We start from the raw sequence: 115343 nt of genomic DNA on the forward strand, positions 1-115343 counted from the left end.
TTAAATTACCTGTGGGCAGTGAAGCAACGCCTGTTTTGGCAGGTGGCGTTGTAGTGGAATCATTATCGCTACCACAAGCGGCTAAGGTTGATGCCAAACACACGGAGATAAAAATTTTGGTTAGGTTAAAAGCAGGGTGGATTAAATCAGACTGACGGTGCATCTCATACTCCTTATGAGGAAATTAATGGTTCATATCCTTGAACAACGCATCATGTTACCCAAAAAAAACGGGCATGAAAGCGATACACTCATCATGCCAGTTTTTATACTATTTGAACATCCGTTTCTAAAAAAAATTGCTACTGAAACAAAAAAACTAGAGTAGCGCTAAACAGGTTTGCGTTTAAACTTGCTCCAAACCGCAGTTACTGGGCCCGATAAGGCGTAAATCACGCTAATCGCCAGCAATCCTGCAGGAATATTATACAGCACGATACCGAGCGCAAACACAATCAAAATCAATACCACAAACGGGACACGCTTTTTATCAAACTCTTTAAAGCTATAGTATTTTAAATTACTCACCATCAAGAAGCCGGCAATCACCACCCAAACGGCTGCCAAGATTTGAAAAGCGGGACTGGTCGCCGGCAATTCAACTTGCCAATCCATATGCACCATCACAAACGTCGTGACTAAAATAGCGGCTAACGGACTTGCTACCCCGACAAAGTATTTTTTATCAACGACACCAATTTGTACATTAAAACGCGCCAGTCTCAGCGCCGCACAGGCAGCATACACAAAGGCGCAAGCGATACCAATACGCCCCAACGGCTCTAACGCATAATGATAAATCAATAACGCAGGCGCAAGCCCAAACGCGATGCAGTCGGCTAGCGAGTCTAGCTGCTCGCCAAAGGGACTTTGTGCATTGAACAACCTTGCCGCCCGGCCATCTAACCCATCTAGCAATGCCGAGATAAAAATCGCCACACAGGCACGCATATAATGCCCTTCCCCCAATGCGCTTTGGGTAATGGAATAAAATGCCGCAAGCAGCGACAAGAGCGTAAATGAATTGGGAATTAAATAAACGCCTTTTTGCGCAATCGTTTTGTCAGCGACACGCGCATTTTCAATGACTTCAAAGGTCAGCCCATCATAGTCATCAGTTTCTGCCAATTCACGGTTACGCTGATGCTCAAGCTGAATCGGATTAATATCCTTAGTGTGCTGTTGCGGCTGTTGTAATGCGTCGATGGGCGTCTTGATAAGGGTTGGTTGGTTATTATCGTTATTCATTGATTATCCTTGCAGGTTGTCTCTCGCAGGTCGTCTGTAATAAATCGTCTGTTGCTAGGTGCATCGAGCATGGTAACAAATTGCGAAATTTGGCGGGTTTTGTGACCAGTTAACCCGCCAAGTGTGACATTATTCGCCAACCAACCATTGTACTTTGGTGCGCTGCTCCACACTCATTTGTGGGCTTTCAGGATGCTGCAAAATTGGCTGTAGATATTGCAAAATTTCTTCGGCTTTAGCATCAAATTGCCAAGGTGGGTTAATCACCAACATACCCGTCCCATTTAAACCCATCGGCAAATCGGGTGGGAAAATATTCAGCTCAAGTACCAACTGACGGCGGATTTCGGTGCGTTTCATTTTTTTATAAAACAGCTCAACCGCATCGTTGTTTTTGATGGGATACCAAAGTGCCAATACCCCGGTTGACCATTTTTTATGCGCTTTGACCAATAAATCTACCAATGCGCTAAAATCACGGTGTTCCTGTTCAAAGGGGGGGTCGATTAAAATTAACCCGCGTTTTTCTTGCGGTGGTAGCACCGCCAAAATCCCTTCATAGGCATTGCGATGTTGCACGCCAATGGGCAATTGGTGCAGTTGGTAGTTGAGCGCATCAAACTCGCTTGCTTTCCATTCAAACGCTTCGGCGCGATTGTTAATCTCTGGGTGAGCGTCTTGTTGTTTTTCGATGTGATGGGCAATAAACCAAGGTGAACCTGGATACACATGCTTATCGTAGAATTTTTTGGCATAGCCAATATCTTGTAGATAGGTTTGCACCGCCTGTGGCGCTTGACTATTATCTTGCGCCAGTAGTTTGGTAATGCCATGGATGGCTTCACCCGTTTTTTTGGCTTCATCACTGGCAAGTGAATACAAACCGCGACCACCATACGCATCCAAAATATAGTAAGGTTTTGGCTTGGCGCTCATCATCTCAAGTAATTGGAGTAATAAAACGTGTTTTACCACATCAGCGAAGTTGCCCGCGTGGTAGCTGTGTTGATAATTCATAATAAATTTTTCGTAAACAAATTAGCAGGTATGGTAGCATAGCTATCAAAAATTGGCGAAGTTTTTGCTAGAAGTTTTTGCTAAAAATTGCCCAGTTAAATGTTAAACAATGCTGGAGGAAACACAGCGCACATGCCAGAGTTGAATTTTATCCTGCCCAACTGGTTTGAAAAAATAAATGACGCACAGCTTGACGGTCTGGTTAATGACGGTTTTATCGTGCTAGATGACTGTTTTGACGTCAAATTTTTTCAGGCGTTACAAAAAGAGAGTGGCTTGATTGATTACCATGCCGCCAATTTGACGCAGGGTGAGCGAATCACTAGCATTCGCGGGGATAGCACCCGCTGGATTGATGAGCACTGCCCGATTGGTATGCAGTATCTACAAGCGATTAATGAGCTGGCGCAATTTTTTAATCAAACCTTATATACCGGCATTCGCCGTAGTGAGGCTCATTATGCCCGCTACCCTGCAGGGTTTGGTTATCAGTGGCATTCAGACAACCCGCAAGGGCGTGATGAACGTGTGTTATCGGCGGTTTTTTATCTCAATGACGGTTGGGGGGCGCCCGATGGCGGTGAAATTGTCGTCATCGATCACCATGACACACAGCAACAATTACAGCCCCAAGGTAACAGATTGGTGGTTTTTAACAGTAACTTAGTCCATCAAGTCGCAATCACCCATCGTGAACGCTTCTCTATTGCCACTTGGATGAGAAAAGATGGGCTAATTAGCCAGTAATAAACTTGCCGCAATCCCCCACATCACAACGCCGATGAGGATATCAAGAATTTTCCAAGACAGTGGTTTGGCAAATAGCGGCTGCAGCATACGCGCACCATAACCCAAACTAAAAAAGAAAATAAACGAAGATAAAATTGCACCCAACGCAAACGCCAGTTTATCGGTAACCTGTGATGCAATCGTCCCAAGCAAAATCACCGTATCTAAATACACATGGGGATTGAGCCAAGTAAATGCCAAGCACATGGCAATCACTTGTTTTAAATTACCAACGTCTTCACCCTGCGCCACGAGCGATTGGTTTGATTGATAAGCCGCAATAAAACTTCGGGTACCATACACAATTAAAAACAACGCCCCTGCGTATTTTGCGATGGTGATAATCAGCGGAAATTGCGAAATCAGCTTGCCAAAACCAAACACGCCACCCGTAATCAACACCGCATCGGATAACGCGCAAATCAGACACACGATAAACACAAATTGTTGTTTTAGCCCTTGTTTAAGCACAAACGCATTCTGTGCCCCAATCGCCAAAATTAACGAAAAGCACACGCTCATGCCCATTAAAAAAGTAGAGATATTCATCGATACCACAAGTCCCCAGTAACATTCGCAAAAAACACAAAAAAGCACAGTGAGAAAAAAAGCGCAGTGAGAAAAAAAGCGTATTGTAGCCAAAATCCTGAGCGATTGCGAACAATGCGACCCGCTAAGGCGCTAATTTATGCTAATATGCAGCGCAAATAAGCGAGCTTTTTGAGAGATTTTGAGGAAACGATAATGACTGATTATGCCAGTAACGCCACTGATTTAGACCACCTTCAAGCGCAAACTTTAGCACTGAGTTTACAGCTGATGCGCGAGCCATCAGTGACGCCAACTGACCTTGACTGTCAAAATATACTGGCTGAGCGGCTTAACCACCTCGGCTTTGATTGTGAGTTTTTATACTTTGGTGAAAAAGGCGCGACAGGACGCGAAGCAGAAGTCAAAAATTTATGGGCAATCCGTCAAGGTCGTGGGCAGGCACAGGCGCCCGTATTATGTTTTGCAGGCCATACCGATGTCGTGCCCACGGGCGATGTCAGCCAATGGACTTATCCGCCATTTGAGCCTACTATCAAAGATGGCATACTGTATGGGCGTGGTGCTGCAGACATGAAAACAGCGATTGCAGCATTTACTGTCGCTGTTGAAAATTTTATCGCCAAGCACCCCAATCATCACGGCTCAATTGCCTTTTTAATCACCGCTGATGAAGAAGGTCCTTCGGTTAACGGTACAATCAAAGTGGTGGAAACATTGCAATCGCGCAACCAACCCATAACCTATTGCTTGATTGGCGAACCCTCTAGTACTCACACCTTGGGCGATATCATCAAAAATGGTCGCCGTGGCTCGCTTGGCGCCATTTTGACAGTCACCGGCAAACAAGGCCATGTTGCCTACCCGCATTTGGCAGTTAATCCTATTCATTATGCTTTGCCAGCACTGTCCGAGCTTTGTAGCCAAACTTGGGACAATGGCAATGCGTATTTTCCTGCCACCACCCTGCAAATCTCCAACCTTAATGCAGGCACTGGGGCTAACAATGTGATTCCTGCAACTTTAAGCGCCGAGTTTAATTTTCGTTTTTCAACTGAGACCAACGATGAGAAACTTAAAGCGACCACCCATGCGATTTTTGACAAGTATTTTCAAGACGGTGCAGCCAGTTATCACATCAATTGGAAACTATCGGGCAACCCATTTTTGACGCCGCAAGGCAAACTCGTCGGCGCTTGTCAATCCGCGATTAAAGCCGTGACGGGGACAGATACAGAGCTTTCAACCACAGGTGGCACCTCAGATGGTCGTTTTATTGCAACGTTGAATGTTGACAATAGGTCGCCTGAAGTGGTTGAGCTTGGCGTGCGTAATGCCACCATCCACCAAATTGATGAATGTGTAGCAGTCGAAGATTTGGGCAAACTTGCCGCAATTTATGAGCAAATATTACAAAACTTACTGTTAAACTAAATACTGTTAACCTACATATGGCATGCTAACAGCCCAGTGATACGGCTAATTTTGCTGGGGTTGGCAATCTTCGTGAGGTTGGCAAATGATTATTTACCCAAGTCAATGACATCAAAAAATGTTATTTTTGGCTGACGCATTAAGCAAGTGCGGGTAATTTTTCATGGGTAAATTAATTTAGCTACTGCTCATTAACAATCTAGTATGAAGAAGAATCTAGCATTCAGCTTAATCTAGTTCGTCTAGCCAAGCCATTTGAATCGCTTCTAGTTGTTTTTCGGTCGATTTGGTTGGGTCATCGCCAAATTCTTCCAACTGCGTCACATACCGATGCAAATCGGTAAAACGAATATATTGCACGTCTTCATCAGGGTATTTTTCAGAAAGTTGAATGGCAATTTCTAACGTGTCGTTCCATTTGAGGGACATATTTTTTCTCCAGTTATTTGATGGGGGTGAGTTTTTTGATTTCGTTAAGATTGTCTTGCCAAGTTTTGATGACAGGATGAGCTTGTTCATCTTGCTGTACAATGACGCTGGTCGGTTGCACTTGCCCATCCAACATCAATACAATTTTGGTCAGTGCCACCACATTTAAGTCATTTTTCACCCAAAACTCGTGGCGAAAATACAGGTATTTTTTATCCCAAGCCAATAATTGACTGCGAAGCGCCAATTTATCAAACAAAAAGCTTTCTTTGATATAAGTTAATTGTTGCGATGCAATCACCCAACCTAGCTTGTCCGTTGGACGTTGCTGCATCAGCCACTGCTGGATATTGAGCTCAATAAAGCTTAAGTAGCGATAATTAGGCACATGGTGACGAAACCCCATATCATGTGGCAAAATCCGATAGTAGCGGATGATCGCATCGCTATAGCTTGGTTTGGATGACTTTGCTTTATCGGATTTTAGCATCAAACATAAGATAAGGTAACGAAGTAATAAATTCATGAATTTTCCTTGTGATATCCGCCTGATTATAGCAAATAAAAAACCCTGACTAAACTGGTTAGTCAGGGTTGATTGAAGTTACAAAAACTTAGTGACCTGTACCATTGATATGGCGAATCATGTCTTCTACTACTTTTTTGGCATCGCCAAAGATCATCATGGTTTTGTCCATGTAGAACAAGCTATTATCAAGACCTGCGTAGCCGGCACTCATTGAGCGTTTGATGACCATCACGGTTTGCGCTTTGTTTGCTTCAAGAATTGGCATACCAAAGATCGGTGAGTTTGGATCGTCTTTTGCCGCTGGGTTGACCACGTCATTGGCACCGATAATCAGCACAACATCTGTACCTGCAAAGTCGGAATTGATTTCATCCATTTCTAAGATATCTTCATACGGCACATCTGCTTCAGCCAATAGTACGTTCATATGACCTGGCATACGACCTGCCACGGGGTGAATGGCAAAACGCACGTCCACGCCTTCTTCTTTGAGCATTTCATAAAGCTCTTTTACCGCATTTTGGGCACGGCCTTGCGCCATACCATAGCCTGGCACAATGACGACACTGCTAGAGTTTTCCATCATAAAGGCAGCATCTTCAGGTGAGCCTGTACGGTAAGTTTTGGGTCCGGTATCTTCTTCTGTCGCAGCGGCTGAGCTGCTTGACATACCGCCAAACAATACGTTGAGCAGTGAACGGTTCATGGCTCTACACATAATGTAGGACAAAATCGCCCCAGATGAACCGACCAATGACCCTGCGATAATCAGCATTGAGTTACCTAGGGTAAAACCGATACCGGCTGCCGCCCACCCAGAGAATGAGTTGAGTAGCGATACCACCACAGGCATATCACCGCCACCAATCGGCGCAATCCACATCCAGCCAAAAATAATAGCAAGGATGGTCATGGCATAAAACGCTGGCATGGATTGGGTGGTAAAATACATAATACCAAACGCTAACATCGCGATGAACAATAGCGCTTGGACAGGTTTTACCCAACTGCCTTTAAGCGTCTTTGCCCAGCTTTTTGCCGCCAATTTACCAAAAGCAAACATTGACGCTGAGAAGGTAATTGCACCAATAAAACAGCCCACAAACAATTCAAACCGCGCGATGGTGCTATGCTCGACGCCGGTATGCAACACGCTCGCTAGTGCAATGGCAACTGCCGATAAACCCACTAAAGAGTGCATCAAAGCCACGGTTTCTGGCATTTGCGTCATGGCAACGGTACGTGCTTTCCAAGTGCCGACCACCGCGCCTAGCACCATCGCGCCAACAATTAATACAAACACCGGACTGGGTGCCAAGAAAAAGGTGGTGATAATGGCAATCGCCATACCTATCATACCGAATCGGTTACCACGGATGGCGGTTTTTGGGCTTGATAAACCCCGTAGGGTTAAAATAAATAGCACCGCACCAATCAAATAAAACCAATCAGCATGTTGGGCGACCCAATTCAAATTCTCATTCATCAAGCATTTCCTTCTTTGTTTGGCTCAGCTTTGGCTTTTTTATCTTTTGATTTAAACATCGCTAGCATACGTTCCGTCACCGAAAAACCACCAAAAATATTGATGCTAGCTAAAAACACCGCAAACGCCCCCAATAAGCTGGTTGGGGTAAACATATTGCCACCGATGCTGACGGTCTGCAGCATGGCACCGACGATAACGATACTGGATAAGGCATTGGTCACCGCCATCAGTGGGGTATGCAGTGCAGGTGTTACCCCCCAAACCACGTAATAACCCACAAAAATAGCCAAAACAAAGATACTAAAGATTGCCACAAATGGGGTGGCAGATGTCGCAGACGCTAATAGGGTCAATAACATAAAACCTCCTAACCTCGATAGGTAAAATTAAATGAAAATTAGGTTAGCGACTGGCTAACAATACTTGACCTTGGCTAGTAACCAGCAAGGCTTTTTGGATTTCATCTTCTGGATTGAGCGCAAACACTTTATTGTCATCCATCAAGGTCGCAAAAAAGTTATACAAATTATTGGCATACAATGCCGATGACTGCGCCGCCAAGGTCGATGGAATATTGGGCACACCCATGATGGTGACACCGTTCGGGGTGATGATATTTTGTCCGACCACTGAGCCTTCTACGTTACCGCCTGTTTCCACTGCCATATCGAGTAGAATTGAGCCAGATTTCATTTTATCGATGGTAGCTTGGTGTATTAAACGCGGCGCATTGCGACCAGGAATTTGAGCCGTGGTAATCACGATATCTGCTTGGCTGACTGCTTTATCGACAACCGCGGCTTGGTCTTTGATATATTGCTCAGACGGTGTCCAGGCATAGCCGCCTGTGTCTTTGGCTTTGGCTTTTTCCTCATCGCTCATGGGGACATCGAGCCATTTACCACCGACTGACTCCACTTGATCACGCACGGTGGGACGTAAGTCACTGGCTTCTACAACAGCACCCAAACGACGGGCGGTGGCAATCGCTTGCAGACCCGCGACGCCCACGCCTAGGATGACAATACGCGCAGGTTTCACCGTACCTGCCGATGTCATAAACATGGGGAAAGGACGACCAAACTGGTTGGCAGCCAAAATCACCGCTTTATAACCTGCCAAGTTGGCTTGGGATGACAACACGTCCATATTCTGCGCCCGCGACAAAGTTCGGGGCAATAGCTCCATGGCATATACTTTGGCGTGGCGATTGGCATAGTCCTGCAAATTGGCATTGCGATACGGATTCATCATACCGATGACAATCGCTTCTTGTTTTAGCTGGTTGATTTGTTCGATCGGCAAGCTATTGACCGTCAGCACCACATCACTTGTTGAGATCGCATCATCAACAATTTGCGCCCCTGCTTGTTCCAACGCCTCATTGGTAATAAACGAACCTTTACCGGCATCGCGTTCGACCACAATACTGTGACCCAACTTGATGAACTTTTTAATGGTATCGGGGGTAATCGCAATCCGATTTTCATATAATGCAGTTTCTTTTGGTACACCAATTTGCATACACTCTCCTCAAGCGGTTCGGTGGGATTTTCAATCCATAACTGACGATTAGCTTAGACAGTTATAAATTAAAAAAATGATAATTAAATTACCATAAATATAATTAATTATGCAAAACAATTCTAGGCGGAATAACAAGTAAATTTGACTGATGCTTATAAAAAAAAGTTATCAATAAAAATTTTTACAAAATTTTCTTTTAACAAGATAGCTTTATGAGGGTTAGTTTATTTGCGTATTGCGTTTTTTAACGTTGCCGTTGTCGATTTCAAATTCATCAAAATCTTGGGCAAGCCAAAAATTAGCTTGATAACTGGTAGCCACTTCTGCCCGAATATCTGACATATTTAAAGTTTTGCTACTAGGTGTATCAAAAGGTTGAAAACGCGCGCTAAAATGGGTCAAAATCAGGTTTTTTAACTGTGATCGCTGCGCAAACTCGGCAACTTGCTTGGCAGTTGAATGCATGGGGTCAAAATAGTTAGGGGCTACTTTTCGTTTATCAGCGATTGCTTGGGTATAAGTCGCCTCGTGTACTAGCACATCGGTATCTGATATGGCATCGGCTAATAGCTCAGGTGAGTCATTGTCGCCTGCGATTATCAGCACGGTTTTATGCAGCATGGTGGTGACAAAATCCGCGGATTTTAGCAAGGTGTTATCATCTAGATTGACGTCAATACCGTATTTAAGTTTGCCCCATAGCCGTTTATCTAGCACGTTAAGCTCGGTGAGTTTTTGGGTCAATAAGGTTTTTTTGGACAGTCGCTGGGTGAATTTAAAGGCATGGCTAGGGATACGGTGTGATAGCGCAATCACGTCAACTTGTAGCTGATGGTCGTCTGTCAAATCCAGCATGATGGGTGGGTAACTATCCCCCTGCACTCTATTTTCAATGGCGATAAAATTAATATCAAAACTTATCATCAGTGCTGTCGTGGCTTGCACGGCGGCAAGATAATCGGCAATGGCTTGTGGGGCGATGACGGTTAGTGGGTGCTTGCGTCCACTCATCGCCATACTTGCCAGTAACCCTGGCAAACCATAACAGTGGTCGCCATGCACATGGGTGATGCAAATCAATTCTAGCTGCATCACGGACAACGGGGTTTTGAGTAATTGATGCTGGGTGGCTTCCCCACAGTCCACTAATACCCAAGGGACATTTTTTGCTTTGCTATAAGGGTTGATAAGTGATACGGCAAGCGCGGTGACGTTGCGGTGTTTGGTGGGTATCCCTGCTGATGTGCCCAAAAAAGTGAGTGTTAACATGATTACCTCTTGATCAAACGAGTGTTACATCGTTATAGTGAATGTTTATCAATTTAACTATAAAATAAAATGCGCTAACAAATTTTACAACAACTTTTGACTGGGCTATGGCAATGACTTCAAAGCTTTCTTTTAACCCCTAGCCTTTAACCATTAGCCTTTAGCTTTTGTCTTTTATCCTTTATCCCTTATATCGTGTCTGGCGAATTGGACAATTCTGCTTTAAGCCTCGGCCTTATACTTGTTGATAGGCGGATTTGGGGCGTGCTTTATTACGGGTCCAACGGCTGGCTGCCCGTTTACGTTTTAAAGATTTGGTAACAGATAATAGCAATAATAATTTGGCAAGCGGGTTATTATTGCGGATGATTTCACTGAGTTTTGGTATACTCAATGATGCTTATATCATCTCTTGTATCACTTACGGAACAAAATAAGGAATGCTATGTTCAAGTTTTTTACCCCATTATGCTTCTCATTAAGTTTATTTGGCTGCCAAGCTGTTAGCTCAGATCAGCAAAACCCCCAACCTATGCCTCAGCCCATCAAGAAACCTGAGATGATGTGCACCATGCAATATGATCCTGTCTGCGTCAAAACTATCAATAATGGCATCGTCCGCTATCAAACCTATGGCAACGCTTGTATGGCAAATAATGGCGTCAATGCTATGGACAAGACTATGAGTATAACCAAAGGTGCTTGTGAGTCAGAAACTAGCAAGTAACTGAGTTAGTAAGTGACTGAGGTAGCAAATAGCTGGGCTATTATAATTTAGCCCGCCATAACGTATGCACTAGCTTGTTTGCCATAGCTTACTGACGATAAAACAAGCGAAGTGTTATAATTCCTCTAATTACTTTGTGTTAAAGGTTTTGCATCTGTATGGCATTAGCGCTGATTATTGATGATGAAGTAGATTTGTGTCGCTTGATGCAGATGACACTCAAAAAAATGGGCATTGAAACCAAAGTCGCTTATGACTATGCCACCGGCATCAGCCATCTTCGAGCGTATAGTTTTGACTTTTGCTTAACCGATCTCAAACTCCCAGATGGCACAGGACTTGATATCGTTAAATTTATCAGTAAAAATTATGCCAAAACCCCCGTGGCAGTGATTACCGCCCACGGTAGCATGGATTTGGCGATTGAAGCGTTAAAACTAGGTGCCTTTGATTTTGTCAACAAGCCGCTTGAGCTATCACGGCTGCGCCAGTTAGTCGAAAATGCCTTGAAGGTGGCGGAAAATGCCAATCCACTCAATTGTAAAGAAGTCTATGATCCTTTTAGCAATCGCTTAATCGGACAATCTAACGCCATTGCCCAGCTCAAAACCACCATCCAAAAATTGGCGCGTAGCCAAGCGCCCGTATTTTTGTGGGGAGAATCAGGCACTGGTAAAGAAGTCGTTGCCAAGCTCATTCATGATTTAAGCCCACGCTGCTCTGCCAATTTTGTGCCTGTTAACTGCGGCGCCATCCCATCAGAGTTGATGGAAAGCGAGTTCTTTGGGCACAAAAAAGGCAGCTTTACTGGCGCTACCGCAGACAAAGAAGGGTTATTCCAACAAGCAAATGGCGGCACGCTATTTTTGGATGAAGTAGCGGATTTGCCGATTTCCATGCAAGTCAAATTATTACGCGCGATACAAGAAAAGAAAATCCGCTCCATTGGAAGCACCCAAGAGATTGCCGTGGATGTGCGCCTTTTATCCGCTACCCATAAAAATTTGGCTAAGCTTGTCGAAACGGGTGAATTTAGACAAGATTTATATTATCGCATCAACGTGATTGAAGTAAAATTACCCAGTCTCAATGAACGGCGTGATGATATTTTACTGTTAGCCAATCATTTTATCTCTTTGATTGCAGACGATTGGGGACTAGCGCAGCCACTGACATTATCGAATGAAGCCGCGGTTCAATTGACAAACCATCACTTTGCAGGCAACGTGCGTGAATTAAGAAATATCTTAGAGCGGGCGATTACCCTAGCTGATGATAATGTGATTGAAGCCCAACATTTGAATTTGCCATTATCAGCCGCCAACGTACCGGCTGACACTCCTAGAATCCATGAAACCCAAAAAACTCATGAAATCACAGAAAACTCCAATCACCCCGTCTTATCAATACCGAGTCAACCTAGCGCGCCAAAAGTTGAGCCCTTAGCCGAGCCTAAATCCGCTTCCAACAGCCCCATCAATACTTCCTATGGCAGCAACTTGTTTGCAAGTGGTTACAAAGTCAAACCCAATATTCAACTTACGCCCACGCCCACACCAACCCAATCCACCCATGATGCGTTAACCCATGAATCGTTAACTTTAGATGCGCCGATAGGGAATATCAATGCACCTAATTTAGCCCAGCCCTCTGCTGAAGAAGGTCAACTGCCTGCCGAAGGGCTGGAAGAATATTTGATGAATCAAGAACGAAAAGTCATTATCGCGGCGCTCAACTGCAGTGGTTGGAATCGCACCCAAGCTGCTAAACTGTTAAATACAACGTTTCGCTCACTGCGCTACCGTATGAAAAAATTGGGCATTGATAGTGACAGTGATATTAATAGTGATAGTGACAGCGATGAGGATTAAAAACTTCGGATAAAGGACAAATCGATATTTTTTGATAAATCTACTATCCCTACTTGGTCATAACAAGCTAGTGGAAAACGCCGGCGGATGCCTAACCACTGGTTTGCTGATTGAGCAAATAGCACGAATCGATTGCCTTTTTCATCGAGATTATTGTCGATATTGTCAATTTGATGCAGGCATTTTACCGCAATGATATCAATGTCTAATGTAACAGCGGGTTTTTGGTACAGAAGTCTGTCTTGTTGCTGTTCAAACTTCTTGGTGAGTTGTAACCACTGCCAATAATCTATTGGCTGCGCAAATGCTAAATAAGCCACTTGGTTAAAATAAACTGGTGTATTGGATGTTTGCTTGTTTAAATTGTTATCACTACAAGTATCTTCACTACTATGAATCGCGCTGAGGGTCAAAGTGCCAAAGTTTTGCAGCCAGTCTTTGGCTTTTTGTAAATAATAAGGTTGTTTGACATTACTGGCTAACGACAAAACACAGGCTTCGATGACTATCACATCACGCGGTGGTACACTCATACTCAAATGCTCAAATAAACATATTTTTGCTTAGGCTAATTAATTTTGCTGAAAACGGGTAATTTTAACCCCGACACTATCGGCTTGTTTGATGGCGGTTGGTTTGTGAATCGTCACTGTGACTTTTTCTGGGGCAAATTCTGCCAAAATCATCTCAGCGACCAATTGCGCTAACCGCTCTAACAGCGCGACTTTGTTGGCAATGCTCACTTCAGCCACGCGCTCACTGACACTTTTATAATTGATGGCATCTTGAATATTATCAGTCTGCGACGCTTGGTATTGACAGCCCACCATTTCAATATCAAAAATCAATGGTTGGGTTATTTGCTGCTCCCACTCATACACGCCAATCACGGCATCGACTTTGAGACCCTTCACAAACACCGTATCTGTTGAATTGCCCGTCAGCTTTATTGGCTGACTGTTGGACTTTTCGTTTGCAATCGCATGTAACGCATCCGCCGCTGAATATAGTGATTCATGCATGGTTTTTTGTGCGGGGGCTTGCGTGGTGCTGTGGGGCGTTTCAAGCTTAGTTTGTTGGGTGGTTTCTGGTGTAGTCATTTTTACTCTCGTTAGGTATTTCGTTGTTTGATTAAATCATAACTAAAAAATACCAACCCTGTCCAAATAAAGGCAAAGGTAATCAATTTATAAATGTTAAAAGGCTCATGATACAAGAATATCGCTAATAAAAAAATCATGGATGGGGTCAAATAATTTAAAAAGCTCAATAAACTAAAATTAACCATTTTGGTAGCTTTATTAAACATCAATAGTGGTATCAAGGTCACAGGCCCTGCAATCATCAATAAAAAAATTGATGGCGACAGCCAAAAATCTAATTGACTACTAGCAACATCATGCATAGCAAACCAGCCAATAAAGACCGGCACTAATAGCGCCGTTTCGATAAACATCGCAGACAGCGCGTCAAGCGGGGTATGGCGATGCATCAAACCATATACAGAAAAGCTACTCGCCAACAATAACGATACCCACGGCAATTTACCCAGCACGACCAACTGAATCGCCACGCCTATCGCTGCCAAAATCACTGCCATCCATTGCAAAGGACGCAGTTTTTCTTTGATGACCACTAGCGATAGTAAAATACCCATCAACGGACCAATATAATAGCCCAAACTGGCTTCCAAAATCTGATCATGATTGACCGCCCACACGTACACCAGCCAATTGACTGAGATAATCGCCCCTGAAACGGCAGTATAAAGTAGCCATTTTGGGTTGGCTTGAATCACTTTTAACCAGTGCCAGTTTTTGGTCACTGTCATGATCAGTAAAATCGTGACAAACGTCCAAATAATTCGATGCCCAATGATTTCAATCGCATCATAATCTTTGAGTAGCTTAAAATACAGGGGGAAAAACCCCCAAATCAAAAAAGCAGCCAGTGCGGTCAATACCCCTTTGGGCGTGGTCACTATGGTTGGTTTTTCATGGTCAGTAATATCAACGGCACGGGTCGGAATGTCACTATTGATGATATCAATGGTTTGACTTTGGGGGATTTGACTCTTAAGGATTTGATGTTCGGGGATTTGATTTTTCATTAACACAACGATAAATGTTATTTTTTATAAAAAAGTAAAAACTAAGAAAGTCATAGTCTATCTTAGTTTTCATGTCATCCATGTAAAGACTTGCGACAGTGATACAAGTTTAGCTCACCTATGGTTTAGTCAGTCACCACTTTAACTTGCAACCCTGCACTATTGACCAGTTCAGCAAAGTTAGGGAAGCTGGTATTGACCGTCTCAGTACCATGAATGGTAATCGTATCGCTTGCGCGCAAACTTGCCACAGTAAAACTCATGGCAATGCGATGGTCATGGTGACATTCAATCTCACCACCGCCAAACACCTGTGCCACATCACCGCGACCTTCAATTTCAATGCCATCATCGAGTACGGTACAGGCAATTCCTAAGGTTTTTAGCCCATCTGCCATGACTTGAATACGGTCAGATTCTTTAACGCGTAACTCAGCTGCGCCATGTAGCACGGTTTTACCCGTGGCACAACTTGCTGCCACAAACAGCACAGGGAATTCATCAATGGCGAGTGGCACCAAGTGCTCAGGAATCTCAATACCTTGCAACTTTGAAGATTTCACCACGATATCGGCAACTGGCTCACCGCCAACGGTGGTTTCATTGGTCAATGTCAAATCAGCACCCATCAGCTTTAAGATATCAATCACGCCGGTGCGCGTGGGATTGATGCCCACTTTGTTGATGGTCACATTGCCTTGTTGGGCGATGGCGCCTGCCACCATAAAAAATGCCGCAGATGAAATATCAGCAGGCACTGCAATATCACACGCCGTTAATTCGCCGCCCCCTGTCACACTAATTTGATTGCCATTGTGCACTTTTGTCACTGTTACAGGATAACCAAATGCCGTCAGCATGCGCTCCGTGTGATCGCGCGTCACTTCTGGCTCAATCACCGTGGTAGTGCCTTGTGCCCATAGCCCTGCTAGCAGCAAACACGATTTCACCTGCGCTGATGCCATCGGCATTTCATAGCGGATACCTGTTAAAGTTTGATTACCGGTGATGCTAATCGGCGGTGTGCCTTTTTCGCCTGTGGTTTGGATTTTGGCACCCATCTCACGCAGAGGCTTAGCGACCCGTTCCATGGGACGTTTGGATAAACTCGGATCGCCCGTCATCACTGAATCAAATTTTTGTGCCGATAAAATACCTGATAACAAGCGCATACTGGTGCCTGAATTACCCATGTATAGCGGATCATGCGAGGGTTTTAACCCATGTAATCCAACCCCATGAATCACTACCCTGCCCTGGTTAGGACCTTCAATCACTACGCCCATATCGCGAAAGGCTTGCAAAGTAGCGAGTGCGTCTTCACCTTCCAAAAACCCTGTCACCGTGGTGGTACCTTTGGCTAACGAACCAAACATAATCGAACGGTGGGAAATAGACTTATCACCTGCGACGGTGTGACTGCCTTCAAATTGTTGGGCTGGGGCGATAACGTAAGTTTGCTTCATGGCTTGTTTTTCCAAATAAGGCGTTTTATTTAACATATGTCCAAAATGTTGTCGGGCGGCTTGGGCTTGGGTCAATATACCCAGCATCTGCTCAGAATCATTGGTTTCGATAATTGCTTTCAACTGGCTTAATTGCTCACTAAATTCATCAATGGCATCGAGGAGCGCGGTTTTATTGGCATAAAAAATATCATGCCACATGGTTGGGTCGCTGGCGGCGATACGGGTAAAATCCCGAAAGCCACCCGCCGCGAAACGAAAAATATCCATATTGTCGTTGTGCTTGGCTAATTGCGCAACTAGATTGTAGGCTAGCAAGTGGGGTAAATGACTGGTACGCGCGAGCACCTTATCATGATAATCCGCTGGCATGGTCACCACTTCTGCGCCAGTCTGCACCCATAACGCAATCACTTTTTTAACCGCTTGTTTGCTGGTGGTATCTAGCGGCGTTAGGATGATTTTATGGTTATCAAATAGTTTGGCATTACGCGCATCAATCCCTGATTTTTCTGCCCCTGCAATCGGATGGGCAGGCACAAAACCTTTGGGCATATCCTCACCAAATACCGCGCTGGCGTCTGCAATGATATTGCCTTTGGTACTGCCCACATCCATGATAATGGTTTTATCGGTAATAAAGGGTTTGATTTGTTCAAAAATTTTTTTGACCGCCTGTACCGGCGTGGCTATCACCACCAAGTCTGCCCCTTGCACCGCAAGAGCAGCATCATCAAATCCTGCATCAAGCAGTCCGTAGTTGATACCTTTGTCAATGGTTGATTGTGAACGGCTAACCGCCACAATTGATTTGGCCAATTTTTTATCACGTATGGCTTGTGCCAAACTCGCGCCGATGAGCCCTAGCCCAATAAAACACACTTTTTCAAACATTTAACTTACCGATTTTTTATAGTTTGCTAAAAAGACTGCCAACGCAATCAAAATCCCACCCAAAATAGTACTGATGGTTATTGTTTCACCCAATAAAACCACACCCAACAATACCGCAATGAACGGAATAAAATAAATATACAGCGAGGTTTTTACCACCCCCAAATGCTTATTGGCATTGGTCCATAACACAAAACACAAGGCTGAAGCGATACCCCCTAAAAACAGCAAATTTGCCAGATTAATGGGTGTAAACGCATGAAGATTGATAAAGGCTTCACCTGTCACAAGCATATACAGCGACGCGGTGATTATGCCATACAAAAACACTTTACGCATGCGTACCATCGGGTTCAGTTCATCTTTGATGGCACTGTTAGCAAACCCAAAAAATGACCATGCCAACCCACTTAATAGCGCCAAAATATTACCTAGCATGCCATTGGTTAAACTCATCGGCTGATTCGCCAGTACCAACGCTACGCCAACCAACGCCATCAAACAGGCTATCAATAGCAACTTGCTAAAGGCATGCGTTTTAATGATAAAACTGGCAATCAGCACCGTAAACAAAGGTGATGCTGTGACTAACAGCGCCGCGTTACTGCTATAGGTATATAGTAATGCGGTATTTTCTAGCAAAAAATACAAGGTGATACCGCACAGCCCCGACAAGAAATACAACACTTCGTTTTTTGCACTACTAAAGGTTTGCAGTCTAGGTGACATGGCAAACAATAACACATAGGCAAATAACGACCGATACAGCAAAATCTGAATGGGTGACATATCCGCCAGCAGCACCTTGGTGCTTGCTAATGTTGTTCCCCAAACGATGACCACAAATAACGCTAAAAAATGCCAAAATACTTCACGATTTTTTTCTAACTTTTTTTCTAACATTGGCCTAGCTCAATACCTGCGCCAACGTATCTAAAAAACGGTTAATTTCTTCAGGCAAACCCACACTCACGCGTATCCAAGCTGGCAGACCGTACCCAACCATCGGTCGCACTACCACGCCTTGCTCAATCAATGTTTGGTAGATATCCATGCCATCGCCGACATTAACCATCACAAAATTGGTAGCCGATTTGACATAGACGACACCTAAGCTATCCAAGCCATCATACAGGGCTTGTTTTTGCTCATGGTTAAACGCCAAATATTGGTTAATAAAATGTTGGTCTTTAATCGCTGCTGTGGCGGCGGCATGCGCCAATGTACTGGTATTAAACGACTGACGCGTATAATTTAAAATCTCGGCAATGCTTGCGCTGCTTACTGCATAACCAATGCGCAGGGCTGCCAGTCCATAAGCTTTGGAAAAGCTACGTAGCACAATGACATTGTCATACTCTTGGGTCAAATCTACACAGCTGAGCGTTGGCACAAATTCGATGTAAGCTTCATCAATCACCACCAACACCTCCGATGGCACTTTTTTGATGAATTTAATCAGATCATCTTTGGCGAGCACGGTGCCTGTGGGGTTGTTGGGATTGGTGACAATCACCATTTTACAATTGGCAGTTTGATTGACCGTCTCAAGCATCGCAGGCAAATCATGAGCAAAATTTTTGGCAGCGACTTGTTGGGTTCGCTCACTAATACCCAAAGACGCCAACTCGTAATCCGAAAACGCGTATTGAGAATACACAATCACATCATCGCCATCGGCAAAGCTTGCGGTAATGTTATTGAGTAATTCATTAGAGCCATTCCCCAACACAATTTGTTTTGTTTCGCAGCCCAAAAAATCAGCTAAGGCTTGTTTAAGCCCCTGCCCTGCGCCATCGGGATAACGCGATAATTCCCCCAGTTTTGACGTGATGGCCAAGGTCACGTGTGGCGAGCAGCCCGTTGGGTTTTCATTGCTCGCCAATTTGACGATGTCACCCAAGCCATACTCACGGGTCAGCTCTTCATTGGATTTATCCATTTCATAAGCTTTTAACTGCTCAATACTGTGATTGACCGATTGGATCGTCATATCAAAACCTTTAGTTGATGATTGATACTGATAAAATTTTATTGCCAAAAACGGTTAAATCACCGCTTTTGGATAAGCGCCTAATACCCGTAAATCTTTGACTTGCGGGCGAATCTCAGCGAGGGCGGCTTGCATATTGGCATCGTCAATATGACCAAGCATATCAATAAAGAACACATAAGCCCATTTGTTTGGACGCTCTGGGCGGGTTTCGATACTGGTCATTGACACCCCATGTTTTGCGAGTGGCTGCAGTATTTGAATCAGCGCGCCCGCCTGATCTTTGGCTGCCACTAAAATCGAGGTTTTATCTTGACCTGACGGCGCTACTGCTTCGCGGCCAATGATTAAAAAACGTGTGGTATTGGACGGGGTATCTTCGATATTTTCAAATAGTTTGTGCAAATTATATTCGCTTGCTGCCACTTCCCCTGCAATGGCGGCTGAGTGCCACTCATTTTTGATACGCCGCGCCGCTTCACCATTGCTAGAGACTGCCACACGCTCGACATTGGGATAATGGGTATCTAACCATTGGCGGCATTGGGCGAGCGCTTGGCTGTGGGCATAAATTTTTGAAATCGCGCCCACTTTGGTATGCTCACCCACCAAAAATTGATGATGCACCGGTAATTCCACCTCGCCAATGATTTTCAGATCGGACGATAAAAAACCATCAAGGGTATGATTGACCACGCCTTCTGACGAATTTTCCACAGGGACGACGCCATACATCGCAGAGCCGGCTTCCACTTCACGAAACACATCAGCAATGGTCGATAGCGGCACGGTCGTGGCGGCTTTACCAAAATGCTTTAGCGCTGCCATGTGAGTAAAGGTGCCTGCAGGGCCCAAATAAGCAATTTTTTGTGGGGCTTCTAAGTCTAAACACACTGACATAATTTCGCGGAATAAACGTGCCATTTTATCGGCAGGGAGTGGACCCTCATTACGCGCCATCACTTTTTTTAGCACCTGCGCTTCTCGCTCTGGGCGATAAAAAATCGGATTGTCCTCTTGCGTCTTTTTGGCTTTGGCTACTTGCACCGCATAGCCTGCTCGCTCGTTGATTAATCGCTGGATTTTTTCATCCACTTCATCGATTTTTTGGCGAAGTCCAACTAATTCATCATTGCTCATCGTTTGTTCATTCATAAAATTACAACTCAACAGTCAACACTGACCTGCGCGATAGGATTGAGGGTCATAAATCACAGGCAGCCTAGCTTGAAATATACCTTGAAATATACAAAGTTACCAAATGGCTTTATAGCAGAAATTGCCTAATACTAGCACAAATCACGCCTGTTAATCGAGTTTCGCTCGGCGCTTTTTCATCACAAATAGTGATATAGACACAATATTTTTGGCATACCCTAAAAAAAATTGGATTTTTCTGCTTGGTGCTTAACAAATACTTGCAAAATAGAAAAAAAACTAGCGATCGTCACAATTTTTGTGATAGCTTTTGACATAGGTTAAACAACATTGAATGAAACTATACTATTTTGTCCGTGATAGGTTATCAGAGACATGCAGCAATTTGACATTTAGGAAAGTACATGACTAGCAGCTTAAACCAACTAAAAATGATGACAACCATTGTGGCAGATACTGGGGATTTGCAAGCGATTGCCCGCTTAAAACCAGTCGATGCGACCACCAACCCAAGCTTGATTACCAAGGCACTGTCAGCACCACAAATGCAGCCTATTTTAATTGAGACATTAAAAAAACACCCCAATGATATCGATGCGGTGATTGATGAGCTCACCATTTATATCGGTACCGAAATTTTAAAACTGATTGATGGTCGTGTTTCGACCGAAGTGGATGCAAGGTTGTCTTACGATACCGATGGCACAATTGTCAAAGCGCAGCAATTTATCAAAGCCTATGAAGCCGCCGGGATTGATAAAAAACGCGTACTCATCAAAATCGCTGGCACCTGGGAAGGCATTCAAGCCGCCAAAGCGCTAGAGCAACAAGGTATTCATTGTAATGTGACGCTGCTATTTGGCTTGCACCAAGCCAAAGCCTGTGCCGATGCCGATGTTACCTTGATTTCGCCATTTGTCGGACGGATTTTGGATTGGCAGAAAAAAGACGAAGGACTCGATAGCATCGAAATCAGCCGTGATAAAGGCGTGAGCTCAGTCAAAACTATCTATCATTACTTCAAACAGCATGGCTACACCACCCAAATCATGGGCGCGAGTTTTCGCAGCATTGAGCAAATATTGGCATTGGCGGGTTGTGATTTATTAACGATTGCGCCTGATTTGCTAGACCAACTTGCCACGATGGACGTCAAAGTCGAGCGTCAGCTATTTCCCGATATGCAATTTGTTGACCTCAAAAAAGAAACCCTCGATGAGACACAATTTGCCGAACAACATGCGCTTGATCCTATCAGCCAAGCGTTATTATCTGCTGGTATTGAAGGCTTTATCCAAGCTCGAGAAGCGTTAGAGCAAACCTTGAGAGGCTTGGTTAATTAAGCGTTATTAATTAAAGCTTTATTCATTAAAACTTTGATGAATAAAGCTTGGTTCATTAAATTTTTATTAGCGGCTAATCATGTCCTTTAATCATGATTAGCCCCATGCCAACCCACTAACCTTTAGCTTGCAACACGGTATAAAGTGGCATATCTAGCGGTTGATGCAAATTCACCAAATCAAGCAGTACAAGTGCGCCTAACACCTGATGCCCTGCGGCTTCACAAAGCCCCACCGCGGCGCTCAAAGTACCGCCTGTCGCCAATATATCGTCCACCAACAACACATTCGCCGGCGCAAGTCCCGCCTGCATCTCTAAAGTATCACTACCATACTCTAGGGCATAGCTTTTATTCGCCACAGGCGGTGGCAGCTTGCCTTCCTTGCGTACCAATACCATGCCTTTGCCTGTCCGACCCGCCAACAGACTAGCAAAAATAAACCCCCGCGCTTCAATGGCGCCAAAGCAATCAACCGCCTCAAATACTGGCTGTGGTATCGCTGCCAGTAACGCATCGATTACCGCATTGACGTGAGCGCGCAATAATGGCGTGATATCATAAAACGCAATGCCTTGTTTGGGAAAATCAGGTACCACTCTGATGATTTGCCAAAATGGGTGTGTTGAATCAGGGGTGATAGTCGATTGCATAGGATTGACCCAGTTAAGTAAAAAATTAAGTAAAATTAAGTATTAAGTAAAAATTAAATAAAAATTGCTCAAGCGTGCCTCATTCTAGCAATTTTTTCCTGCTGAGCCAATCAAGGTCATGGATGGCATTAAGTATTTACTTTAACCATATTAATAGGCTAGGCTTGGGCAAACTGATTTAAAGATTTACGATATGGGATTGAATGTTGTCTGTCATTGGCTTGCTTGTTTCAGTGCATACTTGTAAACTATCGCAAGTTAAATTTTAGATGATTGCGTGAGTTTTGCATGGTTAACATACTGCTCGGCATTGTAATTGCAATTTTTATCCTTATCTTCAATAGCAAAAGTTACCACTAATATAGGGAAAGTTATCAATGAAAAAATATCAATGTATCGTGTGTGGTTGGGTGTATGATGAGGCATTGGGCTGCCCAGAAGAAGGCATCCTTCCGGGCACACGCTGGGAAGATATTCCCGAAGATTGGACTTGCCCTGAATGTGGGGTTAGCAAAGTGGACTTTGAAATGATTGAACTATAATAAATAAATAGGGTTTTATCATGCAATCAACTAACAATGTCGATAGTGCGAGTGTCGATAGTGCCAGTGACAATAGTATAAGCTTAGACAGTATCAGTTCAAATGACGCGCCTATTGCGCAACTGTCAAATACACAACCACAACCTGTAATCATTATTGGTTCAGGGATGGCGGGCTATACGCTAGCGCGTGAGCTCAGAAAGCTAACGACTAGCTTGCCTATCGTCATGGTGTGTCAAGACAGTGGTGATAGCTATGCTAAGCCAACCTTGTCAAATGCCTATGCGCAAAACAAACTTGCCGATAGCATTGCCAATGCGAGCGCGGCAAAAATGGCAGAAACATTAAACTTGACCCTATTAAATTTTCATCAAGTCACTGATATTAATACCGATGAACAAGTCATTGTGGTTCGCTCGTTAACCAATCAAGCGTCTCAAATAACGCTTGCATATCGAGATTTGGTATTGGCGACAGGCGCGCATTCTAGACTGTTACCCAATCTAGCTATCAATCACCAAACCATTTTTGCCGTCAATCATTTAGATGATTACAAAAGCTTTCAGCAGCGTCTAAACACCCTAAAATCTCAAAAATCAGCGCCCATTAAGGTAGCGATTATTGGTGCAGGGTTGATTGGTTGTGAATTTGCTAATGATTTGATTGGTCAAAATCCAGCTAACCAGACCGCTGACATCACAGTAGCTCTCTTTGATAAAGCGGCACGCCCACTGGCTCAGCAGCTACCTAGCCAAGCAGGTATCATGCTACAAGACGCTTTGACTCAGTCAGGGGTGACATTTTATTTAGGCACTGATATCACCAGTATCACGACAAACCTTAATAAAAATATTACTACAAATATTGAAACAAGCGATAATGCAACCGTGACCATCTCGTTTGACAGGGATAAGCAATCACAAACCTTTCAGGCTGATATTGTTTTGATAGCGATTGGTTTGGTGGCTAATATTGACCTTGCCGCATCAGCGAACATTGCCATAGCATCGTCACAGCACATCAATCCTACAGCAACCCATTTACCAAGAACAGTGCAGCAAGGCATCAAGGTCGACGCCTACCTAGCCACATCGGCAAAGCATATTTATGCCATTGGCGATTGTGCCAACGTGATGGGTAGCTATATGCCCTATGTCATGCCATTGATGAACCAAGCCAAAGCGTTGGCAAAAACCCTGGCTGATCCTAACATGGCGCCGACTAAAGTGGCGTATCCTGCCATGCCGGTGGCTATCAAAACACCTAGTTTACCTTTGGTGGTATTACCCGTATCAGGGCAGTACAGTGACGATCAAGTGTATTGGCAAACGACCCCAACGACTGATGGCATGGTCATGATCGCCCATCCAAAAGATGATCTTCATAGCATTTTAGGGTTTGTATTAGCCGGTAAAGAAGCAGCAAAACAGCGCTTAACGTTAACCAAGCAAGTGGCGGATTGGCTGTCTTAGTAACTATCTTAGTTGCCACACTCGTGCAACGGGTCATCTAATGCGGCAAGTTCTTTCAACATCCCACTAGCAGATTGATATTTTTGGAATAAATTATGGATTTAGCCAAATTTAATTTTGAACCCTCAGTGATTACGGACTTTATGCAAAGTGCCATAATTGATATCGGTGATGAATTACAACTGTGTGTTGAAGTTGGTGGCAATCCTGATCATCCGCCCTTGCTACTGATCATGGGCTTAGGCTCGCAGTTGGTGTTTTGGCCCGATAGTTTTGTCAAAGGCTTGATTGACGCAGGCTTTTTTGTGATTCGTTTTGACAATCGTGATATCGGGCTATCATCAAAAATCGCCCGACCCTTCCCCCGTTTTCCTATCAACAATGTCAAAATGATGCTGCGTATGCAAGTGGGTTTGACGAACCGTCATTTTCCTGTGGCGTATAACTTATTTGACATGGTTGAAGATACCCGCCGCTTGCTTGATAAGTTAGCACTGAACAATGTGTATGTGGTGGGGGCATCTATGGGCGGGATGATTGCGCAAATTTTGGCTGCCAAATACCCAAAACGCGTGTCGACACTGGGTCTCATGTTTACCAGTAATAACAAGCCATTTTTACCACCCACCAAGCCAAAGCAGCTACAAACCCTACTGTCACATCCCAAAACCACCCAAATTGATGACGTAGTCGCATATGGCGTGTGGTGTATGCAGCGTATCGGCTCACCCAATCATGTGGATGAAGAGGAAGTAGAACGACTCATTCGTTTGCGGTTTGAACGTAGTTATCACCCACGTGGCGCGCTTCAGCAGCTGCAAGCAATATTAGCCACTGGCTCTATTGTTAAATTCGACCAAAAAATCAAACAGCCAACTATTATCATTCATGGGGAAAAAGATGGACTGGTGCCACCGGCGCATGGTCGGGCGATTGCCAAAGCGATTGCGCACAGTGAGTTTCATTTGATAAAGGATATGGGACATGATTTGGCAAAACCCTTTATCCCTACGATTGTCAAACTGCTAACCGATCATTATATGAAGCATGTTTAAGTCGCTAATTTAACAACCGCCACAATACAAACAGCACGGCAATCACATAAAAAATTGGTGCAAGCCAACTACTCACCTGCCAGACGGCATGACTGGCAATCATTTGCGCGATAAATAACGAACCCACAAACCCAAGCACTGCAAGCCAATCCTGCTGACGACTTTTGAGCATATCTGAGCGAATTTGCTGTATTTCACGCAGCTGCTGGTCTTGGTGGCCACCCAAATTTGACAGACTTTGCAAACTGTTATCCAGCAATTGTGGCATGTCATTGAGACTCAGTAACAGTTCAGGTAATTGCTTGCGTAGCTCGCCAATTTTTTGAATCGGGTCAAATTGCTGCTTCACCCAGCCTGTCAAAATCGGTTTGGCGAGCGACCAGATATCAAGCTCAGGGTATAAATCCCTTCCTAAACCTTCCACATGCACTAGCGTTTTAAGCAGTAGCATTAATTGCGGCGGTATATCCAAATGATAGCGACGCGCAATATCGAGCACCGACATGAGCACACCTGCAAAATCAATGTCGTTGATTGGCTTACTAATCATCGGTGACACGGTGCGGCGCATATCGCGCATGAGGGCGTATTTATCGGTATTGGGTGGAATCCAGCCTGCCCGCGCGATAATATCCACTAGACCGGTAAAGTTATTGTTCATCACCGATAATAAAAGCCTTGCCACCATCATTTGGTCAGCTTTAGACAGCTCGCCCACGATTGAGCAATCAAGAGCGATGTAACGGGGATTGGGATTTGGGGTATCGGCGGGCAGCGTTTCAACAAACACATTGCCTGGGTGCATATCGGCATGGAAGAAATTATCCCTAAATACTTGGGTGAAAAAAATCGTTAATCCTTTTGCCGCAAGTGCCGCCCTATCATATCCAAGCGCATCAAATACTTGGGTTTGCGAAATCGGCACCCCAACAATGCGCTCCATAATCATGATGTTTTTGCTCGCTTGATACACTTCAGGCACATACATCATCGATGAACCCAAAAAGTTGTTGCGCATTTGGGTGGTATTGGCAGCTTCAAGGGTTAAATCAAGCTCATTGAGCAAGACTTGCCGATAATCTTCAACGATATCGATAATATGTACGGCACGCGCCGCTTCAATCCGTGCTGACGCCCACCCTGCCAAGTCGCGCAATAATTCAAAATCCTCAATAATCTGTTCACGGATGGTTGGGCGAACGACTTTAACCACCACTTCACGCCCATCATGCAGGCGTGCGGTGTGTACTTGGGCGATGGATGCCGCGGCTAACGGTATGCCATCAAATCTAGCAAATAGCTGATTGATAGATTGCCCCAAACCGCCTTTTTTTGTCGATTGTTCAATTTGCTCGATAACCGTATCGACACTAAAGGGCTTTACCCTGTCTTGCAGATGCACCAACTGCTCAATAATCTCAGGGGTAACCAAATCACGACGGGTGGAAAGCAGCTGCCCTAATTTTAAAAACAGCGTGCCCATCTCTTCAAGTGCCAGCCTAACCCCGTCTGGATGCGGTTTTTGAAAATAGCTGGCAGGGTGCATACGGATAAGTTTGGCAATGGGCTCAAGCTGCGGCGTCTCTTCAATAGGTAGATGCGTATCAACACGATAATGAGCGGCAATGCGCCACAGTTGTAAAAGACGTTTGCGATGATTTAGTAACACGTTGGCAACTCGTTAGAAAGCTTATCAATGGTGGGAATTCTAGCATGATATAAGCAATTTTTTAATGGTTAAAAAAAAGACGGGGATTTAACCCGTCATTTTGATTGTGCAAAAGCGAATTTTGCAATAAATTTACTTTTGCAATAAAGCCGCTTGCTGTTGCTTGATGGCATCGAGTCTGGCTTGTTCACGTTCAATATCCGCCCGCAGTTTTAGTAGCTGTTGTTTTAACTCATTGCCTGTATTGTCATCAGTATTTGCACCGTTGGTTTTCCACTCTCTGATATTGGCAATATCGGCAAACATCTCTTTGGCAGGTGCAGCGATTGTGCCTTTTAGGTTGGCTAACAGATTAGACAATTGACTTGCCATCGGCAGACCAATCAGCGGTTGCAGTTTACCAATGATATCAGGGTCAAACCCAGCGACCAACTGTTTGACTTGCATCAGCACTTTATAATCGCCCTCAATCGGCAGATTGCCTTGTGGTTCACCCATCAAATTGAGCAAATGCACAGGATTGTCTACTTTGACAACACAATCAGGTTTGCTTACCACAGCGCTACCTTTAGGCTCAAAAACATCAACCGTCACAGGTTCAAAGCGAATGTGGTCATCATTAAAAATCGTATCAAATTCAATGGCTGGCTCTGCCATCACTAGGCGCAAAACTTTACCCGATAACGGTTGTAAACCTGCTTGGGTGATGGGGTCAGTGGCAATCGCTAGATTAACCACTTTTTCAATACCTGCGAGTAGTAATACAGTAAACATCTGATTCTCTTTTAGTATATAAATTTCAGTGAGCTATTATATTTTTCGCCATCAGTTACTTTTTAAACCCACGATGTACCGCCACGATACCGCCTGTTAAGTTGTGATAGTCACAATTGACAAAGCCTGCGTCTTCCATCATGCCTTTTAGGGTGCGTTGGTCTGGGTGCATACGGATAGACTCTGCCAAATACTGATAGCTTTCGCTATCATTCGCCACCAATTTACCCATGAGTGGCAATGCGGTAAACGAGTACAAATCATAGACTTTACCAAATGGCTCAAACACAGGTTTTGAAAATTCCAAAATCAACAAGCGACCACCTTTTTTGAGCACCCGATACATCGAGCGCAGTGCCGCGTCTTTGTCGGTGACGTTGCGTAGCCCAAAGCTGATGGTCACCAAATCAAAACTTTCATCTTCAAATGGTGCCAGCGTCTCAGCGTTGGCTAGTACAAAGTCGACATTACTACAGCCTGCATTGAGCAGACGCTCACGACCAACCTCTAGCATCGCTTCATTGATATCGGATAATACCACATGACCTGTGCGACCCACCTCTTTACTAAAGGCTTTTGCCAAGTCACCTGTGCCCCCTGCGATATCTAGCACCCGTTGACCTGCACGCACGCCCGTTAGGCTGATGGCATAGCGTTTCCACAGACGATGAATACCCAGTGACATTAAATCATTCATGATGTCGTATTTTTTGGCAACAGAGGTAAATACTTCTGTTACTTTTTGTTGTTTTTCAGCTTTTTTGACGGTTTTGTAGCCAAAATGAGTTTCTTCATTGCCATCAGTGGCTTCGGTATGCGGATTGTAGATAGCTGATTTATCAAAACCGCTATGGGATTGCGCTGACGACTCATTGGGGATAGCGTCATTTGGGGTAGCGGTTGCAGGGCGAGTGAGCTGCTGACCTTGCGGCACAGATTCTGGCAAATCAGCTGTGCCAGTAAATTGACGGTTGATGGTGGTGTCAGCTGTCAGTGACTGTTGTACTTGGCTATTGAGCTTGTCATTGGCTTGGAGGCTGTCTTTTACCAAGCTGTCTTGGATTGAATTATGGTTATTGTCGTTCATGTGGTTTCCTAGTGAGGTCATCGCCAATCAAAACTTGGCAAAGTTAAAAGCGCAAAGTTGGTGCAAATTTTTTTCTATTTTATCATTAAACATCAAAAGGATGTTCTTTGCCAGCATGCACATTGGTAATGATTTGCAACTCTTTTTCACAAAATGGCTCAATAAATGCGCCAATACTTTTAATCGGTTTGATGGCAGCAAAACCTTCAGCGATAAAGTCATATAACGGCTGAAAGCCTTTTTTGTACGCTGTGCCTTTGGCGAGTGAAAATGCTTTTTGTAAGATAAATGATTTAAGATATTTATCCGTGCGATAGCACATTTGCTTGAGGTCAGCCATCTGCTGGCGTCTTGCCGACTCTGCATTCACGGACCGATAGGCTTTAATCATGGATGGCTCATCCACGGATAAATGATTTTCTTGTAAATACTGAGCAAGCTGCAGATCAAGCTTAATGGCGTTAATCGCTTCGATGATACCGGCTGCCCCTGTGCTCACGGCATTGGCAGGGATAAATTTTTCTAGTTTTTCAGCCTTTTGCACCATGCGCTCTAGCTGTTCAGCGAGCACGTTGAATTTTTCGCCCCCATATAGTTGGTCAATTAAAAATTCCCCCATCGCATGGTTGTTGGCGCTGGCAAATAAAGCTTGGTGGGTTTTATGAATACGACCGCGTTGCCAGGCTTGTACTTCACTGAGTTTTTGCGCTAACTGGGTATCGCTGTGGTATGGAAGGGCGCGGAATTGTTTTAAATCTTGTTCTAATTGGCTTAAGCTGCTCATAGGGCCTCGATTTTTTTGCAAAATTTTTAAATTCAAAACAGAGAAACTGCAGTTTATCCATTGTATAAACCCACAGTAAAATGAAGTTCTGTGCCGCATTACCTTAATGTAAATCCAGCAAAAATACAAATCGTAAATTGTTCAACTGTGCTTTAACTGCTATCTTTTAGAAAAATAAAAACTTCATCCCTATCATTTCGGGTATTCCCCTAAGCAGGACACATGGCAATACACAGCACCAGCAATTCCAAAAACAACGATATAGCCGCTTCTAAACCCACCGATAAAGTAACCAAACTTGAAAAAAACACCTCATCTTTAACGCTTGAAGACCAATTAAGTTTTGACCTGATTACCGCGCAAACCACCCTACGCGAGCAACGGGCTGGCAAAAACTCGCGCGGGCTACTAATCTTGGTGAATGGTATGGAAAATTCGGGCAAAGGCGAAGCGGTTAAAGCGCTAACCGAATGGATGGACGCACGCTATATCAAGGTTCACGCCACCATGGGACAGCATCCTAGCCGCTACCAACCTATTTGGCAACGTCACACATGGCAACTGCCTAGAAAGGGTGAGATTGCGGTGTATTTTGGCAACTGGTACGCTGACTTGATTCGTTATGTGTTTGACTGTGGCGATGATATAGATGAACAGCGCTTACAGCAAATGATTGAAGACATTGAGGCGTTTGAACAAGATTTGGTCAATAACAACACCGATATCGTCAAGTGCTTGTTTTGGGTCGATAATAAAACGCTAAAAAAACGCTTGACCGATGAAGAGCCTGACCCTGAGCAGTTGTACCATTTAGATTGGTTTCGAAAAAAAGACGTGAAACGTTTCAAACGCTTTAGCAGCAGACTGATGGGGTTACAATCAAGCTGGCACCACATAGATGGACAGGATATTGATGCCTCAAACATCCAATTTGCGAATGTTGTATTAGCAGCGCTGCAAACCATGAACCAACTAGCTGCAGCCGATGATGACCAAGACAACCGAGCAAAAACTGATAAATCGGTTCACCTTAAAACGGACGAAAATCCTGTTAAACCCAACCCGCTGCCTTTTAAACCCACCCCTCTGATTAATGAGTTGGTTAGCGTCCAATCCCAAGCATTAGCAAAAGCAGACTATAAAAAACAACTACATAGCAAACAACATATACTCGCTGAACTGATTCGTGAGCGAGGTCAGCGCCATATCATCTTTGTCTTTGAAGGTATGGATGCGGCAGGCAAAGGCGGTGCGATACGCCGCATCATTGCCCCACTCGACCCGCGTGAATTTACCATCCACGCTATCTCTGCACCAACCGAAGATGAATTAAAACACGCCTATCTGTGGCGTTTTTGGACGCGCCTGCCCCATGATGAAATGGCAGATGTGGATATAGTGTATTTATCGCAAAAATTCAAACGCAATAAATGCGTCGCCTTACTTAAACAACGCCTACATAATAGCCGAGTGACCATTTTTGACCGTAGTTGGTATGGTCGGGTACTCGTTGAGCGTATTGAAGGCTTTGCAAAAGCGGCAGACTGGCAACGTGCTTATGGCGAAATCAATCGCTTTGAAAACGACTTGGTACAGAGCAATGCCATTGTGGTCAAGTTTTGGCTCGCTATCAGTGAAGAAGAAGAACTTAAACGCTTTAAGGCGCGTGAAGAGACGCCCAATAAGCAGTTTAAAATTACCGATGACGATTGGCGTAACCGCGCCAAATGGCATGAGTACGTGCAAGCCGCTTCCGACATGATTCATTTGACTCACCATAAAAAACGCCCTTGGTATGTGATTGCTACCGATGATAAATATACCGCGAGACTCAAAATCCTTGATGCTATTATTTCCGAGCTATCGAAAAATTTATAAAGCGCTATCTAAAAATTTATAAATTGTTAACAGTGTGCCTTTTTACTATTTTGCTATATCTTAAAACTGTCTACCCAACTTGATGAAAGATAATGATTTTGGTGGACAGTTCCCCTATAATATCGTGTTTGATTTGATTATTTAGCCTGATTAGTTATCCTTAATAAATCCATCTAAACTGCAAGTGAGCAATATGGAATCTTTACGCAATTTTTTGAAAGGTTGGATGGGCAAAGCCTTGCTCGTTCTTTTTTTACTTCCTTTAGCCATCACGGGGTTTGAGTCAATTGTCCGTAGCGGAGATGACCCCAATGCTGTCGCCAAAGTTGCAGAGTTAAATGTCGATAATGCTACCTTGCAAACCATGATTAACAATCGCCGCGAAACGTTGCTTGAGCAAGTGAATGGCGATGCAAGCCTACTTAATAGCGATAAATTACGTGAGCAAATGCTGCACAATTTGATTGACCGTTATTTGATTATCAACCAAGCCAACCAGCTTGGTTTTACTGTGTCAGATGCCACCATCACCCAAATGTTGATGGCTGAAAAAACCTTTCAAGACGCTAGCGGAAAATTTTCTAATGAATTGTTTGCTAGCTATTTAACCAGTCGCGGCATGACCAAAGAACAATTATTTGATTCGGTTCGTCAAGACTTGTTAGTGACTGCCTTTAGCCGCGGTATCATTAATACAGGGATTTTTGCGCAAGGAAGCATTGATAAACTTATGTCAATGCAGTCTGAGTCGCGCCCTGTGCAAGTGCTACGTTTGGACTGGCACAGCTTTGCGCCGCAGGTACAAGTGACGCCGCAAGAGATTGCAAGTTATTATCAAAAAAACCAAGCGACACTTAAATCTAGTGACATGGTGGATTTAACTTATTTAGAACTCAATAAAAATGCCCTGCCTGTTGCTGCCCCAACAGCTCAGGAATTGCAGCAACAATATCAAAGCTATTTGAAAAATAGCAACAACCAGACCGAATACGAATTGGCAATGATTTTAATGAATGGCGATCAAGCACAAGCCACCTTAACCTCATTAAAAAGTAAGCTTGATGCCAACCAAGCGGATTTTGCGGCACTTGCCAAACAGTACTCGCAAGATGAAGGCAGTAAAAATGATGGCGGCAACATCGGTCCGATTACCCAATCGATGTTCCCCAATGATTATGATTCCATCATGACCCAAATCAAGACTTTAAAGGTCGGTCAAGTCACCGGCCCCATCAAAACCAACTATGGCTATCATTTATTTAAATTGGTAAAAATCAATGGTCAAACCCCACCAACCATTGAAAGCTTGACGCCTGTGTTAACCCAACAAATTATGGCGCAAAAGCGCGAAGCCGCCTATCAAGATTTGATTGGTAAAATCAACAATGACGCAGTCGCTGGCGCTACTATCACCGAGCTTGCCAATCGCTATAAATTAACCGCCAAATCGATTAAAAACTACCCTAAAACCAATAACTCTTCCGCTCTCAATCAACCTGCTATTGTAGCGGCAGCATTTGAGCCACTCGCGCTGCAAGAAGGCAGTGTGTCAGTCGGCATAGATGTCTCTGATAAAGTGGTATGGTTACAATCAACCAATCACCGCACTAGCAAACTCATGACACAAGCAGAAGCTGAGCCGGTTATCAAAGCCAAGCTTATTGAAGAGAAAGCAAAAAGTTTAGCCGTGGCAGAGGCCAATGCCATCGCTGCCAAAGTCAAACAAGCCAATTCAATTGCGGCGGCGGGTGCACCATTCCAAGATTTGGGGATTGTGACTCGTCAAGATAGCAAACTCAGCGATGACGAGCGTGGTGTGGCATTTAGTCAACCTGCTGTGAACAATCAACTAGCGGTCATGACGCGGCCTACTGTATCGGGTGCGAGCGTGATTGTTGGTGGGGTTATTAGCAATGACAACGCGCAAATCACACCCGAAGTCAAACAACAAACTGCCCAAATCGTGCGCGAAAATATCGGTCAGTCTCAGTTTGAGGATTATTTAGCATACTTAAAATCCATCACTAAAGTCACGGTTAAACCGCAGACTGCTGCGCCATAATATGCTGTGAATACATATGCGCTGAATGAGTCAGCGCCTTGTTCTAGCAATAAAGAGTGTTTAGCGATACGTAGCGCCATCAAAAAAGGCTTACTAACCATGATTAGTAAGCCTTTTTTTATCGGTTGGTATTAATGATTTTCAGAGGCGTGATTGATGGTATATTTTGGAATTTCAATCGTCAAATCTTGATCTTCAATGATGACTTGGCAAGACAGTCTTGAATCTGGCTCTAGCCCCCAAGCACGATCTAGCAAATCAGCTTCGATATCGTCCATTTCCTCCAAGCTATTAAACCCTTTTCGCACGATAACATGGCAAGTAGTACAAGCTTTTGACATATCACAAGCATGCTCAATTTTCACGCCTTTTTCTAGCAAACCACGGCATAGATTATCGCCTTCATTGAGTTCAATCTCTGCGCCAGTAGGGCAAATTTGGTGATGCGGTAATACAGTAATTTTTGGCATAGCAATCTCTTAACGATTAATAGTCTTATGTATTCAAAATTAATTTGACCAATCCGCGGTTGAAGTGCCTTTCATGGTTTCATTGACCGCTTGGTTCATGATAAGTGCAGCAAAATCATCACTATGAACTTTTAGCTGCGCGCTCGCTGTTTCTAACTGGGCTTGTTCAGCACCATCAATCGCCTGTTGAACATCAGCCATCGAGGTTTGCAGCGTATTTTTCTGCTCATCGCTTAACAAAAAGCCAAATTCTGCAAGCGCAGATGCTAGCGCCAATAATTCTCGTTTTGCTTCTACTTGACTTTCAATCAAGCTACGTTGCAGTCGATCTTGCATGGCAAAATCAAAGCCTGCTTTGAGCATTTTTTCCTGCTCATCTTCTGACAACCCATAAGACGGCTTGACTTGAATTTGGCTTGCTTTTCCCGTTGTCAACTCTTTAGCCCAGACGGTTAACTGACCATTGGCATCAATTTGAAAAGTGACTTCGATACGCGCCAACCCTGCTTTCATCGCCGGAATGTCAGTCAGTTTAAACTGCCCTAACGAGCGGTTGTCAGCCACTGTATCGCGTTCACCTTGTACCACATGGATAATCATACCATTTTGGTTATCTTGATAGGTTGTAAATACCTGTTTGCGCGTCACAGGAATGGGCGTATTACGCGGAATAATCACTTCGGTAAGACCGCCCATGGTCTCAAGCCCCAAGGATAAAGGCGTGACATCAAGCAGCAACACCGTATTTTGCTGTTGTCCAATTAGTTGATCGGCATATTTGGCTGCGCCCAACGCAACGACTTCATCCGGATTGATGCGTGACAGTGGCGGCTGATTAAATGTTTCTGCCACAATTTGCTGAATAAGTGGCATTCGTGTCGAACCACCTACCAACACCACTTCATCAAGCTGGGACGTTTCAAGTCCAGCATCACGTAGCACTTGCGCACACACCGCTAATGTACGGTCGGTCACAGGCTGAATGATTTGACGAAGACTGCTTTGGGTTAACACAATATCAAAAGTTTGACCGTTCAGTGAAACTTCGGCAGTCACTTGGTCTGCTTTTGACAACTGTTCTTTGAGGGTGCGAGCCTGTACGTTTAGCAGTTGTTTTTGATGGTTATCAATGGTTGATGGATTCAAGCCTGTTTGTTGAATCAGCCAATTAGCAATCAGGCGGTCAATATCATCGCCACCCAGTGCGCTATTACCGCCCGTTGCCAGTACTTCATACACACCGTGATTGAGCTTTAACACCGATACGTCAAACGTGCCCCCACCCAAATCATAAATGAGATGATATGCTTCGTTTTGTGCTTGGTTCAGCCCATACGCCATCGCAGCAGCCGTCGGCTCGTTTAATAAGCGAATCACATGAATGCCTGCCAATTTAGCTGCATCTTTGGTCGCTTGGCGCTGTGCTTCATCAAAATAAGCCGGCACCGTAATCACCGCACCCACAATACTATTGTCAGGTAACGCCAATTTTGCCCGCTCATACAGATGTTTTAACAGGATACTTGATACTTCAACAGGATTTTTGGCACCTTGTGGGGTTTGGATACTTGGCATGACATCGACATCACCGACTAATTCATAAGGATGATTGAACTTAATATCCTTGATGCTTCGACCCATAAACCGTTTAACCGAGCGTATAGTATGATTTGGCGCTTGTTCTGCCATTGCTTCAGCATGACTACCTACCAAAGTTTCTGGATTGCCATTGTCATCTAAGCCAAAATACACTACCGAGGGTAAAAGCTTTTGGCAATCGATACCTTTTACCTGATTAGCAATTTGACTGTCGTCATTGTCATTGGCGTTATTGTCATTAGATTGACACTCACTAACTTTATCGCCAATCACTTGTGGCTCACCTGAACGGACTACCGCTACCAGTGAGCGCGTGGTGCCTAAATCAATTCCTAAAGCAAAACGATGCGCATGGGGCTTGGCACTTTGATTGGGTTCAGCGATTTGTAATAACGACATAAATTGGACCAATTAAAAAAAAGAAAAAATAATTTGAAAATAAAACCAGCTTAGGTTATATCTTTAGCTTAGTTTGTATCTTTATAGAAAGTCAAAACGGATGGTATTATAAATTAAAAATATGATAAACCAAATAAATTAACAAACGCTATGACAACTTACCCTTTAATCATGATTTACACATACAAATCGTCATCATTATCAAAATTTTGCTTGGCTAATTCATCGGTGGTTTTTGCCACATCTGCTTGCAGTTTAACCAAAAACTGCAGTTTTTGAATGATATCTATCGCCTGTTTGGTTAAGGCATCATCATTAGCCTCAGCTGCAGCTGAATTATCAATTTTTTGGTAAACTTCGTCAAAGGCAAGTTGATAATTATTTAGCCACTCGGTAAGTTTTTTGCTAAGTAGCGTAATACTTTGGCTATCAGCATCGTCTAAATCGATACGAAATGACATGGCATCGTCTAAAAAGTCCAAATCACGAATCGGCTGATTAATAGATTGCGAAATGCCTTTGAGTGCCAATAAATGTGACGCGCGAGAATCAGGGTTTTTAAGCGTATTGTAGGCTTCATTAATAATAGCAGACGCTTGCTCAGGCTTTAGTGCGGATAATTTGGCGATTGATTCACGCAAAAAACCATCCGTATTAGCAGATAGCGAAAGGTGTTGCTCAGCTACAGACGCATCAAGATTGTTATCAGGATGGAACTTAGATTGAAGTTGGCGAAGGGTCTGCTGAAGCTTGGCGATATCAATTTGATATTGTTGGGGTATATTCATCAACTCAAAATAATTAACCATTTTCAACTTCCCCTACCGAGCCATCACTATACTGAAAAAAAATATTACAAACTAAACGGTGAAGGATTCACCACAGCCACACTCACCTTTTTGGTTTGGATTACTAAATTTAAAGCCTTCATTGAGACCTTCTTTGACAAAATCCATTTTCAAACCATTAAGATAAACCAAGCTTTTTGGATCGACAAATACACTAACCCCGTTGCTTTCAAAACGTTGGTCGTTAGGGTCTGGCTCATCAACAAATTCCAGTACATACGCTAAACCGGAACAACCTGCGGTACGGATACCCACACGGATACCTTCGCCATGACCACGGTTTTGTAAAAAATCGCGTACATGTTGAGCTGCATCGTTTGATAATTCAATCACTTTACTACCCCATCTACTAATTTCAATCTTTAAGCGACTCACTTTAAGTAACTGAGCCAAAGTCTTATTGAGGATGAGTCAATAAGACTTTTAGAATCGCACAATCAATCAAGCATTGGCTTTAGATTTATAATCTTCAATCGCTGCTTTAATGGCGTCTTCTGCCAGCACTGAGCAGTGCACTTTAACCGGTGGCAAGGCTAGCTCCTCTGCGATATCTTTGTTTTTAATTGCGCTAGCTTCATCCAGGGTTTTGCCTTTAAGCCACTCTGTCACTAATGAGCTTGAGGCAATGGCTGAACCACAACCATAGGTTTTAAAGCGCGCATCTTCAATGATACCGTTATCACCCACTTGGATTTGCAGGCGCATCACATCACCACACGCTGGGGCACCGACCATACCGGTACCGACATTTTTGGCATCTTTATCTAAGTTTCCCACATTTCGTGGATTCTCATAATGGTCAAGCACTTTATCACTGTAGGCCATTTCATTTTCCTTTTGGCTGGTTACGTCAAACGTAACTGACTAATCTTTAATTATTAATTAAATTGAATGAATTTTTAATACAAATTAATGTTCGTTCCATTCCACACTATTTAAATCAACGCCTTCTTTATACATGTCCCAAAGCGGTGATAAAGCACGTAATTTTTCAACCGCAGTTCGCATCTCAGCAATCGCATGGTCAACATCTTCTTCGGTGGTATAGCGACCCAAACTAAAACGAATTGAACTGTGAGCAAGCTCATCTGACAATCCAAGCGCGCGTAATACGTACGAAGGCTCAAGCGTCGCTGACGTACAAGCAGAACCCGATGACACGGCAAAATCTTTCAATGACATCATCAACGATTCGCCTTCTACAAAGTTAAAGCTGATGTTGACGATGTTTGGAATACTGTGATTCATGTCACCATTAAGATAAATTTCATCAAGCTCTTTTAAGCCATCCCAAAGGCGTTGACGCAGTTTTGTCAATCTGGCTTCATCTTCTGCCATACGTTTGCCCGCAATGGCAAAGGCCTCACCCATCCCCACAATCTGATGCGTTGCCAAAGTACCTGAACGCATACCACGCTCATGACCACCACCTTGCATTTGAGATTTTAGACGCACACGTGGTTTGCGGCGAACATATAAAGCACCAATACCTTTAGGGCCATAAATTTTATGGGCAGAAAAACTCATCAAATCAACTTTTAATTGTTCCAAATCAATCGGAGTTTTACCAGCTGCCTGCGCCGCATCGACATGAAAAATAATACCTTTTTCACGTGTGATTTCACCAATCGCCGCAACATCTGTTAGGGTGCCAAGTTCGTTGTTAACCATCATTAGGGTCACTAAAATAGTATCTTCACGAATAGCCTCTTTCACTTGGTCAACCGTGATCAGACCTGTCTTTGGCTGTGGGTCTAAATAAGTAATTTCAAAACCTTCTGTTTCTAATTCACGGCAGACGTCTAGCACAGCTTTATGTTCAATTTTACTGGTAATGATATGTTTACCTTTACCACTATAAAATTGCGCCGCCCCTTTAATCGCCAAATTGTCTGACTCAGTAGCCCCTGAAGTAAATACAATTTCACGTGGATCGGCGTTGATTAATTCTGCGATTTGCTCACGGGCAGTTTCAACCGCTTCCTCAGCTTGCCAACCAAACCCGTGCGAACGCGAGGCAGGATTACCAAACACGCCATCAAAGGTCATGTATTTCATCATCTTTTGGGCGACTTGCTCATCAATTGGTGTGGTCGCGGCATAATCTAAATAGACTAATTTATTCATGCTAACAAATTCTCCCCAGAATTTTGTTTTAAGGTTTTGCTGTTATCAGCTAATGAATGATTATTACTAATATTACTAACTTTAGTGGTGCTATGCTTTGCCCGTTGTAATACGGGTGCTTCTGTCATTGGGTTTGCCGCAGACTGATTTTTATCCTGCATGTCTTCAACCATCAAAATTTGACGCTCAGAAATTTCACGGATAATTTGACGATTAATGAGCGTATCTAATGTCACGGTGGACAGATAATTTTCAATTTGCTCTGACAAGCCATTCCATAAATCATGGGTTAAACACATGGCGCCGTCTTGGCAGTTGCCTTTGCCTTCGCAAGCTCTAGCATCCACCGACTCATCAACCGCTGAAATAATGGTCATAATCGAGATTTCATTGATGGGTTTGGCAATATGGTAACCGCCTGACGCACCGCGAGTGCTCACGACTAACCCTTTTTTACGTAGCTTTGAAAACAACTGCTCAAGATAAGAAATAGAAATCTCTTGACGTTTTGCGATATCAGACAATGACACAGCCAATTCATGTTTTTGCTCTTGCAATGCCAAATCTAGCAGCGCCGTCACTGCATAGCGTCCTCGGGTTGTCAATCGCATAGTAGCCCCACTTAAGTTAAAAATTTAAATCCGTTCAAGCACAGTAAGCTGTGAAAACACGTTTTATGGTTGGTAGGACTATTATATGAAAATCCGAGTCTTTTAGTCAAGATTAATTCTTACTAAAACACTCGGATTTATTTATTTCTCAGATTTATTTGTTTAATGATAAGCGACTTTTATCAAAGCAATGCAGGCAATGGTTGTTATTTTACCGCCCAGCCAATCGCGCAAATAACGAATAATACAAAAAATGCGATTGCCGCGCGTTTCATCCATTGATTTTTACTGTTTAATTCTAAAATTTGTGCTTCAAGCACTGTTTTTTGTAGATTTGCGGCGTTGACTTGGCTATTGAGTGTCTCAACTTGTTGTTTGTAGTCAGCATCGGTTTTGATAGGCTTTTTGGTTTTTTGCTTGTCTTTATCGCCTTTGACTGCTTTTGTGATGACTTGTAATAGCTGATTGATACCAATTTGATGTAAAAAAGCCTTCACCTCTGCCATCTTTTGTGCTTCGCCGCGGATTTGTAGCTGCTCGATGGCTTTAGGCTGGTTGGTAAATAAATTCTGTGCAATTTGCCAAGTAAAGCCATTGATGGTCACATCGACCTGCTGAGAAGGCTGTAATTGACTGTCTAACAAAATGCCGTTAACGGTAAAAGTCACATAAAAAGTGACGCTTGGGACATAAGCATGAATACGGACGACGGTATTGGTAGTGGCTAAAGGATAAACAACCTTACGAAGATCTGCATCGAAACGTAGCAACAGGGTCAGCAAGGTTTCAATAATCACTAATACAACATTGAGCGCTGTCGTGGCTATATTGCTTGGGGCATTGGTCGAAGTTTGAAAATTATCGTTCATTAAATTTCCACAAAATTAATCAAATATGGGTTTTGTAATTTGTCGATAGTGTAACTTCAAAAGGTTGTTAATAACATTAATTATTGTAAGTCTGGTATAAAACACTGTCAGGCGCTGAGTATTAGTCAAGAAATCATTGCGAGATTGATTCTTAGCCACTTTTACTCACTATAGCTGTATATATCAATTTTTAGCGGTTTTTGTTGAAATAAAATGTTATCGTTTGGTGTGCCAACCGCTATATTTTGCAAAAACACGTTAATCAATGCTTAATTCCACAGAAATTATGCTTAAACTGCTTGTGAAGCCGTTGGAGTTTACTTATAATCGAATCATAATTACTTATGCAGCACTTGATACTTAAGGCTTTGAGCCTAATTAATTGCCAAGCGTGTGCTTTGTATATATAACGTTTATTTTCATCCCTAAAAATTTGAAGGATATTCTTATGAATAAGTCAGAATTAGTTGATAGCATTGCTAAAAAAAGTGGTCTTTCTAAAGCCCAATCAACTGAAGCATTAAATGCCTTTATTGCAACGATTGGCGAAGCAATGAAAGCCAATGATACCGTGTCACTGGTTGGCTTTGGTACGTTTAGCGTGAAAGAACGCCAAGCACGTACAGGTCGTAACCCACAGACTAAAGAAGAAATTCAAATTCCAGCAAGCAAAGTGCCAAGCTTTAAAGCAGGTAAAAGTTTAAAAGATATGGTTAACTAATTAACCCTATATCTAAAAAAGGCGTATTTTTAATTAAATACGCTTTTTTATTGCCTTATAATTTCCTTGCTAAGTATAAAAACTAAACTATAAAACCGGGCAAAAACTTAAGTAAAAAACCACTATTTTTACATAGTGGTTTTCTTATTTTATAAACTATAGTTAACCTATTTTGGCACCGTAATGATTTGACCCACTTTTAGCGAGGCCGTTGGTGACAAGTTATTTAAGCTAGCCAGTTCTTTAGGGCTGATGCCAAAGCGTCCTGCCAAAGAAATTAAGCCTTCGCCTGCTTTGACTTTATAGGTTGTTGTGGTTTTCGGGATTTTGATGTTTTGACCAATCAATAACGACTCATTACCTTTTAAGTTATTTAAAGCGGCAAGTTCGCTTTTGGAAACGCCATATTTTGCACTCAAGTTTGTCAGGCTATCACCAGATTTTACTTGGTAGCTTTGCGTATCACCACGGCTATATTTGCTTACTGGTTTTGACGCTGGCTTGTTATCATCCTCTGATTGGGTATCTTTGGCTGTTTTGGTCTCTTTTTTTGTTTCTTTTTTGCTCTCTGGTTTTGCAGAGTCCTGCTTGCTCATCGGTTCGCGGGTCGCTGTCACGCTAGCCACCGTACCCAATCCTGCTTGAGGAATAACCAGTTTTTGCCCCTGAATTAAATTTGCAGTCGGTTTTAGATAATTGGCTTTGGCCAAGTCTGCTACCGTTAAATCAAAGTTATTGGCGACGCTACCTAAGCTATCACCTGGACGTACCGTGTAGTTAATCGATTTGCCAGCTAGCGCATATTTGACCTTTTCAACTGTGACAGGCACGATGATGACTTGTCCTTTTTGCACACGATAATTGGTGTTAAAACCGTTGACATCGGCAATGTCTTTGGGCGATACGGACAGTCGATCAGCGATACCCGACAAGGTATCACCCGTCTGAACCGTATAACGACTTGATACCGGTTGCACTTCAGCTCTAGCAGGGGCAGGCTTTTGCGCTGCGGGCTGTGCCACTGGCGGCTCTGGCATTTTGTCTGGAATTAACCACAAGTTTTGGTTGGTACGCACTTGATAAGTGACTGGTAAATTATTGAATTTTGCTAACTCACTGACATTTAGATCAAACTTGTCGGCGATGCCTGTCAAGGTATCCCCCGCTTGCACGATATAGCTATTGGCTTTACGTTTTGGCGCTTCTGCTACTTTGGGTTCGATAGGCTTGGCGTTGTATAAGTAAAGTGTTGAACCTGCTAGCAAGGCAGCATTTGGGTCAATTTGGTTCCATTCAGCGATATCTCGCCAATTTACACCCATGCGACTGGCGATATTTGCCAAGGTGTCGCCAGCTTTGACTTGATAGGTGCTGCGTGTGCCGCTCGGACGTTTTTTGGCAGCTTGCTTGCTAACTGTGACAGCTTTGCTTTCACTGGTGGTATTGGATTTGCTCGTGGTCGCTTGCGCCGTGCTTGGGACTTTGCCATTTAAGCTCGACGCTTGGGTAATTTTGACCTCTTTTGGCAACACCACTGGCGGTTCTTCGTAACTGAGTTTTTTGGTTTCGCCTTTGGCTTCTAGCACAGATTGCTGAGTCTGAATAGCATTGAGCTTGATATTACCATCGGTAGGGTTAATCGCTTGCTCTACTTGTGGTGCGGTTTTTTCAATTTCTTTAGCAATCAAGTTACGCTCTTGATTGGATAAAGGCGGCTCTTGCACCACGGTGTTGTTGGCAGTAACAACGGCTGAAGTGGTTGGTAATGTATTGGTAGACTGCATTTCAGCGGTCACTATTTTTTGCTCAGTGGCGGTAATCGGTGGTTCTTTGATTACTGTATTGCGGCTTTGGATGCTTGGTGTACTAGGAATGGGGGCGATATAAGTCGTGGTTTGGTTTTTAACCATACTAGTTGCCATCGCCGCCAAATCGCTGCTAGAGGATGGCAAGTTAACTGTTTCTTTTTTGCTATAGGCTTGTTTGGCGGCACTGAGTGAATCACCCTGACTTGTGGTTGTATTTCGGGTTTGGTTGCCAGAGTTTGTGGTCGGTGTGTTATAAGTCGGTGTAACAGTTTTAGGCGTGACATAGCTATTGTTTGCCAAATAACCTTGTTGACTCATATAACCATTACCGCGTAATTGGGTGATTTTACGGTCAATTGATTGATTGAGATCATTGGGAATCAAAATACGGCTTGGGCCCGACATATCTACCGTACCTGCAATCAACGCAGGATTTAGGGCGCGCAGTTCATCGTAGCTTACGCCTGTCAGGCTGCTAATTTCGTGCAAGCTCACGCCAACATTGGCAGGGACACTTCTAAAATGCTGACGGTTCGCAATTGCGGGTAAATACACATTGTAGGTGCTCGGATTTTTGACAATTTGCGCCACTGCCAAAAACCGAGGGACATAGTTCATCGTTTCAGTGGGTAATTTGAGCGACCAATAATCCGTTGGTAGACCACGTGCTGCATTATAATTAATCGCGGATTGGACACGGCCTGGACCGGCATTGTACGATGCCAATGCCAACTCCCAACTACCAAACTGGTTATACAAAGCCGTCAAAAAGTCATAAGCGGCACGGGTTGACTCAATCACATCGCGTCGACCATCAAAGGTGCTGGTTTGATTCAACCCATAAATACGACCTGTACTTGGAATAAACTGCCATAACCCTGCAGCAGACGCGTTACTATTGGCATTGGGGTCATAAGAGCTTTCAATCACAGGCAATAATGCCAGTTCCGTTGGAATATTGCGACGCTCAGCTTCTCGCACCGTGTAGTATAAATAGCGGCTAGCACGCGCTGTTAAGCGGTTTAGATAGTCTTGGCGGCTAATAAACCAACTTTTCTGCGCTTCAATACGCGGATCGTACACATTTGAGTTCATACGAAAATTGACGCGCAGCCTATCCCATAAATTACCATAGCGCTGAACCAACAAAGCGTTATTCTCTACCATCCTCATGTCGGTGGCTTCAAGTAAGCCTTCAAGTTCATCCAAACTATCCATATCCAGTAGGGCGGCATTTTCTTGCGCGCTACGCACCGTGCTTTTGCTGTGACTGGATGATCCAATCATAGGTTTACCGGCTGGACTGGTGGTGCTGGTGGTTGGCGCACTGCTACAGGCTGCCAAAATAATAGAGGAAATAGCTAAACTTAACGGTTTGATAGTTTTTTTTGATGAATGGCTTATCGAAAGCAACATGATAATTCCTAGCTCTTTTTTGCAATTTAGATGTAGGACATATACCCATCCCATAGCGTAAAACTATGAAAGAATATAAGCTAAAATTTGACATTATAAATAAAAAAACGGCTGTGATTTCAAGCCAGTGAAATTAAATATTGGCTGAAATTATACTAGAATCCATAAAAAAAGTGGCACAAAACTTTTGCACCACCCTGTTTAACACCACTTTTAATACCACTAAATTAGTGCTTTTCAATCACAAGTTGGCTAATCGCCCTAGACAATAACACCGAGTTACCGCTTTCAGCAAAGGTAATGCGTGAAGTTGTTACTAAACGTGTCGTGACGTTGTTTTCGACGATGACTTCTGTGGTTATCGCATCTGCTTTGGCATGGTTACCGCTAGATACCACGTTGTTTAATTGTATATCATAGCCATATCGCGTTGCTTTTGACCAGTTGTTTTGCAAGAGGTTTAGATAATTGCTTTTATTTAAGGTGGTGGTTTTTCCTTTACGCGACACAGATATCAAGGCATCATCTGCCACTAGGCTTGCAACGCGCGAAATGCTCTTAGCATTTGCTGCAGATGCCATCGCAGTACCGTAATTATCGATATCACGCTGGGTGATCTCAGCGTTTGCCAGCGTTGGGACGGTTAACGAAGTCGCGATGACTACGCCTAGCCATAGTTTTGACCTTACCTGCTTTCGGATTTTATCAATCGGTTGAAAATTTAACGTGATAGTCATGAAATTTTCCTTCAATTGGTAACACCAATTGTTTGACCCTAAAAGAAATAATTTGTTACAACTAAGCATAGCATAACCATTAACTTTATTGTTACGTCATTGTTAATAATCAAGCATAAAATAGTGAATAATTCCGATAAAAATTTTTGACCTTATTATCCAAAACCCTCCAAAATCGCTGGATTTTCTACTCACCGTTCATCTTCCTAGCGCTGAATTATTTCAGCAAACAAGGGTTAATCATTTATTAATTTGGCTAAATCGGTTATCATTACAGGTTGTTTTTATCACTGTTTTATGACTAAATCTCAATTGAAGGGTATTTTAACTATGCTACTTACCGCTATTTTAGCATTTATCCAATCTGCCCATGCGGAAGGTGCGGCGGCAGCACCTACTGGCACAGGTGCTTCCACCATCATGCAAATGCTATTGCCATTGGCTTTTTTTGCTATTTTTTACTTCATTATTATCCGACCACAAAGCCGTCGTAACAAAGAGCATCGTCAAATGATTGATGCCATTAAAGAAGGCAATGAAGTGGTATTTGCCGGTGGCTTGATGGGGAAAATCAAAAAACTTCAAGGTGAATATGCGGTTGTAGCATTAAATACTACCCAAGAGGTGATGGTACAACGTGCCTCAATCATTTCGGTATTGCCTGTGGGTACCATTGATAGTCTTAAATAATTGCTGATGCAGCTCACCTGTCAGGTTGGCGACCTAGCATTCTGTAAAGTTGCCAACTGGCTATTATGATATTGTACTGCCTTGTTGATCGCGGTTAATAGCCCTACGGTTAATAGACCTAGTAGAACAACTAGTTACCTAAAAAAATCAAGTTTAAGAAGTCAAGATTATGCACTACCCTGCTTGGAAATACTTTTTAATCGGCATTGTGCTGCTACTGAGCACCCTGTATGCCCTACCAAACCTTTACCCAGACAAGCCCGCCGTTCAAATCACGGGGGCTTCCGCTAGTACCACATTGACCAATGACGTGCTAAAGCAAGCGGAAACCATCCTAAATGCCGCCAACATCCCAACCAAAAACAACAGTTTTGATGGTAAATCAGCTTTGTTAAAAATTGGTGATGAGTCGACTGAAACGCAGCTTAAAGCACAACAAGTGCTAAAAGAAAAGCTTGGCGACAATTACGTGGTGGCACTAAACTTGGCGCAAACCACGCCAGCATGGCTACGTAATATTGGCGGCAATCCTATTAAATTAGGGTTGGACTTGCGGGGTGGTGTACGGTTTGTACTAGAAGTCGATATGAGCAAAACCGTCTCTCAGCGTTTGGAAAATTTAACTCGAGATATCCGTACAGAGCTACGCAACCAAAAAATTGCCGTGACCAATTTACAAGCAGGGCAAAATAATCTGACGTTAAACTTTGTCGATAATGCCGCGCGTGATCAAGCCATGAATGTGTTACGTAGTCGCTTTGGGACAAATTACGAATTACAACCACTAATCAATGCGGGGGGTCCAGCGATTAACATGACCTTGACCCAGTCGACGATTTCACAAATCTCTCAAGATGCGGTCACCCAAAACTTGACGACTTTGCGTAACCGTATTAATGAGCTAGGCGTGGCTGAGGCCGTGGTGCAATCACAAGGTGCCAATCGTATTGTAGTGGAATTACCCGGGGTGCAAGATACCGCAGAAGCCAAACGGGTCATTGGTCGTACCGCCAATCTCGAATTTCGTATGGTCTCTGAGCAAAACAATACCTTCCAAGCCAATCCATCTGGGGTATTGCCTGCAGGCACTGAAGCCTACTCATTTGGTGAAGTCGACAGCCCACAAAAAACCTTATTGGAACGTCAAGCTGTGGTGACCGGTCGAAACGTACAGGATGCCCAAGCAGGGATGGATCAAAATGGTCGCCCTCAAGTCAATATCACGCTGGATAACGCAGGCGGTCGTTTGATGCAGAACACCACAGCCAAATCGGTGGGCAAACAAATGGCGGTACTGTTTATTGAAAATAAGCAGCGTGTCACCTTCCAACCAGACCCAGTGACGGGTCAAAATAAAGAAGTCAGAACACCTTACGCAGAAAGCCATATTATCAATCAAGCGACCATTCAAGGCGTCTTTGGCTCAACTTTCCAAATCACAGGCTTAGATAGTAATGCAGAAGCTTCAGAGCTGGCTTTGTTACTTCGTGCAGGTGCACTGGCGGCGCCCATGTATTTTGTTGAAGAACGTACTATTGGTCCATCATTGGGACAAGATAACATCCAAAAAGGTATGTTCTCTACCCAAGTCGGCTACTTACTCGTGTTCTTATTTATGATTATTTTTTATCGTTTATTTGGTTTGATTGCCAATATTGCGTTAATTTTTAACTTAATGATGATTTTAGCCATCATGTCATTGATTGGTTCTGCGCTAACCTTGCCGGGTATCGCAGGTATCGTGTTAACCATCGGGATGGCGGTGGATGCCAACGTGCTGATATTTGAACGCATCCGCGAAGAGCTTGCCAACGGCGCCAGACCAAAATCTGCGATTGTGGCAGGTTTTAACCGCGCATTTACCAGTATTTTTGATGCACAGCTGACTACCTTGATTGTCGCATTTATTTTATTTGCGATTGGTACAGGTCCGATTAAAGGTTTTGCTGTCACCTTAGCCATTGGTATTGCCAGCTCTATCTTCACCTCAGTGACCGTCACGCGTGCACTGGTACAGTTAGCTTATGGCTACCGCAAAACTGTCAAACGCCTAAGTATTGGTTAAGGAGCGAATAAATAATGAATGATGACAAGTTAGAGGATCTAGACGGTTTAGACGGCTCAGAACCCATCAACCCCGAGCAAAAACTCTCAGAGCTCGGCGTACGTCGTAGTGATGAAATGGCATCAAATAAACAGCACCGCAAAACGCCGCGCCGTAATGGTAAAGGGGTGAATAAAAATTTAGTCAAGCAGCCTGCTCAACCTACCGACACTGCAACCCAAACCGCTGGGTTGGCGGTGGCTAACGCTACCAGCGCTGAATTTTCGGCAGAGGATTTTGGCGGTGAAAAATTCTTTGCCGGTCGGCGTATTATTGATTTTTTAAAGGTATCTAAACCTTTTGCCATATTATCCGCCATCTTAACGATTCTGGGTTTGGTCGCTATTTTAACCAAAGGTTTAAATCTAGGCTTGGATTTTACTGGCGGTGTGTCAGCCACGGTTGTTTATGAGCAACCGGTGCAACAAGCCCAAGTTCAGTCAGCCTTATCAAGCCATAAAATCAATGACAGTGTGGTGCAATATTTGGGCAGTAACAAAGAAATTTTGGTACGCCTGCCACCGCAAAAACAAATCGAAGGGTTATCAAACTCGCTCGATACTGCGTTAGATTTACCCAACAACAATGCCACCATCAAGAATATTGACGTGGTTGGCAGTCAAGTAGGTAATGAGATTTATGTCAGCTCCTTGGGGGCAACGGCACTGGCATTACTGTGTATGTTTATTTATGTGATGGTGCGCTTCCAAGCCAAATTAGCCTTAGGCGCGGTGTTGGCGTTATTTCACGATAGTATTATCACTGTGGGTATTTTCGCACTTTTCGGATGGCCGTTTGATTTGACCGTGCTTGCCGCGGTGTTATCATTGATTGGTTATTCGATTAACGATACCATCGTCGTCTTTGACCGTATCCGTGAGAATTTCCGCCGTGTCCGTGGTGCCAGCCCAGCGCAAATTGTCAATTTATCGCTCACTGAAACGCTACGTCGTACCATTATGACTATTTCAACGGTGTTACTGGTGGTGGTCGCGATGCTGCTGCTTGGCGGCGAAAGCTTACATTGGTTCTCTGTAGCATTGCTCATTGGCTTGATTTTAGGTACTTTCTCATCGGTGTATATTGCCAGTGCGATTCCACTGTGGCTCGGTATGTCGCGCAAAGACTTTATTGTCGAAGTCAAACCAGAATTTGTTGAGGACGAAGTGGTTTTTGAAGACCGCAATGCGCCTATCTATGACAACAAAGTAGTAGATAATCAATAAATGGTTTAAGCGGCAAAAATACCCTACTTGCTAGGGTATTTTTATGGCTAAAATTTAAACAAGAATAGCAATGATGACAAATGAATTAATGAAAAATGGGTTATGGCAACAGGCATTTAAAGTAAGCTTTCCTGTAGCAATGGGCTATATCCCTGCAGGGATTGCCTTTGGCGTATTGTTTGTGGCAGCAAAACTTCCTATATGGGCGGCGATTTTATCTAGTGTGGTGTTATATGCGGGTGCGGCGCAATATGCTTCTATTACGCTGTTAGCGGGCGGGGTTGGAATCTCAACCATCGCCAGCAATACTTTAGCGATAAATTTGCGCCATGCTTTTTATGCCATTCCTTTGTTAAAACAATTACCAACCAATCCTATCAGTCGATTTTATTGCTTGTTTGCGTTAACCGATGAAACTTTTTCCGTGTTAACCACCCTTCATGAAAATGAACGCCAAAGGCTGATACTACCTGTGAGTTTACTCAATCAGTGTTATTGGGTTATCGGTACCATATTGGGGATTTTGCTGGGTGCAGGGCTCAATGATTGGGTGCCTCATTTGGATTTTGCGTTAGTGTGCTTATTTGCTATTTTAGCCTACGAGCAGTTTAAAGCGGTCAAGGCTTACTATCCCATATTCATCGCCATCATTGCATTTATAGCGGCATTTTATTTTATATCCGATTGGTTGCTACTATCAGCGATTTGCGTGAGTTTGGGACTCATTATCATCCACTTTTTTATGAGCAATAAATCTGCTCATGAGCAAGCTCTCTGATAGTTCAAACTACCTGACAGCTCAACCGCCAAAAAATTTATCCATTAATCGTTAGAATATTATGAACACACCACCTGATAACTTTTATTTAATCGCCGCTACTTTTGCCATGGCGTTGGTGACTTTTCTCACCCGCTTAACCCCGATAATTTTGCCAAAGCGATTATTGGATGCGCCCTTGTTGCTCGCGGTGAATAAAGCATTGCCATTATCCGTGATGACGCTGTTGATTTTAACTTCATTGCATTGGCAGCAGCCTATGAATATGAGTCTGGGCTTATCGCCCTTACTTGTGGCAGAGATATTGGCGCTTTTAGTGGTGTTGCTCAGCTATCATTGGAAAAAGCAATTACTGCTAAGTATGCTGGTGGGGATTGCTAGCCTTAATGGGTTTTTATGGGGATTGAATCTGATAGGTTTTCAATCCCCATAAAAAAAAGCCCAACTTGGGCTTTTTTTATGAAGGATAACTTATACCTCGGTTTGCACCCCGACGATATCCACAGGCGTATCAGCCACGTCTTGTATACCAGATTTTTTCTGTTTGGCTTTATCACTGCGTTTACGCTGTAATTCATCCAAATAGTCTTCATCAATACCACCAGCGATGTATTTGCCATCAAATACCGAACAGTCAAATTTTTTGGCATCGCTGTGTTTGTCTTGTACCGCTTCAATCAAATCATCCAAATCTTGGAATATCAAACGATCCGCGCCGATGATTTTACACACTTCTTCCACACTATGACCTGAGGCAATCAGCTCATTGCGCGCTGGCATGTCAATACCATACACATTGGGATATTTGACCGGTGGCGCGGCACTGGCAAAATACACATTATTGGCGCCTGCGTCACGTGCCATTTGGATAATCTCGTGGCAAGTCGTGCCACGTACAATTGAATCATCGACCAACAATACGTTTTTATTTCTAAATTCAAAAGGCACCGCGCTTAATTTTTGACGGACCGATTTTTTGCGCTGCTGTTGACCTGGCATAATAAAGGTGCGACCGATATAACGGTTTTTCATAAAGCCTTCACGGTATTTTACGCCTAGATGCTGGGCAAGTTCCATCGCAGAAGTACGTGAGGTATCGGGAATAGGGATAACCACATCAATCCCGTGATCTTCGCCCCATTCTTTGATGATCTTCTGCGCTAACGACTCGCCCATACGCATACGGGCTTTATAAACAGAAATATTATCAATAATCGAATCTGGGCGGGCAAAATAGACATATTCAAAAATACAAGGTCTAAACTCTTTGGCTTCGACACATTGGCGACTAAAGAAGTTATTGTTTTCATCAATAAAAATCGCTTCACCAGGCTTCACATCTCGAACGATATCAAAACCCAATGCGGTTAACGCAACTGACTCAGATGCCACCACATATTCAAAACCGCCATTTTCCGCTAATCGTTGACCAAAAATCAGCGGACGAATACCATTGGGGTCACGAAATGCCAAAATACCATAGCCTGTAATCATAGCGACTACCGCATACGCGCCTTCGATACGTTTGTAGACGGATGTCATCGCTTCAAAAATATCATCGGGGCTTGGATGCTGGATACCGAGTTTTTGCATCTCATGCGCTAGCACATTGAGCAAGACTTCTGAATCAGAATCGGTATTAATATGGCGCATATCTTCCATAAACAGTTCTTTGGCAATCTCTTCGGCGTTGGTCAAATTACCATTATGCGCTAAGGTAATACCATACGGCGAATTGACATAAAAAGGCTGAGCTTCCGCACTACTAGACGTACCAGCCGTTGGGTAGCGTACATGCCCGATGCCTTGATGACCGACAAGACGCATCATATGACGGGTCATAAACACATCGCGCACCATGCCATTTTCTTTACGCAAAAACAGACGGCCATCTTGACATGTCACAATACCCGCAGCATCTTGCCCACGATGCTGCAGCATAGTCAGCGCATCGTATAGCATTTGATTAACCTCACTGTGAGCGGCTATACCGACAACTCCACACATATTTTACCCCTTTGATTTTTCACGGATGGCTATGAGACCTGATGAAAATTGAATGAAACTACCTTTTTTGCCGGCTGACAATTACAATACTTTAGCCGTCAGTCAAACTTACCAATGCTATTGACCCATTTGCCCTGCTATTGACCCATTTTATCGACAGCGGTTTTACCGAGCGTGGTAGCAAGCTGTTGGGTGATTTGTGTGGCAAAAGGTGGCAGTAGCGCCTTGGCAAATTTAGACTGCTGCCAAAAGTCACGTTGACCGACAAAAGGCGCCAATAAACTCAGCAACATCAACACAATGACCAAATTTTTGACCAAGCCAAACCCCGCGCCCGCCAATTTATCTACGATACTCAGTCTAAGCCCCTGCAAGGTTTTACTCATCACCCATAATACGATTTGCAGTCCCACGATGACAAATAAGCCAATTGCCAAGAATGCCGCAATGATACTAAGGCCAGTTGAGCCAGTGAATGACACAAAAAACGGCGCTAAAGGTTTTGCCAAATAACTGGCTAGCAGCAGTGCCAATAGCCAACCAAACATGCCCACCAGTGAGCGCATCAAGCCATTATTAAATCCCTGCCACAACCCCATAAACAATACAAACAACACTACCATATCTAACAAAGTCATCGGGTCAAGCTCGTATCATGGGATTTACAAATGAGCGGGTGAATGTTGGCTTAGACGATAACCGTCAATAGCTTCAACACAGGTTTGAATGAGCTCTGGCCCTTCATAAATCAAACCACTATAGAGCTGAATCAAATCCGCACCTGCTTCAATCTTTTTAACCGCACGTTGACCATTGTCAATGCCGCCTACGCCAATAAGTGCAACTGAGCTCGGTAAGCGTTCGGCAAACTGCTCAAGAACTTGGGTACTACGGTGACTGAGTGGTCGACCTGATAGCCCGCCTGCTTCTTGACTGGTTTTGTAATCTTCTACCCCGTTACGGCTTAAGGTGGTATTGGTGGTAATCAACCCATCAATATCAAAACGCACCAATTCTTTGGCAATATAATCAATTTGATCTTCTTCCAAATCTGGGGCAACTTTCAGCACCAATGGTACATAATACTGATGTTGGCTAGCGAGTTGGCTGTGACGTGATTTGATACCATCAAGCAGCGCCGTGAGCGCATCACCACTTTGCAAGTCACGCAGGTTTTTGGTATTGGGAGAGGAGATATTCACCGTAATATAAGACGCGTAAGGATACACTCGCTCTAGACAATAAATATAGTCATCTAGGGCATTTTCAACCGGCGTGCTGGCATTTTTGCCAATATTAATACCCAAAATGCCTTGATATTTTGCACGCTTAACTTGCTCGATGAGATAATCGACGCCTTTATTATTAAATCCCATGCGATTGATAATGGCATGGGCTTCTTTGATACGAAATAGACGGGGTTTGTCGTTGCCAGGCTGTGGTTTTGGGGTAATCGTACCAATTTCGATGTAGCCAAAACCCAACGCCGCTAACGCATCGATATATTCGCCGTTTTTATCAAGCCCAGCTGCCAAACCTACCGGATTGGTAAAGGTCAAACCCATACACTCTGTCGTCAGTTCTTGTTTACCATACAAAAACCCGAGCATCCCAAATTTTTGCGATTTTTCGAGTAACGATAACGTGATTTCGTGAGCTTTTTCAGGATCGGTGTTAAATAAGAAAGGACGAAGAAAGGCATACATAGTTGAATAAGCACTCACATTGCATGGGTGAATCTAATTGACTCTGCCCTTTATACAAGCAGAACTAACCTATTTAGCTTGAGAGATAGCACCCGTTAACGCGCTGTGTGATGACTATCTCGTCAAAATCAGAAAAGCTATTATATCAGTGTTGACGCTAAATAAACACCTGCAATTTTCTTTACCTTAACGGCTATATTAACTACTATAGCAGCTATTAAATCGACATATAAATTGCAGGAGTTAGCTTTTAACGTCTTTTAATCGAATGTTAAGGCACGGCTCGACCATTTGACAAGGCAATCCAACCGCGAATAATGCGATACAGATGCCATAAGACTGTGGCGACGATTATCAAGCCGCCTAAAGCACCGACAATAAAGCTACCACCCATCGTATGATTGCTATCAACGGCGGCGCCAAAAAACAGCCCGCCAGTCGCAAAAATCACCATGACAAAACCAATCACCCAAAAAAATATGCTGTACCAAAACGTTTTGATTTGCCAATCAAAGTGACTATAAAGCCACGTGTTCCTAGCCTCATCGCGCTTTAAATAATTCATCACAATCGGAATAATCCAAGTCAGTCCCGCGGTAAAATAACTAAACAGCGCAAGCGCATAAGTAATGTGGTTATAACTAATTTGGCTTTGGGTCACCGGTAAGTTTTGACTGAGCTGCGTGTATTGCGGTAATGCTGATGGATAACCATTCGCCCCACTACCAAATTGTGGGTTGGCTGAGTCAGGTATGTGTGAATCTGTTGGTTTTTCTAGGTTCATTATAATTTTCCATCAATGATTATTACTTTTTTTATCGGGTCGTAGTATAGAATTTCAATTGATTGTTATGGACTTTAGGGTATTACCCAAATCGGTTCTCGAATGGTAAATGGTTGGTGGTTGCTATCGGCAAACTCGACCGTCCAGCTAACAGGGGACTGCTGCAGTATCAACGGCTCGAAGGTTGGTACTGGGATGATTTTTATGCGGTTTTTTGCCGAATAAAGTAAATAGTTGCCATCGGGCGAAAAGTTGGCAGGTTCAGCCAATCCTTCATCATTGATAGCGATATTTTTTTTAGTTGCCATATCTGCGAGCCTGCCTTGGCTATTATCGCTGACGTAAGTGATCAAACGCCCCGAGGGACTAACCCGAGCGATGGCATTGGTTTTACCGGGCAAGTTTAAAGGCAAAAATTGTTGTTTTGCAAAATGGTATTGATAAAGTTGCGGTTGTAAAAATTTGGCTTTATCTGACGTAAATATAAAGGATTGACCATCTGGCAGCCACACAGGGGCTAAATCAATCGCTGGTTGATGGGTCAGTTGTTGTTTTATATTGCCGCTGCTATCGGTCAAAAAAATCTCTGGATTGCCCATTTGGCTATTTGCTAGTAACAATTGGCGTCCATCGGGGGAGATTGCGCCACTAAAATTATGGGTGCGTTTGGCAGAAACCGCAGACACCCCAGAAATCTCAGTAACTTGCAAAGTCGCTCTATCAAGGATAACGACTTTAGGATAACTTTTGCCTGCTTGAACCGTAAAAATCAGGCGATCGCCTAAGCGACTGGCAGATAAGCTCATTATCGTACCATTGACCTTATACAAAGTCTTTGGGTCGCTGCCATCGATTTGGGTTTCAATCAGCTGCGCTTGGCGATTTTCCCCAAATCCGGTTAAATAAATAAAAATTAACTTGCCTGACAGCTGGCGAATATGAAGGTCAGGCAAATTAGTTGGCGCAGTCGCTATGACTTTGGGCAATGAGGTCGAACTTTGCAAGGAGGTGCTAGATAGGGTTGTTGATGGCGAGCGCATGGTCTGACAGCCTGTCATCGCCAAGCTAATTGCCATGACAATTGCCATAACAGCAGCGCACCATAAACGGGGTAATTGATAATAATGCTTCATGTTATTTGTGGCTTGGTTAAGGCAGAGCATTATTGGCGTCTGGATTGAGCCAAAGTGGTCCATAAATCAAGCCATTGGGCACGCCATTTTGGGATGGGCTAATACTGATGGATTTGCCATTGGATACAATGGTAATGACATTTTTATTGGAGTAAATATAGTGCTGTCCATTGGGTGAGACCCCTGGGGCTTCACTTAACCCAACGTTATTTACAGCGGTTACCGAGCGCGAACCCAGATCCATCACCGCGCCTTGATTGGCGCCCGACAAATAGGACATTTTTTTACCATCATTGCTGATGCGCCCCATACTGCTCAGTCCGCCGCCCGTCAAGCGTTGTTCACTACCGGTTGCCAGATTGTATAGATAAATTTGACCTTTATTACCGCCTTTTTTACCACCGGCTCTATCTGAAGTATAGACAAATGATTGGCCATCAGGCGCCCAACTAGGATAAATAGCCCCCACAGGGTCATTGGTCAAGCGACGAGAATTGCCACCTTGCGCCAAATAAATCTGCGGTATGCCGTTTTCAAAACTGCTACTAAATATCACACGGCCATCTTTACTCACCGACGCGCCATAATTCATGGCTTTAAAATTCGTCAAATTGCTGACTGCCCCGCTGACAATATTGGCAGACATGACCTGCGGATAGCCTAGCGTGTCGGGCTGAACTTGAAAAGTAAAGGTTTGATTGTCAGCAGAGGTATTTAGGGTTTTAATGGTACCGTTAAACTCATAAATCACTTTTGGGTTAAACCCATCCACGTCAGAAATGACCAAACGTGAGACACGGTTTTTGGGCTTGCCTGTTTCCACCACATACGCAATACGCCCAGAAAAATCGCCTTTGATGCCTGTCAATATCTCATAGATACGGTCAGCAACCTTATGCCCTGCCATACGCAAACTTTGTGAGTTATTTTTGCTGGTAACGGTTTGCAGACCCTGCATCACCTCACCTGTCGCCACATTAATCACTTCAAAATTGATTTCAACATTGCCCCGATTGCTGCGCGTATTGCCAACCACCAAATAAGGGACGGCGTTATGCTGCCAGACAGGCAAAGTGACTTCACTACTGCTATGAGGCCGCTCTGGTAAATTACTATCTAAAGTAAATTGTCCCAAATTGGTCAAATCATTGGTGACAATCCCTGAGATACTCTCTGCCCCTGCAAATGGTACGATGGCAATTTGCAAGTTTGACCTTGGTGCCTGCTTGACTAGGGTAAAGTCAACATTGTCGGCAGCGTTTGCTAGAGTTGGCATCGCAGTAGTAACCAAAGCAATGACTGCCGCTTTAAAAAAAGTCTTGTTCATAATTAGCCTGCAATATTTATAATTATTAAAAATTGGTTTTCAAATAATAGCATTGTTTTGCTCGCCAAAAAAGATTGGGCAAGGCTAGGCGCTACAACACTATTTAGCTTTACTATTTGACTTTACTATTTAGCTCTAAAATTGCCCGTCATGCTTCTTGCCCCATTGGGCGGGGGCGGCAGTGGACTTGATTGGTTGATTGCTTGTTGTAAGCTTGCTTTAAAAGCGGCATCACTACTGCCGCGAATAGTGATATTACTAATTGTACCATCCGCAGCAATGCTAAATGACGCCGTTAATGAATTGCCATTACTATTGGTTGGTACATTCCAATTTGAATCAATCATCGCCATGACTTGGCTGACATAGCCTGCCGAACTCCCACCCGATGCACCACCACGCCTGCTAGAACCTTGACCGCCAGATGATTGTGATTGCGCTGCACCTGTAAATTGACCATCTTTACCCAAATCCAGTGACTTGATACTATTGTCGCTTTGCCGCTCGCTATTGGCATTGAGATTTTTATTATAGGCGGCATTGTTCGCGCGTATTTCGTTTTTTACCTCATCAATATTGCTTTCGGCAATTTTATAATCTTGCAGATTTCGCTGCTGGGTTTCGTTGCGCTGGTTTAATTCATCAATCACGCCTTGTCTTTCAGCTGCTACTTCCCGGTCTAGCTTTTCAGCAAATAGCGCCTGCTCTTTTTCCCATTGCGCCTGCTTGGCAGCCAAATTATCTTTCACCGTTTCAATTTGATTGGTTGAGGTCGAATGGGGCGTGTTCATTGGCACAGTGGATAGGGTTTGGGAATTTAAAGACGGTGTGGGCGCACCAGCCATCTCGCCAGCCGTGGCTTGGTTTTGCGCAAGCTCATTTTGTTGGTTGGCTTTGATTTGCCCTTCCATTGCCGACAACTGCTCAGGGGTAATCAACGAAGTTTCCATGGGCGCTGGCGGGGTGTTATGATAAGAGAAAAACAATAACCCAACCACCAACGCATGGGCAATGGCACTGAGAACAATCGCCCATACCGGGTAATCGGGTGTTTTGACGGGTACATAGACTGAGGTCACTTCAGCATACATCGTCTCAGTATTTCCTTATTCTAGCAAAAATGTTCAATCAAAAATTAAAAGGTCATCGTATTAGAAAGCTACTTGATTAAAAAGCTACTTCATTTAAAAGCTGCTTGATTAAAAAACCACTTGATTAAAAGGCTACTTGCTAGCTGGTTTTGGCGGTGCGGTTAACAAGCCAACCTTTTGGATGCCCGCTTGCTGCAAGTTTGCCATCAATTGGATAATATCTCCATATTGGTTACTCTGGTCGGCATTAATCATCACATTGACATTGGGCTTACCATCGAACTGGTATTGAGGCTGAGACTGTAAGTTATTCAAAGTCGCAATTAACGCCGCTTCGCTCATTGGCTCATCGGTTTTGTCTTGGGTACTTAAATATAGTTGTCCATCAGATTTTAGTGACACAATCACCGGTAACTGCGTGCCTTGCTGTAGTGATTTGGTTTGCGCTTTTGGCAAATCAATATCTACTCCCGTCGTTAGCATAGGCGCAGTCACCATAAATATGACCAGCAGCACCAACATAACGTCAATATAAGGCACTACATTCATACCCGCATTAAGTTTTTGTGGGCGGTTACGGCTGTAAGGGTTTGCTTTCATAGTGTCAAGTTGTTCAATAAAATTTATCTAACATTCATTTAGCGTTTAGCATTTAGCATTTATCTAGCGAGCGAGCGGTGGCATCATGGCAGGTGAATTGAGCCCCGTCGGTAAGTTGGTAGCCGTATCCACAGTTTGTCGCAACAACATGCCTGTCATCTCATCACAGAACAGGCTACGACTTTGATAAACTTTATCGTTTTTTGCGGTAAAGTGGTTGAAAGCCAGTGCCGCTGGAATCGCAGCAAACAAACCTAGCGCCGTGGCAATCAAGGCTTCGGCAATACCAGGGGCAACCGCAGCCAGTGTGGCTTGCGCAGAAGTCGATAAGCCCATAAAAGCCGTCATAATCCCCCAGACCGTGCCAAGCAGACCGATATATGGCGAGACCGAGGCAATACTTGCTAGCAACGGCAATCCTTGCTCAAGCTCGAGTTGTTGACGACCTAAGCCAACGCGAAGTTTGCGCTCGACGCCTTCAATGACGTCGCTACGGGCTTGGGTGTTTTTGAGCAGTTTTAAAAACTCACTAAAGCCAATAAAAAAGATTTGCTCAAGTCCACTTCTATCAGGATTGCCTTGAACGCCTTTGTATAGGGTTGGCAATTCAACCCCTGACCAAAAGGTTTTCTCAAAATAATTATCGGCACGCGTGGCAATTGCCAAACGACTGCTTAAACGAAAAATAGTGACCCAACACAACAAAGAAGCAAATAATAAAATGCCCATGATAATTTTGACGAAAATACTGGCATGCGTCACCAAACTAACGAGATCAATCGAGCCTTCCATAAAGTTATGCTTCCCCAACCATCTAAATAATTAAATATAAATAACTAAATATAAATCACTACATATTTTGATGCCAGCTTGTCAACAGCCTGCCAGCCATACCCGATTAAAACCAAAAACTAGTGCAATTATAAGGTCGAGCACTAGAATTAACATAAGCATATTGTAACCAATAACATTGGCTAATCGTATAAAAATTTTGGGGCTTTGCTAGTATTGATAATTGCATGGCTGCTATGACTAAAAGCCAAGGCTAAAAATATACTTATAAAAGTCACGGCTCGGCGATAAACTGCTGTGTTTGGGCATAAGATTGCGCTTCTGATTTGATTAGCGTCAACCATTCATTGGCAATGACAGGATGCGACTGAAAATATGCCATCATCCAATGCGCTAACGGCGTAGGCACGGGCACAAATTGGGTGGAAGGCAAAATGGATTGGGTGCCATTGGTGTCATCACTGTCATACACAAGCTCAATCTGTGGATTTTTTTGAATAATTTCTACCCCGGTAATCTGCCAATTGCTAAAAGCATTATCAATCGCATAGGGCAAAGCTTCTGTTTGAGATAATTTTGATGAGAGGTAGATAGGCTCAAATGTTTTGCGAGTATTCACCCAATGCAAACGCAATGCAATATCAGGTTGTTGGTAAAACACCACCAATTTGCCAGCAAACTTTATTTGCCAAGGATTGATTACTTGGTTGGAATGAATGCCAAGCATTTGCGCAAATTGCTCTCGCGTCAGCAATCGATCAAAGCTTGCTAACAATTGACCATTTAATGGATGTTGCAGTTTGAGCAGGTCGGACAAATACTCATAATGGTAAATAAATTTCATAGGCAAGTGCTGTGAAATAACCCCATCCGTCACTTGACACCGATGCACTTTCCAATGCGGCATGGTATCGGTGATAAGCGCAAGCAAGTCTATGATGGTTTTGTTTTTAGTTTTAGTTTGATTATCGAGTGTTGAATCGATAGTTGACGTATTAGCATCCGTTTGAGTGACTAGCAAGCGATTTCCTTTTAACTGGTTGGTTTATCACAATTGCTTCATTATAAAACTTTTTTCATGCATTTGAGCCAAAAAAAATCATCACATGGTGAAATGCAATGATTCATCTAAAAAACTGTTGTTGCTAATAGTTGTAGTTAATAATAGGCAGCATTTAGCAATAGACCGACCGCTAAAAAAAACCAAATAATAAAGACGACACTAAGCCATTTACGATGATATCGCCAAGATTCATTATCGATTTTGTTATCGGTTGTCAAATCATCCGCCAAATCCTCTATGGCGGGTTTTCTTGGTAACTTTGCAGACTTGTTAAAAATATCTTTAAATCGTAAGTCTCTGGTTAATTGATTGTCCTCACCTTTTATGGTAAAAAAATTAGATGAGTAATCTGCTAAATAAGTTTGAGAATTAAGCGAATGCGGTAATACCGATTTGACGGTCGCTTGGCGATAATCATGCTCAGCCACGTCAGCAAAAACTAACTGAGACGCCAAACTTTGAGATGCTAAGCCACTCCTTATATTGTCATATGTTTTGTTAATCTTCATGTTAAATACCCCTTCTTGATAAGTAACATTATAGGGATATCGCGGCGTTATTTAATCATAGGTTTGATTGTGGTTTTGTTATACTTAGCTAACTTGTATTAGCAAATGTGCAGATTTGAAACCGTTTGTAAACCGCTAATAGTTAAACTTGCGCCCTCTTAATTTATAATTTTTGGCACCCATGATTTGTACTAGGATGGAAAATTTTTATTTAACCTGTAGATTTAAAAAAATTATCTTCTATCGATGAATATTTGTTGTTCAGAGGCTTTGACAAAATCTTCATAAGAAACCACCCCTTGACTATTAGGGGCATTTGTTGTGGAATTACTGCTGCCCGTCTGCGCGCGCTCATTTGAACCTTGATTTAGGTTATTGGGATTTAAGCTATTAGGATTTAGGGTATTGGGATTAGCGGTGTCAATTGGCGCCTCAGGCATCTGATTAGTCCTACTTGGCGTATTGGCAAGTGTATCTGTTGACACTTGATTGGTGGTCATAGCGGGATTGACATTCGCTGGCACGGTGGGTTGTGGGGTGGAAGCCACGCCGTTCCCTAATTGCTCACCGGTAATTACCACCGCTTCTGTTCTTAAATTCTCTGGTTGAGTGGTCGAGGCGGCAACCGCTGAAGCAGTTGCAGACAATGTCTGTGCCGATTGGCTAGGATTTGTTGCCGTCACAATGACATTGTTTTGAGCGTCTCTATTATTTTTCATCGCTTGGTAACTGTGATAACTCTGATAGCTGGGCATGACAATTTGGGTTAACAAACCGATGAGTGACATGACTAAAAGCGGAATCAATAGCATCAGTACCGTTTTTAACTGGGTAGCAGGTCTAGCAGGTAAGCCATAATAATTGGCGCCTACCGTCCCTTCTACTGCTAGCAAGTAAAGGTAAACTAAGACATTTACCCCAGGCACTAGCATCAATAGCGCAAGCCACCCTGTTTTGTTAAGGTCATTGAAGCGTCGTTTGCTAACAGCGAGCTGTAGATAAAACAAAACCGCCACACCCACACTACTTGCGCCAAGCAAACTCATCGGCAACTGCTCACTACTGGCATTTACCATGCCTTGAAAGCCACCAATCATCACAAATAGCGAAGCGATCAGCATTAATGCTATCAACGCATTGAAGGTAGAATACGCTAAAAACTGAACACGGCTAACCCGACCGTGCCAATCAAAAAACCGACGATTATTAAAGCCTTCATGTATCTCGGTTAACGTGACAAAAGACGTACCAGCTTCAGTTGCAATTATTTCATCAGGTTGCATTTCATCAATTTGATGCATATTATCGAAACTGGGTTCAATCGGGGGTAAGGACTGGGCTTTTTTTGGCTTGGGTAGACGGATGGCCATAATGAGCAACTTAATCTAGAGGTTTAAGCTGTTTTTTCAGCATAATGTTTTTAGCATAAGTAATCGAACAAATTTTATAATATATTGGTTAGAATATCTTGAAATGGCGACATAAATTTGACATTTTTTGTAACATTGATTTAGTGACTTTGATTTAATGGTTTGGCTTGATCGCAAATTTGTTGCATAAATAATTTATTGAATCAATAAATAGTTTTTAACCCCAATAACACAACGCTGTAATGATCATTGAGTATTGATATGGATATTTCACAACTCACCTATTTTGTGGTAGTGGCAAAAGCAGGCAGTTTTAGCCAAGCTGCCAAAACCTTGGCTATATCGCAGCCATCGTTAAGCCGCCATGTGCAGCAACTTGAAAGCGAGCTGGGTGTCGAGCTGCTGGATCGCTATCACCGCCCAATGACCTTAACCGCAGCGGGTCATTTTTTTTTGGCACAGATTGAGCCAATATTGTTACAACTTGAGCAAGCCAGTGAGTTGACCCAGCGCTTTGCCCAGCCGCATCGAAGCAATCATCTCACGATTGGATTTGTCGCCTCAGTGCTATATGGTCTGCTGCCTGAGATTATTTCTACAGTCAAACAGCGACATCCCAATTTGGATATCAAGCTGGTCGAAATCAATTCAGAGCAGCAAATGTCAGCGCTAAAGTCGGGAGACATCGATGTAGGGTTTGGAAGATTTCGGCACAATGACAACTTTGTGCAACAGATATTTCTACGTCATGAACGCTTTGTGGTTGCGCTGCCGATGGCGCACCCTTTGGCATCACGCCCGGATGATATCGGCATCGCATTTAAAGAGCTGCTAGAGGATACGCTTATTTTGTATCATCGCACGCCCTTGCCACTCTTGCAAAATCCACTATTGAATGGCGAAACTGATCAACTCATGTATTTGTTTGCCCGCCACCAATTGTCACCTCATTTGACCACCAAAGTGCGCGATATCCAAATCGCTTTGGGCTTGGTGGCGGCAGGTGAAGGTATCACCTTAGTGCCTGATAGTTTAAAAACCGTCCGTACCGAGCAAATTCATTATCATCGTCTACGCCACGAAGATGCGACCACCCCGATTTTTATGAATGTACTGGCACACCAATCCAATCCGTATATTGATGATTTACTGCAGGCGACTTACCAAGTGTATGAAGCTAAAGGCATTACCTACTCTAATCAATCCTTGAATTAAAGACAGTTATATTAAAGGCTCTTATATTTAAGCCGCTAGTAAAATTTTATTTGCTTAGGCTAAATTGGCGTTCTTGGTTGACACGGTTGATAAATTGTTGGATAAATGCTTGATAATCCACGTCCGCAAAATTTGCTAGACGCAACATGGTCATGCCGGCATAGCCACAAGGGTTAATCATTTGAAACGGGGTCAAATCATTTTGTACATTGATGGCGATGCCATGATAACTAAAGCCGTGTTTTATCTTAAATCCCAATGACGCAATTTTACCAAGTTCTAAATCGTCTTGATTATACACATACACCCCTGGCGCATCCGCACGCGCTTTGGCATAAAAATCTGGCGGCAAATAAGGCGTGATGACATCAATGATGATGTTTTCAGCTTTACTGACCAAATCGCGCACGCCCCACCCCAACGCATTTAAATCAAATAAAAAATACACCACCAACTGCCCATGACCGTGCCAAGTGACTTGACCGCCACGATCGGTGTGGATGATGGGGGTATTATCTCTTTGCAAAATATGTTCAGGTTTGCCCGCTTGACCCAGTGTAAACACATTTTCGTGATCCACAATCCATAACTCATCAGCGCTAAGCTGCGCCTGCTCGCTGCTGGTAGATTTTTTTTGCTCAATACGCGATAACACGCGCGCCAGCATTGCCGCATGGGTGGGTTCATATTGAGCGTTTTGCAAATATTTAATTTCTAATGGTAACATCGCATTTCCTTGCAGTAGCTTTTTGCGTTTATGTGACAAACCGCTTATTTGTCGTTTGTAGCAGTAACATTGACTTTGCCCAGCTGTAAAAGAGATTTTTGCAGTATTGACTGATAATCAGTCATATCACGCTGCCCGACTGAGCCAAAATTTGTTAATTGACCGGTTAATTGACTGATTGGCATTAGCGTCGCAGGGTTGGCGTTGCCGGTTTTTGCAAAACCGATGGCTAAACTGGCGTTATCGCCGCCCAAATAAAAATCTTTGATGGTAAGTTGATCGTCAGTCGGCGTATGGGTTTTCTCATTGTTATTGGGCGAACTAGTTGCAAAATCCAGCGTTAAGTCCTGCTTTTCTTGAGTGACTAGGCTCAACTCGTCATAGCCTCTATCCGCAAGGTAAACCGTATCTTTGCCACCGCCCACATTGATGATGGTATCATGACCAAATCCTTTGGTGAAATAATATAAATCATTGCCCGTGCCACCCACTAGCACATCATCACCGGCATTGCCGATGAGCACATCATCATCAGCACCGCCTAGCAGCCTATCTTGACCGCTATTACCCACTAGCACATCGTCCCCCTGACTACCCCATAATAAATCCCCGAGACCCTGCTGTCCAAGTACAGAACCATCAATATGGTGATTGATGAGGACGTCATTAGCTAAGGTGCCAAAATGCTGGTTAGCTTTATTAGCAAGGGATTTGGCTTCATAACTGTTCCAATCCAGTGGCTTGCCAAATGCTTGCTGATAATCTTGCGATATACGCGAAATAGCAAAACGGTTATTCAAGAACACCAAGGTATTGTATTCATCATACGTATAAAGTGGCGCGTGAAACTGCCCACTGGGCAACATGCTTTGATTAAGGACTGCCAATTGGGTTATTTTGTCGTTTTCACTGATTGCTTGGCGCATGATTTCATCGACTTCAGTAAACACATCTTTATCTTGCGGTTTTGCCGCGTTATCAAGCCACAAGGGTTTGACAAACCGTTGATACCCCAATTCTTTTGCCACCAAAAACTCATAATAAGTTGCCTCACCCTCCGCTTTGGCGCGTGCCATTCCATAGGCTTGTGGCGTATCAAATTGATACAAATTGTCTTTATCATGATTGATTTGTTGGTATTGACCGGTTGCGTGCCCTAGCTCATGGGCGATGTTCAAAAAATTTTTATAACTTTTAGCAATATGAATGGTATTGCCGTAGGCTTTTGCGCCGACACCGACGGTGGTATCTTGCTCATCAATGAGTAAGTTACCTTGAAATCGATTGAGCAAATTGACCAAGGTAGGCGATTTTTCGATATCTTGGACATTAAACCCCGACTGAACCAAATAGACATTGTTGGGATTGTTCAGATCTAACGCAGGCATGACCTTCCTTTAAGTATGTGGATTTTTAGATAGTTTTTTAACTGCTTTTTTTAAGCGGATTTTCTAACAAGTAATACTTGATGACAGCAGAAAGTTATCACAGCAAAAAGTGAATTTTACAGCGGCATTGACTCATGCACAGTTATTGCACAGACGCTATCGTCGGATAAAGGTATAGTAAGCAATATAAATTTTAAAAAACGTCAGCAAGCTTAATCAAATTTTCAGCCGGCTATTAACGCGCTATTATAGCGCAATTAATAACTTAAAACGCCCTATACAGGGGGCATTTAACCGCCAGATTAGTCATGCCTATAAAAATGGAAAAATTATGAAAATCGAAAACTCGTATGCCTCGCTCGATCCAAGGCTTTATCATAAACAACCCCCCAAACCGCTCACCAACCCGCAAGCAGGGCATTTTAACCCGCAAGTCGCCAACCAAATTGGTTGGGCAGATGATGAGTTTTTAACACAGCATTGGGTCGAAATCTTGGGCGGTGACATCGTTCCCGACGGCTTTGAACCATTAGCCATGGCGTATGCTGGACACCAATTTGGGCAATGGGCAGGGCAACTGGGCGATGGTCGTGGTCTATTACTCGCGCAGGTAATCGATAAAGACGGACAATTGACCGATTTACATCTGAAAGGGGCAGGATTAACCCCTTACTCGCGAATGGGGGATGGTCGTGCGGTGATTCGAAGCGTAGTGCGAGAGTATTTGGCGGGTCATGCGCTTAATTGCTTGGGCATTCGGTCTAGCAACGCACTGGGCTTTGTGGTTTCAGATACCCCTGTCAACCGTGAGACACGCGAACGCGGCGCGGCGCTACTACGTACCGCAGATTGTCACATTCGCTTCGGGCATTTTGAATGGGTGGCAAATTATGCGCCTGATTTATTGCTGTATTTTACCCGTTATGTCATCAAAACCTATTTTAACCCGTGTTTTGACAGTGACACGCCCATTCAAGATTTTTTGAGACAGGTCGTTGATAAAACTGCCAAAACCCTGGCGGATTGGCAACTGATTGGCTTTGCCCATGGGGTGATGAATACCGACAATTTATCTATCACAGGTGCGACCATCGATTTTGGTCCTTATGGCTTTATGGAGCGCTTTAATCCGATTTGGATCAATAACCATTCTGATTACAACGGGCGTTATGTTTATCAAAACCAGCCTTCCATTGGACTTTGGAATTTGTCACGTCTGATTACCTTATTTTTACGCCTTAATGGCGAAAAACTGACCGCCAATCATCCGCCAGAAACCTTGTCGCGCGAGCATTTGACCGACATTTTAGACAGTTTTGGTGAGATTTTTTATCAGTATTATCAGCAAGGTCTCTGCCAAAAATTTGGCTTAGCCATCAGTGAAGAAAACTGTGACTTTGCTTTGCAGTATTTAGAGATAATGCAGCAAAACAAACTCGACTTTACCAACAGCTTGCGAGCGCTAGTAGCAATCGTTGCTGACGCCAAGCCCAATGATAAATTAAACCTATTACATGAATTTAATTTACTTAATCAGTTGAAAATTTCAATTAGCAGCAGTAACGGTCAACCCAATGCCACCTTAGCGGACTGGATTGCTACCTACCATACCAAATTACAGCAGGATTCTTTGCAGTTGGTAATGAGACACAATCCCGTGTATGTATTAAGAAACAGCATGGCACAGCAAGCCATTGAATTGGCTGAACAAAATGACATGAGCGAGGTGGATAGACTGTATCAGCTATTGGCTAATCCTTACCAAGTTAGTGCACTAGCCAAGCCGAGTGACACCGAGCCACCGTTGGCAGATGCGCCTGAAATATGCGTTAGCTGCTCATCTTGAGATGATAGCCAAGGTCGGTAGCACGATTTTTAGCTAACTAGTTTTATTTTTTGCCGGTACTCAACTAGTCATCAATCTGTCAATAGTGCTAGAATAGCGAACACTATGATTCGAAAACGACTGTCGCAACGAAGGATATTATGGATAAATTATCGCCGACCAACAATGGCTTATCAGACAAAGAATTATTTGAACAAGCCGCTTTGCATTATCATGCCAATCCACGCCCAGGTAAAATTTCTGTTACCCCCATCAAGGCACTTGCCAACCAACGTGATTTGGCACTTGCCTATTCGCCTGGCGTTGCCGTACCTTGTCTAGAAATTGAAAAAGACCCAAAAAAAGCCGCGCTTTATACCGCTCGTAGCAACTTAGTCGGGGTGGTGACCAATGGTACCGCTGTTTTAGGACTGGGCAATATCGGTCCTTTGGCGTCAAAACCTGTGATGGAAGGTAAAGGTGTCCTGTTCAAAAAATTTGCCGGCATTGATGTATTTGACATTGAAGTGGCGCAAAACGATCCGGATAAATTCATCGAAGCGATTGCCTCTTTAGAGCCTACCTTCGGCGGTATCAATCTTGAAGATATCAAAGCCCCTGAGTGTTTTTATATCGAAAAAGAACTGCGTAAACGCATGAATATCCCTGTGTTCCATGATGACCAACATGGCACCGCGATTATTGCGTCTGCGGCGTTATTAAACGCGCTACAAATTACCGGCAAAAAAATCGAAGATATTAAAATTGTGGTCTCTGGTGCAGGTGCCGCAGCAATTTCTTGTTTAGATTTGATTTGTGCGTTGGGCGCAAAAAAAGAACACATCTTTGTAGGCGATTCAAAAGGCATCATCACCAGCAACCGAGCAAACCTCGATGAGTCAAAACAGCGTTATGCCCGCGATACCGAAGCCAAAACCCTATCGGATGTGATTGAAGGCGCGGATATGTTCTTAGGTCTATCTGCCGCTGGCATGCTGACCCAAGATATGGTAAAACGCATGGCGCAAGATCCCATTATCTTTGCCCTAGCCAATCCAAACCCAGAAATTCTACCTGAAGATGCCAAAGCGGTGCGTCCCGATGCGATTATCGCTACAGGTCGCTCTGACTATCCAAACCAAGTAAACAACGCACTGTGTTTCCCGTATATCTTCCGTGGCGCGCTTGACGTCGGTGCCACGACCGTCAACGAAGAAATGAAAATTGCCTGCGTGCGAGCCATTGCTGCCATGGCACATGTGGAAGCCACCCCACAAAAAGGTCAAAAAACGGTGGATGAAACCCAACGTTTTGGTCGCGAATATTTAATCCCGGGACCGCTAGAGCCAAATTTGATTTTGGAAATTGCACCAGCGGTTGCCAAAGCGGCAATGGATTCTGGCGTTGCCACGTTACCCATCGAAAACATGCGTGCTTATCGCGATAAACTCTCAGAGTTCGTTTATAACTCTGCATTCTTGATGAAACCTATTTTCACCCGTGCCAAACAAGAACCAAAGCGTATTGTTTACTGTGAAGGTGAGGATGAAAACGTATTACGGGCAGTGCAAGTGGTGGTGGATGAAGGCTTGGCAAAACCTATCTTGGTCGGTCGTCCCACCATTATTGCCAACCAAATCCAACGGTTGGGCTTACGTATGGTGGCAGGTGAAAATTATGACCTAGTCAACATCGAAAGCGACCCACGTTACAAAGACTACTGGCAGTTTTATTATGAGATGAACAAACGCAATGGTGTGACGGTTGAGTTGGCACGTCGTGATGTTCGCCGTAAAACTTCTTTGATTGGCGCGCTAATGGTTGAACGTGGCGATGCTGACGGTATGATTTGTGGTACGTTTGGTTCATACCACTTGCACCTAAACTACGTGCAAAACGTCATCAAAAAACAAGCAGATGCTAAAGATTTTTATGCGTTAAATGCCTTATTGATTCAAGGTCGTAACTTGTTCATTGCTGACACTTATGTGCATGAAGACCCAACTGCTGAACAACTAGCGGAAATGACGGTATTAGCAGCGCAAGAAGTCCGCCGTTTTGGTCTTGAACCGCGTGTGGCATTGTTATCACATTCAAACTTTGGTTCATCTGACTTTGAAAGCGCCAAAAAAATGCGTCAAGTCTATGATTTACTGACCGATATGAATGTTGATTTTGAGTTTGACGGTGAGATGCATGGTGATACCGCGCTTGATGACCGTATCCGCCATGCCTCATTCCCATTTAGCAAGTTGACGGGTTCAGCCAACCTACTCATCATGCCAGACTTAGATGCGGCTAACATCGCATTTAACTTATTAAAAACGGCGACCAATAGTGTGACTGTGGGTCCGTTGTTACTGGGAGCGCAAAGACCTGTGCATATCTTGACATCTTCTGCGACAGCACGTCGTATCGTCAATATGACAGCTGTAGCGGTAACGCAAGCGCAAGAATTGGCAAAATAATTTTGTGTTGATTGATAAAACCAGTTTAGTGCTCTAAACTGGTTTTTTTATGGGTTTAATTTAGTTAAAACATCGGGGTGGTCATGCAAGTTTATTTGGTCGGTGGTGCGGTACGCGATTATGTATTAGCGCGCGAGGTCACTGAACACGATTATGTGGTGGTCGGCGCAACGCCTGAGCAGATGCTAGAACTGGGATTTTCGCAGGTAGGTGCCGATTTTCCGGTTTTTTTACATCCAAAGACCCATGACGAATATGCACTGGCTCGCACAGAACGTAAAAGCGGTAACGGCTATCTTGGTTTTCACGTACACGCTGACGCTGCTGTCACCTTAGAAGAGGATTTAGTCAGGCGCGATCTCACCATCAATGCCATGGCCATAGAAGTCAACGGCTTGTTTGACAGTGGTTTTAAACGGGGCAAATTTGATGCGCGCGATATCATCGACCCGTATGGTGGCTTAGCAGATATTAACCAAAAAAAATTACGTCATGTGTCCGCCGCTTTTACAGAAGATCCGGTACGCGTATTACGCCTTGCCCGTTTTGCCAGTCGTTATGCCCCGCTCGGATTTACGGTCGATGAATCAACCGCTAAACTTACCAGCCAAATAAAAGCCGCAGGTGAGCTCAATCATCTTGTCGCTGAGCGGGTATGGTCAGAGACGTCAAAAGCGTTAACGCAGGCTTGGTCGGATATTTATTTTGATACGCTTTATCAACTCAATGTCCTCGATGTCATTATGCCAAAACTGTATCAAGCATCGAATGATAATCCTAGCCAATGGCAATTGATGCTATCTGCTCTACGAATGGCAGGAGAGCAACAAGCAGACAACGGCATGAAATTCGCTTTGGTTGCAACCTGCTTTAAGTCTGAGCAGCAACATAACAACCCAACCAGCGAGTATTTAGAATTTTGCCAAGGTTTAAAGGTACCAAAAAACGCTGAGCGCTTGGGGTTATTTATTGTTGAGCACTTTGATAAATTAAAAAATTTCGATCACTTAACTGCAGAGCAATTATTTGAACTGTTAAGATTAACTAATAGCCTTAAAGACACCTCACTTTTAGAGCAAGCCTTGAAAGTCGTTCATCTTTATCAACAGGTCAAAAAAACCGCGCTATTAGCCACCATCAAAACACAATTAACTCAAATTTCTGCCAAAGATGTGGCAAATGAGCTGACCGGCAAACAGATTGGTGAAGCCATTGACAAGTTGAGGTTGCAAAAACTTGAGGAAATTTTAAATCAGCCATTGTAAAGGAAGCATCATGACGACAACAACAGCAATAGCAACAAAGACCCAACTAACTCATGTGTTAGTATTAAATGGTCCCAATCTTAATTTGCTTGGCAAGCGAGAACCAGAAATCTACGGATTTCAAACCCTACAACATATTGAAGATGATATAAGACAATTAGCCAGCAAGCATCAAGTCAAACTCACCTGTTTTCAAACAAATCAAGAATCTTCCCTGATTGATAAAATCCATCATCACGGTTTATTGACCACAAATCCTCACGAGCTGATTGACGCGATTATCATCAATCCCGCTGCCTTTACTCACACATCGGTAGCAATTCGTGATGCCCTACTCGCCGTAAATAAACCTTTTATAGAAGTTCATCTTTCCAATATTCACACCCGTGAGCCATTTCGACAGCATTCTTATTTCAGCGACAAAGCTGAAGCCGTCATCTGTGGTATGGGCGCTTTTGGCTATACTGCAGCGTTTAATTATCTGGTTCAAAAATATCAGTAGCAATACAATTTAGCCTAAAATCAATAGCAACATGGCAGCAAATTTTAAGTGTACAAACGTACACAAATATACCCTGCTATATCTATTTATTTTAGAAAAATCTTGTTACAATACGGCAATCTATGAATTAGTATTCTATAAAGCGTATAATTTTAAGGTAGTTAGGATATGGATATAAGTAAAATCAAACAACTTATTGACTTAATGGAAGAGCGAACGTTAGCAGAATTAACCGTACAAGATGGCGATAAAAAGGTCTCTATTTCCCGCCATTTACCCCAAGCGAATGTTCAACCCGTCACAGCAACTACAACCACCACGACAACCGCTAATGCTGCCCCTGTAAAATCTGGCATGGTAGAAACATCACCGATGGTTGGGGTGTATTATGTTGCACCGAGTCCTAATGACGCTCCATTTATCAAGGTCGGTCAACAAGTACAAGCAGGCGATAGTTTAGGCATTATTGAAGCCATGAAAATCATGAACCCGCTTGAAGCAACCCAAAGCGGTATCATTGCAGAAATCTTGGTACAAAACGGCGATGTGGTGCAATTTGGTCAACCGATTGTCCGTTACGAGTCTTAATTTTTAACTTTTTTGTTTATTTGAAGTTTGATTATCGATAAAAATTAGGGATAGCAATGATAAAAAAATTACTGATCGCCAATCGTGGTGAAATTGCGCTTCGCATTGTTCGCGCTTGTAAGCAGCTTGGCATCCAAACGGTGGGCGTCTACTCAACTGCAGATGACAACTTGATGCACCTTCGATTCGTTGACGAATCCATCTGTATTGGCAAGCCAAATGCCAGTCAAAGCTATCTCAATATCGATACTATCTTAACAGCCGCAGAAATTTCTGGCGCTGATGCCATTCACCCAGGTTATGGCTTTTTATCTGAAAATGCTGAATTTGCCGAACGCGTGGAAGAGGCAGGGCTAACCTTTGTAGGTCCTGCGCCTGAGCACATTCGCTTAATGGGTAACAAGATATCCGCTATCAACGCCATGAAAAAAGCCGGTGTGCCTACTGTCCCTGGCTCAGTAGGTAGCGTCACTCTGGCTAACGCTGAAGAACAAGCTAGAGCCATTGGTTTTCCTCTGTTAATCAAAGCGGCAGCGGGTGGTGGTGGTCGTGGTATGCGCGTGGTTGAACGCCTTGAGCAGTTATTGTCTCAAGTGCAAGCCGCCAAACAAGAAGCCGAATTGTGGTTTGGAGATGATAGCGTCTATATGGAACGCTTTTTAAAAAACCCACGCCATGTTGAAGTGCAAGTTTTAGGTGACGGCGAAGGCAATGCCATTCATTTATTTGATCGTGATTGCTCGCTACAACGTCGTCACCAAAAAGTGCTTGAAGAAGCCCCTGCCCCAGAGATTCCTGATGATATCAAAGAGCCCATTTTGCAAGCTTGCGTCCGGGCCTGTGAGCAAATTAACTATCGCGGTGCAGGGACGTTTGAATTTCTATATGAAGATGAGCAATTTTTCTTTATTGAGATGAATACCCGTGTCCAGGTTGAACATCCTGTCACCGAGATGATTACCGGCATTGATGTGGTGGTTGAGCAGCTTAAAATCGCATCTGGCTATGGGTTATCGTATCGTCAAAACGAAATCGAAATTCGCGGTCATGCCATCGAGTGCCGTATCAATGCCGAAGACCCTGTGACTTTCATGCCGTCACCCGGCACGGTGACCCACTTTTTTATGCCAAATGGTAGCGGTGTACGTTTTGACTCGCACCTTTATCCCAACTATGCTATTCCTACCTTTTATGACTCATTGATTGGCAAATTAATCTGTCATGGTCAAACCCGTGAACAAGCGATTGCCAAGCTTCGCCATGCCCTTGATGAGCTGATTATCACCGGCATCAAAACCAATGTACCATTGCATCGCGATGTGATTTTGCAAGACCAGGCATTTTGTAAACAAGCGCAAAACATTCATTATCTGGAAAAAAACTTATTATCCCAGCCAGAGACGGCAAAAACCGAAACAGAATAAAGTTAATGGTTAAAAAAAGAGGGTCATTTGATCCTCTTTTTTTTATGCAATTTTAATTCATCGCCAAATTTTTAAGAGATGCTTTCAGCAGATTTTGGATGGTTAACGGTGAATCAATGGCAGATTTTGCCAGTTTTATCGCAGCTTGGGCTTCTTTATCGCGATAACCTAATGCAATCAACCCCGCTTCGACTTCGGCAATAATAATGCCTTCATTACCGCTATCGGTCGCTAGTGGCAATGAAGGGGCAAAACCTGATGTATCACCTAAGTGTTTGATTTTGTCTTTTAATTCAACAATCAATCGCTGGGCGGTTTTTTTGCCAACCCCTGGGATACGCGTCAATGCCAGCTCATCATTGTTCATCACAAACTGGTGCAACTCCTGCACCGTTACAGTTGACATCATCGCCAAGGCCATCTTTGCCCCCACCCCATTGACTTTAAGCAACAGTCTAAACACTTCCCTATCGCTATGGCTTAAAAACCCAAATAACAACTGAGCATCCTCGCGCACCAAAAAATGTGTCCACAAAGTGACGGACTGATTTAATTGTATTTGGCAAAATGCATTGAGCGGCATCTCAATTTCATACCCAACGCCCGCTGTGGTCATCAGCACTACCGTAGGTGCCATTAGATGATGCACTTGCCCTTGAATTAATCCTATCATTGATGACTCACTACAAATAATTTAATCCAATAAAAAAGTGGGCAACCTCAGTCAACCCACTTAAATGTCATGCTCTCTTGAATGCCATGCTTATTAGTCATTTGCTAAAACTTAGCTCTAGTGTTTAGTTATAGAAACTAACCATTTTTTCTAGACTAATTGGGCGGATTTTATCCGCATTACCCGCTGTACCAAATGCAGTATAGCGATCGATACAAACCGCTTTCATGGCATCGATGGTTTTGGCAAAATATTTACGTGGGTCAAATTCTGCTGGGTTTTCAGCGAGGAATTTGCGAATCGCACCGGTTGATGCCAAACGTAAATCGGTGTCGATATTGACTTTACGTACACCATGTTTGATGGCTTCTACGATTTGCTCAACTGGCACACCATAAGTCTCACCGATATTGCCGCCATTTTCATTAATCACTTTGAGCCATTCTTGTGGCACACTTGAAGAGCCGTGCATCACAAGGTGAGTATTAGGAATACGGGCATGAATTTCTTTGATACGGGCAATCGATAAGATATCATCGGTAGGTGGCCGGGTAAATTTATAAGCCCCGTGGCTAGTGCCGACTGCAATGGCTAGGGCATCAACATGGGTATCGTTAACAAATTGCTCAGCTTCATCGGCGCTGGTTAATAGCTGTGAATGATCAAGTTTACCTTCCGCCCCTACGCCATCTTCTTCACCAGCCATACCCGTTTCAAGGCTACCTAAAACACCAATTTCACCTTCTACTGATACGCCACAAGCGTGAGAGAGTTTTACTACTTCACGCGTCACTGCCACATTATAATCATAGTCTGCAGGGGTTTTACCATCACTCTTTAACGAGCCATCCATCATCACCGATGAAAAACCCAATTGGATTGAACGCTGGCAAACCTCTGGGCTAGTACCATGGTCTTGGTGCATAACCACGGGAATATGTGGCCATTCCTCAATAGCAGACAAAATAAGATGGCGTAAAAATGGAGCACCCGCGTATTTGCGCGCGCCTGCCGATGCTTGCACAATCACAGGTGAGTTGGTTTCATCGGCTGCCATCATAATGGCACGCATTTGCTCTAAGTTATTGACGTTAAATGCAGGAACACCATAGTTGTTTTCTGCTGCATGGTCTAAAAGCTGACGCAAAGAAATCAAAGCCATATTACTTTCTCTTAGTAAAGTTAATAATCAATTGAAAATTTTAGAAAAATTGGGTTTTGCCGTGTTAGACAAGGCTTGAGTATAACAGAAGTGCGCTACAATTTAAATTCAAAAAAAATAACTTTGAAATGATGGATATCATGAAAAAATAGCTAACCCAATAAAAAGCCCCAAAATGCTTTTGGGGCTTTTTTAGGCTGAATGCTAAAATTAGTATTTTTGTTTTTCTGGCACGGTTGTTTGAATATCAGTATTGCTATTTGCTGCATCGTTTTTAACCGCTTCTGCACCTTGTGCTACATTGGCTGCACCAGTCGCTACAGCAGAGGCTACGTTTGCGGTGGCTTGCGCGGCACCATTGGCAACAGCTTCAGTTGCGTTGATTGCTGCGCCTTGGGCAACCGCGGCACCCGTGGTAGCAGCACTTGCTACAGCTTCACCTGCATTTGCTGTTGCACTGGCGGCACTTGCAGTCGCGTCTTTAATGTCTTGACCCGCTGCGCTTGCTGCGGCTTCAGGTTGACCGTTAGCTGCAGCTTCTTCCGTTTTTTTACTACATGCCGTGATTGATAAAGTGGCTAATAAAGTTGCCAATACTAAATTACGTTTTAACATATTAATTCCTTAAACGCCAAACATATGGGTATACATACTTATATAATATCTTATCGACAATATATTTTTGGTGCAATTAATTACAATGTTTACCATACAAATATTAACTTAACATTACATTAATTCAGCGATGATAAATTTAAATCGCTGAATTAATGATAATGATTGTTAGCATTTAGGCACGTTGGCTCAGTGCGTGCACGGCAGGTAGGGTTTTACCTTCCACAAATTCTAAGAACGCCCCACCCCCTGTTGATGTGTAGCTTACTTTATCGGCGACCTTGTATTTATCAATCGCAGCGAGCGTATCACCACCGCCTGCAATGCTAAAGCCTTCACTTGCTGCGACTGCTTCACTGACGATTTTGGTACCTTCCCCAAATTTATCGACTTCAAATACGCCGACAGGTCCATTCCATAAGATGGTTTTGGCATTTTTAATCGCATCGGCAAGTTTCGCCGCACTGCTTGGGCTAATGTCTAGAATCATTTCATCATCTGCAATGGTATTGACAGATTTGGTTACGGCATCGGCAGATTCTAGCGAGCCCAAAAAATCATCAAAATCAATTTGTGATTTTTTGGCGACGACCACTTCGTCAGGTAGTAAAACATGGGTTTCTTGCATAATGCTTTTCGCCGTTTCCACCATGTCCGCTTCATATAGCGATGCACCGACATTGGCACCTTTGGCTGCCAAGAATGTATTGGCAATACCACCGCCCACAATGATTTGGTCACAGATTTTTGCCAATGATTTAAGCACATCCAACTTCGTAGAAACTTTCGATCCGCCAACAATCGCAAGCATTGGCTTGGCTGGATTGTCTAAAGCTTTGGCTAATGCATCAAGTTCTGCCGCCAATAATGGGCCTGCACAAGCAATTTTTGCTTTGGCGATAACGCCTTCCGTTGACGCTTCAGCACGGTGAGCAGTACCGAAAGCATCCATCACAAATACATCACATAAAGCGGCGTAGCGTTCAGATAAAGCGGCATCGTTTTTCTTTTCACCCGCATTAAAACGTACGTTTTCCAGTAGCACAACTTCACCTGGGGCTACTGTCACATTATTTTGGGCATAATCGGTCACCAATTTGACAGGTTTGCCAAGGGCATCGCCCAAATAATCTGCGACTGGCTGCAATGAATATTTGGCTTCAGGGTTTGAGGGGTCTGGGCGACCTAGATGCGAACACACGATAACCGCTGCGCCTTTATCTAAAGCCAACTGAATAGTAGGCAAGCTTGCTTTTAAGCGGGCATCATTGGCAATTTTGCCATCTTTTAACGGTACATTTAAATCTTCGCGAATCAAAACTGTTTTGCCAGAAACATCAATATCGTTTAAACGAGCAAATTGCATGGATTAACCTCTAAGTTAACAACAGGATGGTGACCCGTAGGGGTTGATAAAACGTCGTCACATGACAACAAAAATTGAATAAAAAAATAAGCGTAGATTAGCATATTTTGAGTATTTTTAACATTATTGATGCTATCAACTAACGCCACGCGCGGTGATAACACGGTATTACTACTATATTACTACTTTATTAAGAAGGGTGTTGATGATAAGCTTATAAAAACAACAACATGAACGCAGCACTGCGTTCAATATTTTATTATAAAATTGGAGGCCGTATGGTTGACCTTGACAAAGCAAAACAACGATTACTTGACCTAAAACAAGAATACCAAACTCGCGTGTATAAAATCCAACATGATATGCAAAATCCTGATACGGATATGACCCAAGATTGGGATGACCAAGCGGTGATTAATGAGCAAAACGATGTACGTAAAAACTTGCTAGTCGAAGCCAAGCAAAACCTTGAATTGGTGAATAATGCCTTACTTCGTATCGAAAATGGTACTTACGGTATTTGCGCTGTGAGTGGTGAAGAAATCGAACCTGAGCGTCTAGAAGCAGTACCCTTTGCGACCACCTGTATGAAACACGCTAAATAGCTTACAAAACATACCAAATAGCTGATTTTGGTAGTCTTTCACCCATAAAAAAGCAAGGAAAGTTATCCTTGCTTTTTTTTCAAAAAATCAGTCAATTAATTGCGAATTGATTAGGTGAATCGGCGCATGCTTAAATTAGCAATAATATTTTCTGCATCGTTCCAACGGGTTTTTGAGTCATTGGCGCCCAATAACACTACGATGGCTGGACGATTACCGACATTGGTTTCAAACAAAACACAGTTGCCCGCTTCACGAATATACCCTGTTTTTGATAGGCCAATATTGTATAGACCATCGCGTACCATGTAATTGGTACTGCGCGCCGCAACCGTGCGGTAACCTGAATTGATATTATTTACCCCAAATTGGCGGCTAGGCGTGGTACTAAACTGGCTAATTAAATTATGCTTATAAGCATAGCGCGCCAAAATTGCCAAATCACGCGGTGATGCCACATTCCGAGAATCCAAACCCGATGGGTCATAATAACGGGTTTGCGTCATCCCCAATTCACGCGCTTTTTGGTTCATACGGCTGATAAAATTGTCATAGCCCATAGGGTCAGTACGTGCTAATGCTTTAGCCGCGGGATTTTCTGATTTCATCATCATCATCAGTAGCATTTCAGCACGATTAAGCTGATCGCCAACTTTTAGACGGTCACTGCCCGATTGTTTTGGGGTTTTGAAATCTAATGGACTAATCGTCAATGTTTCGCCCATGTTAGCGCCTGATTCTGCCACCACCACAGCTGTCATCAATTTACTAATTGACGCAATCGGACGCGCAATATCAGCATTTTTTTCATAAATGGTATTGCCTGTTAACGCATCCACTACCAAAGCACCTTTAGAATTGGCAAAATAGCTGCCCGAAGCCCGCGTGCTATCTTGAGACCACGCTGGATTGTAGCTATCATCCTCACTGTATGCATTGTTATAGTTATTATAATTACCGCTATTAAAACTTGTCGTCTGTGGCGTGCTGTTATACATGATGGCACGGGCTTTATCTAAACTACCTTGCCCACCCCAACTAACTTTAGCCTGGCTACCTGTCTGCATATTTAATTCAGCATTACTTTGTACGCCCACCAGTGCAATGACAGCACTTAACAACGTTTTCTTTAACAATGTTTTCATTTCAACACTCTCAATCAAATCATGGTTAACTTGCTGTTGGATAAAGCATACAGTTACCAAAACTACCAATATATTTACGAAGAACAGATGAACAACCATACCTTAAGCCTAGTAGCCATTAAAATCAAGCCATTAAAAGTTACAAAATCTAACAAGAATAACGGATTGATTACGCAAGACTGACTTAAATTTACGTGAGTAGTTTAGCACAGTACAAATGTTACGCATGTAAAAAAATAAAAAAAACCGTTTAGCTAATACAATAATAAAACTATAAGTAACAATATGTTAAGATATCCTTTTACAAAAAAAGCTGACATATTGCTATGCCAGCTAATTTTTAAGTTAAAGATAATTTATGGTTTGAAACTGTCTTTTAAGGTCACAATACGGTTAAACACCAAATACTCTGGTGAATAGTCTTTACTATCTGCCACAAAAAACCCTTCGCGTTCAAATTGAAAACGCTCGCCTGCATTGACTTGTGATAAAGAAGGCTCGACAATGGCATCTACTTCACGTAGTGAATTGGGATTAATCTCTGCGGCTAAATTATTGATGTCAATTTTGGCGGGGTCTTCTTGGGTGAACAACTGCTCATACAGACGGACTTTGGCAGGTTTGCCCAAGCTTGCCGACACCCAATGTATCACACCTTTAACCTTACGACCTTCTGGATTGTTGCCCAACGTTTTTGGGTCAATAGTCGCTGTTAGCCCTACCACTTCGCCATTGTCGTCAGTGATGTTTTCCTCAATCTTTAACACATAACTATTGCGTAAGCGGATTTCTGGGTTTTGCGGTGATAAACGTTTATAGCCTTCAGGCGGCGTGATTTCAAAATCCCCTTTATCAATATAAATTTCTTTGGTAAAAGGAATGTCACGCATACCTTGGCTGTCATCATGGCTATTTTTAGGCTGGGTCAACCATAAAACCCCATTGTCGAGTTTAGTTTTTACACTGTCTTTTTTAAGTGCTTCAACATTGGCAACCGCTTCATCAAAATTGGTAATGGTCACTTTTAGTGGGCTTAGCACCGCCATGGAACGATTCACATGCTCTAATGAGTTACGGATACTAAACTCGAGTAAGCCAAAATCCACCACACCGTCTGACTTGCTGACGCCTACACGGTCACAAAAATCCCGTAAGCCTTCAGGGGTATAACCACGGCGGCGCATACCGGCAATCGTCGGCATACGCGGATCGTCCCAACCGCTCACCAAGTCATCTTCAACCAGTTTTTTGAGTTTGCGTTTACTGGTCAAAATGTGGTTTACGTTTAGGCGTGCAAATTCATATTGGTGTGGTTCTTTGTCAAAGCCCACTTTATCTACCACCCAATCATAAAACGGACGGTGGTCTTCAAATTCTAGGGTACAAATCGAATGCGTAATACCTTCGATTGCATCTGACAATGGGTGAGCATAATCGTACATGGGATAAATGCACCAATCATCGCCTGTTTGGTGATGCGCTTGGTGCATGACACGATACAAAATCGGATCGCGCATATTCATATTGGGGCTTGCCATGTCGATTTTGGCACGAAGCACCGCTTCACCGTTGCCATATTTGCCAAGCTTCATATCGTCAAAGCGTTGCAAATTCTCTTCAACACTGGCGTCACGGTAAGGTGAATTTTTACCTGCTTGACCAAAATTGCCGCGGTTTTCACGAATATCCTCAGGACTTTGTAAATCAACATAGGCATCGCCTTGTTTGATTAATTTGACCGCCCAATCATATAACTGACCAAAATAACTAGACGCATAGCGCGCCTCGCCTGCCCAATCAAAACCGAGCCATTTGACATCATCTTTGATATTATCGACAAACTCCTGATCTTCAGCATCAGGATTGGTGTCATCAAACCGCAGGTTACACAGCCCTGCAAACTCCTTAGCAAGCCCAAAGTTGAGACAAATAGATTTGACATGACCCAAATGTAAGTAGCCATTGGGCTCAGGTGGAAAACGGGTCACAATCTGGCTATATTTTTGCGAAGCAAGGTCATCGCGTACAATCGCACGGATAAAGTCATTTTTTTCACTATTGGCTGCTGTATCGTTGGTTTTTGTATTTTTGTCGGTCGTCGCCGTCATTTGGTTGCCCCTTACCTATTACAAAAATGGTGAACTAATCTGCCATTCTAGCAGTTTTTTGACATCGAAAAAACTTAAATGAATTTAATTGAAACATTTAATTTTGCCAACTTTGCAAACTAAATACTGACTTTTTGATTGAAAATCGCTAGGATAGCCACAACAATTGCAAGATACGTTTTTTTAACCATAAAAACCATTAGGAGCACACAATGGATATGCCATATGTAGAATTAGAAACCACCATGGGTAACATCGTTATCGAACTCAATCAAGAAAAAGCCCCCAATACCGTGGCAAACTTCTTAGAATACGTCAAATCAGGCCATTATGATGGCACGATTTTTCACCGCGTCATTGACGGTTTTATGATTCAAGGTGGCGGTATGGACGCCAACATGACAGAAAAATCTACCAATGCCCCAATCCAAAATGAAGCAGATAATGGCTTAAAAAATGAAGTCGGCACGATTGCAATGGCACGTACTTCTGACCCACATTCAGCGACTGCGCAATTTTTTATCAATGTAAAAGACAATAGCTTCCTAAACTTTTCTGGCAAAAACCCACAAGGCTGGGGTTATGCGGTATTTGGTAAAGTGACTGAAGGCATGGACATTGTCAATAAAATCAAAGGTGTACCAACTGGTAAATACGGTTTCCACGCTGATGTGCCAACCACGCCTGTGGTGATTACCCATGCAAAAGTAATTGAGAAATAATTTTTTTGTATGCAAAGTTTTGCAGATTTGGTCACCGATAATCCCTCCGCCATTACGCAGGTTATTATCAGTGACTTACATTTGAGCATGAATGAGCCTGCCACTAATCCTTTAGGGCAGGCTTTTTTAGATTTTTTAGATAAACTGGCTTTATTGCCCAACCTAAAACAGTTTTTTATTCTCGGTGATTGGTTTGAAGCTTGGTTAGGAGATGATGTTGCCGATACAGATACCCTAATAGATGCGCTTCAACCGATTATAGCAAAGCTCAAAACATTATCCGATAAAAACTGCCAGATTTTTGTCATGCATGGTAATCGGGACTTTCTGCTTGGGCAGCAATTTTGCGACAAGTTTGGCGGGCAATTGATTTTTGAGCCGTTTTATTTGACATTAAATGGCAAAAAAGTTCGCCTAGAACATGGCGATGCGCTGTGCAGCGATGATAAAGGTTACCAACGCTTTCGCAAAATCATCCAACATCCTATCACTAAAAAAATTTTACTCGCGCTACCCATCAAAAAACGCCAACAAATTGCGCAAGATTTACGCCAAAAAAGCAAAACTGATAATGCCAAAAAATCCCTGCAAATCATGGATGTTAATGAACAAGCCGTCAAACAAGCCTTGCAAAAAGCAGATATACTGATTCATGGGCATACTCACCGCCCTGCTGTTCATCAAATTGGCAATAAAAAACGGTTAGTGCTCGGCGATTGGCGATTGAATGACAACAGTGTTAATGCTGTCATTGGCGTTACAATGTCGGGGCAACTAAACTTGGTCGAATTTTTCTATACAGTTAATCGCTAAAATGCTATCAAAGAATTTACTATTATTTGCTGCGGTAGTTTCAATCATAGTTACAGTAATTTTTTCTTTTATTGGCAATTTTAATTATCACAAAACGGCTAACACTTATCAAACTATCAAGCAGCAAGGCATTATAACCTTAGCGTATTCTACAAAGACTCGTTGCAATAAAGGACGCGGACTATCAGCCACGCGTTTATATCGTTATGTAGTTAATCAAAAACAATATTTTATAGACACTGTACCTGAAGACCCTAGCTTAGATATTTGCGACAAGCAATCTTTAGGTGATAGCATTACCATCTATTATTTACCTAGCAACCCAAATATTAAACTATCAAAAACTCAACTTCAGCAAGGTGTGTCGAGCCAAATCAGCTATTATTTTTTGAGTATAATTTTTTCGATAGTGTTTTTAGCCTATTGGATTGGTACCAAGTATTCATCCTATAAAGAATGCAAAAAAAACCCGTTTAATTAAGAAATAAAAAAGGCGAGCATTGCCCACCTTTTAGTAAGTCAGAAATTCAACTTAAACAACCGCTTTTACAGCTCGAATCACCGCATCAGTGGTGATGTTAAAGTATGGGAACAAGTCTTTGGCAGGGGCAGACTCACCAAAGGTGGTCATACCCACGACTTTACCATCAAGCCCTACAAACTTGTACCAATAATCGATATGGCTGGCTTCAACCGCCACACGCGCACGCACTTGGGGTGGTAACACGCTGTCACGGTAGTTGATTTCTTGTTTGGCAAACACTTCAGCACACGGCATTGATACAACGCGCACGCCCAAACCTTCGGCAGTCAACTCAATATAAGCATTCATTGCAAGCTCAATCTCTGAACCTGTGGCGATGATGATGGCACGTAGCTCGCCTTGTTCTTTGGCTAGTACATAGCCACCTTTGGCAATATTGGCTACTTGCTCGATATCTCGCGCTTGGTGCGGTAGGTTTTGACGGCTAAAAATCAGCGCGGATGGGGTTGATTTTGCCTTCAAGGCTTCTACCCATGCCACGGCTGACTCGACCGTATCACACGGGCGCCAAGTATGCAGGTTTGGGGTGGCACGCAGACTTGACAACTGCTCTACAGGTTGGTGAGTAGGTCCATCTTCACCCAGACCGATTGAGTCGTGAGTATAGACGTTAATAACACGTTGTTTCATTAAGGCTGACATACGCACCGCATTGCGCGCATATTCCATAAACATCAAGAACGTTGCCACATACGGAATAAACCCGCCATATAAGGCTATACCATTGGCAATCGCCGTCATACCAAATTCACGCACACCGTAGTGAATATAGTTACCTGCCGCATCATCTTCGAGCGCCTTGGCATTTTTAAACCAAGTCAGATTTGACCCTGCCAAATCAGCAGAACCGCCAAGCAGCTCTGGTAATAATGGCTGTAAGGCATTGATTGAATTTTGGCTGGCTTTACGCGTTGCAATGTTTTCTGGGTTATCTTGACAAGCCTTGATAAATTCTTGAGCTTGTGTCTCAAAATTTGCTGGCAAGTCACCATTCACACGGCGAAGTAATTCACTGGCAAGCTCTGGGTAAGCGTCTTTATAAGCATCAAATTCACTCTCCCATGATTGCTGTAACGCTTGACCTTTAACTGTACAGTCCCACCCTTCATAAATATCGTCTGGAAGTTCAAACGCTTCATGATCCCACTTGAGTGCTTGACGGGTAAGCAAGATTTCATCCGCGCCAAGGGGTGCGCCATGTGAGGCCTCCAAGCCTTGCTTGTTGGGTGAACCTGCGCCAATCACGGTTTTACAGATGATGAGTGAGGGTTTATTTTTTTCAGCTATAGCATTTTGGGTCGCTTGGGTGATGGCATCGGTATCGTGACCGTCAACTTTTTGCACTTGCCAGCCATAGGCTTCGAAACGTTTTTGGGTGTCATCTGAAAACCAGCCTTCAACGTCACCATCAATCGAAATACCATTGTCATCATAGTAGACAACCAATTTTCCCAGTTGCAGCGTACCGGCTAATGAGCAAACTTCATGGCTAATACCTTCCATCAAACAACCATCACCTAAAAAGCAATAGGTTTGGTGGTCGATGATTTGGTGACCGTCTCGGTTAAATTGCGCGGCTAGGGTTTTTTCTGCAATCGCAAAACCTACAGCGTTGGCAATCCCTTGACCCAACGGACCTGTGGTAGTTTCCACACCTGCGGTATAGCCATATTCAGGGTGACCGGGGGTTTTAGAGTGCAATTGGCGAAAATTTTTGATATCCTCAATGCTAACGTCATACCCTGTCAAGTGCAGCAAAGCGTACTGGAGCATTGAGCCATGACCATTTGATAGCACAAAACGGTCGCGATTTAGCCAATTTGGGTCGGTTGGATTGTGCTTTAAAAACTTACGCCATAACACTTCAGCGATATCTGCCATGCCCATCGGCGCGCCTGGATGTCCAGAATTGGCTTTTTGCACCGCTTCAAAAGCTAGGGTACGGATGGCGTTGGCAAGACGACGTTCAGAAATTGGGGTTGTCATTGGCTTTCCTATATCACAGAATTAATTGCAGAATTAAATTTTGTCGTATGTAACATGCTAAAAATAAAACTGTGACAAATTTTATCACAGTTTTAGGTCATTTTTTTAGCTTTAACCGTTTAGTTTGCTCGGCTTTCAAATAAAAGCAAAATGGCAAAAGATGCAATTTTCTGTCAAATTACTTGTTAGCCGACAATTTTTGGTTCAAATTTTCTAAACGCTCAAGCGTACCTACATCGACCCACGCCTCGCTCAGCAAATCCCCCATTACCAAACCTGCTTGCATGGCTTGTTTAAGTAGTGGCGCAAGCGGCGCAGTTTCACCTACCTTGACCGTATCCAATAATCTTGGTGACATCACACTAATCCCTGCAAAGGTATATTTTGGCGTACCATCTGCCTTGACCTTGCCATTTTCTAAGGCAAAATCGCCAGTTGGGTTGTGCGTCGCTTGGTCGGTGAGTAGCAAATAAGCCTGCGAATCGTTTAACTGAAGCTGGCTTAGTTGAGCAAAATCAAAAGGCGTCCATACATCCCCATTGACCAAAATAAATGGCTGGTCTTTTAATTTGCCGCTAGCCAAAGCCAGCTTGATACCGCCTGCTGTCTCAAGCGGTTCTTCTGGCTCAATCGACCAATGAATAGTGACACCGTATTGACTGCCATCCCCGATTGCATTTAGCAGTTTATCAGCAAGCCATGACACATTGATGGTGATATCGGTGATACCTGCTTGTTTGAGTGCTTTGATATGCCATACGATAAGCGGTTGCCCGCCGACTTCGACAAGTGGTTTTGGCGTGGTCAAGGTTAAAGGGCGTAGCCGAGTGCCTTTACCCGCGGATAAAATCATGGCTTGGGTGATGGTGGTTGACATGGGGTTTTATCCTTGGATTTTTTGATGAAAAGCAGGTTCAACGACGGCGGTCATCCAATCAGCAAACTTATCAAAAGTATGATGCTCATCCCTTTGGGTGATAGCTTTTAGACAAGTTAATAAATCATTGAAAACTTTAGGCAGATTTACCAAATAACGGTCTTTGCCATCTCGCTCGAACAAACGTACAAAGATTCCCAATACCTTGAGATGACGCTGCATACTCATGATATTAAAATCCACAGTAAACTCTGCCAAGCTTTTGTCAATTTGCGCCAATTGGTGATAATGAGCCAGATGCGTGTTGACCCATGTTTCATCATAATTGATATAGGCATCTCGCAGTAAAGACGCCAAATCATAGGTGTAGGCACCGATGACAGCATCTTGAAAATCAATCACGCCCAACTCATCGCTGTGATTTAATACCATCAAATTACGGCTGTGAAAATCACGGTGCACCACCACTTGAGGCTGCGTGATGACTTGCTGGATAATATCAGACTGCAAATCTTGCCACAGCGTCTCTAAGTCTGGGGTAATCGTCACGCCGATATAGGGTAAAAACCACTCGCTAAACAAGCCCATTTCTCGGCGCAGCAAGGCATCATCGTAACTTGGGATAACGGCTTTGGCGTCATTGATGTCAATCTTTTGAATCGCCAAAATTTCCTGCATTGCCTGCTGATAATAGCGCGCAGTTTTTACCATTTCGCCTGCATCCGTTAAATCCTTGGCAATGACATCGGCAAAATCCGTGTTTCCCAAATCCTCAAGGACGATAAAACCTTGCTGTTCATCCGTGGCAATCATTTTTGGCACATGCACATGACCTGCCATTAAGTTGTCCACGGCGATAAATTCTTTCACCGATTCTTTTTCTGGCGGCGCATCCATCACGATATAGTGTTGATTGTCGACGGTTAAGCGATGATAGCTGCGAAAGCTGGCATCACCAGGTATTTTTTCATGCTGCAATGATTGATTTGGAAAAACTTGGGTTAACCAAGTGTGCAGCTGTTGTTCCCGTGACTGTTGTTCAAGTGGCTGTTGTTCATATGAGTGTGGTTGACATGGCTGGTCATCTGATGGCGAAGCTGTGCTATCGGAAGGGTCTTGGTTGGCAAGTTGTGCGGCGGGATGGTTCATAAGGTGGGCTTACTCAATAAAAATAAGTTATGCTACCGAAAATCTGCGTATCTCTCAAGTGGCGTCTATCATGTTTGCAATTTTAAACATCTTTTGCAATAGTATATTGATGGTGCTAGTGATATGATGTGAAGGTTTTTATATTGCGTCTTTGGTAAATGTCTAATGAAAAAATCTGTGAAATTGTCGCCTATTTCGTCAACTTCTAATCGTTTAACTTCACATTCGTCTTTGCCAACCCAGCCCACACGCCTGCATCAATCATTACACCAAATTTATCGACACACCAACGTTTTAGCGATGACGCTTGGGGCAATGTTTACTACTTTGTATTCAACCTCAGCGCTTGCGGTGTTGCCGACAGCAGCCGTGACTGAATCGAATGATGCAACGACAGCACAAAGCACAGCAGCTAAAAACATTGAGTCACAAAGTATTGAGGCACAAACCACTGAATCACAGAGTATTGAAAAACAAAACCTTGATACCTCAGCTGCAAAGCCCGATACCGATAGTAGTATCGCCACCACAGCAGACAGCACCACTACTGTCGATGTAACCACCAATCAAGGTATCACGCCGATTAGCGCGCCTGACATCAAACCAAACTCTGCGCGTACTCGTCCCAACTTTACCCCAAATCAACAACAGCAAGCCAGTCTAGATAAGCTCAAAACCTTTTATCAACTCAAAACCCAGCAAACCACGGACGATACTAGCGCCACGGGTGCTAATTCAAATGCTAATCCAAATTTACTGAACCCGCTCACGCCTGATAGTCAACAGTCAGGTGCTCAAGCAAACACGCAATCAAAAGCAGGGACCCGAAAAGACGCCATGTGTCATGGCAACTGGGTATATCCCACTTCGACCATCTATCAACAACAGGCATTAGCGGCAGCTGCTACCGACCAACCCAATAGCAGCTTCCCAATTTATGCCTCGGCTGACTATGGCTATTATGACAATGAAAACTACGCCGAATTGTCAGGCGATGTGCAAATCAACCAAGGTCGTCAGCAAATCTCTGCCGATAAAGTGGTCGTTAACGTGCAAGATGGCATTGCGGCAGCTCAAGGTAATGTTTTGTTGGTGGATGCCGCGCAAAGTACCCAATCGACAGACGGTAACCCACGTGTAAGCCTTAAAGATAGCCCAAAAGGGGGGCTGATTACCGTTGCCGATGAACTGGCGTACCAAACGGATAGCACCAAAGCAACCGCCAAAGATGTGGCGTTTGCCAGCGTACCGCTACAAGCGTATGGTTATGCCAAACGGCTTAATAAAGTCGATGAAAGCCGCGTTGAAATTGACGATGTCATGTTTACCACCTGCGCGCCTGACAATCCGACTTGGCAAATCAATGCCAAAAACATCGATATCAATACCGACACGGGCCGCGGTGAAGCCTATAATGCCACGTTAAAAGTCAAAAATACCCCGGTATTGTACCTGCCGTATTTCAACTTTCCGATTGACGATCGCCGCACCAGTGGTTTTTTGTTACCACGCGGCGGCTTTAGTACGGAAGGGAGTTTTAATGTACAGTTACCTTATTACTTTAATCTAGCGCCAAATTACGATGCCACTGTCACGCCAACCATTTTTACTGATCGCAATCCGATGTTGACAGGTGAGTTCCGCTATCTGACAGAAAAATTTGGTTATGGTAGCTTGACAGGCTCTTATCTGCCAAACGACAAACAATACAATGATGAAGACCGTAAGCGCTTTTACTATAATCATCATTGGCAGTCAAAAGATATCCCTAACCTATCCATTGACGCGCTATACCAGTATGTCTCAGATCCTAAATTCTTAAACGATTTTGAGACCTTGGGTGACGAAACCGTTCAATTAAATTTACCGCGCCGCATTCAAGCCAATTATTACAATGACTATTTGACTGCGCTTGCCAAGATTGAAACCTTTCAAACACTGGATCGTAATTTAACCAATTCAGACAAAATCTTGGATAAAGACAAACCGTATGACCGTCTGCCGCAGTTATCGGTCAAATATCGTGTGCCTTGGGTGACCCAATTTGATTTGACGGGTATCAGCGATTTTGCCTATTTTAAACGCCCAATCGATGATGGCTCTGCGCCTGAGCAAAGTGGTGGCAGACTGTATAACAAACTCACTGCCGCCTACCCAATGATGCGGACTTGGGGATATGTGACCCCGTCAGTAAGTTTACAGCACCTTTATACCCAATTTGACCAAGAATCAGCCGACGCCAATGGACTGGATAAAAATAGCAAAAGCCAATCTATTTTTGTACCGCAGTTTAGTATTGACAGTGGCTTAAATTTTTTTAAAGCAGGCACTCCGTTTGGTAAATTTGATGACTCATTGGGCGGCTATCAGTTATTAAGCCCGCGCCTAAAATATGTGTACTCGCCCTATAAAGACCAGACTGACGTACCCAACTTTAATACCCGTTTGGCATCGCTCAATTTTTCGCAATTGTATGAAGATTCATGGTTTTTGGGATATGATCGCCTGCCCGACAACAATCATCTAACCCCATCATTAAATTATCGCTATATTGATCGCAATGGTTTGACTCGCTTGGATGCTAGCGTGGGTAAACAAATTTATTTGAGTGATATTCGGGTACATCTTGACAATACCGATGATGGGTTAAAAATTGACAATACCGGTACCGTATTTGAAGTAAGCACCCAACCGCGTCAAGATTTTTGGGTAGATTTAGATGGCTCGGTTGATGACAACGCTGATTTAAACTATATCAACACCCAATTTCGTTATGCGCCAACTTACAATAGCCTTTATAACTTAGGGTATATCAAACGCAATGAGAGTATATTTGGACAAAAAGCCCTCTCTGCTTTCACAGGCTCTGCTGTTTTGCCTATTAATGATAATTGGCAGTTTTTAGGGGCTGTCCAATACGACAATGAGAAAAGTCGTTTTAGTGATGTGTTAGCGGGCTTTACTTATGATAGCTGTTGTTATGGCTTATCGATTTATGCTCGCCGTTATTATGATGAATTAAGTGATAAAGACAGTGCTGACCACGCTATCATGGCAGAAATTAGCTTAAATGGGTTATCCAACAAAGGTGACGGTCGACTGGCTAGCTTGATGCGTAATCGGGTATTGGGTTATGACCCTAAATACTAAACGCCTTTTACGCAAAAAACTGCCTAAAACTTGAGGTTTTTTAGGATTTATTATCATACAGACATACGCCAGCAAATATTATTGTATAAAATGACCCAAACTTTATAACATCACTTAGCAATATTATTTAGCAACATCTAAGCCACTCGGTCAAAGACCCGTCATTTAAGCTAAATGGTTTTGCTACGATTTTGAGTGATCAAATTTACTTTTTTATTTTTTGGTTTTTATTTTTTTTAAGGATACATGCCATGAACCATGCTGTCATGCATAATTTACCCAATTTTCACCGTAACGCCCTATCTGCTCTCACTAGCGCTTTGATATATGGCGCTCTATTGGTCATGCCAACATTGAACGCGCAAGCCGTGACTGCAGCAGCGGTAACCGCTAAAACCAACACAACCAGCAGCAAAACGACGGTGGAATCTAGTAAAAAATCTAGCACCAAATCTGCAGCGCAAACCACAAGCAAATCAACCAAAGCTGTGACAGCAAACAAAACCACCAACGCTGCCAAATCAGTCAAAGCTGACATCAAAACCAGCGGCTCAAAACCTACCACTCAAAAAACAGCAAAAGCTGTCTCCCAAACTGTGCCCGCAACATCAGAGGTCGCCAGCTCATCAGCCAAGCCAACGCCTGTCGTCACTAGCAACTCGCAAGATCAGGTCATTGATGGCGTGATTGCTATTGTCAACGACACCCCTATTTTACGCAGCCAGTTGGATCGCGCGGTTGCTCAAGCTTCTGCACAGCTTCAAGCGCAAAACAAACCTGTACCGCCGGCGCAGCAACTTTATCCGCAAGTATTGGATCAGCTAATTACTAAGCAAATTCAGCTTGATATCATCAAACGCCAAGGACTGCAGGCTGAAGAGAATGCAGTGAATGCTGCGTTGACCAATTTGGCGCAACAAAACGGGGTCGCAAGCCTTGCCGAATTCCAGCAAAAACTTGACGCCCAGCGCGCAGGTAGTTACCAAGCATTGCGTCAAAAAGTCAGTGAAGACTTGGCGATACAAACTTTGCAGCAGCAACAACTTAGCAGCCGCATTAAAATCTCCGATCAAGATGTCGATAACTTCTTAAAATCACCAGAGAGCAACGCTTTAGAAAAATCACAATATCGCACCTTACATATTCGCGTGCCTTTTGAAGCCGATGCCGCAGGTAAAACCAGCGACAAACAAAAAAAACAAGCGCTGACCGTAGCCACCCAAATTGCCAAAAACTTGCAAGCTGAGAATGCCAATATTGAGCAAATCATGACTGACGCGCAAACCAACTATAACGCGCAAATTCAAGGGGGCGATATGGGCTACCACGTCGCGGCAGAGTTACCGACAGAACTGTCAAAAAACATCACCGCCCTTGAAGTCGGGCAAGTCACCAACCCGATTGCCACGGCAGAAGGTTATAACGTGATTAAACTCGTAGATAAACGCGGCGGTCAACAAAAAATCATCGATCAATGGCATACCCGCCATATTTTAATCAGCCCATCGACCGTCCTACCGGCTGACATGGCGAAACAGCAGATCGACACTATCTATGAAAAACTGCGTCAAGGTGAGGACTTCGCTACTTTAGCAAGCACCTACTCAAAAGACCCAGGAAGCGCCAGCAACGGCGGCGATTTGGGCTGGGTCAGTGAAGGTGATATGGTACCAAGCTTTGAAGCAATGATGAAAAAAACGTCGGTAAATGACTATTCTGTGCCCTTTCAATCACAATTTGGCTGGCATATTCTTAAAGTCGATGAAAAACGCCAGAAAGATGTGAGTGATGTCTATCGTAAAAACATGGCTCGTGAAATTCTATACCAACGTATGGCACCGCAAGCGCTAGATGATTGGATGCAGGATTTAAGAGCCCAAGCTTACGTTAAAATTATGCAATAATTTAGCTTGCACAAAAAAGGCAGTATGATTGATTAACACACTGCCTTTTTTTATGAGAATTAATCCATGAAGATCAGCGTTGCCATTCTACCTGTTGCAGGTAGTTGATGCTGGGTTTGCCGACGATACGAATAAAATCGTGCATCACCATGGCTATCTAAACCACTTTTATGCACCTGATGAATGCCACAAGCCTTGAGCTGTAATTCTGCTATTGCAGGCAAATCGGCAAAATAATGACCGACCTTATCAGCATTTGGCTGAAACAACTGGTTAGCGACAGCCTCAGATACGTTTAACACTGATAACACCGCATCTTTGACACGTCTGTCCACTTCATAGCTCGATTGTGCGATGCTAGCGCCTATCCAAGCGTGCCACCCACGAGTGACCTTGTGCATTTCGGTAGGCGCATTATCCCCCGCTGCAAAGTCAAACTGGTGTACCATTTTTTGCACCGTTTTTGCAATGATATCCTTGCTAAGACCTTGCCAGCCAGCATGAATCGCCGCTATCAGCTTGTTATCATCTGCTGCATCGGTGGCTATCATGACAGGTACACAATCTGCTGTCATAATCGCTAAGGCAACGTTAGGCAAACGAGTAATATGCGCATCAGCAGATATCGCTGCTGTGCCAATTTTATCGGTAACCTGATAAATATCATTACCATGAATTTGATTAAGCCAATGAATGCTGTTTATTGCGGGATGATAGTGTTGCAAGGATTGCAGCAAGTGCGCACGATTTTGATGCACCTGCATACTATCATCCCCTACATGCAAGCCTAAATTAAATTGACCATACATAGCATTCAAACTAGACTGCCCCACTGCATCATTGTTTGACTTGGTTGGCATAGACTCACAGCCAGATAGGGTTTGAACCACGGTTACCCCTTGGCTAGGTGCGTGCGTCAGTTCAATCCAGTGTGAGTGCTTATCTGTCATTATTGGGCTCTTAGGTATTGGGGACTTAGTTATTAGGCTTTTAGGTATTAGGCTATAAGTTGGCTTGTGAATGATTTGTCGATTAAAACGCATCGCCCGGCACATACACCTCACCCGCCATCAGACGGCGCGCTGAACGGCTCATAGACACTTTTTTGGCTTGCCATTTGCCATCCACTTGCGAGGACTCACCCCCGACCAGTAGCGTGCCTGATGGGTGACCAAAGCGTACTTCAGACAACGCTTTGCCACCGGCCGCTTGGTTGACTAGCGTACCTTTAATGGTCGCTGCGGTGCCAATCGCAACCGAGGCTGTACCCATCATGGCATGGTGCAGTTGACCCATGCTCATCGCGCGTGCAAGCAAATCAATATCGCCTGCCTTGACTGCTTTGCCACTAGAGGCGGTATAATCAGCGGGTGGCGCAACCCAAGCAATTTTTGGGGTATGCTGACGGGTTTGAGCTTCTGTTAACGCTGCAATTAGTCCCATTTTAACTGCGCCATGGGCACGGATTTTTTCAAGCTTCGCCAAAATTTCTTGGTTACTGTTGATGTCTTTTTGCAGCTCAGCGCCCGTAAAACCCAAGTCTTTGGCATTTAAAAAAATCGTTGGGATTCCCGCATTGATCATCGTGACGTCAAATTCACCGATTTCAGGTACATCCAGTTTGTCAATCAAGTTGCCCGTCGGGAACATATCGCCATCGCTGTCCACAGGGTCGATAAATTCAATTTTGACTTCGGCTGCTGGGAAAGTCACACCATCTAGTTCAAAATCGCCCGTTTCTTGCACTTGACCATCGGTCATGGGTACATGCGCGATGATGGTTTTGCTAATATTTTGCTGCCAAATACGCACTTCACAAATGCCATTTTGGGGAACTTTACTGGCATCCACCAACCCATTAGCAATCGCAAATGAACCGACCGCAGCGGTTAAGTTACCACAGTTACCTGACCAATCAATCATCGCTTTGTCAATGGCGACCTGACCGAATAAATAATTCACATCATGATTGGCAACGTCTGTTTTTGACAAAATTACCACTTTGGAGGTTGATGATGAGCCATTTCCCAAACCGTCAATTTGCTTACCATACGGATCTGGACTACCAACCACTCTCAGTAAAAAACTATCTCGGGCTTGCCCTGGGGTTTGGCAGCGTTCAGGTAGGTCATCAAGCTTGAAAAAAGTACCTTTTGACGTACCACCGCGCATATAGGTAGCTTTAACAGCGATTTGTGGGGCAAAATGAGCCATGTTCATATCCTTATGGTGGCAGGCAGAGAATTGACGCATCAATTTGTTTTATGTTTAGTCACATTACTACATCAAAAACATGATAAAACAAATTGATGGCTGGGTGGCATACGTTAAACACGTCATCTAATAGTGGATAACGGGTTAGTACTGCTCGTTTTTTTCTTCAATGGTTAATTTGACATTGGTGTCGGTTGGGACTTTTTCATGCGATACTGACTTGGTCGATTTGTCTGTACTTGTGCTAGCCGCTGACTTAGTAGCGGTTGATTTGGTATCAGCATTTGCGGTGGTTGACTCAGATTTTTTATCCGATATTTTATCTGCGCTATCTGATGCTGTGTTTTTCTTGTCTGATGTGGTGGTCACGTCAGTCTTGGTTTTTTCGCTGTCGTTTTTTTCACTGTCTGTTTTTGGTTCTTCTGTGGTTTGTTTCTTGACAGGTTTGGTCGTTGAATTTTGGCTGTTGTTGGCAGCGACACTGGGTTTGCTAGTCACAGGCGGTAGAACAGGTATGGCGCCTGCCGAAGAACCGGCTAAGGGCGTATTAGATGGCTGGGTCAGCGTTTGCGCTAATGCCGAATTTGCCATAATCTCACCGACTAGCCCAATCACATCGTCGCCTGTGGTGCTATTGACTTGGTAATTGGCGCCGCTGGCTGATAACCCAAATCCAACAGGGTTTGCCACCAATGTGCTATTTTGCAGTTGATAACCACGCGACGCGATTTGCTCGGCGGCGACTGGCATTTTTAGACGGGTATAAATTTTATCGGCGTTATCGAGCTGCGCTTGAGGCATATTAAACGACACCGTCGCTTGGCATTTACCATTGCTACCATTCACGCTCTCTAGGTTGATTGCCACTTGCGACAAGCCATTTTGCAAGATAGTCATATCAACCACCGTACCTGCTTGCTGCTGAATGATGTCAGACTGTTTTTTGGCTTGCTGGTCGATGCGATTGACCAGATAACTGTGAATGGCACTGGTTGCCTTCTCATTGTTACAGGCAATATCAGACGTTTCAATTGACTTTTGCTCACTGCTTGCAGCACTGCCAGTTTGCTCGTCTTTTTGCTCATTGCGACTACATCCCACGACGGCTAAGGCAAAACACGCCAACAATAACGGCGTACGCATTTTTTTTGACAACGTATTTTGTGGGAAAATCATAGACATAAGGCACCTTCACGCAGAATTTATTACCATGCCATTATAAAGCAAAGTTTTGCAAATTGGCTAGTTGTTCACTATTATTTATAATAAAATTTAGTTGTAATAATTTTTAGTAGTCATAAAATTTTATTGTCTATTGCGAGCCATCGTATGCGCCATCCAAATCAAACCTATTATTTACTCGGTCATCGTGCTGCTCGCGCTGAACGGCTAGAGAACTGTCAAGACGGATTTGCCTACGTGCAGCAATTGCAAAAACAGGGTAAGCAGCTTGATGGGGTTGAATTTGACGTCCAAATGACCGCCGATGGCAAATTTGTGGTGGTACATGATGAAACCTTAAATCGTCTTACAGGACAACAATCGTGGATTGCTGATAAAACATGGGCTGAATTAGGCGCCATTGTGCAATCGGACTATGGGCGGTTTTCCCAACGTTTTGAACCCGGGTTTTTAAAACATCATGTATTGTTGCTAGACGATTTACCACCCTATCTGCAACACTTTTGCCATATTGAACTAGAAATCAAAACCCATGCCAAAACTCATCCAGCCTTGTTGGTTAAAAATCTGCTTAGGCTATTATCACAAGAAATATGGCAAGCTTTACCCATCACTTTGACCAGTTTTGATACCGATATTTTGTACCAAATTCAAAACCAACAGCAATTTTTAAATTTTCACTTTCCGACAGGCTTATTACTTGAACCCAAAACACTTGAGCCTAAAACACTTGAACCCAACACCACGCTGGCAAGCCAAATTGCTTTTTTACCGACGCCTGATGCAGCGGGTAAAAATTTAATATTGCAAACCTTTAATCGCGCTTGTGCGTTAGGCTGTAGCCAAGTGGGCATTTATTATCCGCTTATTACCCCAGCCCTGTTGGAAATTGCCAAAATTTATGGCTTAACAGTCAGCGCTTGGACGGTGAATGAAGTTGAGGTGGCAAAGCGCTTGATTGAGATGGGCGTGGATTGTGTGATTACAGATTATCCTACCCAATTTTTAACCCAATTATACGATTTTAACGTTTAAATTGACCCACTAAATTGACCAATCAGGAGATAACCATGAAACTTGCAGAAGCTTTGTTACGACGTGCCGATATGCAAAAAAAGCTCGCCAGCTTGAAATCGCGCATTGCTGAAAACGTCAAAGTCCAAGATGGCGACACCCCAAGTGAAAACCCGAATGAACTGCTGCTACAAGCCAATCAAGTCATGAGCGAGCTGTATGCGTTAATAGACCATATCCATCGCACCAATGCCATCGCTGTCATGCCCGATGGTGCAACCATGCTCAGCACTTTAGTCAAGCGTGATGAACTTGCCGAACGCCATCGCCTGCTGCAAACTGCGATTGATAATGCTAAGACGGAAGGCGATCGTTATAGCTATCGAGAAATCAAATGGCAAAAAGTGATTGAACCCGTCAGACTGCAAAAACAAGCAGATGACATAGCGGTCAAACTCAGAAACTTAAATATCCAATTGCAAGCCGCTAATTGGCAGATTGATTTAGTATAAGCTAGTTTGAAAAAACCCTACAATTTGCTATGATGGATTTGAACATACAGGGCGACTATCAGACCTTGTTTGGCGCGCTGTCCACCGAGAGGTTGAAAACAAATCGGGCACAGCTTGCAGGTCTGCGAGCAAGACCATCTTTTTACTTGTCATGCTCAGCACACCTTACTAGTTAAACCCGCTCACAAGGCGACTTTAGACCTGCACTCATTACTACCGGATATTGACTGTATGTTCACCTTTTTTGTCTAAAATCCTCTGTTTGATGGGGGCAAAACTTTTGCGGTGCATGGGCAAAATACCGTAATGTTGTATCGCTTGAATATGGGCGGCAGTGGGATAGCCTTTATGCTGCTCAATGCCATAATCAGGATATAACTCTGACAACGCCACCATGTCTCGGTCACGCGTCACTTTGGCAATCACACTGGCGCCACTGATACACGCATGTTTGCCGTCCCCTTTCACAATCGCTTGCTCATGCGTAATTTGCTGATAATTGGGCAAGTCAAACAACACGGGCAGTTTATTGCCATCCACCATGACGCTAAAGGTCGCCGTTGGGTATTGCGCTAACATTTGCGCCATCACGCCTGCCACCGCTTGTTTCATCCCTAGTAATGTCGCTTGTAAGATGTTGAGCTGGTCTATTAAGCTGGCAGAAATTTTGACAACCTGATGCGCGCTCGCCGTTTGTTCAATCAAGGAAAATAACGCTTCTCGTTTTTTCTCTGACAGTTTTTTGGAGTCGGTTAGCGCGCTTAGGGCATGATTGTGGCTAATACCTACACTATCAGCAGTGTGTAAATCAGTGCTTACGCTATCTTCTTTGATAGATAAAATCGCTTTATCGAAGATGAGCGCACAAACTACCACATCGCCCAATAACGGCCCGCGCCCGACTTCATCCACGCCGATAACAAAATGGTATTTATTCATTTAAAACTCGTTATAATGCTATAATTCAGGTGTTTATATTAACATATTGGGATTTAATCATGGCAACCTGGTGGGTTAATCAAGGTAGCAAAAAAGGCAAGCCTCAGAATAAGATTGTTTGGTCTCCATTAAGAAATAAAAGGGGTGCTTCACAATGGCACTGGGAAACGATGTGGGATGCAGTTGAAGGTGATAAAATTTATCATTATACAAATAGTTTTATTGTAGGCGAAAGTTTAGTAACCAAAAGCGCAGTCAAAAGCAGGAATCCTTATCCTAACAATGATATGTGGGAATCAGAAGGTAAGCTTTTGGAAGTGGATTATACTCCCTATGAAAAACCTATTCACAAAACTAAAATTTCCGCAGATAATCGAACAAAATTTACCGGTAAAAATGGACCATTCAATACGAATGGCGATGTCCAGCAAGGTTATTTTTTTCCAATTTCTGCCGAGTTAGAAACTATTATTGAGAAATTGAAGTAACCATTAACTTTATAGAGGATATACATGAATATTTTAGTAATTGGCACAGGTGGACGTGAGCACGCATTGGCATGGCAATGCGCCAAAGATAGCAAAGTTAGCACGGTTTTTGTTGCCAACGGCAATGCAGGCACAGCGCTTGAACACAAACTACAAAATGTCGATTTAAACGTCAAAGACCATGCGGCGGTGATTCAATTTTGCCAAGACAATGACATTGCCTTTGTGCTGGTTGGTCCTGAAGCGCCACTTGTGGCAGGTATGGTCGATGACTTAACAACAGCAGGTATCAAAGCCTGGGGACCCACGGCGTATTGCGCGCAGCTTGAAGGGTCAAAAGCCTTTGCCAAAGATTTTATGATAAAACACCATATTCCTACCGCCAAATACCAAACTTTTAGCGATGCCGAGCAAGCGATTGCTTATGTGAAAGCCGAAGGCGCGCCGATTGTCATTAAAGCCGATGGTTTAGCCGCAGGTAAAGGCGTGATTGTGGCGATGAGCGAACAAGAAGCCGTTGATGCCATCAATGATATGTTATCGGGCAACAAATTTGGTGATGCGGGCAGCCGTGTGGTGATTGAGCAGTTCTTGCAAGGCGAAGAAGCCAGCTTCATCTGTATGATAGATGGCAACCATATTTTACCGATGGCAACCAGCCAAGATCACAAACGTATTGGCGAAGGTGATAGCGGTCTTAATACAGGCGGTATGGGGGCTTACTCACCTGCCCCCGTGGTGACACAGCAAGTACATGATAAGGTGATTGAGCGTGTGATTCAGCCAGTGGTCGATGCCATGAACGCTAATGGCACGCCTTATACGGGATTTTTGTACGCAGGCTTGATGATTGATGACCACAATGACCCCTATGTGATTGAGTTTAATTGCCGTTTTGGTGACCCAGAAACACAGCCCATTATGATGCGCCTAAAAGGCTCAATGGTTGACTTGATAGCCTCAGGGTTGGATGGCAATCTCCCCAAACAAACCGAGTGGGATGAGCGTCCTGCCTTGGGTGTGGTACTGGCTAGCAAAGGCTATCCAGAAAGCGCGAGCAACGGCGATGTCATCCATGGGTTACCAACGCTTGACTCACAATATGGGCAAACGGATATGGATGTCAAAGTTTTCCACGCAGGCACCAAAGCGTTTGATAATGGTGAAATTATCACCAATGGCGGCCGTGTGGTTTGCGTGACGGCGCTCGGTGACGATATTTTGGATGCGCAAACCAAAGCCTTAGCAGTTTGTGGCGCTATTAGCTTTGATGGTATGCAATATCGCCGTGATATCGGTTGGCGCGCTATTCAATCTAGCGCCGAATAACCAACAACCAATAAGATGGCATTTAGACATCTAGCCACTGTGTTAGCCAAGTGGTTACGCTAAGTGTTAATCCGCTTTATTAAAAATCGGTAACAACAATCAAAGCAAATCATGTGTTAAAATGATTTGCTTTTTATTTGGCTTTTTCTTTCAAAAACATTAGGCACCCTGTATGGCAAATCCGCAAAATTACGATAACCAACCGCTTGAACAGCTCAAAACCTCGGCGCTTGACCGTCGGTTATCGATTGCCAAAGCATCGCTCAATATCGGCAGACGATGGGCGACCAATAGCGCCTTTGGATTATTTAAGTCAAAGGAAGAAAAAGCGGTACAAAAACAAGCTTTTATGCGTGAGCAAGCCCAATATTTGGTGGATGAGCTGGGTAAACTCAAAGGCTCAGTGGTCAAAATCGGTCAAATGTTAGCCCTTTACGGTGAGCATTTTTTACCCCCCGAAATCACAGAAGCCTTACAGACATTGAACAGTCAGACGACCGCTTTTTCCTGGTCAATTATCGAATCAGCACTGCAAAAAGAATTGGGCGATACCATCCATGAGTTTGATATCGACCATACGCCAATTGGCACCGCCTCACTTTCGCAAGTACATAGAGCAGTTCATAAAGCCACGGGCGAGCAAGTGGTGTTTAAGGTGCAATATCCCAATATCGCTGATGCCGTGGACAGTGATTTGGATTTGTTCCGCCAACTGCTTAGAGTCACCAATGTTGTGCCGCAAACCCGCCAACTCGATGATTGGTTTGAAGAAATCCGTGACCTGCTGCATCATGAAGTCAACTACCTTCTCGAAGCAGATACCACTGAGTTATTTTTTCAGCGTTTTGCTGGCGATAGTCGTTATGTGGTGCCGCGCATCCTCAAAGCTTATAGCACCGATAGGCTGCTATGTATGACCTATGAAGATGGCGTGTCGATTTTGGATGAGCAAGTATTTGCGCTACCGCAAGAAAGACGAAATGCGATTGGGCAGGCTTCGATTGAAATTATGCTGCGTGAGATTTTTGAATGGGGGGATATGCAGACCGACCCCAATTTTGGCAACTATCTGATTCGCCTAGCACAGCAGCCTGAGACACAGCTTGACCAATTGGTGTTATTGGACTTCGGCGCGATTCGGCAGTTTGATGACAATCTGCTACTCATCGCCCGTAATTTGCTGTTGGCAGGGGTTTTTCATGACCGTAGCAAAATGCGCCAAGCAATTGATCAAGCAGGCAAGCATTTTGAATTCTTTGCTAATCTTAGCGATTCGGTGAAAAATGATATGGTAGAGCTATGTTTGCTTGCCAGTGAACCCTTTAGTTTGCCAAGTCGTAATCCGACAATTCCACCGAATGTACTAGATGTACATGGCAATTATATTTGGGCGGAAAGTGATTTACATAACCGTGTCATTAAGCTTGCCAGCAAATCAGCGACCTCAAAATCCTTTAGCGTGCCGCCTAAAGAGCTGATGTTTATTAGCCGTAAATTCATCGGCGCTTACACGTTTATGACTGTGCTTGATGCAAGAACCAAAGCCCATGACTTGATGGCAACATTCACCTCAGAAGATTGGACGTAAATTTGCCGTCAATATCACCGCGCCCAACTTGATAAAGCGTCAAATTTCGTATGGGATTTTTACTGTTTTTTCCACGTCAGCCAATTATCAATCACCGCATTGGCGGGATTGATGTTGCTTTGTTCACGCAGCCACTCTGATGTTTGCCGCAAATCTCGCAGCTGCTCGTTATAGTTTTTGACTTTTAATGATTGCTGTACCACACGGCAAATATTGTCTGGGTTGGCGTCTTCTTGTAGCAATTCTGGTACGATTTCTCGACCTGCCAAAATATTAGGCAGTGCCACATACGGCACTTTGACTAGGCGTTTTGCCAGCCAAAAGGTCATTTTATTGAGTGAATATACCACTACCATCGGTTTACCCAGTAGCATGGCTTCAAGCGTGGCGGTACCCGATGCCAGCAGCACCAAGTCTGACGCCGCCATCACCCGTTGGCTAAAATCCGCTTGTGTTTCATCACAGCTCACTGTGACATGATGGCGCACCTGCGCTGATTGGGCTTCTAGATATTGCTCTACGATAGTCAGTAGATGCTCGTTGACCGTTGGTACGATAAAGCATAGCTTATCATCCATAATCAACAGTTGATGAATGGCTTTGAGCATTTTTGGAAAAATCGCATCGATTTCACTGCGTCTTGAGCCTGGCATCACTGCAATGAGATGACTCATTTCAAGCTCGCCCATTTTGACAAAAAACTGATGATAGGTGGGATTATCCCAAATCAATTCACGGCGCAGCTCATCCATGGGCGTTGTAAACAAATTGTCATCCATGGTTTTGAGGAGTGAATGCCCGACACACACGGCGGGATGATCATGTTTTTGGTACACAGACAACTCAAAAGGAAACAAACACAGCACCAAATTGGTCGCGCGTTTGATTTTCTCAATTCGCCCTTCCCGCCATGCCCATATCGATGGGCTGACATATTGCACACAATAAATACCCGCTGATTTTAACCGTTCACCCAATCGTAAATTAAAATCAGGCGCATCAATGCCGACAAAAATATCGATTGAATTTTGTTTAAACGCTGCCAAAATCTCATCGCGTGCTTTAAACAAATCTGGCAAATGCTTGACCACTTCCACCAAGCCCATCACCGACAAACGAGACATCTCAATGACTGAGTTAAGCCCCTGCGCTTGCATCTGTGCGCCACCCACCCCCACCCACACAATGTCATCACGCAAATTATTCATCTGGCGCATGAAGTCTGCACCCAGCGCATCGCCTGAGACCTCGCCTGCTACGATACCAATGACAATCGGCTGAAATTTATTTTTAGCAACGTTTTGCAGCAAGTTCTCTCCACTGATGTTAGAAAAGCTCGCTTCGCTGACGTTAGAAAAGCTGGCTGCGCTTGGGTTAGCAATATCGGTTGCGAGTGTTGCGTTTGCAGCAAGGTCTGAAATGGTTTGTGCAGGGGCGTTAGCGTACATGGGATTAAACAGCCTTGTTTGGTTATAATTTTAAAAAAATATTTTAGGGGTAAACAGATGAAAAGTAAAACCATCAAAAAATTTAAATGACAGTTATTTGTTATTTTGTACTAGTATACTGATACAAGAGTTGTTATAATGTTGCTGTAGGATATGCAGATTACCCAAATATCCAAAAAAACTTTGACCAAACAGATTTTGAACATTGACAAAATATTTTATCAACTGCCAAACTAAAAGTAGGCTTTCCTACTGACTCAAGTAATGACATTATAAATTTTTTGGTTTATAGTGATTTTTTAAATTTTTGCCAACAGCCTGTGAGAATTATGACAACTTTTGCCAAAACTGATATCGCTGATGTAGATAATGTGAATATTGAAGCAATTTTACCGCTAGTGACGCCTGCGGAATTAAAAAACGAACTACCACTAAGCCCCAAAGCTATCGAGACGGTGACCAAAGGTCGCGAAACCGTGCGTAATATTTTAGACGGTAAAGACAAACGTTTATTGATGGTGATTGGTCCCTGCTCGATTCATGACGTCAACGCTGCCCATGAATACGCCGATAAACTGTTGGCTTTATCCAAAGAAATTGAAGACAGTATTTATGTGGTGATGCGTGTGTATTTTGAAAAACCCCGTACCACAGTGGGCTGGAAAGGCTTAATCAATGACCCAGACATGAATGATAGCTTTGATATCAATAAGGGCTTGCGTGTTGCGCGCAAACTGCTGCTTGATTTGAATGAAAAAGGCTTACCTTGTGCAACCGAAGCGCTTGATCCCAATACACCGCAGTATATCCAAGATTTAATTAGTTGGTCAGCGATTGGCGCACGTACCACTGAGAGTCAGACTCACCGCGAGATGTCTTCAGGTCTGTCTTGTCCAGTCGGCTTTAAGAACGGTACAGATGGCGGTATGACAGTGGCTGTCAATGCCATGCAAGCGGTGAAATCTGGTCATAGCTTTTTAGGTTTATCTGCCGATGGTCTGGTGTCTATCATTCAATCAAAAGGTAATCCATACGGTCATGTGGTGCTTCGTGGCGGTAATGGCAAACCCAACTATGATGCCAGTGCCGTTGCCCAAGCGGAAAATGAACTTGCCAAAGGTAAAGTCTCAGGCAAAATCATGATTGACTCAAGTCATGCCAATTCAAATAAAGACCCTTACCTGCAACCGATGGTCATTCAAAATATCGCTGAGCAAATCAAACACGGTAATCGCTCGATTATTGGGATGATGGTTGAAAGTCATCTTAAAGGCGGTCGTCAAGATTTGACCGCGGATTTGAGCCAGCTTGAATATGGCAAGTCTATTACCGATGGCTGTATCGATTGGGATACCACAGTCAAAGCGATGCATGATTTACGTGACGCCATTAAGGATGTATTACCCACTCGCCAGTTGAATGATTAAGCCTTTAGCATTTGAATAAATTTAATTAACCGCTATAATGAATTTGTAGCGGTTTTTTTGTTGATGAAATTAGGGTCTAAACATGAGCGAAAAATTGGAAAAATATGGCGTCAAAATCGTAGAACGTCCGGCCATTAAGCCCACTAAAAAACTTGATTTGTCAGGTATTTATGGTATGCAAATTATCAAATCGGAAACCAAACTAGTTCTACGCACTCATAACAAAACCTTTAAACGCCTAGCAGATATGTAATGGAGTTAATATTTTTCCCATTTGAGCGGGTTATTGAAATAAATGCCTATATCCTTTCAACAGAAAAAGGTATGAAGGGGCAAGCAGACATTGGCAAATTACAAGGTGCTTTAGCGAGAATTGATAATGCCATTGTATATGGTGAACTTAATGATATTTTTGAGATTGCAGCGAAGTATGCAACAAGTATCGCTGTAGCTCATGCATTATCTGACGCCAATAAACGAACAGGTCTTGCGGTTGCTTTAGAATATTTGTCATTAAATGATTTTGAAATCACGATTGACCATATTTTGTTGGCTGATGCGATGCGAGATTTAGTTATCGGGGAAGTGACTGAATCCGAGTTTGCCGATATCCTTTATTCTCAATATGCATCGAGCAGTAGACTAGGTTAATAATGCGGCGGTTTATCGCTCAACAAATCAAACGGCTGAATTTGTGAGCCTTGTGTTTGAGTTTCCAATTTTTGATAAAGTAGCTGTAATTGCCGTTGTTGGTCAGCAATCAGTTGGCTTTGCCCGGTGACGATATTATCAAGTTTATCCAATGTATCTTCCATAAACAGCACTTGCGTTTGTAAATCAATCAACGCTTGGGTTAATTTTTCTACCATATTAACCAACCCGTTTTCATCGCTTGCCTGTTTTTGGTGATCTTTTTCGCTCATTTAGAATGCCTCATAAGTTTCCCCACAATTTTTTGCCATAAAGTCTGCTACAATAGCCGCATTTTCCTATTATACAAACATTTTTACTAAACTTTGAGAAAGTTATGGCACTGATTCATTTACGAGATATTCATTTAGCATTTGGTATTGCACCGATTTTGGACGGTATTGATTTTAATATCGAACAAGGCGAACGCGTGTGTTTGATTGGGCGCAATGGTGAAGGCAAATCAACTTTGTTTAAGGTCATTAGCGGTCAAGTCAAAGCGGACAGTGGCGAATTCCAAATCAGTGGTGATTTGAAAATTGCCATGCTTGAGCAAGACATTCCCGAAACGTCGGGCAAAGTCAGTGACATCGTTATGGCAGGTGCCGGTGACGTGGCAACATGGCTAACAGCCTACGAGCAAGCCAGTGATAAATGCGCCAGTGGTGACATGAAAGCCTGCGAATTGATGTCAGATTTGCAGCATAAAATTGATGATGCCCATGGGTGGGACTTGACCCGCGAAGTACAGACCATGCTGTCGATGATGAACTTGGACGGCGATGCCGATATTAGTGAATTATCGGGCGGTCGCAAACGCCGTGTGCTGCTTGCGCGTGCGCTGATTACCAAACCTGATGTGCTACTACTTGACGAGCCGACCAACCATTTGGATGTAGAAAGTATCGAATGGCTTGAGCAATTTTTGCTAAACGCGCAAGGATTAACCCTGCTGTTTATCTCGCATGACCGCTCGTTTATTGACAAAATCGCCACCCGCATTGTCGAGCTTGACCGCGGTATTCTACGCAGTTATGACGTCACTAAGCAAGCAGGCAATGTCAATAAAGGCTATGCCCGCTACCAAGAACTTAAAGAACAACAACTGAGTGCCGAAGAAAAAGCCAATGCCAATTTTGATAAAAAACTGGCTGAAGAGGAAGTGTGGATTCGTCAAGGCATCAAAGCGCGCCGTACCCGCAATGAAGGTCGCGTGCGCGCGTTAAAGGCGCTGCGTGAAGAACGTAAATCCCGCCGTGAGCAAGTCGGACAAGTTAATATCAGCATGAACGATGGCGACAACAGCGGCAAATTGGTTGCCAATGTCAAACATCTCAATCTAGGTTATGGCGATAAAACCTTGGTGAAAGATTTTACCACCAGCATCATGCGTGGTGACCGTATTGGTATTATCGGTAAAAACGGTGTCGGTAAATCCACGCTCATTCATGCGATTTTGGATATTCCGCAGCCTGATATCACCAAATCTGGCTCAGTCAAATTAGGCACCAATCTACAAATCGCCTTTCTTGACCAACTGCGTGACCAACTTGATCTAGAAGCAACTGTGGTACAAAACGTCGCGGAAGGTTCTGATTTTGTAGAAGTGGCGGGTAAAAAGAAACATATCATCGGCTATTTGCAAGATTTCTTATTTGCCCCAGAACGCGCCAGAACGCCGGTCAAAGCCTTGTCAGGCGGCGAGCGTAACCGCGTTTTGCTAGCCAAACAGCTACTAAAACCTGCAAATATCTTGGTACTTGATGAGCCGACCAACGACTTGGATATGGCAACCCTAGAGCTGTTAGAAGAAGCTGTCGATAGCTTTAATGGCACCATCTTACTGATTAGCCATGACCGTACCTTTATGGATAATGTCGTAACATCAACTTGGGTTTTTGATGAAGATAGCGATGGCAATGGTATTGTCAAAGAATATGTCGGCGGCTATCAAGACTATTTGACGCAAAAATCCCGTGAACAAGCGATTAAACCCAAAGCGGACAAATCAGAAAAGACAACAGCAAAGCCCAAAGAAGCCATTAACACTGATGCGCCAAAAACTGATACAGTGAAGAAAAAGCTGAGCTACAAAGAACAGCGTGAATTAGATAGTCTCCCCAATGAAATCGCGCTACTTGAGCAAGAGCAAGCTGAACTTCAAGACAAATTAGCCGATGGCAGCTGGTTTGTGAGCGATATGGCAGCCGCTACCCAAGCCAGTGAACGACTCAACGAGATTGATGATTTGCTACTTGAAAAAATGGCACGTTGGTCAGAACTTGATGATTAAGACAAGTAAACAATTTATAAAGGCAAAGTTAGCAATTAACTTTGCCTTTTTTTATCTTTTATATTAGTTAATATTGACAATAACCAATATAATGTAATTTATACTTGAAAATAGCTTTTTTGCTCCTATATTAAAGCTATCAATAAGGAGAAAAATCATGGCGATGCAAAATAGCAATAAAACTTACCGACAAGTCGACAAAATTCATGCCGCCCCACGCCCCCATTGGGTGGGTGATGGTTTTCATGTCAACCCGATGTTCAATCACATGGTGGGTGATAAACGCACCGATCCTTTTTTAATGCTCGACTATGCGGCAACACAGTATTTTGAGCCCAATGCTCAAGCGCCGCGCGGTGTCGGACAACATCCGCACAAAGGCTTTGAAACGGTAACTATCGCCTATGCAGGTGAAGTGTCCCACCGTGATTCTAGTGGCGGTGGCGGTACTATTAAGACAGGTGACGTGCAGTGGATGACGGCGGGCAATGGCGTGATTCATGAGGAATTTCACTCCCCTGAATTTAGCCAAGCAGGCGGTGATTTTAGTATGGTACAGCTTTGGGTCAATCTACCTGCCAAAGATAAAGCCACGCCTGCCAAATACCAACATCTTGCCAATGATGACATGGCAGTGGTCAGTCTGCATGATGATGACGGACTGCATGCAGGACAAGTTAAGGTAATTGCTGGGGAGTTTACCCCTACTGTCAATACCAAAGCCCCTCAGCAGGGTGACAATAAGGCACGCGGCATTGGCACGACTTTTACCCCTATTAACTTGTGGGATATCAGTATTGAACCCAATCGCTCCATAGAAGTCGCGATTTCTCGCACTCACAATTTGTTGTTATTGTCGATGCAAGGCGATGTTATCATCAACGCCGATCACGACCAGCAAGCACACGCCAATCAATTAATCACTTTTGAGATTGAAAGTGGCGAGACGGGCGACGATTTTGTACGCTTAACGGCGGGCAAAGCGGGAGCGAAAATCTTGCTGATGAGTGGTGAACCGATTAATGAGCCGGTGGTGGGTTACGGACCCTTTGTGATGAATAGCCAAGCCGAAATCCGTCAAGCCATCTTAGATTTTAATGCAGGAAAATTTGGCGGTATTCAATAAATTTTTCGGCTAAAAAAAAGCGATATCATGGATTTGATATCGCTTTTTTATTACTTATTTATCTTGATTATTTATCTTGGTAGGTGCAAAGATAAGCCGTTTCTTCGTCAATTTTGACTTTGAATTTTTGGTTGGCATCGACAGTAAAGGTTTCATTGGCTTTAAAAGTTTGCCAGTCAGTTTGGTTTGGCAATAGTGCTGAGATAGCCCCGCTAATGACGGTCATGGTTTCAAATTGACTTGTGCCAAATTCGTATTCGCCTACTTTCATCACACCCACGGTCGCAGGTAGGGTGGCTGTTTGAAAACCGATTGATGCCACATTGCCATCAAAATATTGATTGACTTTTAGCATAGTTACTCCTCAAAATTAGCTACTATAAACCGATTATCATAAACTTTTTTGACCAATTATCAATCCTATTTTCCAAAAAACGCTGGCAAAACTGCCAAAATCTGGCAAATACTTTTACCGCAATTTTTGTAGTATTTTTATATCAATTATTCCTTAACAATTAAAATTTCCTATTTTTGTGCTATATTCAATTTTTTTACCACAGTTGTTATGTTTGTACGCATTTGGCTTGTATTAATTGAGGTTATTGCTTTATGTATGTTAAATATTCGTCGTCTATCGTCGCTTTATCGCTCTGCTTGTCGCATCGTTTTGCTGGTCAAAAACTGGCATTGCCTGTCAGCTTAGCGGCATTGTTGGCAGCTTGTTCATCAGCCCCTGTTCAGACCCAACCCCAAAAATTACCAGGTACGTTGCCGACTGCCCCTGTGGTCATTACAGTACCCCCTAAAGTCACGCCCGTGCCACCTGTGACTGTTCCAACCAATCAATACAGCAGCTTTTATCAGTGGAAATCGGATTTTATTGAACGGGCTGTGCAAAAAGGTTACCCCCGTGCTGATGTTGAACGCTTGCTGTCAAGCGCCAACTACAGTGAGCAAGTGGTGTCACTGGATAAAGGACAGCCTGAATTTGCCAAAATGCCTTGGGAATATATCGATGGTGCCGCATCGAGTGGTCGTGTCAGTGGCGGTCAGCGCAATTTTGCCAGCCAAAGCGCGCTACTTGAGCGCATTGAAAATCAGTATGGTGTGCCGGCCTCTATTGTGACTGCCATTTGGGGCATGGAATCTTCTTACGGTCAAGGCACAGGCAACTCATCACTGGTTAATAGTTTAGCGACCCTGGCATATGATGGTCGCCGCCGCAGTTTTGCAGAGGATCAGCTACTAGCGCTGTTGTCGCTGCTTGAGCGTGGTGATATTGATTGGTCGCAACTGCGCGGCTCTTGGGCAGGTGGGATGGGACATACCCAATTTATTCCCAAAACTTGGCTAGATGAAGCAGTAGATGGCAATGGTGATGGTCATCGTAACCCTTGGAATACCGCTGATGCATTAGCTTCTACCGCAAGCTATCTTAAAAATGCCGGCTGGCAACGTGGCATGGGCTCATACTATGAGGTACGATTACCAAATGGTTTTGATTATCGCCAAGTCAGTACCAAAAAAACCATGGCGGACTGGCAAAATTTAGGCATTCAATTTATCACCCCAAATGCGCCCATGGATGCGATGGCAGAATTGTGGCTCCCTGCGGGTAAAGAGGGTCCTGCGATTTTATTAACCAAAAATTTTGATGCCATTAAGGTATACAATAATTCCTCCAATTACGCCATGGGGGTAAGCTTACTTGCCAAAGCCATTATCGGGCAGCCAGGTTTACAGCAATCTTGGCCGCGCTATGAGCAGCCACTTGCTACTTATGAAGTACGCCAACTGCAACAGCGTTTGACGGCAATGGGTTATGATACCAAAGGGTCAGATGGCGTCGTAGGCACCAATACCAAATTGGCATTCCAGCGCTGGCAAGCAGACCACAACCAAATCCCAGATGGATTTATCTCAAAACGCTCGGCAAGCGGGCTGATTAATTAATGCATTTATTCATAAAAAAGCCACCGAATGATTCAGGTGGCTTTTTTATTTAATTATCCATACTAAATTCTTCAGCGTAGCTATTCCAACCAAGTTTGGTACGGCAAGCTTCAAAAAAATCCACCCCAGGTGGGTGTAATAGTGTAAGTTTGTTCGGATGCTTGTGAATCACTAAACGCTGGTTTTGGTTAAGCGGCACCGATGGTTTCCCATCTGCACTCACCATCGGCTGGGTGCGGTTATCTTTATGGATGCGGATTTTGATTTCGCTGTTGCCGCTGACCACAATCGGGCGGCTTGATAAGGTATGTGGATGCATGGGCACCAGACAAATGGCATCCATACTAGGATGAATAATCGGCCCGCCACCTGATAGCGCATAAGCGGTGGAACCCGTCGGTGTGGAGGCAATCAGACCATCACTGTGCTGACGATAGACATTAAGCCCATCAATTTTTAAATGAAAATCTAGCATATGCACTGACTTGCCTGCATGCAGCACAATGTCATTTAGCGCCATATCTTCATAAATCACATGTGCACCTTGACGGATTTCCATCTTTAGCAAGAATCGATCTTCAAGCTGATAATGATCTTGTAAAATACTGGTCAATTTTACGTTTAAATCATCAGGATAAATGTCAGTTAAAAACCCTAAACGTCCGCGGTTCACCCCCACTACTGGCACTTTGTGTTTGACGAGTACTTGCGCCGCATGTAGCAGCGAGCCATCACCACCGACCACAATGACCAAATCACAAGCACCGCCGAGCAAACTACGCTCAATCGTAGCAATCTCGCCTAGGCGTGCAAAATCTAATGCCGGCAACCGTGCCGTTTGATGGTCAATTAATAAAGGCAACCCTTGCTCATGAAAAAAGTCACAAATTTGGTAGATACTTTGAATGACACTTGGCTTGTTGGCACGACCCATAATGCCGATACGCCCAAAGGCAGGATTGGGAATAAGTGTGGACGTCATAGCAGAAAATTAACTGATAAAGATTGAACTATTTTATCACAGCTTACTGGCTCACGTTATGCCCAATCAGTATTTTATATTACAAAATTGCTAACCTTCGTTGTGCAGTTAATGTATACAAACTCATTGCTATTTGCTAATTTAAGGTAATTAACATATAGCTAAATTTTGAAATTTTTTAACGCTTGGGAGCAAATTTTTATGGCAAATCCGATTATATCTCGCGCTGAACTTGCGGTTAGCACGACACCGATGACGGTCAAAGGGGTTATCCGAAAAACCTCTTTTCTGTTAGGTTTGACGACCTTATCGGGTGTTGGTTTTTTTGGCTATTGCCTAACTAGTGGCGTCACTTCAGGTTTTGTTAGTGTAGCGGCTTTAGCCAGTATCTTGGTGGCTTTTGTATTGAGTATGGTAATTATCTCAAAACCCCACATAGCTAAAACATTGGCAATTCCTTATGCCATTTTAGAGGGCATCGTGATTGGCGCGATTTCCCTGTTTGCGAGTATTAAGTTTCCCACAGTTGCTCCGACGGCGTTGGTCGCAACTTTTGTGACCGCTGCGGTGATGCTGGCGCTTTATCGCAGTGGCGTGATTAAAGTCACCCAAAAATTTCGTTCTGTGATGATGTCTGCTGTGATCGCTATCATGCTGGTGTATCTAGTACAAATCGGGTTTAGCCTATTTGGTAGCTCACTGCCGTATTTGTTTAGCGGTGGCGTGGTGGGTATTGGTTTTAGCTTGCTGGTGATTGTGATCGCATCACTGAGCCTGTTATTAGATTTTGATAGTGTTGAGCGAGCCCATGCCGCAGGGGTGGATGAAAGCTATGAATGGGTCTTAAGCGTTGGTATCTTATCAACACTGGTATGGATGTATATTGAATTTGTGCGTTTACTGCGTTCACTGCAAAACTAAGTTTTATCAAATAAAAAAACACGGTTTAAAGTATCGTGTTTTTTTATGGCTTGTAGTTTAAGGTAATAGTCTTTCCATCACCCATTGCTCGTCATCTAGCGAATAGACAATGCGGTCGTGCATACGATTGGCTCTACCCTGCCAAAATTCGATTTTTTCTACCGTCAGCAGATAGCCTCCCCAAAATTCTGGTAAAGGGATTGGGTTGTCCGCATACTGCAAAGTTAATTGGGCAAATTTGTCTTCCATTACCTCGCGGCTGGCAACCACGCTGCTTTGTGGCTCGCTGACCCAAGCGGCTAGTTGGCTGTCACGAGGACGGCTATGAAAATACTGAGCGGATTGTTCACGGCTAACTTTTTGCACCGCGCCGGTAAGACGGATTTGTCTTTCTAAGCTTGGCCAAAAAAATAATGCTTCAGCATTGGGGTTGGTCGCCAAATCACAGCCTTTGGCACTGTCGTAATTGGTATAAAACACGAGGCCAATGCCCGCTGTTTCCAATTGGATAATTTCACGCATCAGTAAAGTGCGCACACTTGGCTGCCTATCACGTCCACAAGTCGCCAGTGAAAACGCATACGCTTCCCCTTGCTTGCTATCAATCGCTTGCTGCACCCAAGTTTGTAGCAAGCCAAACGGCTGCTCCGGCAAGTGTGATTCGATAAGCTCGCCTTGCTCATACGATAATCGTTGACTGGTAAAATCAATACTCATGTTTTATCCTTATGAAATGTCAACTTTACGCCATCACTTGGCGTACTTTTTCAGCAAGTTCATTGGCTAGCATATCGCACTCAATCTCATCATCGCTTTCAACCATCACCCGAATTAATGGCTCTGTACCTGATTGACGAATCAGTAAACGACCCCGTCCTGTCAATTTTTCTTCGGCAGCTTTAAACGCATTTGCCAATTCTGGGAAGGTATAGGGATCTTGTTTTTGCGCCAATCTGACATTGACCAATTTTTGTGGTAGCTGGGTATAACCCTTCATCAGCTCTGATAATGATTGTTTGCTCTGCGCCATCACCGCAAGCACTTGCAGGCCTGCCACAATCGCATCGCCCGTACTGGCTTTATCTAGGGTTAAAATATGACCCGATGACTCACCGCCCAGTATCCAGCCATTTTTTTCAAGCCCTTGCATGACATAGCGGTCGCCGACTTTGGCGCGCTCAAAGGCAATACCGGCTTTGTCAAACGCCAATTGCAGACCCATGTTGGTCATCAAGGTACCTACCACGCCATCGACTTGTTGCTCGGCTTGGGTGGCTAAAATATATAAAATGCCGTCACCATCAACCAACTCGCCTTTTTCATTGACCATGACGATACGGTCGCCATCGCCATCTAAAGCAATACCCACTTGGGCATCATGGTCAAGCACTGCTTGTTGCAAGTTTGCCGGATGCGTAGAGCCGACATTGTCGTTGATATTAATGCCATCGGGTTTATCGCCAATCGCAATTACGGTGGCACCTAACTCACCTAATACACGGGGCGCGACGCTGTATCCTGCCCCATTGGCACAGTCAACGACGATTTTTAGGGCATTTAAATTTAGGTTGTAGGGGAAAGTGCCCTTGCAAAACTCGATATAGCGGCCTTTGGCATCTTCCACACGATAACTTTTTCCTAGCGCTTCTGGGGTGTCAATAACGACATTGATATCTTTGATTTCATCAATTTTTTCATTGATGGCTTGCTGAATTTCATCTGACAGCTTTTTGCCTTCATTGGAGAAAAATTTGATACCGTTGTCATAAAACGGATTGTGGGATGCGGATATCACCACGCCCGCATCAGCGTGAAAACTTCGGGTCAAATGCGCGATGGCAGGGGTTGGAATAGTGCCTAGCATATGCACATCTACCCCTGCGGCGTTAAATCCAGCTTGCAGACAGGCTTCAATAACATAGCTGGAGAGTCGTGTATCTTTACCAATGACGACATTGGGACGATGATTTTCGTTCGGGGTCGCTTGGTTGGCTAGCAGCACTTTACCCGTGGCATAGCCTAATTTGATTAAAAACTGCGGATGTATCGGAAATTCCCCAAACTTACCACGAATACCATCAGTACCAAAATAACTCATTTAATTCTCCTTTATCGCCCATTGTTGTTATCACAATATAAAATTTTAGCATAGCAAAATTTCACGCATGTTGCGACATCTGTTTGTTTTTATGGGTGATGGCGCAACACGTTACTTTAGGCTATAAAAACTTTGGGCAATAAATTGGGCTATAAAAAAACTGGGTAGTTAACCCAGTTTTAGCGCAATCAACCTATCACTTAGTTTACACGGTAATTAGGGGCTTCTTTGGTGATTTGTACGTCATGTACGTGAGATTCTTTCATGCCGGCCGAAGTCACACGCACAAATTGTGGTTTGCTACGCATTTCTTCAA

At 43.6% G+C, this 115343-nt stretch carries 106 protein-coding genes and 1 pseudogene (2 of these 107 running past the window's edge); 40 read left to right on the forward strand and 67 right to left on the reverse strand.

What is annotated here, in order from left to right:
- From RTL34_RS02685 to RTL34_RS02695, 3 genes are all read right to left on the reverse strand, one after another.
- Nucleotides 1-163, reverse strand: partial view of an alpha/beta hydrolase family protein gene (locus RTL34_RS02685; RefSeq protein ID WP_312114403.1) — the start only. The gene continues 1502 nt to the left of window position 1, outside the view; only the first 163 of its 1665 coding nucleotides appear in the window; it begins with the start codon at nt 161-163; its stop codon lies off the left edge, out of view.
- Between the two features lie 167 nt (nt 164-330).
- Entirely contained in the window at nt 331-1206 is an 876-nt protein-coding gene (gene pssA / locus RTL34_RS02690; RefSeq protein ID WP_409455435.1) for a CDP-diacylglycerol--serine O-phosphatidyltransferase, read from the reverse strand.
- 171 nt (nt 1207-1377) lie between these two features.
- Entirely contained in the window at nt 1378-2265 is an 888-nt protein-coding gene (locus RTL34_RS02695; RefSeq protein WP_007116651.1) for a 23S rRNA (adenine(2030)-N(6))-methyltransferase RlmJ, read from the reverse strand.
- Nucleotides 2266-2397: 132 nt separating this feature from the next.
- Between RTL34_RS02695 and RTL34_RS02700 the strand changes: the two genes are divergently transcribed.
- A complete protein-coding gene (locus tag RTL34_RS02700) occupies nt 2398-3012 on the forward strand; it encodes a 2OG-Fe(II) oxygenase (protein WP_312114407.1) in 615 nt (204 codons plus the stop codon).
- On the opposite strand, the gene RTL34_RS02705 is transcribed toward RTL34_RS02700, so the two are convergent.
- On the reverse strand, nt 2998-3612 hold the full coding sequence (locus RTL34_RS02705; protein WP_312114409.1) for a LysE/ArgO family amino acid transporter: 615 nt from the start codon (nt 3610-3612) through the stop codon (nt 2998-3000). The genes RTL34_RS02700 and RTL34_RS02705 overlap by 15 nt on opposite strands.
- A gap of 186 nt (nt 3613-3798) precedes the next feature.
- On the opposite strand from RTL34_RS02705, the gene dapE reads away from it, so the two are divergent.
- A complete protein-coding gene (gene dapE, locus RTL34_RS02710) occupies nt 3799-5037 on the forward strand; it encodes a succinyl-diaminopimelate desuccinylase (RefSeq protein WP_312114411.1) in 1239 nt (412 codons plus the stop codon).
- A 228-nt stretch (nt 5038-5265) separates the two neighbouring features.
- On the opposite strand, the gene iscX is transcribed toward dapE, so the two are convergent.
- From iscX to RTL34_RS02745, 7 genes are all read right to left on the reverse strand, one after another.
- Entirely contained in the window at nt 5266-5466 is a 201-nt protein-coding gene (gene iscX / locus RTL34_RS02715; protein WP_007116656.1) for a Fe-S cluster assembly protein IscX, read from the reverse strand.
- Between the two features lie 13 nt (nt 5467-5479).
- A complete protein-coding gene (locus tag RTL34_RS02720; protein WP_203171874.1) occupies nt 5480-5992 on the reverse strand; it encodes an acyl-CoA thioesterase in 513 nt (170 codons plus the stop codon).
- A gap of 88 nt (nt 5993-6080) precedes the next feature.
- Entirely contained in the window at nt 6081-7469 is a 1389-nt protein-coding gene (locus RTL34_RS02725; RefSeq protein WP_312114575.1) for an NAD(P)(+) transhydrogenase (Re/Si-specific) subunit beta, read from the reverse strand.
- Between the two features lie 11 nt (nt 7470-7480).
- A complete protein-coding gene (locus RTL34_RS02730) occupies nt 7481-7843 on the reverse strand; it encodes a proton-translocating transhydrogenase family protein (RefSeq protein ID WP_101963738.1) in 363 nt (120 codons plus the stop codon).
- Nucleotides 7844-7886: 43 nt separating this feature from the next.
- Nucleotides 7887-9008, reverse strand: coding sequence for a Re/Si-specific NAD(P)(+) transhydrogenase subunit alpha (locus tag RTL34_RS02735; RefSeq protein WP_312114414.1), 1122 nt, complete (start codon nt 9006-9008; stop codon nt 7887-7889).
- A 222-nt stretch (nt 9009-9230) separates the two neighbouring features.
- Entirely contained in the window at nt 9231-10280 is a 1050-nt protein-coding gene (locus tag RTL34_RS02740) for a ribonuclease Z (protein WP_312114416.1), read from the reverse strand.
- Nucleotides 10281-10515: 235 nt separating this feature from the next.
- Nucleotides 10516-10674: a hypothetical protein gene (locus tag RTL34_RS02745; protein ID WP_007116662.1), complete on the reverse strand. Its 159-nt coding sequence runs from the start codon at nt 10672-10674 to the stop codon at nt 10516-10518.
- Nucleotides 10675-10725: 51 nt separating this feature from the next.
- Between RTL34_RS02745 and RTL34_RS02750 the strand changes: the two genes are divergently transcribed.
- Both RTL34_RS02750 and RTL34_RS02755 read left to right on the forward strand, forming a co-directional pair.
- Complete coding sequence (locus tag RTL34_RS02750) at nt 10726-11007, forward strand: subtilase-type protease inhibitor (protein WP_312114418.1); 282 nt, start codon at nt 10726-10728, stop codon at nt 11005-11007.
- 158 nt (nt 11008-11165) lie between these two features.
- On the forward strand, nt 11166-12878 hold the full coding sequence (locus RTL34_RS02755) for a sigma 54-interacting transcriptional regulator (RefSeq protein WP_312114420.1): 1713 nt from the start codon (nt 11166-11168) through the stop codon (nt 12876-12878).
- Here RTL34_RS02755 and RTL34_RS02760 read toward each other — a convergent pair.
- The 7 genes from RTL34_RS02760 to pheA form a co-directional block, all read right to left on the reverse strand.
- Nucleotides 12875-13411, reverse strand: coding sequence for a 2-amino-4-hydroxy-6-hydroxymethyldihydropteridine diphosphokinase (locus RTL34_RS02760; RefSeq protein ID WP_312114421.1), 537 nt, complete (start codon nt 13409-13411; stop codon nt 12875-12877). The genes RTL34_RS02755 and RTL34_RS02760 overlap by 4 nt on opposite strands.
- A 39-nt stretch (nt 13412-13450) precedes the next feature.
- On the reverse strand, nt 13451-13978 hold the full coding sequence (folB, locus tag RTL34_RS02765) for a dihydroneopterin aldolase (RefSeq protein WP_256999008.1): 528 nt from the start codon (nt 13976-13978) through the stop codon (nt 13451-13453).
- 11 nt (nt 13979-13989) lie between these two features.
- Nucleotides 13990-14988, reverse strand: coding sequence for an EamA family transporter RarD (gene rarD / locus RTL34_RS02770; protein ID WP_312114423.1), 999 nt, complete (start codon nt 14986-14988; stop codon nt 13990-13992).
- Between the two features lie 125 nt (nt 14989-15113).
- Entirely contained in the window at nt 15114-17348 is a 2235-nt protein-coding gene (locus RTL34_RS02775; protein ID WP_312114425.1) for a bifunctional prephenate dehydrogenase/3-phosphoshikimate 1-carboxyvinyltransferase, read from the reverse strand.
- On the reverse strand, nt 17349-18251 hold the full coding sequence (locus RTL34_RS02780) for a DMT family transporter (RefSeq protein ID WP_312114426.1): 903 nt from the start codon (nt 18249-18251) through the stop codon (nt 17349-17351).
- A 4-nt stretch (nt 18252-18255) separates the two neighbouring features.
- A complete protein-coding gene (gene hisC / locus RTL34_RS02785; protein WP_144917646.1) occupies nt 18256-19341 on the reverse strand; it encodes a histidinol-phosphate transaminase in 1086 nt (361 codons plus the stop codon).
- Between the two features lie 54 nt (nt 19342-19395).
- A complete protein-coding gene (gene pheA / locus RTL34_RS02790) occupies nt 19396-20496 on the reverse strand; it encodes a prephenate dehydratase (protein WP_188874286.1) in 1101 nt (366 codons plus the stop codon).
- A 407-nt stretch (nt 20497-20903) separates the two neighbouring features.
- On the opposite strand from pheA, the gene RTL34_RS02795 reads away from it, so the two are divergent.
- The gene (locus RTL34_RS02795) at nt 20904-21842 is read left to right on the forward strand and encodes a transaldolase (RefSeq protein WP_312114427.1); all 939 of its coding nucleotides are present in this window, start codon (nt 20904-20906) and stop codon (nt 21840-21842) included.
- A 115-nt stretch (nt 21843-21957) separates the two neighbouring features.
- Here RTL34_RS02795 and RTL34_RS02800 read toward each other — a convergent pair whose 3' ends face one another.
- Entirely contained in the window at nt 21958-22494 is a 537-nt protein-coding gene (locus tag RTL34_RS02800; protein ID WP_312114429.1) for an adenine phosphoribosyltransferase, read from the reverse strand.
- Nucleotides 22495-22871: 377 nt separating this feature from the next.
- Here RTL34_RS02800 and rubA point away from each other — a divergent pair, with 377 nt between their 5' ends.
- The 3 genes from rubA (at nt 22872) to RTL34_RS02815 (ending at nt 25563) form a co-directional block, all read left to right on the forward strand.
- On the forward strand, nt 22872-23036 hold the full coding sequence (gene rubA / locus RTL34_RS02805; RefSeq protein ID WP_036589380.1) for a rubredoxin RubA: 165 nt from the start codon (nt 22872-22874) through the stop codon (nt 23034-23036).
- 20 nt (nt 23037-23056) lie between these two features.
- Nucleotides 23057-24508 (forward strand): NAD(P)/FAD-dependent oxidoreductase, encoded by a 1452-nt coding sequence (locus RTL34_RS02810; RefSeq protein ID WP_312114431.1) that lies wholly within the window; start codon nt 23057-23059, stop codon nt 24506-24508.
- Between the two features lie 92 nt (nt 24509-24600).
- On the forward strand, nt 24601-25563 hold the full coding sequence (locus RTL34_RS02815) for an alpha/beta fold hydrolase (RefSeq protein WP_409455436.1): 963 nt from the start codon (nt 24601-24603) through the stop codon (nt 25561-25563).
- Between the two features lie 4 nt (nt 25564-25567).
- On the opposite strand, the gene RTL34_RS02820 is transcribed toward RTL34_RS02815, so the two are convergent.
- From RTL34_RS02820 to RTL34_RS02835, 4 genes are all read right to left on the reverse strand, one after another.
- Nucleotides 25568-27232, reverse strand: a complete 1665-nt coding sequence (locus tag RTL34_RS02820) for an ABC1 kinase family protein (RefSeq protein ID WP_312114435.1) — start codon at nt 27230-27232, stop codon at nt 25568-25570.
- A gap of 132 nt (nt 27233-27364) precedes the next feature.
- Nucleotides 27365-28006: a ubiquinone biosynthesis accessory factor UbiJ gene (locus RTL34_RS02825; protein WP_312114437.1), complete on the reverse strand. Its 642-nt coding sequence runs from the start codon at nt 28004-28006 to the stop codon at nt 27365-27367.
- Nucleotides 28007-28061: 55 nt separating this feature from the next.
- Entirely contained in the window at nt 28062-29093 is a 1032-nt protein-coding gene (gene ubiE / locus RTL34_RS02830; RefSeq protein ID WP_312114438.1) for a bifunctional demethylmenaquinone methyltransferase/2-methoxy-6-polyprenyl-1,4-benzoquinol methylase UbiE, read from the reverse strand.
- 85 nt (nt 29094-29178) lie between these two features.
- Nucleotides 29179-29877: a DUF8198 family protein gene (locus RTL34_RS02835; RefSeq protein WP_099808023.1), complete on the reverse strand. Its 699-nt coding sequence runs from the start codon at nt 29875-29877 to the stop codon at nt 29179-29181.
- A gap of 222 nt (nt 29878-30099) precedes the next feature.
- On the opposite strand from RTL34_RS02835, the gene RTL34_RS02840 reads away from it, so the two are divergent.
- Both RTL34_RS02840 and RTL34_RS02845 read left to right on the forward strand, forming a co-directional pair.
- Entirely contained in the window at nt 30100-31755 is a 1656-nt protein-coding gene (locus tag RTL34_RS02840) for an ATPase (protein ID WP_312114441.1), read from the forward strand.
- A gap of 193 nt (nt 31756-31948) precedes the next feature.
- Nucleotides 31949-33817 (forward strand): SurA N-terminal domain-containing protein, encoded by a 1869-nt coding sequence (locus RTL34_RS02845; RefSeq protein WP_312114443.1) that lies wholly within the window; start codon nt 31949-31951, stop codon nt 33815-33817.
- 131 nt (nt 33818-33948) lie between these two features.
- Here RTL34_RS02845 and fdx read toward each other — a convergent pair whose 3' ends face one another.
- The 8 genes and pseudogenes from fdx to RTL34_RS02885 form a co-directional block, all read right to left on the reverse strand.
- Nucleotides 33949-34287 (reverse strand): ISC system 2Fe-2S type ferredoxin, encoded by a 339-nt coding sequence (gene fdx / locus RTL34_RS02850; RefSeq protein ID WP_036597564.1) that lies wholly within the window; start codon nt 34285-34287, stop codon nt 33949-33951.
- 39 nt (nt 34288-34326) lie between these two features.
- On the reverse strand, nt 34327-36285 hold the full coding sequence (gene hscA, locus RTL34_RS02855; protein ID WP_312114446.1) for a Fe-S protein assembly chaperone HscA: 1959 nt from the start codon (nt 36283-36285) through the stop codon (nt 34327-34329).
- Nucleotides 36286-36461: 176 nt separating this feature from the next.
- Nucleotides 36462-37094, reverse strand: a complete 633-nt coding sequence (locus RTL34_RS02860) for a hypothetical protein (protein ID WP_065252642.1) — start codon at nt 37092-37094, stop codon at nt 36462-36464.
- Nucleotides 37095-37145: 51 nt separating this feature from the next.
- The gene (gene iscA / locus RTL34_RS02865) at nt 37146-37466 is read right to left on the reverse strand and encodes an iron-sulfur cluster assembly protein IscA (RefSeq protein WP_065252641.1); all 321 of its coding nucleotides are present in this window, start codon (nt 37464-37466) and stop codon (nt 37146-37148) included.
- A 108-nt stretch (nt 37467-37574) separates the two neighbouring features.
- Complete coding sequence (gene iscU, locus RTL34_RS02870) at nt 37575-37958, reverse strand: Fe-S cluster assembly scaffold IscU (protein WP_050324430.1); 384 nt, start codon at nt 37956-37958, stop codon at nt 37575-37577.
- A gap of 84 nt (nt 37959-38042) precedes the next feature.
- Nucleotides 38043-39260 (reverse strand): IscS subfamily cysteine desulfurase, encoded by a 1218-nt coding sequence (locus tag RTL34_RS02875; protein ID WP_312114449.1) that lies wholly within the window; start codon nt 39258-39260, stop codon nt 38043-38045.
- A 179-nt stretch (nt 39261-39439) separates the two neighbouring features.
- Nucleotides 39440-39871: pseudogene (locus RTL34_RS02880) on the reverse strand (Rrf2 family transcriptional regulator); the annotation flags it as partial.
- A gap of 206 nt (nt 39872-40077) precedes the next feature.
- Nucleotides 40078-40740: a hypothetical protein gene (locus RTL34_RS02885; RefSeq protein ID WP_312114451.1), complete on the reverse strand. Its 663-nt coding sequence runs from the start codon at nt 40738-40740 to the stop codon at nt 40078-40080.
- A gap of 448 nt (nt 40741-41188) precedes the next feature.
- Here RTL34_RS02885 and RTL34_RS02890 point away from each other — a divergent pair, with 448 nt between their 5' ends.
- Nucleotides 41189-41461 carry an HU family DNA-binding protein gene (locus RTL34_RS02890; protein WP_007116691.1) on the forward strand — a complete coding sequence of 91 codons (273 nt, stop codon included), beginning with the start codon at nt 41189-41191 and terminating at the stop codon, nt 41459-41461.
- Between the two features lie 167 nt (nt 41462-41628).
- Here the strand turns inward: RTL34_RS02890 and RTL34_RS02895 are convergent, their stop codons facing one another.
- On the reverse strand, nt 41629-44685 hold the full coding sequence (locus RTL34_RS02895) for a LysM peptidoglycan-binding domain-containing protein (RefSeq protein ID WP_312114453.1): 3057 nt from the start codon (nt 44683-44685) through the stop codon (nt 41629-41631).
- A gap of 227 nt (nt 44686-44912) precedes the next feature.
- A complete protein-coding gene (locus tag RTL34_RS02900; protein ID WP_312114455.1) occupies nt 44913-45422 on the reverse strand; it encodes a hypothetical protein in 510 nt (169 codons plus the stop codon).
- A 345-nt stretch (nt 45423-45767) separates the two neighbouring features.
- On the opposite strand from RTL34_RS02900, the gene yajC reads away from it, so the two are divergent.
- From yajC to RTL34_RS02925, 5 genes are all read left to right on the forward strand, one after another.
- Nucleotides 45768-46112, forward strand: a complete 345-nt coding sequence (gene yajC, locus RTL34_RS02905; protein ID WP_081454568.1) for a preprotein translocase subunit YajC — start codon at nt 45768-45770, stop codon at nt 46110-46112.
- A gap of 169 nt (nt 46113-46281) precedes the next feature.
- Nucleotides 46282-48177 carry a protein translocase subunit SecD gene (gene secD / locus RTL34_RS02910; protein ID WP_312114457.1) on the forward strand — a complete coding sequence of 632 codons (1896 nt, stop codon included), beginning with the start codon at nt 46282-46284 and terminating at the stop codon, nt 48175-48177.
- A 116-nt stretch (nt 48178-48293) separates the two neighbouring features.
- Nucleotides 48294-49442, forward strand: a complete 1149-nt coding sequence (gene secF / locus RTL34_RS02915; protein WP_312114577.1) for a protein translocase subunit SecF — start codon at nt 48294-48296, stop codon at nt 49440-49442.
- A 70-nt stretch (nt 49443-49512) separates the two neighbouring features.
- Nucleotides 49513-50220, forward strand: coding sequence for an AzlC family ABC transporter permease (locus RTL34_RS02920; RefSeq protein WP_312114458.1), 708 nt, complete (start codon nt 49513-49515; stop codon nt 50218-50220).
- A gap of 61 nt (nt 50221-50281) precedes the next feature.
- Nucleotides 50282-50653 (forward strand): AzlD domain-containing protein, encoded by a 372-nt coding sequence (locus RTL34_RS02925; protein WP_312114460.1) that lies wholly within the window; start codon nt 50282-50284, stop codon nt 50651-50653.
- Nucleotides 50654-50691: 38 nt separating this feature from the next.
- Here the strand turns inward: RTL34_RS02925 and purF are convergent, their stop codons facing one another.
- From purF to RTL34_RS02985, 12 genes are all read right to left on the reverse strand, one after another.
- Nucleotides 50692-52227 carry an amidophosphoribosyltransferase gene (gene purF / locus RTL34_RS02930; RefSeq protein ID WP_060995018.1) on the reverse strand — a complete coding sequence of 512 codons (1536 nt, stop codon included), beginning with the start codon at nt 52225-52227 and terminating at the stop codon, nt 50692-50694.
- Between the two features lie 137 nt (nt 52228-52364).
- Nucleotides 52365-52865, reverse strand: a complete 501-nt coding sequence (locus RTL34_RS02935; protein WP_312114462.1) for a CvpA family protein — start codon at nt 52863-52865, stop codon at nt 52365-52367.
- Between the two features lie 24 nt (nt 52866-52889).
- A complete protein-coding gene (locus RTL34_RS02940; protein WP_159676254.1) occupies nt 52890-53933 on the reverse strand; it encodes a quinone-dependent dihydroorotate dehydrogenase in 1044 nt (347 codons plus the stop codon).
- 271 nt (nt 53934-54204) lie between these two features.
- Nucleotides 54205-54717 (reverse strand): DUF4870 family protein, encoded by a 513-nt coding sequence (locus tag RTL34_RS02945; protein WP_312114463.1) that lies wholly within the window; start codon nt 54715-54717, stop codon nt 54205-54207.
- 74 nt (nt 54718-54791) lie between these two features.
- Nucleotides 54792-55805, reverse strand: coding sequence for a hypothetical protein (locus RTL34_RS02950; RefSeq protein WP_312114464.1), 1014 nt, complete (start codon nt 55803-55805; stop codon nt 54792-54794).
- Nucleotides 55806-55866: 61 nt separating this feature from the next.
- The gene (locus tag RTL34_RS02955) at nt 55867-57177 is read right to left on the reverse strand and encodes a TolB periplasmic receptor (protein ID WP_312114466.1); all 1311 of its coding nucleotides are present in this window, start codon (nt 57175-57177) and stop codon (nt 55867-55869) included.
- A gap of 125 nt (nt 57178-57302) precedes the next feature.
- The gene (tolA, locus tag RTL34_RS02960; RefSeq protein WP_312114468.1) at nt 57303-58268 is read right to left on the reverse strand and encodes a cell envelope integrity protein TolA; all 966 of its coding nucleotides are present in this window, start codon (nt 58266-58268) and stop codon (nt 57303-57305) included.
- Nucleotides 58269-58400: 132 nt separating this feature from the next.
- Nucleotides 58401-58868 carry a protein TolR gene (gene tolR, locus RTL34_RS02965; protein ID WP_312114470.1) on the reverse strand — a complete coding sequence of 156 codons (468 nt, stop codon included), beginning with the start codon at nt 58866-58868 and terminating at the stop codon, nt 58401-58403.
- A 63-nt stretch (nt 58869-58931) separates the two neighbouring features.
- Nucleotides 58932-59660 (reverse strand): protein TolQ, encoded by a 729-nt coding sequence (gene tolQ / locus RTL34_RS02970; RefSeq protein WP_065252629.1) that lies wholly within the window; start codon nt 59658-59660, stop codon nt 58932-58934.
- A 274-nt stretch (nt 59661-59934) separates the two neighbouring features.
- Entirely contained in the window at nt 59935-60681 is a 747-nt protein-coding gene (locus tag RTL34_RS02975; RefSeq protein ID WP_312114472.1) for a hypothetical protein, read from the reverse strand.
- Between the two features lie 137 nt (nt 60682-60818).
- Complete coding sequence (locus RTL34_RS02980; RefSeq protein ID WP_312114473.1) at nt 60819-61178, reverse strand: hypothetical protein; 360 nt, start codon at nt 61176-61178, stop codon at nt 60819-60821.
- A gap of 287 nt (nt 61179-61465) precedes the next feature.
- A complete protein-coding gene (locus tag RTL34_RS02985) occupies nt 61466-62602 on the reverse strand; it encodes a DUF805 domain-containing protein (RefSeq protein WP_312114475.1) in 1137 nt (378 codons plus the stop codon).
- Nucleotides 62603-62863: 261 nt separating this feature from the next.
- Here RTL34_RS02985 and RTL34_RS02990 point away from each other — a divergent pair, with 261 nt between their 5' ends.
- On the forward strand, nt 62864-63817 hold the full coding sequence (locus RTL34_RS02990) for a LysR family transcriptional regulator (RefSeq protein ID WP_312114476.1): 954 nt from the start codon (nt 62864-62866) through the stop codon (nt 63815-63817).
- A 46-nt stretch (nt 63818-63863) separates the two neighbouring features.
- Here the strand turns inward: RTL34_RS02990 and lipB are convergent, their stop codons facing one another.
- Both lipB and RTL34_RS03000 read right to left on the reverse strand, forming a co-directional pair.
- Nucleotides 63864-64544, reverse strand: coding sequence for a lipoyl(octanoyl) transferase LipB (gene lipB, locus RTL34_RS02995; protein ID WP_062330400.1), 681 nt, complete (start codon nt 64542-64544; stop codon nt 63864-63866).
- A 44-nt stretch (nt 64545-64588) separates the two neighbouring features.
- Entirely contained in the window at nt 64589-65932 is a 1344-nt protein-coding gene (locus RTL34_RS03000; RefSeq protein WP_312114479.1) for a calcium-binding protein, read from the reverse strand.
- Between the two features lie 331 nt (nt 65933-66263).
- Here RTL34_RS03000 and RTL34_RS03005 point away from each other — a divergent pair, with 331 nt between their 5' ends.
- The 6 genes from RTL34_RS03005 (at nt 66264) to accC (ending at nt 74004) form a co-directional block, all read left to right on the forward strand.
- Nucleotides 66264-67778 carry a protein adenylyltransferase SelO gene (locus RTL34_RS03005; RefSeq protein ID WP_312114481.1) on the forward strand — a complete coding sequence of 505 codons (1515 nt, stop codon included), beginning with the start codon at nt 66264-66266 and terminating at the stop codon, nt 67776-67778.
- Nucleotides 67779-67918: 140 nt separating this feature from the next.
- The gene (locus RTL34_RS03010) at nt 67919-70225 is read left to right on the forward strand and encodes an NADP-dependent malic enzyme (protein WP_144917620.1); all 2307 of its coding nucleotides are present in this window, start codon (nt 67919-67921) and stop codon (nt 70223-70225) included.
- An 83-nt stretch (nt 70226-70308) separates the two neighbouring features.
- Nucleotides 70309-71490 (forward strand): tRNA nucleotidyltransferase/poly(A) polymerase-related protein, encoded by a 1182-nt coding sequence (locus tag RTL34_RS03015; RefSeq protein WP_312114484.1) that lies wholly within the window; start codon nt 70309-70311, stop codon nt 71488-71490.
- A gap of 10 nt (nt 71491-71500) precedes the next feature.
- Entirely contained in the window at nt 71501-71992 is a 492-nt protein-coding gene (aroQ, locus tag RTL34_RS03020) for a type II 3-dehydroquinate dehydratase (protein ID WP_312114485.1), read from the forward strand.
- Between the two features lie 168 nt (nt 71993-72160).
- Nucleotides 72161-72580, forward strand: a complete 420-nt coding sequence (gene accB, locus RTL34_RS03025) for an acetyl-CoA carboxylase biotin carboxyl carrier protein (protein ID WP_007116723.1) — start codon at nt 72161-72163, stop codon at nt 72578-72580.
- A 56-nt stretch (nt 72581-72636) separates the two neighbouring features.
- On the forward strand, nt 72637-74004 hold the full coding sequence (gene accC, locus RTL34_RS03030; RefSeq protein ID WP_312114488.1) for an acetyl-CoA carboxylase biotin carboxylase subunit: 1368 nt from the start codon (nt 72637-72639) through the stop codon (nt 74002-74004).
- A 52-nt stretch (nt 74005-74056) separates the two neighbouring features.
- Here the strand turns inward: accC and ruvA are convergent, their stop codons facing one another.
- The 4 genes from ruvA to RTL34_RS03050 form a co-directional block, all read right to left on the reverse strand.
- Nucleotides 74057-74677 (reverse strand): Holliday junction branch migration protein RuvA, encoded by a 621-nt coding sequence (ruvA, locus tag RTL34_RS03035; RefSeq protein ID WP_312114489.1) that lies wholly within the window; start codon nt 74675-74677, stop codon nt 74057-74059.
- 124 nt (nt 74678-74801) lie between these two features.
- Nucleotides 74802-75839, reverse strand: a complete 1038-nt coding sequence (fba, locus tag RTL34_RS03040; RefSeq protein ID WP_007116726.1) for a class II fructose-bisphosphate aldolase — start codon at nt 75837-75839, stop codon at nt 74802-74804.
- Between the two features lie 210 nt (nt 75840-76049).
- Nucleotides 76050-76454: a hypothetical protein gene (locus RTL34_RS03045; RefSeq protein WP_062330384.1), complete on the reverse strand. Its 405-nt coding sequence runs from the start codon at nt 76452-76454 to the stop codon at nt 76050-76052.
- A gap of 175 nt (nt 76455-76629) precedes the next feature.
- Nucleotides 76630-77820 (reverse strand): phosphoglycerate kinase, encoded by a 1191-nt coding sequence (locus tag RTL34_RS03050; RefSeq protein ID WP_138019236.1) that lies wholly within the window; start codon nt 77818-77820, stop codon nt 76630-76632.
- Between the two features lie 278 nt (nt 77821-78098).
- Here RTL34_RS03050 and RTL34_RS03055 point away from each other — a divergent pair, with 278 nt between their 5' ends.
- Entirely contained in the window at nt 78099-78425 is a 327-nt protein-coding gene (locus RTL34_RS03055) for a TraR/DksA family transcriptional regulator (protein ID WP_312114493.1), read from the forward strand.
- Nucleotides 78426-78535: 110 nt separating this feature from the next.
- Here RTL34_RS03055 and RTL34_RS03060 read toward each other — a convergent pair whose 3' ends face one another.
- The gene (locus RTL34_RS03060) at nt 78536-79570 is read right to left on the reverse strand and encodes a D-alanyl-D-alanine carboxypeptidase family protein (RefSeq protein ID WP_312114495.1); all 1035 of its coding nucleotides are present in this window, start codon (nt 79568-79570) and stop codon (nt 78536-78538) included.
- A 356-nt stretch (nt 79571-79926) separates the two neighbouring features.
- Nucleotides 79927-81678 carry a glutamine--tRNA ligase/YqeY domain fusion protein gene (locus RTL34_RS03065; protein ID WP_312114497.1) on the reverse strand — a complete coding sequence of 584 codons (1752 nt, stop codon included), beginning with the start codon at nt 81676-81678 and terminating at the stop codon, nt 79927-79929.
- Between the two features lie 212 nt (nt 81679-81890).
- Between RTL34_RS03065 and RTL34_RS03070 the strand changes: the two genes are divergently transcribed.
- On the forward strand, nt 81891-82400 hold the full coding sequence (locus tag RTL34_RS03070) for a peptidylprolyl isomerase (protein WP_060994994.1): 510 nt from the start codon (nt 81891-81893) through the stop codon (nt 82398-82400).
- A gap of 9 nt (nt 82401-82409) precedes the next feature.
- Nucleotides 82410-83213 carry a UDP-2,3-diacylglucosamine diphosphatase gene (locus RTL34_RS03075; protein WP_312114499.1) on the forward strand — a complete coding sequence of 268 codons (804 nt, stop codon included), beginning with the start codon at nt 82410-82412 and terminating at the stop codon, nt 83211-83213.
- Nucleotides 83214-83745: 532 nt separating this feature from the next.
- On the opposite strand, the gene tkt is transcribed toward RTL34_RS03075, so the two are convergent.
- From tkt to RTL34_RS03090, 3 genes are all read right to left on the reverse strand, one after another.
- Nucleotides 83746-85743, reverse strand: coding sequence for a transketolase (tkt, locus tag RTL34_RS03080; protein ID WP_312114500.1), 1998 nt, complete (start codon nt 85741-85743; stop codon nt 83746-83748).
- 178 nt (nt 85744-85921) lie between these two features.
- Nucleotides 85922-86620: an N-acetylmuramate alpha-1-phosphate uridylyltransferase MurU gene (murU, locus tag RTL34_RS03085; RefSeq protein ID WP_312114502.1), complete on the reverse strand. Its 699-nt coding sequence runs from the start codon at nt 86618-86620 to the stop codon at nt 85922-85924.
- Between the two features lie 6 nt (nt 86621-86626).
- Nucleotides 86627-87769 carry an aminoglycoside phosphotransferase family protein gene (locus RTL34_RS03090; RefSeq protein ID WP_312114503.1) on the reverse strand — a complete coding sequence of 381 codons (1143 nt, stop codon included), beginning with the start codon at nt 87767-87769 and terminating at the stop codon, nt 86627-86629.
- A 165-nt stretch (nt 87770-87934) separates the two neighbouring features.
- Between RTL34_RS03090 and RTL34_RS03095 the strand changes: the two genes are divergently transcribed.
- Both RTL34_RS03095 and RTL34_RS03100 read left to right on the forward strand, forming a co-directional pair.
- On the forward strand, nt 87935-90919 hold the full coding sequence (locus RTL34_RS03095) for an LPS-assembly protein LptD (protein WP_312114504.1): 2985 nt from the start codon (nt 87935-87937) through the stop codon (nt 90917-90919).
- Between the two features lie 251 nt (nt 90920-91170).
- Complete coding sequence (locus tag RTL34_RS03100; protein ID WP_312114506.1) at nt 91171-92823, forward strand: peptidylprolyl isomerase; 1653 nt, start codon at nt 91171-91173, stop codon at nt 92821-92823.
- 59 nt (nt 92824-92882) lie between these two features.
- On the opposite strand, the gene pgeF is transcribed toward RTL34_RS03100, so the two are convergent.
- The 3 genes from pgeF to RTL34_RS03115 all read right to left on the reverse strand — a co-directional run bounded on the left by pgeF (nt 92883) and on the right by RTL34_RS03115 (nt 96219).
- Nucleotides 92883-93773 (reverse strand): peptidoglycan editing factor PgeF, encoded by an 891-nt coding sequence (pgeF, locus tag RTL34_RS03105; protein ID WP_312114508.1) that lies wholly within the window; start codon nt 93771-93773, stop codon nt 92883-92885.
- 82 nt (nt 93774-93855) lie between these two features.
- Entirely contained in the window at nt 93856-95037 is a 1182-nt protein-coding gene (gene prpF, locus RTL34_RS03110) for a 2-methylaconitate cis-trans isomerase PrpF (RefSeq protein WP_312114510.1), read from the reverse strand.
- Between the two features lie 144 nt (nt 95038-95181).
- Nucleotides 95182-96219 (reverse strand): hypothetical protein, encoded by a 1038-nt coding sequence (locus RTL34_RS03115; protein ID WP_312114511.1) that lies wholly within the window; start codon nt 96217-96219, stop codon nt 95182-95184.
- Between the two features lie 147 nt (nt 96220-96366).
- Between RTL34_RS03115 and RTL34_RS03120 the strand changes: the two genes are divergently transcribed.
- The gene (locus RTL34_RS03120) at nt 96367-97254 is read left to right on the forward strand and encodes a glycerophosphodiester phosphodiesterase (protein WP_312114513.1); all 888 of its coding nucleotides are present in this window, start codon (nt 96367-96369) and stop codon (nt 97252-97254) included.
- 35 nt (nt 97255-97289) lie between these two features.
- A complete protein-coding gene (locus tag RTL34_RS03125) occupies nt 97290-97745 on the forward strand; it encodes a DIP1984 family protein (RefSeq protein ID WP_309592937.1) in 456 nt (151 codons plus the stop codon).
- Nucleotides 97746-97958: 213 nt separating this feature from the next.
- Here RTL34_RS03125 and RTL34_RS03130 read toward each other — a convergent pair whose 3' ends face one another.
- A complete protein-coding gene (locus RTL34_RS03130; RefSeq protein ID WP_312114514.1) occupies nt 97959-98684 on the reverse strand; it encodes a ribonuclease HII in 726 nt (241 codons plus the stop codon).
- Nucleotides 98685-98743: 59 nt separating this feature from the next.
- Here RTL34_RS03130 and RTL34_RS03135 point away from each other — a divergent pair, with 59 nt between their 5' ends.
- From RTL34_RS03135 to RTL34_RS03145, 3 genes are all read left to right on the forward strand, one after another.
- The gene (locus tag RTL34_RS03135) at nt 98744-99172 is read left to right on the forward strand and encodes a hypothetical protein (protein ID WP_312114516.1); all 429 of its coding nucleotides are present in this window, start codon (nt 98744-98746) and stop codon (nt 99170-99172) included.
- 24 nt (nt 99173-99196) lie between these two features.
- Nucleotides 99197-100501 carry a phosphoribosylamine--glycine ligase gene (gene purD / locus RTL34_RS03140; protein ID WP_312114518.1) on the forward strand — a complete coding sequence of 435 codons (1305 nt, stop codon included), beginning with the start codon at nt 99197-99199 and terminating at the stop codon, nt 100499-100501.
- A gap of 172 nt (nt 100502-100673) precedes the next feature.
- Nucleotides 100674-102089 carry an ABC1 kinase family protein gene (locus RTL34_RS03145; protein WP_312114519.1) on the forward strand — a complete coding sequence of 472 codons (1416 nt, stop codon included), beginning with the start codon at nt 100674-100676 and terminating at the stop codon, nt 102087-102089.
- Between the two features lie 59 nt (nt 102090-102148).
- Here RTL34_RS03145 and lpxB read toward each other — a convergent pair whose 3' ends face one another.
- A complete protein-coding gene (gene lpxB / locus RTL34_RS03150; RefSeq protein WP_312114521.1) occupies nt 102149-103537 on the reverse strand; it encodes a lipid-A-disaccharide synthase in 1389 nt (462 codons plus the stop codon).
- 329 nt (nt 103538-103866) lie between these two features.
- Between lpxB and RTL34_RS03155 the strand changes: the two genes are divergently transcribed.
- From RTL34_RS03155 to RTL34_RS03165, 3 genes are all read left to right on the forward strand, one after another.
- Nucleotides 103867-104964, forward strand: a complete 1098-nt coding sequence (locus RTL34_RS03155) for a 3-deoxy-7-phosphoheptulonate synthase (protein ID WP_072092860.1) — start codon at nt 103867-103869, stop codon at nt 104962-104964.
- Nucleotides 104965-105046: 82 nt separating this feature from the next.
- On the forward strand, nt 105047-105217 hold the full coding sequence (locus tag RTL34_RS03160; protein ID WP_007116753.1) for a hypothetical protein: 171 nt from the start codon (nt 105047-105049) through the stop codon (nt 105215-105217).
- Nucleotides 105217-105615 carry a type II toxin-antitoxin system death-on-curing family toxin gene (locus RTL34_RS03165; protein ID WP_036604258.1) on the forward strand — a complete coding sequence of 133 codons (399 nt, stop codon included), beginning with the start codon at nt 105217-105219 and terminating at the stop codon, nt 105613-105615. Before RTL34_RS03160 ends, RTL34_RS03165 begins: the two co-directional genes overlap by 1 nt.
- Here RTL34_RS03165 and RTL34_RS03170 read toward each other — a convergent pair.
- Nucleotides 105612-105887, reverse strand: a complete 276-nt coding sequence (locus tag RTL34_RS03170; protein ID WP_282841006.1) for a SlyX family protein — start codon at nt 105885-105887, stop codon at nt 105612-105614. The two genes, RTL34_RS03165 and RTL34_RS03170, sit on opposite strands and share 4 nt — an antisense overlap.
- A gap of 104 nt (nt 105888-105991) precedes the next feature.
- Between RTL34_RS03170 and RTL34_RS03175 the strand changes: the two genes are divergently transcribed.
- Together RTL34_RS03175 and RTL34_RS03180 are read left to right on the forward strand one after the other, a co-directional pair.
- Nucleotides 105992-107947, forward strand: coding sequence for an ATP-binding cassette domain-containing protein (locus RTL34_RS03175; protein WP_312114526.1), 1956 nt, complete (start codon nt 105992-105994; stop codon nt 107945-107947).
- 163 nt (nt 107948-108110) lie between these two features.
- Nucleotides 108111-109073, forward strand: coding sequence for a pirin family protein (locus tag RTL34_RS03180; protein WP_312114579.1), 963 nt, complete (start codon nt 108111-108113; stop codon nt 109071-109073).
- Between the two features lie 67 nt (nt 109074-109140).
- Here RTL34_RS03180 and ppnP read toward each other — a convergent pair whose 3' ends face one another.
- The gene (gene ppnP / locus RTL34_RS03185) at nt 109141-109428 is read right to left on the reverse strand and encodes a pyrimidine/purine nucleoside phosphorylase (protein WP_036597446.1); all 288 of its coding nucleotides are present in this window, start codon (nt 109426-109428) and stop codon (nt 109141-109143) included.
- Between the two features lie 254 nt (nt 109429-109682).
- On the opposite strand from ppnP, the gene RTL34_RS03190 reads away from it, so the two are divergent.
- Nucleotides 109683-111026 (forward strand): lytic murein transglycosylase, encoded by a 1344-nt coding sequence (locus tag RTL34_RS03190; RefSeq protein ID WP_312114529.1) that lies wholly within the window; start codon nt 109683-109685, stop codon nt 111024-111026.
- 49 nt (nt 111027-111075) lie between these two features.
- Here RTL34_RS03190 and RTL34_RS03195 read toward each other — a convergent pair whose 3' ends face one another.
- Nucleotides 111076-112008 carry an NAD(+) kinase gene (locus tag RTL34_RS03195; protein WP_312114531.1) on the reverse strand — a complete coding sequence of 311 codons (933 nt, stop codon included), beginning with the start codon at nt 112006-112008 and terminating at the stop codon, nt 111076-111078.
- A gap of 201 nt (nt 112009-112209) precedes the next feature.
- Between RTL34_RS03195 and RTL34_RS03200 the strand changes: the two genes are divergently transcribed.
- Nucleotides 112210-112929, forward strand: coding sequence for a Bax inhibitor-1/YccA family protein (locus tag RTL34_RS03200; protein WP_201664250.1), 720 nt, complete (start codon nt 112210-112212; stop codon nt 112927-112929).
- Between the two features lie 57 nt (nt 112930-112986).
- Here the strand turns inward: RTL34_RS03200 and pdxH are convergent, their stop codons facing one another.
- The 3 genes from pdxH to guaB all read right to left on the reverse strand — a co-directional run.
- A complete protein-coding gene (gene pdxH, locus RTL34_RS03205; protein WP_099807973.1) occupies nt 112987-113646 on the reverse strand; it encodes a pyridoxamine 5'-phosphate oxidase in 660 nt (219 codons plus the stop codon).
- Nucleotides 113647-113671: 25 nt separating this feature from the next.
- Complete coding sequence (gene glmM, locus RTL34_RS03210) at nt 113672-115027, reverse strand: phosphoglucosamine mutase (RefSeq protein WP_312114534.1); 1356 nt, start codon at nt 115025-115027, stop codon at nt 113672-113674.
- Nucleotides 115028-115227: 200 nt separating this feature from the next.
- Nucleotides 115228-115343 carry the 3' portion of an IMP dehydrogenase gene (gene guaB / locus RTL34_RS03215; RefSeq protein WP_282840998.1) on the reverse strand. Its footprint extends 1351 nt past the window's final position, so 116 of the gene's 1467 nt are visible here — the last part of the coding sequence; the start codon falls outside the window, past its right edge; the stop codon is at nt 115228-115230.

This window comes from Moraxella sp. CTOTU47915 (assembly GCF_031986685.1).
Classification (GTDB): Bacteria; Pseudomonadota; Gammaproteobacteria; order Pseudomonadales; family Moraxellaceae; genus Faucicola; species Faucicola tetraodonis.

Excerpts from the sequence above, each read along its gene's own strand:
- RTL34_RS02695 (WP_007116651.1), bottom strand. The coding sequence starts at position 2,265 with ATGAATTATCAACACAGCTACCACGCGGGCAACTTCGCTGATGTGGTA.
- RTL34_RS02700 (WP_312114407.1), top strand. The coding sequence starts at position 2,398 with ATGCCAGAGTTGAATTTTATCCTGCCCAACTGGTTTGAAAAAATAAAT.
- dapE (WP_312114411.1), top strand. The coding sequence starts at position 3,799 with ATGACTGATTATGCCAGTAACGCCACTGATTTAGACCACCTTCAAGCG.
- iscX (WP_007116656.1), bottom strand. The coding sequence starts at position 5,466 with ATGTCCCTCAAATGGAACGACACGTTAGAAATTGCCATTCAACTTTCT.
- RTL34_RS02720 (WP_203171874.1), bottom strand. The coding sequence starts at position 5,992 with ATGAATTTATTACTTCGTTACCTTATCTTATGTTTGATGCTAAAATCC.
- RTL34_RS02730 (WP_101963738.1), bottom strand. The coding sequence starts at position 7,843 with ATGTTATTGACCCTATTAGCGTCTGCGACATCTGCCACCCCATTTGTG.
- RTL34_RS02735 (WP_312114414.1), bottom strand. The coding sequence starts at position 9,008 with ATGCAAATTGGTGTACCAAAAGAAACTGCATTATATGAAAATCGGATT.
- RTL34_RS02740 (WP_312114416.1), bottom strand. The coding sequence starts at position 10,280 with ATGTTAACACTCACTTTTTTGGGCACATCAGCAGGGATACCCACCAAA.
- RTL34_RS02750 (WP_312114418.1), top strand. The coding sequence starts at position 10,726 with ATGTTCAAGTTTTTTACCCCATTATGCTTCTCATTAAGTTTATTTGGC.
- RTL34_RS02755 (WP_312114420.1), top strand. The coding sequence starts at position 11,166 with ATGGCATTAGCGCTGATTATTGATGATGAAGTAGATTTGTGTCGCTTG.
- RTL34_RS02760 (WP_312114421.1), bottom strand. The coding sequence starts at position 13,411 with ATGAGTGTACCACCGCGTGATGTGATAGTCATCGAAGCCTGTGTTTTG.
- folB (WP_256999008.1), bottom strand. The coding sequence starts at position 13,978 with ATGACTACACCAGAAACCACCCAACAAACTAAGCTTGAAACGCCCCAC.
- rarD (WP_312114423.1), bottom strand. The coding sequence starts at position 14,988 with ATGAAAAATCAAATCCCCGAACATCAAATCCTTAAGAGTCAAATCCCC.
- RTL34_RS02775 (WP_312114425.1), bottom strand. The coding sequence starts at position 17,348 with ATGTTTGAAAAAGTGTGTTTTATTGGGCTAGGGCTCATCGGCGCGAGT.
- RTL34_RS02780 (WP_312114426.1), bottom strand. The coding sequence starts at position 18,251 with ATGTTAGAAAAAAAGTTAGAAAAAAATCGTGAAGTATTTTGGCATTTT.
- hisC (WP_144917646.1), bottom strand. The coding sequence starts at position 19,341 with ATGACGATCCAATCGGTCAATCACAGTATTGAGCAGTTAAAAGCTTAT.
- pheA (WP_188874286.1), bottom strand. The coding sequence starts at position 20,496 with ATGAATGAACAAACGATGAGCAATGATGAATTAGTTGGACTTCGCCAA.
- RTL34_RS02795 (WP_312114427.1), top strand. The coding sequence starts at position 20,904 with ATGACTAGCAGCTTAAACCAACTAAAAATGATGACAACCATTGTGGCA.
- RTL34_RS02800 (WP_312114429.1), bottom strand. The coding sequence starts at position 22,494 with ATGCAATCGACTATCACCCCTGATTCAACACACCCATTTTGGCAAATC.
- rubA (WP_036589380.1), top strand. The coding sequence starts at position 22,872 with ATGAAAAAATATCAATGTATCGTGTGTGGTTGGGTGTATGATGAGGCA.
- RTL34_RS02810 (WP_312114431.1), top strand. The coding sequence starts at position 23,057 with ATGCAATCAACTAACAATGTCGATAGTGCGAGTGTCGATAGTGCCAGT.
- RTL34_RS02825 (WP_312114437.1), bottom strand. The coding sequence starts at position 28,006 with ATGTTTACTGTATTACTACTCGCAGGTATTGAAAAAGTGGTTAATCTA.
- ubiE (WP_312114438.1), bottom strand. The coding sequence starts at position 29,093 with ATGAACGACAATAACCATAATTCAATCCAAGACAGCTTGGTAAAAGAC.
- RTL34_RS02835 (WP_099808023.1), bottom strand. The coding sequence starts at position 29,877 with ATGAGCAGCTTAAGCCAATTAGAACAAGATTTAAAACAATTCCGCGCC.
- RTL34_RS02840 (WP_312114441.1), top strand. The coding sequence starts at position 30,100 with ATGGCAATACACAGCACCAGCAATTCCAAAAACAACGATATAGCCGCT.
- RTL34_RS02845 (WP_312114443.1), top strand. The coding sequence starts at position 31,949 with ATGGAATCTTTACGCAATTTTTTGAAAGGTTGGATGGGCAAAGCCTTG.
- fdx (WP_036597564.1), bottom strand. The coding sequence starts at position 34,287 with ATGCCAAAAATTACTGTATTACCGCATCACCAAATTTGCCCTACTGGC.
- hscA (WP_312114446.1), bottom strand. The coding sequence starts at position 36,285 with ATGTCGTTATTACAAATCGCTGAACCCAATCAAAGTGCCAAGCCCCAT.
- RTL34_RS02860 (WP_065252642.1), bottom strand. The coding sequence starts at position 37,094 with ATGGTTAATTATTTTGAGTTGATGAATATACCCCAACAATATCAAATT.
- iscU (WP_050324430.1), bottom strand. The coding sequence starts at position 37,958 with ATGGCCTACAGTGATAAAGTGCTTGACCATTATGAGAATCCACGAAAT.
- RTL34_RS02875 (WP_312114449.1), bottom strand. The coding sequence starts at position 39,260 with ATGAATAAATTAGTCTATTTAGATTATGCCGCGACCACACCAATTGAT.
- RTL34_RS02885 (WP_312114451.1), bottom strand. The coding sequence starts at position 40,740 with ATGAACGATAATTTTCAAACTTCGACCAATGCCCCAAGCAATATAGCC.
- RTL34_RS02890 (WP_007116691.1), top strand. The coding sequence starts at position 41,189 with ATGAATAAGTCAGAATTAGTTGATAGCATTGCTAAAAAAAGTGGTCTT.
- RTL34_RS02895 (WP_312114453.1), bottom strand. The coding sequence starts at position 44,685 with ATGTTGCTTTCGATAAGCCATTCATCAAAAAAAACTATCAAACCGTTA.
- RTL34_RS02900 (WP_312114455.1), bottom strand. The coding sequence starts at position 45,422 with ATGACTATCACGTTAAATTTTCAACCGATTGATAAAATCCGAAAGCAG.
- secD (WP_312114457.1), top strand. The coding sequence starts at position 46,282 with ATGCACTACCCTGCTTGGAAATACTTTTTAATCGGCATTGTGCTGCTA.
- secF (WP_312114577.1), top strand. The coding sequence starts at position 48,294 with ATGGCATCAAATAAACAGCACCGCAAAACGCCGCGCCGTAATGGTAAA.
- RTL34_RS02920 (WP_312114458.1), top strand. The coding sequence starts at position 49,513 with ATGATGACAAATGAATTAATGAAAAATGGGTTATGGCAACAGGCATTT.
- RTL34_RS02925 (WP_312114460.1), top strand. The coding sequence starts at position 50,282 with ATGAACACACCACCTGATAACTTTTATTTAATCGCCGCTACTTTTGCC.
- purF (WP_060995018.1), bottom strand. The coding sequence starts at position 52,227 with ATGTGTGGAGTTGTCGGTATAGCCGCTCACAGTGAGGTTAATCAAATG.
- RTL34_RS02935 (WP_312114462.1), bottom strand. The coding sequence starts at position 52,865 with ATGACTTTGTTAGATATGGTAGTGTTGTTTGTATTGTTTATGGGGTTG.
- RTL34_RS02940 (WP_159676254.1), bottom strand. The coding sequence starts at position 53,933 with ATGTATGCCTTTCTTCGTCCTTTCTTATTTAACACCGATCCTGAAAAA.
- RTL34_RS02945 (WP_312114463.1), bottom strand. The coding sequence starts at position 54,717 with ATGAACCTAGAAAAACCAACAGATTCACACATACCTGACTCAGCCAAC.
- RTL34_RS02950 (WP_312114464.1), bottom strand. The coding sequence starts at position 55,805 with ATGGCAATTGTCATGGCAATTAGCTTGGCGATGACAGGCTGTCAGACC.
- RTL34_RS02955 (WP_312114466.1), bottom strand. The coding sequence starts at position 57,177 with ATGAACAAGACTTTTTTTAAAGCGGCAGTCATTGCTTTGGTTACTACT.
- tolA (WP_312114468.1), bottom strand. The coding sequence starts at position 58,268 with ATGTATGCTGAAGTGACCTCAGTCTATGTACCCGTCAAAACACCCGAT.
- tolR (WP_312114470.1), bottom strand. The coding sequence starts at position 58,868 with ATGAAAGCAAACCCTTACAGCCGTAACCGCCCACAAAAACTTAATGCG.
- tolQ (WP_065252629.1), bottom strand. The coding sequence starts at position 59,660 with ATGGAAGGCTCGATTGATCTCGTTAGTTTGGTGACGCATGCCAGTATT.
- RTL34_RS02985 (WP_312114475.1), bottom strand. The coding sequence starts at position 62,602 with ATGGCCATCCGTCTACCCAAGCCAAAAAAAGCCCAGTCCTTACCCCCG.
- RTL34_RS02990 (WP_312114476.1), top strand. The coding sequence starts at position 62,864 with ATGGATATTTCACAACTCACCTATTTTGTGGTAGTGGCAAAAGCAGGC.
- lipB (WP_062330400.1), bottom strand. The coding sequence starts at position 64,544 with ATGTTACCATTAGAAATTAAATATTTGCAAAACGCTCAATATGAACCC.
- RTL34_RS03000 (WP_312114479.1), bottom strand. The coding sequence starts at position 65,932 with ATGCCTGCGTTAGATCTGAACAATCCCAACAATGTCTATTTGGTTCAG.
- RTL34_RS03005 (WP_312114481.1), top strand. The coding sequence starts at position 66,264 with ATGAAAATCGAAAACTCGTATGCCTCGCTCGATCCAAGGCTTTATCAT.
- RTL34_RS03010 (WP_144917620.1), top strand. The coding sequence starts at position 67,919 with ATGGATAAATTATCGCCGACCAACAATGGCTTATCAGACAAAGAATTA.
- RTL34_RS03015 (WP_312114484.1), top strand. The coding sequence starts at position 70,309 with ATGCAAGTTTATTTGGTCGGTGGTGCGGTACGCGATTATGTATTAGCG.
- aroQ (WP_312114485.1), top strand. The coding sequence starts at position 71,501 with ATGACGACAACAACAGCAATAGCAACAAAGACCCAACTAACTCATGTG.
- accB (WP_007116723.1), top strand. The coding sequence starts at position 72,161 with ATGGATATAAGTAAAATCAAACAACTTATTGACTTAATGGAAGAGCGA.
- accC (WP_312114488.1), top strand. The coding sequence starts at position 72,637 with ATGATAAAAAAATTACTGATCGCCAATCGTGGTGAAATTGCGCTTCGC.
- ruvA (WP_312114489.1), bottom strand. The coding sequence starts at position 74,677 with ATGATAGGATTAATTCAAGGGCAAGTGCATCATCTAATGGCACCTACG.
- fba (WP_007116726.1), bottom strand. The coding sequence starts at position 75,839 with ATGGCTTTGATTTCTTTGCGTCAGCTTTTAGACCATGCAGCAGAAAAC.
- RTL34_RS03045 (WP_062330384.1), bottom strand. The coding sequence starts at position 76,454 with ATGTTAAAACGTAATTTAGTATTGGCAACTTTATTAGCCACTTTATCA.
- RTL34_RS03050 (WP_138019236.1), bottom strand. The coding sequence starts at position 77,820 with ATGCAATTTGCTCGTTTAAACGATATTGATGTTTCTGGCAAAACAGTT.
- RTL34_RS03055 (WP_312114493.1), top strand. The coding sequence starts at position 78,099 with ATGGTTGACCTTGACAAAGCAAAACAACGATTACTTGACCTAAAACAA.
- RTL34_RS03060 (WP_312114495.1), bottom strand. The coding sequence starts at position 79,570 with ATGAAAACATTGTTAAAGAAAACGTTGTTAAGTGCTGTCATTGCACTG.
- RTL34_RS03065 (WP_312114497.1), bottom strand. The coding sequence starts at position 81,678 with ATGACGGCGACGACCGACAAAAATACAAAAACCAACGATACAGCAGCC.
- RTL34_RS03070 (WP_060994994.1), top strand. The coding sequence starts at position 81,891 with ATGGATATGCCATATGTAGAATTAGAAACCACCATGGGTAACATCGTT.
- RTL34_RS03075 (WP_312114499.1), top strand. The coding sequence starts at position 82,410 with ATGCAAAGTTTTGCAGATTTGGTCACCGATAATCCCTCCGCCATTACG.
- tkt (WP_312114500.1), bottom strand. The coding sequence starts at position 85,743 with ATGACAACCCCAATTTCTGAACGTCGTCTTGCCAACGCCATCCGTACC.
- murU (WP_312114502.1), bottom strand. The coding sequence starts at position 86,620 with ATGTCAACCACCATCACCCAAGCCATGATTTTATCCGCGGGTAAAGGC.
- RTL34_RS03090 (WP_312114503.1), bottom strand. The coding sequence starts at position 87,769 with ATGAACCATCCCGCCGCACAACTTGCCAACCAAGACCCTTCCGATAGC.
- RTL34_RS03095 (WP_312114504.1), top strand. The coding sequence starts at position 87,935 with ATGAAAAAATCTGTGAAATTGTCGCCTATTTCGTCAACTTCTAATCGT.
- RTL34_RS03100 (WP_312114506.1), top strand. The coding sequence starts at position 91,171 with ATGAACCATGCTGTCATGCATAATTTACCCAATTTTCACCGTAACGCC.
- pgeF (WP_312114508.1), bottom strand. The coding sequence starts at position 93,773 with ATGACAGATAAGCACTCACACTGGATTGAACTGACGCACGCACCTAGC.
- prpF (WP_312114510.1), bottom strand. The coding sequence starts at position 95,037 with ATGGCTCATTTTGCCCCACAAATCGCTGTTAAAGCTACCTATATGCGC.
- RTL34_RS03115 (WP_312114511.1), bottom strand. The coding sequence starts at position 96,219 with ATGTCTATGATTTTCCCACAAAATACGTTGTCAAAAAAAATGCGTACG.
- RTL34_RS03120 (WP_312114513.1), top strand. The coding sequence starts at position 96,367 with ATGCGCCATCCAAATCAAACCTATTATTTACTCGGTCATCGTGCTGCT.
- RTL34_RS03125 (WP_309592937.1), top strand. The coding sequence starts at position 97,290 with ATGAAACTTGCAGAAGCTTTGTTACGACGTGCCGATATGCAAAAAAAG.
- RTL34_RS03130 (WP_312114514.1), bottom strand. The coding sequence starts at position 98,684 with ATGAATAAATACCATTTTGTTATCGGCGTGGATGAAGTCGGGCGCGGG.
- RTL34_RS03135 (WP_312114516.1), top strand. The coding sequence starts at position 98,744 with ATGGCAACCTGGTGGGTTAATCAAGGTAGCAAAAAAGGCAAGCCTCAG.
- purD (WP_312114518.1), top strand. The coding sequence starts at position 99,197 with ATGAATATTTTAGTAATTGGCACAGGTGGACGTGAGCACGCATTGGCA.
- RTL34_RS03145 (WP_312114519.1), top strand. The coding sequence starts at position 100,674 with ATGGCAAATCCGCAAAATTACGATAACCAACCGCTTGAACAGCTCAAA.
- lpxB (WP_312114521.1), bottom strand. The coding sequence starts at position 103,537 with ATGTACGCTAACGCCCCTGCACAAACCATTTCAGACCTTGCTGCAAAC.
- RTL34_RS03155 (WP_072092860.1), top strand. The coding sequence starts at position 103,867 with ATGACAACTTTTGCCAAAACTGATATCGCTGATGTAGATAATGTGAAT.
- RTL34_RS03160 (WP_007116753.1), top strand. The coding sequence starts at position 105,047 with ATGAGCGAAAAATTGGAAAAATATGGCGTCAAAATCGTAGAACGTCCG.
- RTL34_RS03165 (WP_036604258.1), top strand. The coding sequence starts at position 105,217 with ATGGAGTTAATATTTTTCCCATTTGAGCGGGTTATTGAAATAAATGCC.
- RTL34_RS03170 (WP_282841006.1), bottom strand. The coding sequence starts at position 105,887 with ATGAGCGAAAAAGATCACCAAAAACAGGCAAGCGATGAAAACGGGTTG.
- RTL34_RS03175 (WP_312114526.1), top strand. The coding sequence starts at position 105,992 with ATGGCACTGATTCATTTACGAGATATTCATTTAGCATTTGGTATTGCA.
- RTL34_RS03180 (WP_312114579.1), top strand. The coding sequence starts at position 108,111 with ATGCAAAATAGCAATAAAACTTACCGACAAGTCGACAAAATTCATGCC.
- ppnP (WP_036597446.1), bottom strand. The coding sequence starts at position 109,428 with ATGCTAAAAGTCAATCAATATTTTGATGGCAATGTGGCATCAATCGGT.
- RTL34_RS03190 (WP_312114529.1), top strand. The coding sequence starts at position 109,683 with ATGTATGTTAAATATTCGTCGTCTATCGTCGCTTTATCGCTCTGCTTG.
- RTL34_RS03195 (WP_312114531.1), bottom strand. The coding sequence starts at position 112,008 with ATGACGTCCACACTTATTCCCAATCCTGCCTTTGGGCGTATCGGCATT.
- RTL34_RS03200 (WP_201664250.1), top strand. The coding sequence starts at position 112,210 with ATGGCAAATCCGATTATATCTCGCGCTGAACTTGCGGTTAGCACGACA.
- pdxH (WP_099807973.1), bottom strand. The coding sequence starts at position 113,646 with ATGAGTATTGATTTTACCAGTCAACGATTATCGTATGAGCAAGGCGAG.
- glmM (WP_312114534.1), bottom strand. The coding sequence starts at position 115,027 with ATGAGTTATTTTGGTACTGATGGTATTCGTGGTAAGTTTGGGGAATTT.